Genomic DNA, 112,617 nt, shown 5'->3' on the forward strand with positions numbered 1-112,617 from the left:
ACTGGCTAGAGTCGGAATCGAGCTTTTAGTCCCGCCCACCCCTTCAAGTCTAAACATACAAGCGGGCTTGCCCGCGATGGCGTCCGCATATTCAATATTTATGTGACTGAAACACCGCTATCGTCGGATCGCCGCCCGGGGCAAGCCCGCTCCCACAAGGACATGAGGTGTCTCCAGGCTCAACTTTTGGTTTCGCGTGCCGTTAAAGCCTTTAACCACGCCAATAAAACCAAAAGAGTGAGCCCCCATGCGCCTGAGTCTCAAGGCTAAAGTCCTGTCCCTTGCCGTCCTTCCGGTGCTGCTCTTTGCGCTGGTGATCAGCCTGACCACGCTGTTCATCCTTCAGGAACAGGCGCGCAATGAAGTCCAGCAGACCCGCGAACGCCTGCTCGGCGATGCCAAAGCCACGCTGGCCAGCTACGTCGCCGTGGCCATGACCACCATCAAACCGTTGTACGACGCTGCCGCTCCCGGCGACGCCGATGCGCGGGCGCAAGCGATCAAACTGCTGTCGAGCATCAAGTACGGCAAGGATGGCTACTTCTTCGGCTACGACTCCGAGACCGTGCGCCTGTTCAAGGCCAACGACCCCGAAGGCGTGGGCAAAAGCTTCAAGGACAACCGCGACCCGAACGGCGTCTACGTCAACCGCGACCTGGTGAAAGTCGCGAAGGACGGCACCCATTACCTGCAATACAGCTCGCCGCTGCCGGGCAACGCGCAAGTGCTGGTGCCGAAACTCGGTTACACCGAATACCTGGCGAAGTGGGACATGGCGGTGGGGACGTCGGTCAACCTCGATGGCATCGAAGCACAAGTGGCGGTGGTCGAGGCCAAGGTGCAGGAGCGCATGCAGGGCGTGGTGCTGAGCATCGTCGGCGTGGCGGTGGTGGTGCTGCTGGTGATCGCGGCGGCGGGGATGCTGCTGGCCAACACCATTTTGCGACCGCTGACCCTGATGAAAGCCAACCTCGATGACATCGCGGCGGGCGAGGGCGACCTGACCCGGCGCCTGACCATCACCAGCCAGGACGAACTCGGCGAACTGGCCGGCTCGTTCAACCGTTTCGTCGACAAGATCCACGGCCTGGTGCGGCAGATCACCGAGATGACCTCGCAACTGACCGGGCTGGTGACGCAAGTGTCGGATCAGGCCCAGCGCTCCGATCAGGCCATGGAGCGTCAGCGCCATGAAACCGATCAGGTCGCCACGGCGATCAACGAAATGTCCGCCGCTGCCCAGGAAGTCGCCAAGAGCGCGCAGAACGCCGCCGTCGCCGCGCAGCAGACCGACGAAGAAGGCCAGACCGCCAAGCGCGTGGTGGCTGGCAGCATCAAGCAGATTCATGCGCTGGTGGACGACATCCGCAGCAGCGGCGTGTCCCTCGACAGCCTGCAGCAGGACGTGTCGTCGATTGTCGGCGTGCTCGGGGTGATCCGTTCGATTGCTGAGCAGACCAACCTGCTGGCGCTCAACGCTGCGATTGAAGCGGCGCGGGCCGGCGAGGCCGGGCGCGGGTTTGCGGTGGTGGCGGACGAGGTGCGGGCGCTGGCGTCGCGCACGCAGATCAGCACTCAGGAAATTCAGGGCATGATCGACCGCTTGCAGGCGGGGACGCAGTCGGCGGTCGAGGCCATGCGCCGCTCAAGCGAGGCGGGTGACGGCACGTCGGCCCAGGCCAATCAGGCGGGGGCGTCGCTGGATGCGATGGCGGATCTGATTGCGACGATCAATTCGATGAACGCGCAGATCGCCAGTGCTGCCGAGGAGCAGACGGCGGTGGCCGAAGAGATCAACCGCAGCGTGCATCAGATTGCGGTGGCGGTGGATAACGTGGCGGACGAGACACAGTTGGGGGCGCAGACTTCGCGGAGTCTGGCGGAGTTGGGGCAGCGTTTGGGCAAGTTGGTTGGGCAGTTCCGTATCTGATATTTGTGTGAATCCTCAAGCGGGCCCTCACCCTAGCCCTCTCCCGGAGGGAGAGGGGACCGATTGGGGGATATTGGAGAGGTACGCCGACGTGAACGATCGACGTTGAATCCATAATCGATTCGGTCGTTCAGGTCGGCGTATAGCGTAAGACAACTCGGTCAGTCCCCTCTCCCTCCGGGCGGTCCGACGTTTCGGGAGGGCTAGGGTGAGGGCCGGCTTTTGACTTTGGCGAGCTCAGGGCCTGTCCCAGTAGGGGACTTCGCCAAAACACTCAACAAAGAAATCAATCACCGTCCGCACCTTCACCGACAACCGCCGGCTCCCCGGCCACAGCACCGAAATCTGCTGCGGCTCGACACTGTTCGACACCTGATAATCCTCCAGCACCGGCACCAGCGTGCCCGCACGCACCGCCTCGCCGATCAGCCATGACGGAAACATCACCAGCCCCAGCCCTTGCACAGCGGCCTGGGTCAACGTGTCCGCGTGGTTGCCGGTGATCGGGCCCTTGACTGAATACGGCGTCCACTCGCCCTGATCCTGCCGGAAGAACCAGCGCTGCAGGCCCGTCGCGCCCTTGTAGGCCAGGCACTGGTGGCGGGCGAGGTCTTCGGGATGCTGTGGCGTGCCGAAGCGCTTGAGATACGCGGGACTGGCCGCGACCTGAAAGCGGTGCGGTGCCAGGATCCGCGCCTGCATGCTTGAGTCGTGCAACGGGCCGATGCGAAACAGCAGGTCGGCGCCTTCCTGCAACGGATCGATGTAGTGGTCGGTCTGCTGGATATCCAGTTGCAGCTTCGGATAACGCTCGCACAAACGACCCAGCCATGGCGCCAGATGGCGCTGACCAAACACCACCGGGGCGTTGATCCGCACCAGGCCGGTCGGTTCGCTTTGCTGTTCCTGCAAGGCCTGTTCGGCTTCTTCCAGTTGCACCAGCACCAGCCGCGCGTGGTGGCCGAGCATGCGCCCGGCTTCGGTTGGCGTCACCGCACGGGTGTGGCGGTAGAGCAATTGCTGGTTCAGTGCCTGCTCCATCAACTGGATCTGTCGGGAAATCGAGGAGGGCGCCACGCCCTCGCGGCGGGCGACTTCGGAAAAACTGCCGTGGTCGAGCACCGCTACAAACAGCCTTAGCGCCTTGAATCCCAGTTCGTTGAGCCCGTGCATTGTGTGTCCTGCTGTGCGAATTGCGCAAAAGTGTTGTCCGGATGCTCCCATTTATCGCACAGCTGCGCCAGCCGATAATCCGCGCCATCGTTTCCTTCAGAGGTTTTTCAGATGCAGTCGTTAGATGAAGTGAGTGCCGCGCCGGCCCCGGTCGCCCGGCCCGGTTTGCGGTTGTTGCTGTTGCCGCTGGTGATCCTGGCCGGCATGGGGTTGTCGGTGGAGGCGGGGTTGCTCGGGCCGTTGGGTGAGCAGGTCGGGCATTTGTGGGCGACCTTGAGCATTTTCGGGGTTGGGTCGGCGATTCTGTTTTTGCTGTTGTTGTTTGCGGGGCCGCAGAAGGGGCCGGCGCTGACGGATCTGCCGCGCTGGCAGTTGATCGGCGGGTTTCTGGGGCCGATGTATGTGGTGGTGCTGACGCTGGCCACGCCGCATATCGGGATTGCGATGACGATGATTGCGATTCTGTCGGGGCAGGTTGGCAAGAGTGTGTTGATTGACCATTTCGGGTGGTTTGGGGCTACGCGCAAGAAGGTCAATGCCGAACGTTGGCTGGCCTTGGTGTTGATTGTGGCGGCACTGATTTTGATTGCGCGGGGTTGATGCGATGAGTCTGGTTATTTTGTTGGCGGTCGTAGTGTTGGCCGGTGCGGTGTTGAGTGTGCAGGCGGCGATCAATGGGCGTCTTGGTGAAACCGTTGGTGTGTTGCGCAGCAGTTTGTTGACGTTTGTCGTCGGCGCTGTTTCTACGGGGTTGTTGATTTTGTTTTTTGAGCCTGCTCAGGCGGTGAGTTTGCTGGAGGTGCCGAAGTGGCAGCTTAGCGGTGCGCTGTTTGGGGTGGTTTATATGATGGTCATGGTTGGTGCAGTGCCGCGCGTTGGTGCGGCTGTGGCGACGGTGGCGGTGATTGTCGGGCAGCTTGGGATGGGGATGTTGATCGACAATTTTGGCTGGTTGGGGAATCCCGCTATTGAGTTGTCTTCGAGTCGGGTTTTGGCGATGGTTTGTTTGGGGCTGGCGCTGGTGTTCATGTATCGCAGTAGCGTGCGTCAGGCTGTTTGAGCGTGGCGGCCTTTGGGCCGACCAGGCTCTTGTTCGTTTTGCGTGTATATCCGTTTCTTCGGGTGCGGCCGCTGGCGGTTTCGCTCTTACAGCGAGTCACTTTGGCAAACGCCCCAAAGTAACCAAAGGTCTGGGCCCCGGCGTACGGCCCGCTCGCTGGGGCTCGGGGTTCCTTCGTTCCGGGATTCATCCGGGGGCATCGCCTACGGTTTGCTTCGCTGCACCTCCTCTCGATGCATGCGGCTTCGCCGCACGGTCGCTGCGCTCCCACCCCCGGATAAATCCCTCCACTCAGCCTGCCGATGGGGCCGGCACGTCAAAAGCGGTACTCGAGCTAACGCTCATCGTTGTGACTGGTGACTGGTGACTGGTGAGTGGTGAGTGGTGAGTGGTGTGGGTTGGGACGTTAGGTGGTTTTCACGTTCTACACTGGTAGCACGGCTGTTCTTTCGGCCTCAGACAACCACCACCAGAGGAGTCTGTTTCATGGCAGATAGAAAATGCGATTGTCCGGGATGTCGTTGCACGATCAAGGAGGGTGAGCATTCTTATGTGGCGCACGGGAAGCATTATTGCTGTGAGGCCTGTGCGCATCATCACAAGAGTGGTGAGGAGTGTTCGGGTAAGGGGTGTCAGTGTGCGCATCCCAAGTAATCTCGGGTATTGAAAAGGTGGAGCCTAATCAGGCTCCACTTCCAGTTTCAGGCTGTCGTCGTCCAGGCGTTCGGTGTGGCGGACGTTGCCATGCAGGCGGCGGCCTCCGACGTTGACGACGATGGTCTTGGCCTTTTCAAGGTCTTCCGGCAAGGGGGCCGGGACGCGCAGGGCGAAGCGGTAGGGGTCGTTTTCGACGGGTTCCAGGCCAACCGGGCAGTCGACGCTTTTGGTGATGCGACCGAACAGGGTGTCCAGGCCGTAGTCCAGGTGTGCCGGGCTGTTGATGGTTGTCATGTGTGTTCCCCCGAAAGTGTCCCCGCCTGCGCGCAAGCTTAGCTGGCCGGTCGCCATGTAACGTTTTCCACGCCGAATTTTTCTGCCATCGGCTTGCTGGTCTTTTGCACTTTCTCCCGGCCGAAACGCGGGATGCGGCCGACCCCTGCGTCGCAGCTTGCCCAGTGCCACGCCTCGGTGTTGTCCATTTTGTCCGAGCGGATAATGAACGACTTTGGCGTGCCGTGAAGGGTGTAATCGATGACGTACAGTTTTGCGTTGTTCATAAAGCCCATCTTCCTCCCTGTGGTAATAGAAGGATCGCTGCGCTCCGGGAAAATTCACTCGGATTGTCCGACGGTATCTATCAATGGCGAGGTCCCGGTCGGACTGGTTACCATGGCGCTTTCGCCAACCCCGATGAATGTTCGCCATGGCCCTCGCTGCGCCCCCTGATTTGAGTGATACCGATGTGCCGGTGCAACCGCTGGCGCGTACGTATCCGCGTGGGTTGTTCATCGAGCCGCACGAGCATGTCTGGGGGCAGTTGCTGTACGCGATGAGCGGCGTGATGTGGGTCGAGACGCCGCACGAGGCGCTGGTGGTGCCGCCGCAGCGGGCGGTGTGGTTGCCGCCGGGGGTGCCGCATGGGATTCGGGTGGTGTCGGATCTGCAGATGCGCAATATCTACCTGCGCCCGGCGCTGGCGGCGACGCTGGATGAGACGGTGCAGGTGATCGAGGTCGGCGGTTTGCTGCGTGAGTTGATCGTCGGGCTGGTGGCGCAGGGCGACAGCGGCGATGCCGGGTATTACGAGGCACTGGTCGGGCTGGCGCTGCTGGAGCTGAAACGCGCAAGGCGTTCACAGCTGAAGATCCCGCTGCCTGACGATGCCGACCGGCGGTTGATGAGCCTGTGTCAGGCGGTGATGGCCGCGCCGTCGCTGGATATTCCTTTCGAGCAGCATGCCGAAAACGCCGGGGCCAGCGTGCGTACGCTTGCACGGTTGTTCAAGGAAGGGTTGGGCATGGGCTTCGCCGAGTGGCGGCGGCAGGTGCAGTTGGCGACGGCGGTGGCGGAGTTGATCCAGGGCGTGCCGGTCAGCGCGATTGCCCGTGAGCTGGGTTATTCGCCGAGCAGTTTCAGCGACATGTTCCGCCGGGAACTGGGTGTCGCCCCTTCGCAATTCGATGGCGGGCCGCTCGCCGACTGATTTGGCAGAAATTCAGAAGTCCTTGGCCGATGCCGGTCGCCGCCTTTCCCTAGACTTTGCCCATTCCTTTTGTGGCGGAGTGATCCCATGAATTACCTGATTTCACTGGCCGTCGGTCTGGGTGTCGGCCTGCTGTATGGCGCGCTGGATGTCCGTTCTCCGGCGCCGCCGACCATCGCGCTGGTAGGCCTGCTGGGCATGCTGGCGGGCGAGCAGTTGTGGCCGATGGGCCGGCAACTGGTCAGTGGCTGGCTGTCCTGAATTCTGTCTTTTCCCTTCGGTGGAGATTTCCATGAAAGCACTGCAATTCGATAAAACCGGCGACCTGTCGTCCCTGCGCTTCGTCGAGGTGCCGACGCCGGTGCCGGGCACTGACGAGGTGCTGGTGCAGATCAAGGCTGCTGGTCTCAATCCCAGCGACGTGAAGAACGTGCTCGGGCGTTTCCCGTACACCACGCTGCCGCGTATTCCCGGTCGGGACTTTGCCGGTGTCGTGGTCGAAGGTCCGCAGGCGTTGATCGGTCAGGAGGTCTGGGGCACCGGGCGTGAGCTGGGCTTTTTCGCCGATGGCTCCCATGCACAGTTCGTCAAACTGCCGGCCAATGGCGTGGCGCACAAACCTTCGCATTTGAGTTTCACCCAGGCCGCCAGCCTTGGGGTGCCTTACACCACGGCGTGGGATGCGTTGGAGCGCAGCCTGGTCAGTGCCGAAACCCGTTTGCTGGTGATTGGCGGCGGGGCGGTGGCGACGGCGGCACTGGCGCTGGCCAAGGTGCGCGGCGCGCAGTTGCTGGCGGCGGCGCGGCGGCCGGAGCAGGTCAAGGATTTGCAGGCGCAGGGTTTTCAGACGATCCAGCTGGATAAACCCGAGGATCTGGGTGCGCAGGTCAACGCGGTGTATCGCGGCGGCGCCGACGTGATCTTCGACACCACCGGTTTCTGGCTGCCGGCATCGGTGGCGGCATTGGCTACCTTCGGCCGGATCGCGATCATCGCCGCGCCAGTCGATGGGCATGTGCAGCTGCCGGCGCTGGCGCTGTATCGCAAGGGCGGTTCGGTGGTCGGCATCAACTCGTTGCTGTATGGCGTTGAAGCCTGCGCGGCGATGCTGGAACAGTTCGGCCGGTTCTTCGACGAAGACCTGCTGCCACTGCCGCAAGGGCTTGTCGAAGCGCCGCTGGCCGAAGGGCTGGCGCGGTATGCCGATGTGGATCAGGGCAGTGGCGACAAGGTCATCCTGATTCCTTGAGTCTGCAGAAATAGTGACAAACCCTGTGGGAGCTAGCCTGCTAGCGAAAGCGCTGGTGCAGTCGACGAAAATATTGACTGTGCTGACGCCATCGCTAGCAGGCTAGCTCCCACATTTTTTTTGGCGGGTTTGCAATCGCATCAGAACTGATACCCGACCCCCGCGTAATACCCCCAGCCATTGGAACGCGCACGGAAATTACCGTCGCCAAAATTCAGCTCGCTGCCGTCCTCCCAGTTGCCGCCGTTGTGGAAATAACGGCCGACCAGGGTGAAGCGCAGGTGGGTGAACGAGTACAGCAAGACGTTGGTCGCCACCGTGGCATTGGCGGTGCGCGCCGGATTGTCCTTGTGCAGGTCCGAGCCAAAATCGAAGTTGGTGAAGCCGATGTAGGTCAGCGAGGCACCGTTGCTGAATGTGTCGATCGGCACGATGTACTTGAGCTGCGCGCGGTAGCCGTCCCACGAATATTCGTTGCTGGCGCCGTAGTTTTCCCACTGGTAGCGCCCGTACAGGTTGGCCGACAGATTGACCCTTGAATGGGTGTCGATGTCGGTGCCCAAGCCGCTGTACAGCGTGTTGGCGCGGTTCTCTTTGCGGCTGCCGTGATCGTAGATCCAGTCGAACGCCACGTACCATTCCTTGAACGGCCCGATGGCCAGGCTGCGGCCAGCGAGGTAGTCGATGGAGATGCGCGGTTCGTGCTCCATGAACACCGGCGAGCCATGGTCCCACACGCCTTTGTCGTGGCTGTTGCCGATATTGAAGATCTTCGGAATGTCGATGTAGCCATACAGCTCGAACGGGCCCTTGCGCCCGAAGTATTCATATTCCAGGTAGATGTCGTCGGCCGGTTGCGGGCCAAAGCTGATGTCCTTGCTGCCGATCAGCATCAGATCCTGGTTGTACCAGTCCGACAGGTACGCGCCTTTTTTTGGCGGACTGGCTTCAGGGCTGAGGGCTTCACCCTGGGCGGATTCATCGGGCAAGACCGGTTGCGCCAGTGCGGTGTGGCTGAGAACTCCGGTAACGCCGGCCAGTAGCAGGGAAACAGCAAAAGTGCGCGCACCGCGAAGGCGGTTGCAGGAAGAAGCGTGCATTCAAAGTCCTTTTTGCGGATCAAGACCCGGAATCATGGGCCTGTACGGTTTTGTAACGAAAAGGCGGTCAACAGCGACTCGCAAACGTTTGCATAAGCCGTACCAGTTTCTCAAGTGGCTGAAAATTCGATTGATTGGTGGGATTACCTGGCGACTCGGTCAACTCCCCTCAAAAGCGCCTCAAATCATCCTCAAGCCCTTGCTCAGAACGGCCGGAAGTATCGATGCAGGGCCTTATCGCACAAAAGTATTAACACTATTTAACCGGTGCCCCTTCGCGGGGCATCAACTAGCGTGTGTCTGGAATAGGACGGTTTATCTGATGACCGTCATACGCTTGATACGCGTGTTGGATCTTGCAGCTGTTACACGCCTTCAAGGACGAAATCGGCCACGAAAGGAGTAGCCCGTGGAAGCAAGGTTTGGTGTCGCCCTCGTTTCGCGTTTTTCCCCACTGTCCCTTGCTGTGCATCTGAGCGTCGTCGGACTGCTGTTCGGTGGCGTCAGCGAGCAGGCGTTAGCCACCTGTTCGGCGGCAGGCTCCACGATTACCTGTACGGGCGTTCCGAGCCTGCCGCTGTTTCTCAATGACTACAGCAGTGCCACCAGCGGCCTGACGGTCAACGTCAACTCGGGCGCGCAGATGAATGCGACGCTGGGCGGCAAGGTCATCAACCTGACCGGGGCCAATATCAATCTGAACAACTCCGGCACCGTCGACCCGGCCTTGCTGGGCCTGGTGTCGATCCTCAGTGGCGGTGCATTCATCGGCACCGGCGCGACCAGCACGGTCAGCGTGGTCAACAATGCCAGCGGGATCATGCGTGGCACGGGGATGTTGCTCGGCCTCAACCTGACCAGCATTGACGGCCTGGCTATCGGCGTGAACAACGCGGCGGCGGGTACCACGACCATTACCAACAACGGCACCATTACGTCCACAGGGCTGTCGGTCGGCGGCATCACCCTGGCCGATACCCCGGTGGTCGGGGTGTATGGCGGTTCGCAAGTCAACATGACCAACAGTGCCAGCGGCACGATCAACGGCCGGATTGCGTTCGAGACGTCGGCAGCAGGCAACACCTTCACCAACGCCGGTAACATCACTGGCGGCTTGTCGATGGGTGCGGGCAGCACCAACACCTTCTACGCGATCACCGGTTCCAGCGTTAACGTCGGTGACGGTGTGCAAGTGTCCGTCGGCCTCGGTGGCCTGGTCGGCATCAACCTGACCTTCGCCCCGACCGGCACCATCGATGGCGGCGCGGGGGGCACCAACACGCTGATCCTGCAAAACCCGAGCGGCGTCGGTGGTGGCGTCACCGGGACCGGCACCGCGTCCAGCGCGACCTACGTCAACTTCAACAACCTGACCCTCAACAGCGGCACCTGGACCTTGCAGGGGCCGTTGGTCAGCGGGGCGACCACACTCAATGGCGGTGTCGCGCAGTTCAACGACAACGCCGCGTTCGGCAGCGGTGTGCTGACGTCCAACGGCGGGATCCTCCAGGCCAGCAACGCGGGACTGTCGCTGGCCAACCAGATCAATCTGGGCGCGAGCGGCCTGACCCTGCAGGGCATCAACGGCACGACCCTCAACGGCGTGATTTCCGGTACTGGCGGCCTGACCAAGATCGGCAGCGGTCAGCTCAACCTCAACGGCATCAATACCTACACCGGCAACACCGTGCTCAACGGCGGGACGGTGCTGGTGGGCAACAACCAGGCATTCAGCACCGGCGGCATCTCCGTTGGCGGCGCTTCGAGCATCTCGGCAACGACGCCGATTTCGCTGGCCAACGCGATCACGCTCAACAGCACCCTGACCGCAACCGGCACCGGAGCGCTGACCCTGGGCGGGGTGATCAGCGGTACCAGCAACCTGACCAAGACCGGCAGCGGCAGCCTGACCCTCAACGGCATCAACACCTACACCGGGACCACCAGCCTCAGCGCCGGCACCTTGCGCGTCGGCAACAACAACGCGCTGGGCACCGGTGTACTCAACACCAGCAACGGCACCAGCCTCGACAGCACCGGCAACGTGACCCTGGCCAATAACGTCGGCATCACCGGTGCGTTAAACGTGCTTGGCAGCAATGCCCTGACCCTGGCCGGCATCGTCTCCGGCACCGGCGCGATCACCAAAAGCGGCAGCGCCAGCCTGACCCTGACCGGCAACAACACCAACAGCGGCACCACCGCGCTCAATGGCGGCAGCTTGCTCGTCGGCAGCAACACCGCCCTCGGCACGGGTGCGTTGAACGCGGCGGCCGGCACTACGCTGGATGCGACCACCGCCGTGACCCTGGCTAACGCGGTGGCGCTGGCGGCGGATCTGACCATCGGCGGTACTCAGGCGCTGGGCTTGAGCGGGGTCATCAGCGGCGCTGGCAACCTGATCAAGAACGGCACCGCTAACCTGACCCTCAGCGGCAACAACACCTTCTCCGGCGGCACGGCACTGAATGCCGGGACGCTGATCGTCGGCTCCAACACCGCGCTGGGCACCGGCGCGCTGACCACGGCGGCGGGCACCACCCTCGATGCCAGCACCGCTGTGGCACTGAGCAACGCCGTCGCCCTCGGCGGTAATCTGAACATTGGTGGCAGCGCCAACCTGACCCTCGGCGGCGTGGTCAGCGGCAGCGGCGGGCTGACCAAGAACGGCGCGGCGAACCTGATTCTCAACGGCACCAATACGTTCCTCGGTGCTGTTGCGTTGAACGCCGGCACCATCACAGCGGGTGCCAACGCTGCGCTGGGCAGTGGCAATATCACTGTCGGCGGCGCGGCGACCCTCGACAGCAATACCGCGGTGACGCTGAACAACAACGTCATTCTCAACAACAATCTGGGGATCGGCGGCAGCAATGCACTGACCCTTGGCGGGGTGGTCAGCGGCGCCAGTCAATTGATCAAGAACGGCACGGCCAACCTGACCCTCAACGGCGCCAATACCTTCACCGGCGGCACCGCACTCAACGCCGGCAGCCTGACCGTCGGCAATGGCGCGGCGCTCGGCACCGGCACGCTGACCGTGGGCGGGGCGGGCGGCACGCTCAACAGCAGCGCCAACGTGACGCTGAACAACGCCATCGCGCTGAACGCCAACCTCACCACCGGCGGCGCCAACCCGCTGAATCTGGGCGGTGTGATCAGCGGCGGCAGCAACCTGATCAAGACCGGTGCTTCGACCCTGACCCTGACCGGCAACAACACCTACACCGGCGCTACTTCGCTGAACGCCGGGACGTTGGTCGTCGGCTCCAACACCGCCCTCGGCACTGGCGTACTCAACGCCGCCAACGGCACCACACTGGATGCCAGCACGGCGGCGAGCCTGGCCAACAACGTCAACCTTGGCGGCAACGTGACCATTGGCGGCAGCAATGCGCTGACCCTCGCGGGTGTGGTCTCAGGTGTCGGCGGCCTGATCAAGAGCGGCCCGGCCGATCTGATCCTCAACGGCGCCAACACCTACTTCGGCAACACCGCGCTGAACGTCGGCAAACTGATCGTCGGCAGCAACACCGCGCTGGGCAGCGGTGCACTGAACGCAGCGGCCGGCACCACGCTGGATACCAATACTGCCGTCACTCTGGGCAACCAGGTCAACCTCGCCGGGGCGCTCAATGTGGGCGGCAGTGCGGATCTGAGTCTCACCGGAACCGTCGCCGGCGCCGGTAGTCTGGTGAAAAACGGTGCCGCCAACTTGAGCCTCAATGGCTCCAATACCTACGTCGGCGGCACCACTCTTAACGCCGGCACTCTGACCGTCGGCAACAGCTCGGCGCTCGGCACCGGCGCCTTGACCGTTGGCGGGGCAGCAACCCTCGACAGCAGTTCGCCGCTGGTCAGCCTGGCCAACGCGGTCGTGCTGAATGCGGCGCTGAGCGTCGGCGGCACGCAGAACCTGACCCTCGGCGGCGTGCTCAGCGGCACCGGCCAACTGGTGAAAGACGGGGCGGCCAACCTGACCGTCAACGGCACCAACACCTTCAGCGGCGGCACCACGCTCAACGCCGGCACCCTGACCGTCGGCGCGCCCGGCGCACTGGGCAGCGGCACGCTCACTGTCGGTGGCGCCGCGACGCTGGACAACAGCAGCGCCTTCACCCTCGGCAACAACATCACCCTCGATGCCGGGTTGACGGTGGCCGGCAACAACGGCCTGACCCTCAGCGGCGTGATCGACGGCGCCGGCAGCCTGACCAAAACCGGTCTGGACGACCTGGCCCTCAGCGGCACCAACACCTTCACCGGCGCGCTGAACATTGCCGCCGGCAGCGTCACCACCCTGAGCAGCGGGGCGCTGGGCAACACCTCCGGCGCCAACATCAGCGCCGGCGCCAGCCTCAACCTCGGTAGCAGCGCCAGCCTCGACGGCCTGAGCGGCAGCGGCAGCGTGCAGATCGGTGGCGGCAATACCCTCACCGTGGGCGGGGTGAGCAGCACCAGCACCTTCGACGGTGACCTCAGCGGCAACGGCGGTCTGACCAAGGTTGGCACCGGCACCCTGAACCTGACCGGGATCAACGGCATCGTCGGCAACACCGCCGTCAACGGCGGCACCCTGAACCTCAGCGGTTCGCTGGCCAGTGCCCAGGTCAACGTCAATACCGGCGGCACCCTCACCGGTAACGGTTCGGCACTCGGCGCGATGACCATCAACAGCGGCGGTCACCTGGCCCTGTCGTCGGGTAATACACTTTCGGCCGGATCGTTGACGCTCGCGGCCGGCAGCAATGTCGATGCGGCGCTGGGGGCACCTTCGACCACGTCGCTGATGAACGTCGGCGGCAACCTCACCCTCGACGGTAATCTCAACGTCACCGATGCCGGTGGTTTCGGCGTCGGTGTGTATCGTCTGTTCAACTACACCGGTGCCCTGACCAATCTGGGCCTGGACGTTGCCAGCGTGCCGGTCGGTTATGGGCTGGGCGATCTGGTGGTGCAGATCGGGGTCGCCAATCAGATCAACATTCAGGTCTCGGCGCCGAATTCGGACATTCGTTACTGGGACGGCAGCCAGACCATCGCCAACGGCACTGTCGATGGCGGCAGCGGTACCTGGAACGGCGCCGGCACCAACTGGACCGACGCCAATGGTCTGGTCAATCAGACCTGGGCCGGCGACTTCGCGGTCTTCCAGGGCACGGCTGGCACGGTGTCGGTCAACGGCACGCAACTGTTCACCGGCATGCAGTTCCTCACCGATGGCTACAACGTGGTCAACGGCACCTCGGGACTGCTGACCGCCGTCAACGGTGCCGGCGGCACCACGGCGATGCGCGTTGATCCGGGCGTGACCGCCACGGTCGGCGTGAACATCAACGGCAGCGGCATTCTCAATAAACTCGACAGCGGCACCCTGGTGCTCAATGGCGCCAACAGCTACACCGGCGGCACGCAACTCGATGGCGGCAAAATCGTGGTCGGCAGCAACACCGCGCTGGGCAGCGGTGCGTTGATCGCCAATGCCGGCACGCAACTGGACAGCAACACCGCCGTGACCCTGACCAACGCGGCCACGCTCAACGGTAACCTCACGATCGTTGGCAGCAACGCGCTGACCCTTAACGGTGTGATCAACGGCACCGGCGGGCTGATCAAGAACGGCTCGGCCAACCTGACCCTTGGTGGCAACAACGCCTTCCTCGGCCCGGTGGCATTGAACGCGGGCGGACTGGTTCTGGCGTCGAACAGCGCGCTGGGTTCGGCCACCCTGAACGCGGCGAACGGCACTACTCTGGATGCCAGCAGTGCTGTCACGGCGGGTAACGCGATCAACCTGGCGGGTAACCTCGGCATCGTCGGCAGCAACGATCTGACACTCAGCGGTGCGATCAACGGCGCCGGCAGCCTGACCAAGAATGGCGCGGCCAACCTGATCCTGAGCGGGGCCAACAACTTCCTCGGCGGCGTCACCCTCAACGCCGGCACCCTGACCGCCGGCAGCAACGGCGCCCTCGGTCTGGGCAACCTGACGGTGGCCGGTGCTTCGGCGCTGGACAGCAACACCTCGGTGTCGCTGGGCAACAACGTGGTGCTCAACGCCAATCTGACCAACACCGGCAACAGCGACGTGGCCCTCAGCGGCGTGGTCAGCGGCACTGGCGGTTTGATCAAGAACGGCGCCTCTAACCTGACCCTCAACGGCATCAACACCTACAGCGGCGGCACCACGCTGAACGCCGGCACCGTGACCCTCGGCACCGCGGCGAGCCTGGGTTCCGGCGCGGTGACCGTTGCAGGCGCGTCGACCCTCGACACCACGGCGCCGCTGGTGCTGGCCAACAACCTCAACGTCAATGCCAACCTGAGCGTGGCCGGCAACAACAACCTGACGCTCGGCGGCGTGATCGCCGGGGCGGGCACCCTGACCAAGAACGGTCTGGCCGACCTGACGCTGTCCGGCAACAACACCTTCAGCGGCACCTTCGACGTGCAGTCCGGCAGCCTGACCACCCTGGGCAACTCGGCACTGGGCAGCAACGCCGGAGTCAATCTCGGCAATGCCGCGACGCTGAACCTCGGCGGTTCGGGCAGCCTCGCCAGCCTGACCGGCAGCGGCACCGCACTGATCGGCGGCGGTAACACGCTGAGCATCGGCGGCAACAACGCCAGCAGCATTTTCGGCGGTGTGCTCACCGGCACCGGCGAACTGAGCAAACTCGGCACCGGCACGCTGACCCTGACCGGCCTTAACAGCCTGACCGGCAACACCACGGTCAACGCCGGCACCTTGAACGTCAGCGGCTCGCTGGACAGCGCCAGTGTGCTGGTCAACAGCGGCGGCACCCTGACCGGCGGCGGCTCGCTCGGTGGAGCCGTGACCGTGGCGGATGGCGGTCATCTGGCCGGCGCCACCGGCAGCACGCTTTCGGTGAGTTCGCTGGTGTTCAACGCCAATTCCAACTTCGATGTCGGCCTCGGCACACCGGTCTCCGGTGGCGGCAACGCGCTGGTCAACGTCGGCGGCAACCTGACCCTGGACGGCACTCTCAACGTCAGCGACATCGGCGGTTTCGGCAGCGGCGTGTACCGCTTGATCAACTACACCGGTGGCCTGACCGACAACGGCATGCTGATCGGCACCGTGCCGGGCAGCGTCACCCCGGGCGACCTGACCCTGCAAACCGCACTGGCCAACCAGATCAACCTGCTGGTTACCGCACCGGGCGTTACCGTGCAGTTCTGGGACGGCAACCAGCTTGTCGCCAATGGTTCGGTGGATGGCGGCAGCGGCACCTGGGGCACCGGCAGCACCAACTGGACCGACGTCAACGGCACCACCAATCAGGCCTGGACCAACAGCTTCGCGGTGTTCCAGGGCACGGCGGGCACCGTCACCGTCAACGGCGCGCAAACCCTCACTGGCATGCAGTTCGTCACTGATGGCTACAGCCTGCAGAACGGCACGGCCGGGTCGCTGAATCTGGTCAACGGTTCGCTGGGCAATGCGACTGTGCGGGTCGATCCCAACGTCACCGCGACCGTGGGCGTGGCGCTCAACGGCGCCGGCACGCTGGGCAAATACGACACCGGCACGCTGGTGCTCAACGCGGCCAACGGCTACACCGGCGGCACCGCGCTCAATGGCGGCAAGATCGTGGTCGGCAACAACGCCGCCCTCGGCACCGGCGTGTTGACCGCCGCCAATGGCACGGCGCTGGACAGCAATACGGCGGTCAGCCTGGCCAACGCCGTGGTGCTCAATGGCGGACTCACCGTCGCCGGCTCCAACGCGTTGACTCTCGGCGGAGTGGTCAGCGGCAGCGGCAGTCTGATCAAGACCGGCGCGTCGAGTCTGACCCTCAACGGCAGCAACACTTACAGCGGTGGCACTCAACTGTCCGGCGGTTCGCTGATCCTGGGCAACAACAGCGCGATCAGCAGCGGCGCCCTCAGCGTGCTGGGCAACGGCACCCTCGACAGCACCAGCGCGCTGCAACTGGCCAACGCCATCAACCTGGGGGCGCAACTGACCCTGGCCGGCAACCAGAACACCACGCTGATCGGGGCGATCACCGGCAGCGGCAGCCTGGTGAAAAACGGCAGTGGCGACCTCGTCCTCAGCGGCGCCAACACCTACAGCGGCGGCACGACGCTGAACGGCGGCAGCACCCGTGGTGACACCAGCAGCCTGCAAGGCGCCATCGCCAACAACGCGACGCTGACCTTCGAGCAGAACAGCGACGGCAGCTACACCGGCAACCTGACCGGCGCCGGCACACTCAACAAAACCGGCACCGGCGCCTTGCTGCTGACCGGCAACAACACCTTTACCGGCAACACCGCGGTGCAGGGCGGTTCGCTGAACGTCAACGGTGTGCTCAACAGTGCCAACGTCAACGTGGCCAGCGGGGCGAAAATCGGCGGCAGTGGCCAGTTCGGCGGCGCCGTGCAACTGGCCAACGGTGCGACGCTGACCGGCGGCGGCACTGCAACGCCGTTGTCGGTGGGTTCGCTGGCATTGTCTTCAGGCACCAACCTGGACTTCAGCCTCGGCTCGGCCGCCAGTTCTACAACGGTGGTCAACGTCGCCGGCAACCTGACCCTCGACGGCACGCTGAACATCAGCAACGCCGGCGGCTTCGGCACCGGGGTCTATCAACTGTTCAGCTACGGCGGCAGCCTGACCAACAACGGTCTGGTCTACGGCAGCCTGCCGGTGTCGGCGGCCAATCTGACCCTGCAGACCGCGCTGGCCAATCAGGTCAACCTGCTGGTGCAAAACACCCCGGGCGAAGTGCAGTTCTGGAACGGTGGCACCACCAATCCGGACGGCAGCATCGGTGGCGGCAGCGGCGTGTGGGGGCCGGGCACCAACTGGACCGATCCGAGCGGTACTCAGGCGCTGGCGTCGAACGGTCAGTTCGCGGTGTTCGGCGGGCAGAGCGGCACAGTCACGGTGCAAGGCAATCAGAACTTCACCGGGTTGCAGTTCCTCTCCAGCGGTTACAGCCTGGTTCCAGGCGCTGGCGGTACGCTGACCCCGGTCAACGGCCCGGGCGGCAGCCTCGCGCCGGTACGGGTGAATGCCGGTGGCAGTGCGGAAATCTCCGTACCGCTGGTGGGCAGTGGCGGCATCGAGAAGCTGGACTCCGGCACTCTGGTCCTCAGCGGCGCCAACACCTACAGCGGCGGGACTACGGTCAGCGGCGGTACGCTGATCGGTAATACCACCAGCCTGCAGGGCAACATCCTCAACAACGCATTGCTGGTGTTCCAGCAGAACGCCAATGGTCAGTTCAACGGTGTGCTCAGTGGTACCGGCGCATTGGCCAAGCGGGGGGCCGGAACCCTGCTGTTGACCGGTAATCAGCCGTTCAGTGGCACGGTGGCGGTTGATCAAGGCGTGTTGCAGGTCGGCAGCCGTTCGGCTCGGGCTTCGCTCGGCGGGCAGGTCACCGTGGCCAACGGCGCCGGGTTGAGCGGTAACGGCAGCGTCGGTTCGTTGGTCAACCATGGCGTGGTGCAATCCGGTGCCGAGGCTGGCACCTTGAGTGTCGCCGGCAACCTGACCAACGCCGCCGACGGTGTGCTGGCCCTGACCGTCAGTTCGCCGACCGCCACCCCACTGGCGGTCGGTGGTACCGCCACCCTGGGCGGCGGTCTGCAGGTCAACAGCCTGGCACCGTTCACCGGCAACACCGTGTACTCGCTGATCACCGCCGGTGGCGGAGTGACCGGCACCTTCAGCGCCGCCGACCTGCCGCAATATGCATTCCTTGACACGGCGCTGGTGTATGACCCGAACGCAGTGAACCTGGTGGTCAGCCGCAACGGCAACTCGTTCGTCGACGTCGCCGCCACCCGCAACCAGCGCAACACCGCCTCGGCGTTGATGCGTAACGGTGCGGCGGGCAGTGCGTTGCAGGACGAAATCGTCAACCTCAGCGTAGCCGGGGCACGTAACGCCTTCGACAGTCTGTCGGGGGAAATCCATGCCAGCACCGCCAGCGCAATCCTCGAGGATTCGCGCTACGTGCGGGACGCGGTCAACGACCGTATGCGCCAGCCGTCGTGCAGCGCGCCGGACGACCCACGCCGCGCGCTGGCCCCGAGCGACAATCAGCTGAGCAGCAACGGCTGCCACGGCGAGATGGTCGGTTGGGCCCGCGCACTCGGCGCCTGGGGCGAGTCGGACGGCAACAGCAACAGTGCGAAGCTGGATCGCAACCTGAGCGGCTTCATGCTCGGCACCGACAAGCAGCTCGACGACCAATGGCGCGTCGGCATGGCCGCCGGCTACACCCGCAGCGATCTGGATGCCCATGATCGTCGCTCGGATGCCACGGTCGAGAGCTACCACCTGGCGGCGTACCTCAACTCGCAATTCGATGCCCTGGCGGTGCGCCTTGGTGCGGCGTACAGCTGGCACGACATCGAGACCAAACGCGACGTCAGCGTCGGCGCCTACAACGATCGGTTGAAGGCCAATTACGACGCCCGCAGCGCCCAGGTGTTCGGTGAAGTCGGCTATGCCATCGAAGCGGCCGGGATTGCCCTGGAACCGTTCGCGGGTCTGGCGTACGTCAACTACGACAGCGACAAGGCCAAGGAAAAAGGCGGGGTGGGGCGTCTGCGCGCCGAGTCCGATCAGGACATCACCTTCTCGACCCTGGGCGTGCGCGCCGGCAAGGTCATCACCCTGGCCAACGGCGGGCAGTTCACCCCGCGCGCGGCCCTCGGCTGGCGGCATGCCTTCGGTGATACCAAGCCTGACGCCGACCTGACCTTCATCGACGGCGGCGCCTCGTTCAACACGCAGGGCGTGCCGATTGCCAAGGACAGCGCGGTTGTCGAAGCGGGCGTGGACTTCCAGATCAGCCCGACCGGCAAACTCGGTATCGGTTACTCGGGGCAGCTGTCGAACGAGAGCAACGACCATGCGATGACCATCAGCTTCAGCCTCGGGTTCTGATTCAGGAGCGAAGCACTTCAGCCGCCCGCAAGGGCGGTTTTTTTTTGCCCGATCACAGGCTGCGGACGTGCTTTCACCGCAACTCGGATCTTGCTGTAGGAGTTTGCTAAAGCGGCAGGCTTGTTTCTGGCATCACGGACATGTCCTACATGATTAAACGATTGTCCTGACTGCGTCGAACCGTAGACCCACGCAAAGTCCCGAGCCTGAAAAAGGCACAGGAAAAAGTGGATGTTTGGCGCCAGCAAACCCGTTGTATTCAGACTCGAGATAGAGGGTTTTCCCCACGACCTTCAGGTGTTCGAATTCCGGGCCCGGGAAGCGCTCAACCAAATCTACGAGGTTGTACTCGAGCTGGTCAGTGAACGCCGCGACCTTGATCTCGAAGCCCTGCTGCACCGGCCTGCCTTTTTGTCATTTTGCCCGGAAGGCTCTGGCATTCACGGCCAGATCCATCGAGTCGCCCAAGGTGATTCGGGCACACGCTTGACCCGCTACCAGATTGTTCTGGTGCCCCATCTGGCCTACCTCGCCCATCGTCATAACCAACGAATTTTCCAGCATCAGAGCGTGCCGCAAATCATCGCCCGCGTGTTGAGCGACCACGGCATGCAGCCGGATGCCTGGCGTTTCCAGCTCAGCGCCGATTACCAGCCTCGTCTGTATTGCGTGCAATTTGAAGAGACGGACTTGTTCTTCATCCAGCGCTTGTGTGAGGAGGAGGGACTGCACTTTCATTTTCAGCACAGTCGCGACGGGCACCTGTTGGTATTCGGTGATGATCAGAGCGCTTTCCCCACGCCGGCTGCACCGACGGCTTATGCACAAGGCAGCGGCATGGTTGCCGAAACTGCGGTCATAGACCGCTTCAACGTCCGCCTGGAAACCCGCACCACGCACGTCAGTCGCCGTGATTACCACTTCGAAAAGCCAACCGTGCAACTGGACGCCGAAGCCAAAGAAACACGGCTTCCAGTGCTTGAGGATTACCGCTTTCCCGGTCAGTTCACTCATCGCGATCAGGGTAGACATCTCAGTCAACGCGCCCTTGAGCGGCATCGCGCCGATTACCGTCAAGCACAGGGGCGCAGCGATCAGAGCCTGATGCGCAGTGGCAGCTTCGTCGACATCAGGGAACATCCGCGCGCCGATCACAACGGTTTATGGCTGCTGACCCGTGTCGATCACGTTGGCCGACAGCCGCAAGTGCTGGAAGAGTCGGCGACCGATCTTGCTACCGCAGACGGCTTCACTCAGGGCTATCGCAACCACTTCGTCGCGACGCCCTGGGACGTCATTTTTCGCCCCGCCCTCGAACACCGTAAACCCCGAATCAACGGCAACCAACATGCCGTGGTGACCGGGCCGCCCGGCGAAGAGATTTACTGCGATGCCTACGGCCGGGTGAAAGTCCAACTGCTGTGGGACCGCGAAGGCCAGCTCAATGAACAATCCAGTTGCTGGTTGCGCGTAGCCACAGGCTGGGCTCATGACCAATACGGCAGCGTGCAGATTCCGCGCGTCGGCATGGAAGTGCTGGTCGGGTTCACCGAGGGGGATCCGGACAAGCCGTTCGTGCTGGGTTGCCTGCCCAACGCCGTGACGCCAGTGCCGCTGGATCTGCCAGCAGAGCAGACCCGCAGTATCTGGCGCAGCCAGAGCAGCCCCGGTGGTGGCGGTTACAACGAGTTGCGCATCGAGGACAAAAAAGGCGCCGAAGAGATCGCCATCCGCGCGCAACGTGACCTTGTCCAGCTTGTGCTCAATGACCAGCGCGTCCAGGTCGACAATCAACGCACTGTGGTCGTTGGCGGCATTGCCAGTCATGAGCTGCACAGCGACGAACACCATCTGACCCACGGCAATCGCCTGACCGAACTCAAACAGGAAGATCACCTGTGGGTGCATGGCGACCGCCACATTCGGGTCGCCAGCCAACGGCTCAGCGCCGGTCAGCAAATCCACCTCGGGGCCGGTCAGCAAGTGGTCATCGACGGCGGCACCCATGTGACGATCCAGGCCGGCGGGCATTGGTTGACGCTGGGGCCCGAAGGCATTTGCAGCAGCGTGCCGATTCTTCAGGGCGGCGCGCCTGCGCCGGGAATGGCGGCGCAACCGTTGGTGCCGGGGGCGTTGCCGTTGTTGAAAGTGGCATTTGATCCGGTTCAGCAACGCCACGCCCTGGTGTCTACGCGCACTTCGCGTTGTCTGATCTGCGAGGCTGCCCGCGCGTGAGCCTTTCGACCGGTCTGCCCGACGATTTGCCATGGACCCGACACCAGGCCTTTTTGCTGCTGGATGGGGCGACGATCAGTGATCTGCCAACGCGGTTGAAGCAGATTAGCCCTTCGGTCAGCACATTTGCTCTGTATGACCAGCCACCCTTCGCGGCACTGCGCGATCTATCGCCTCTGCTCGTGGCCATCGAGCGGGCTGACGAGCCATTGGTACGGTTCTTCCTGCAACACGCAGCGCAAGAGTGGGGCGTGCTGTTGTTCAGCTGCGCGCCGATGCACAGCGTTGGTGAACACCTGCGCAAACTGCTGAGCGTCGAATTGCCGGCCGGGCAATCGGCGTTGTTGCGGTTGGCCGATGCCGGGGTGGTGCATGCGCTGTATGCCAGTGGCGATCAGCGTTTGTTCGGGCCTTTGACCTGTGTGGTGACGGCGGACTGCGTCAACGATGCCTGGCACGTCCATCGGCCTCGGCAGGCCGAGTGTCCGGAGCTGCCTGTCCCTTATTGTCTGAACCCGGAACAGAACGCGGCGCTGGATCAGGTGGATCGGCGCCGAGCGTTGCTGGATCTGGATGCGCATCTGTTGAAGCACTTTTCCCGATTTCATGTCGGAGAAACCCTGACCCAGCGCTGGCCAACGCTGCAGCAAATGGAAGCCCAGGCCAGCGCGCTTGGCCTGAGCAGCCGATCCGAGTTGTTCAACTTCGCCAACCTGCTGGCGTTGCTCGACAGCCGCGATATCGCCCAACACCCGCAAATCCACCACTTGTTCCACACGCCTTCTCTGCAATCACCGGGCGAGCGCCTCACGCTGGCCGTTGATGTGGCGCAGCGTTGGGCCAGTCAAAGGGAACGCCCATGACCCATCCCGCCATCCTCGACGCTGCCGCCGCCTCGAAAGCCCCCATCGTTGCGCCCGCGGCTTGCCCGCTGCAACAAACCCATGTGCAACTGCTGCCGTTGAGCTACGGCCTGGTGGAAAGAGCGTTCGATCCGGGCACCGAATTGAAATTGCCGTACACCTTGACCGCCCGCCCGCTGGGCATTCGCCGGCTGCGCGATGGCTGGCTGTACATCATCGACAGCCTCAGCGGCGAGTTGTACGAATACCGAATGCTCGACGGTATCGTCACGGCCCTGCTGCACCAGGGCAAACAGGTCAGCGAGGATCAGCGCGCAGCGATTGAAGCGCATCCGGCGCTGATCTTTCCCCGGCAAAGTACGTTGTACGTGACCTTTGCCGAGGTGCAGTGGACGGCGGGCAAGTGCCATCAGGTGCTGGACAGCCGCGAGGAGCGCGAGCACTTCATGCAGGCGGTCGATCTTGCAGCGGTGAATTGTCTGACCGGTGGCGAGCATTTACTCACCGTGGAGCAGACCAGACAGTGGTTGGCGGAGGTGGCCGCCGGCGCGGAACCTGTCGCGGAGGTTGACGCGACGCGGATGCCAACCGTGCAGGTCAGCGACGCTCCCGAGCACGAACGCGAACCTTATCTGTGGGAGCAACCACGGCGTTTTCGCCCAGCGCACATCGGCGAATTCCTCGGCCGGGTGCGCGGGCCCTATCAGGACGACACGCTGTTTCTGCTGGTCAACGACGATCTGGGTGTGATGCGCGATCTGGCCGAGTATCAGGACACCGTGGTCGGCTGGGTCGATGAGTGGAGCAACACCGGCAACAACGCGCGCGATTATCTGCTCGCCAGCTACATCGAGTCGCTGAGCCAACTGAGCGAGACCGATGTCGACGGATTGGCCAAGACCAGCGAACAGCCGCAGGCCAAAGCCCTGTTTGCCGATCTGGAACAGTTGCCCGAGCCGGATCGCGAGAATACGCGCAAGGCGTTGCTCGATTATTTGAACAAGGGCGGGGATGTCCAGGCCGATGCGCCGGCGCCGCCCGAACTGCAAAAACTGCGCGCTCAGGGTTTTGATGACGGCATGGGACAGAATCGTCTGGCCCCTACGGCTGAGGTGGATCGGCGTTTTTACACGCGCCAGTACTTCGAAGCCGTCGCTCCCCAGGACTTTGTCGAACAGCATCTGGAGACGCTGATCCGCCTCGGCAAGGATCAGGATCGGCGCATCAGAGACGTGCTCGACGGCCCGCTACTCAGCGGTAAACGCGGGATCAACGACCTGATCGACCGCCCGGCGATGGACGAGCGACTGAACCTCCTGCGTGACGACCTCGGTCGCTGGAACCGCCTGCTCGAACGCATCACCGCCGACCGCACGCAACTGCTGGTCGGCGGACGCTTCCATCGTTCAGCCTGGTACTACGACGCGCAAGTGGCGGCGCAACTCCATCAAGCCCTCAGCGCCGAATACGCCTGCCTCAAGGACCTGTGCCGCAGCGACGAAGCCAGCGAAAAAATGCTCGGTTATCTGGAGGAACACCCGGAACTGACCCGAACGGTCTTCTACACCTTGCCGCTGCGCCTGCAATCGGAGCAGAGCGGGCAATACTCAACGCTGTTCAACGCCCTCATGGCCACGTTCAACAACCTGCCGGACTGGCTGGCCAAGCTGAAAAGGATCGAACAACCGCAACTGCCGGCCCTCGATGAAATGCCCGAACACACCCGCGTCGTCGCGGCGGCGGTGCAGGACACTTACAGCCCGGCACTGAACCTGGGCCTGAACCGCGTGCTGGAAGGCTTCGACCTCTCGGCCGAAAAAATCCCCGACCTCGATGAACTGTTCCAGCGCCTGCCCAAAGCACTGCGCCTGCGCCTGTTCGACGCGGCAAAAACCAGCGGCGTGACCTTCACCGTCGCCAGCCCGGCTGAGCAGTCCGCGCTGCAAACGGTGATCAAGGAAGTTCTGCGCGAACGCGAATATCTCAAGACCCTCAACCGTGAGCGCAACCAGATCACCCACAACAAGAATCGTCAGGGGCACAAGACGGCGAGAGCGGTGGAGCTGCAGGAAGAGATCGTGCGGGTGCGGGCGCAATTGACGCAGATCGAAGGGCGATTGGCGGCAGCGTTAAGCCCGATTGAAGAACTGCCGGATCGCTCGGCCCGGTTGTACGGCGCGACGCCTGCGAGGGCAGGGGTGACGGTGGTATTTCCGCCGGCGCAGCAGCAGGAACTGCGCGGGTTGTTGGGGAATATTCGGGCGGGATTGGGCGCGGTGTCGGCGGGGAGTTTGGTGAAGACGGAAGGGATGGGGTTGGTGGTGGTTTTGGTGCAGGTGGTGAATTTGGTGGGGGCTTATCGGGAATTGATGGGGCAGACAAAAAACAGGAAGAACCGGGCGGATTTTATTACTGCACTACTCACAACAGGAGCTGCTGGATTTACAGCTGCGCAAAGTCTAGCGGATACGGCGATGAGGGCACGGAGTGCTGAATTGGTTGCGGGGTTACAGCGGCATGCCTTGCTGAATGTGCATGCACAGATGGGGAAGTTGCATATTGGGCTGGGCTTGTTCAGCTATGGTCTGGGGCTGGCGCCCTCCGCAATAAGTCTTAAGAAACAGATAGAGAATTGGCAGCAGGCGGTTCGCAGCGGCAACCATTTGGCGCAGGGAGCCGCTGAGTTAGCCACTATTGGTGCTGGAGGAATGACTGCTGCCAATGCTTATGGTTTATCCAACACCTTGCATGCGGGTTACACCGTATTCTCGTCACCAAATCAGGCCGCACGAACAGCCGCTTGGGCCGCTGCGGGCACGCGTCTCTCTACTGTGTTTTTCCGCTTCAATCTGGCCGGGGCCCTGTTCACCATCCTGGAGCTGAGCGGCACCTGGCTGTTCAATCGCTACAACCTCAACGCTCATGACAAGTGGCTGAAAATCACTCCCTGGAGCCGGGATGCCGAAATGCGCGGGGACCACCCGCTGGAGGACTATCAGAGTTATCTGGCTTTTCTGATTCACGCGCCTTACGCCCAGCTGGGACCCAATCCGTATGACTCCTGGCTGAAGAACCTGCTGTTCAAAACCAGACCCAGCGATATCCATCTCGTGCTGCCCAGGCTGACATTGAGTGATCTATTGCCACCTCTTGGCGGCAAGTCAACTCACCTGCTGGGCATAGGCGCCCATCGTATCTCGATGCCGCTTCACAGTCGCGGAGCCCCGCGAGAGCGCAAGGATGTGGTCAGCGAAGAAGTCCTCCGCAGCCTGCGTATCGTCAAGTCTTCAGCGGAAGGCTTAGTACTCTGCCTGCAGTATCCGGTAGATCCCGATTCCGAATTCACCCCGGCGAAAGAAACGCTGGAGCTGGCCGTCTGTATTCAAAACCTGAATGACAAAGGTGAATGGACATCGCGCACCCGTGTCATTCATATCGACCCAAGGGGGGAAGGGCACTTTGCAGTGGTTGCTCCACAACTGATCAAAGAGAAACCACCGCTTCTGCTGGTTGAAACACAGTTTCTGGAGCAGGCCGACCATGCTGAATAATCACATTGAACCTGTAGTTATCTCGCAAATTGAGACACCTCGAAAAGCAGGAGATGTCGAGCCATTTCCGAGCGGTAAGGTCACTTATCTCGCACCGTTGCCATTGCCGACCTCTATACCGGCTTATGGACCTCATGTCGGGGAGATGAATGATGGTTTCCTGGATTTTGGTTTGGGATCACCGCAAGTATTTATGTGGCAAATGACTTTAGGTGGACCATTCAGCGTGACCTGTACGGTTTTATTTCTCTTCCCGCTGATTACAGGATTTCTTGGAGTCATTTTTGGATATGGCCAGGAAGCCATATGGGATTCGATGGCAGCAATCTTTGAAGAGGCATTGGAAAACATAATGTTCACAGGCCCTCTCATGCTCCCAATAACCTTGGGAGTCTGGCACCACAACCACAAAAAACGCGCCTCAATCATCCCAACCCGCTTCAACCGCCAACGCCGCGAAGTCTGCTTCATGCCCGAAGGCGCCACCGAACCGGTCTTCGTCCCCTGGGAATCCCTTTCGGCGTGGATCATCGAAGCCCAGGGCGCCACCCAATACGGCATCCACCGGCAATACGGCATGGGCATCGGTTTCTACCACGGCGAAACCCTCACCAGCCTCGAATTCCAATGCGCCGGCCTGCCCCTCGCCATCAGCCACTGGGAGGCCATTCGCGGCTACATGGAATACGAAATCCACGACCTCAAATCGATCCAGGATCTGCAAGACCTGCAAGGCCCCGACGACCCACCCCACGAAGGCCTGCACACCTTCCGCAATGCCCGAGCGCGCATGCACCAGCAGATCCGTGAAGGTTCGCGCACTCGGTTATCCGGGTTTTTCTGGTATCTGTACCACGTCATGACGCTGTGGACGATTCCCAACCACCTCGTCGAATGGGAAGTGCGCCGTCTCGAAAGAATCGGCAAACAGGCACTGCCCGAAGCCATGCGCCAATGGTCAGAGCCACTGCCGGAAGATCAATGGGCCAAACCGAGTGAAGAGTTGCTGCGACTCAGTGAGCAAGTACGCCAACTGCAAAAACGCCAACCGCATCGGCCGATCACCGAGATTTTTGCCGAGGTGCAGCGCACGGCATCTACGGGTAAGCGCCGTGCATGAATTGTTTTCCCAAACAGCGCACGGGGGCCGAATTCACGCCAGCGAAGGAAACTCAGGAGTTGGCCGTTTTGTTCAGAACTTGAACGACAAAGGTGAATGGACATGTCGCACCCGTGTCATTCATATCGATCCTAAGGGGAGAGGGGCACTTTGCAGTGCTTACTCCACAACTGGTAAAAGACAAGCCGCCGGTTCTACTAGTTGAAACGCAGTTTTTGGAACGGGCCGATCATGCCGAATAATCTCGTCGAGCCATTAGCTGTGCAGCAGCTTGAACAACCCAGAAAGGCAGGAGATACGGAGCCGTTTCCTAGTGGAAAAATTACTCATGTCTCTCCGCTGCCATTACCAACACTAATGCCACCTTACGGCCCACATATCGGTGAGTTGAATGATGTGTACATGGATTTCGGATTAGGTTCACCGCAAATATTTTCGTGGCAGGTGATTTTAGGGGGGGCACTAACCATGACCTTCATGTGGTCTGTCTTACTACCTATATTCAGTTTTTGTTTTGGTCTCGTGTTGGGGTACGACTGGCTGTATTCCTGGGAGTTTGCGGAGGAATTATTTTTTCCGTCATCAAAACTGGGATTGCTGACCGCATTTGCAATGCTGTCCATAGGACTGGCCGTCTGGCACCACAACCACAAAAAACGCGCCTCAATCATCCCAACCCGCTTCAACCGCCAACGCCGCGAAGTCTGCTTCATGCCCGAAGGCGCCACCGAACCGGTCTTCGTCCCCTGGGAATCCCTTTCGGCGTGGATCATCGAAGCCCAGGGCGCCACCCAATACGGCATCCACCGCCAATACGGCATGGGCATCGGCTTCTACCACGGCGAAACCCTCACCAGCCTCGAATTCCAATGCGCCGGCCTGCCGCTTGCCATCAGCCACTGGGAGGCCATTCGCGGTTACATGGAATACGAAATCCACGACCTCAAATCGATTCAGGATCTGCAAGACCTGCAAGGCCCCGACGACCCACCCCACGAAGGACTGCACACCTTCCGCAATGCCCGCGCACGCATGCATCAGCAGATCCGTGAAGGTTCGCGCACTCGGCTATCCGGGTTTTTCTGGTACCTGTACCACGTCATGACGCTGTGGACGATTCCCAACCACCTCGTCGAATGGGAAGTGCGCCGCCTCGAAAGAGTCGGCAAACAGGCACTGCCCGAAGCCATGCGCCAATGGTCGGAACCGCTGCCGAAAGAGCAGTGGGCCAAGCCGAGTGAAGAGTTGCTGCGACTCAGTGAGCAAGTACGCCAAATGCAAAAACGTCAGCCGCATCGACCGATCACCGAGATCTTTGCCGAGGTGCAGCGCTAGTTCCGGGGGCAGTAGAGACGTAGGGTGGTGATTGCATTGAGCGGCAGAAACGTGCTTCCCATCCCCTCTGCTAGTATTTGCCCCACTGCCTCCCGGAGACTGCCCCCATGACCGAGCCCATCCGTCTGACCCAATACAGCCACGGCGCGGGTTGTGGCTGCAAGATTTCGCCCAAGGTGCTGGAGGTGATTCTGGCCGGCAGCGGGGCGCAGAACCTCGATCCGAAACTGTGGGTCGGCAACGCGTCGCGCGATGATGCGGCGGTGTATGAAATCGATGCCGAGCGCGGGGTGGTGTCGACCACGGATTTCTTCATGCCGATCGTCGACGACCCGTTCGACTTCGGCCGGATCGCCGCCACCAATGCCATCAGCGACATCTACGCCATGGGCGGCGATCCGTTGATGGCGATTGCGATCCTCGGCTGGCCGGTCAACGTGCTGGCGCCGGAAGTGGCGCGAGACGTGATTCGCGGCGGACGTGCGGTGTGCGATGCGGCGGGGATTCCGCTGGCCGGCGGGCATTCGATCGATGCGCCGGAGCCGATCTTCGGTCTGGCCGTCACCGGTCTGGTTGAAAAACGCTTTATGAAACGCAACGACACCGCCACCGCCGGTTGCCTGCTGTACCTGACCAAACCGTTGGGCATCGGCATCCTCACCACCGCCGAGAAGAAGGGCAAGCTGCGCCCCGACGACATCGGCGTGGCCCGGGACTGGATGTGTACGCTGAACAAGCCCGGCAGCCGTTTTGGCAAACTGGCCGGGGTCACCGCGATGACCGATGTCACCGGGTTCGGGCTGCTCGGGCATCTGGTGGAAATGGCCGACGGCAGTCACCTGACGGCACGGGTTTTTTATGACCGGGTACCGCGGCTTTCGAGCATCGAGTACTACCTCGAAAAGGGCTGCGTGCCCGGCGGCACCTTGCGCAACTTCGACAGTTATTCAAACCGCGTCGGGCGAGTGCAGGAATTGCACAAGCGCGTGCTCTGCGACCCGCAGACCAGCGGCGGGCTGCTGGTGGCCGTGACCCCCGAAGGCAATGCCGAATTTCTCGCCGTCGCTGCCGAACTCGGCCTTGCGCTTGAGCCGATCGGTGAATTGATCGCGCGACAGAGCCACGCGGTCGAGGTGAATTGATGGCCGCCGACTTCACCGACTACCGCGACATCTTCCTCAACGACCGGCCGCTGATGGACGCCCGTGCGCCGGTCGAGTTCCACAAGGGCGCGTTTCCCGGGGCGGTCAATCTGCCACTGATGAACGACATTGAGCGGCAGCGGGTCGGCACTTGCTACAAACATCACGGTCAGCAGGCCGCCATCGAACTGGGCCATCAACTGGTCTCCGGCGCGGTGAAGGCCGAGCGTCTCCAGGCCTGGGCGGAGTTTGCCCGGACGCATCCCGAGGGTTATCTGTATTGCTTTCGTGGCGGCCTGCGTTCGCAAATCGTCCAGCAGTGGCTGAAGTCGGAAGCCGGCATCGACTACCCGCGTATCGGCGGTGGCTACAAGGCGCTGCGAGGTTTTCTGATCGACACCCTCGAATCGGCTATGGACGAGTGTGATTTCGTGCTGCTGGGCGGCATGACCGGCACCGGCAAGACCGAAGTGCTGGTGCAACTGCGCAACAGTGTGGATCTGGAAGGCCATGCCAATCACCGGGGCTCGAGTTTCGGCAAGCGCGCCACCGGTCAGCCGTCGAACATCGATTTCGAGAACCGGCTGGCCATCGACTTCCTGAAAAAGCGTGCGGCCGGCATCGATCAATTTGTGCTGGAGGATGAGAGCCGCGTGGTCGGCAGCTGCGCGCTGCCCTTGCCGTTGTATCAGGGCATGCAGCAGTACCCGATGGTCTGGCTCGAAGATCGTTTCGAGCAGCGCGTCGAGCGGATCCTGCGCGATTACGTGGTGGATTTGTCTGCCGAGTTTCAGGCCGTGCATGGGGAGGAAGGTTTCGGTCGGTTTTGCGAGCGCTTGCTGGAAAGCCTCGACAACGTGCACAAGCGCTTGGGCGGCGAGCGGCATCGACGGATGCGGGTGTTGATGGAGGAGGCGCTGGCGGAGCAGGGGCGCAGCGGGGCGGTGGAGTTGCATCGCGCGTGGATCGAGGGTTTGCTGCGCGAGTATTACGACCCGATGTATGTGTTCCAGCGCGAGAAGAAGGGCGGGCGGATCGAGTTTGCCGGGGAGCGGCAGGCCGTTATCGAGTACCTGCGTGAGCGGGTCAAACCCAAGGCCTGACGGGACCCGAGCGGGCCCCGGACAAACTCAGGTCGGACAGCTTTCCTGGCCGTTATCCAGTCCCTGTTTGTAGCTGTGGCTCTGCAGGCTGGCCTTGCCGTTGTGCCAGGTCAGGGTCAGCACATACAGCGAGTCGTAATCGCTGGATTCCCAATCCTCTGTGATCTTCTGCTTCCCGCCGACCGCCTTGTCTGCCACCTTGTTGATCAGCTCCGGCAGGTAGCCATGGGACCACGCGGTGTAGATGGTCGAGTTGTGGTACTTGTCGTCGATCAGCTCCCGGGCCAGGTCACTGGTGTCGTTGGCCGAGAACTCGATGTTCACCGGCAGGCCGAGTTTGATCGCGGCGGGGCTGATGGTCATCAGCGGGCGGATGTAGCTGTAAGAGTTGTCCAGTTCGCCTTCCTCGACGTTGCGCGTCGGATTGGCGGCGAACACGTAGTCGGCCTTGCCGAATTTTTCCGGCAGCAGGGTCGACAGGTCGATGGCCCGGTTCAGGCCCTGGCAGTTGAGCTGGCCGAGACCACCGGCCGGTTTCTCCGCATGGCGCAGGAACACCAGGGTCTGGGTGCCGTCCACCGGTTGCGCACGGCTTTCGCTGGATTCCAGCGACAGGAACAGCGCGCTGACTGCCAGCAGGGTGGGCAGGGCCACATAGGCGCGATGTTTGAAGCGGTTGGCGACTTTCATCAAGTTCGTCATGGGATAAGGAGTCTTCAGTCTGTTCGGTTAAGGCTGACAAACCTCTGCACCGGTGCCTGTGCGCCGGCTGTTTTCCCTGTCATCACTGGCTTGCTTGGAGCCCCCTGAGGCCCGTTTGGTTCGATCCGCTTGAGTGCGCCGCACTTTACCGTTGAGGCTGTGCGGTTGGAGGGAAGGTTAACCACAGGATGTTGCGGATTTAAGTAAGCCTGCGGGTCAGGCGTGTAAAGAACCCGAGCCAGAGCGCTGATCGTGGATTATGCTCAGGCCTTTCATTTTGTGACTGGATGCTACACATGACTGATCTGTCCGCGTTCCCGATCACCCAGAAATGGCCGGCGCAGTACCCTGACTGGATTCAGCTCTATTCCCTGCCGACCCCCAACGGCGTCAAGGTCTCGATCATGCTTGAAGAGATCGGCCTGCCCTACGAGCCGCATCGAGTGGGCTTCGACACCAATGACCAGATGTCTGCGGAGTTCCTGTCGCTGAACCCGAACAACAAGATTCCGGCGATCATCGACCCCCACGGTCCAGAGGATAAACCGCTGCCGTTGTTCGAGTCCGGCGCGATCCTGATCTACCTCGCCGACAAAAGCGGCCAGTTGCTGGCCCAGGAAGGCGCGCTGCGCTACGAAACCCTCCAGTGGCTGATGTTCCAGATGGGCGGGATCGGCCCGATGTTCGGCCAGCTCGGTTTCTTCAACAAATTCGCCGGCAAGGACTACGAAGACAAGCGTCCCCGTGACCGCTACGTCGAAGAAAGCCGCCGCCTGCTCAGCGTCCTGAACACCCGCCTGGAAGGGCGCGACTGGATCATGGGCGAGCGCTACACCATCGCCGACATCGCCACGTTCCCGTGGGTGCGCAACCTGATCGGCTTCTACGAGGCGGGCGATCTGGTCGGCATCGATAACTTCCCGAACGTCACCCGGGTGCTGGAGCGCTTCCTCGCGCGGCCGGCGGTTGTACGCGGCTTGACCATTCCTTCCTGACCCGGCGGGAACCGGGTGCGCAGATTGTTGCGTACCCGGTAACGCACTGTTGATTGATCCAGGTTTGTACCCCGATCCCCGCAAGGCATAAGCTTCGCCCCCTACGACTTTCGTCTCATCCGCTGTTTTCAGGAAAGGCCCCATGTCCAGTCAGTTCCCCGAAGCACGTCCACGCCGTCTGCGCCGCAATGCGAGCCTGCGCAGCCTGTTCCAGGAAACCGAGTTTTCCCTCAACGATCTGGTGCTGCCGATCTTCGTCGAAGAAGAGATCGACGATTTTGTGCCGATCAAGAGCATGCCCGGCGTGATGCGCATTCCCGAGCGCAAACTGGCCGGCGAAATCGAGCGTTACGCCCGGGCCGGAATCAAGTCGGTGATGACCTTCGGCGTGTCCCATCACCTGGACGCCAACGGCAGCGACACCTGGCGCGAAAACGGTCTGGTGTCGCGCATGTCGCGGATCGCCAAGGACGCCGTGCCGGAAATGATCGTGATGTCCGACACCTGCTTCTGCGAGTACACCGACCACGGCCACTGCGGCGTGATGCACAACCATGAAGTCGACAACGACCAGACCCTGATCAACCTCGGCAAACAGGCAGTTGCAGCAGCCCGTGCCGGCGCCGACGTGATCGCGCCATCGGCGGCAATGGACGGTCAGGTGCGGGCGATTCGCCGTGCGCTGGACGATGCCGGCTTCACGCAGATTCCGATCATGGCCTACTCGACCAAATTCGCCTCGGCGCTCTACGGCCCGTTCCGCGAGGCTGGTGGCAGCGCGCTGAAGGGCGATCGCAAAAGCTATCAGATGAACCCGATGAACCGCCGCGAAGCCCTGCGCGAATCGTTGCTCGATGAACAGGAAGGCGCCGACGCGCTGATGGTCAAACCGGCCGGCGCGTACCTGGACATCATCCGCGACATCCGCGAAGCCTCGAACCTGCCGCTGGCGGCGTATCAGGTCAGCGGCGAGTACGCGATGATCAAGTTCGGCGCCCAGGCCGGGGCCATCGACGAAGATCGCGTGGTGCGCGAAAGCCTCGGCGCAATCAAGCGCGCGGGTGCGGATCTGATCTTCACCTACTTCGCGATGGACCTGGCCTTGGCCGGGATATAAAAATAAAAGTCTTCAACTGAAATTTCAGCTGATATAGATGCTCATATACCAAGTTGAGTATCTATTTCGGTTGAAGGGGTTGTTGTTTAAAGGGACGCGATAGGGTAGGTGCCTCCAAAAGCAGATTCGCGATAAAGATGGAGTAAGTTCTGGTTCGGAAGAACTGTCCGTGGGATTGTCTTAAGAAGTGCAAATTCTTCTACCAGTGGTTTGAACTTTTCGTTTCCAAAGTCAGAAATGCAGTTGTAAAAAATCAACATTAACTCTGCGCTTGATAATTGGGCTCGTACAATATTTGTGTAAAACTTTTTATCAATGTCAGGAGTGGTCTTGATTAGTTTTATTATGTTGTACAAGAGTCTAAAGTAGTGTCCGAGTTCGGATTCGTGTTCTATGAAATAAACTGAGTATATTGCTTTGAACTCTTGTTCGTTGCAGTTTTTGATTTTTGAGATTTCGCCTTCGAGCCGTTTTAGAAAGACTCTGAAGCAATCTCTACCTTTTGTTGTTTTTTTGCGGAATCGAGATCGATAGAGTTTACTATCGTGTTGTGTAGGTTGAGTAACTGAAAGAATGACCCCTCAAATTTTTGTTGACGGAGTGTTTCATTTTGCTTGGTTAACGCCGATGCCGAGTTTTTAGCTCCTTTGTTGATATCTTTAGTTCTTTAATTTGTAAACTAAAAGTTGCAAGCAAAGCGATTAATGCTAAAAAACTAAAAGTTGGGTTCAGTACGCCTCCAAGAAAATCACCAAATTGCCCCCAGTGTTCTGGGTTTGGCGATAAGGGTCCGTAGAAATTGATCGCGTAAGCGCAGATAAACACTAAGGAAAGTGTGATTCCTATGTAGATTAGTCTGTTGAGTTGAGTGAAATGTTTTTCGGCCAATAGTAATTCGTTTTCTGTGTTGGTTTCTTGATTTTTCAATGGAGAGATCCTCTTGCCCTAAACAAGCTTTGTTCGTTGTTAAAGGCCTACGACCCTATTCCAGTCGGAAATGTACATATACATTCTTTGGAATTCACTTGGTAGTAACATTCTGTTGTGAGCGATGAAATTTCTGCTTTTTTCTAGTTCGTCCATGCGTTGTTTTAACCAATGTTGAGATGGGATTATCGATTCAAAATGAACCCACTTGTTGATTATTATTTGTGCAAGGTGTCCGAAGTCCAGAAAACCTAGGATGTCCGTTTTTTCTCCCTCAAGCCATGAATCTAAATTTGCAGTCGTCTGTCTGTTATGGGCATGGGTCTTTATTTTTTCCGGTATCTTTTCCACCCATCCGACTCCTTCAGTTTCTTGGAGCGTTTGTCTTATAAAGTCGCGGACGTGATTCTCGAATGCGAACAGCACTGCATACAGTCTTGCCATCTCAAGCGAATTGTTTCTCAAACTGACAGGAAAAGGGGCAAGTGCCTCCGCTAGAAGCCTTTCTTCTGTTTCAGTTTGATCGGCACCTATTTTTATCCCCGCTCTCTGAAATACAGAAGCCTCTGCTTCAAATAGCAGTCCCCTAAACATAAAATCTCGCAGTTCTTTGTATTTCAAAATAAATGCTCTTTTAGTGATTTGAAAATTGCGTTGTATACTTCTATGTCTTTTGTGGCGGGTAAGTGAATTTGAATGTTGTAGTGTAAGCCAGGAGTTTTTATAAGCTGTGGCGGGGGTTGTGTTTGTTCCACCGTAACAGAAGATTTCTCCTGCGTGTCTTCGGTGGTCCGAGTTTTTGCGCTGGTATGTTTGGTGTCTGCGAGCTCTAAAAGCGACATAAATGTGCGTCGCATGTTGGTAGCAACATTGTCGCTCGCGTTGTGATAGCTTTTGAATTTTCCTTCAATTGCGGCGCTGTCGGCGGAAGTTGGGTGCTCTTTGATGAGGAATATATCGGCGTAGGCTTCTTTTAGTGCTTCACCCATGATTGCTTTTGATTGAGAGTGGTCCCGGTAGTCCTTATATCGAGCGGTTGGTTTTCCGTCTGGAGTTAAAAAGCCCAAAGCCTTTAGTAGAGGAATGTAAGCGCGCTGTTTGTTTGATTTGAAGCCAAGATCTATCAGAAATTGGTGAGTGAATAGCGGAGGCGCTTGTCCATCTCGTATTCTGTTAAAAAACTCGCCTAGTTTTCCATAGGCTTCGGTATAGGCATTTGTTAAGGCCATTACTTTCCTCGACTATAGTCGCTCGCTGTTGACTCTCAGGATAGTAGTTGGGTTTTTTATGTTTTCCACTCTGCTGTAGGAAACGAAGAAAATACGAAAAAAAGATTATTAGATCAGGCCAAAAAACGCCCGGATCCCATGATCACGAAAGTACCGCTCGATCACCTTCGGATCCGCGCTGTTGTCGGCAATCGCCACGTAGGTATCGGGGCGCAGCAGGTAAAAGCCGTTGCGCCCCAGGCCCGCCGTTTCAAACGCCGGACGCCAGTCGAACACGTGCAGCGGCAAGTGATGTTCATTGCACCAGGCGATCATCTCGTCGCTGGTGTCGCCGTACACATGCACCTGCCAGCACGGCTGGCGCAACGGCTCGTAATTGTCCCCCTCGCCATCATGGGCCCACGGCAAGCGGTCACCGCCGTGGACGTGCCCGGCCACGCCTTCACTCAACGCCATGCCCCGATAGTTGAGGGTGATCTGCGACACCGTGCGAAACAGGAATTCGCGGCTGCTCTCGAATGAGGCCATTTTCGGAATCAGGAACGGCGCCAGCCGTGTGCGCAACAGGTCGGCCAGGCGGCCTTCGGCGGTGACGAAGCTGAAGACCTTGTCGGTGGTCGACACCAGTCGCCGGGCGAAGGCGATGCGTTCGGTTTCGTAGCTGTCGAGCAGCCCGGGCGTGGCCGCGCCGCCGAGCACTGCCGCGAGTTTCCACGCCAGGTTGATCGCATCGCCGATGCCGGTGTTCATGCCCTGACCGCCGGCCGGGCTGTGCACGTGCGCCGCATCGCCGAGCAGAAACGCCCGGCCCTTGCGAAAGTGATCAGCCACCCGGTGATGCACGCGGTAGGTGGAGAACCAGTTGACGTCCTCGACGTGCACGTTCAAATGTTCGATGGCGCGATTGCTGACGTCGGAAAACTCGAGGGTTTCGGCGCGATCCGCACGCTCGTCGCGCACCGTGCCAATCAACCGCGCGCGGCCTTCGCCGGCCAGCGGGAACACCGCGAGAAAGTCCGCCTCATCCAAGTCCAGATGCAACTCGCCATTGAGCGCCGGACCGCTGGCCCGCACATCGGCGACATAGAAAATCTGCTGATAGGTGCCGCCGGGAAAACCGGTGTCGAGGGTCTTGCGCACGATTGAACGAGCGCCGTCGCACCCGGCCAGATAGCAGGCCTGGCAGATTTCCTGCTCGCCATCCGGCAGGCGCAAATGTGCGGTGAGGCCGTCACCGTTTTCCGTGAAGCTCTCCAGCGTCGTGTTGCGCTCGACGGTCACGTCGTAGTCTTCCAGGCGGTCGATCAACAGCCGCTCGTGTTCGTCCTGCGGGTACATTTCCAGAAAGGCATAGGGCGTCAGGCCTTCGCCGATCCGGTTCAGCGGCAGCTGCGCCACCGGTTTGCCCTTGACCCAGAAATTCGCCGCGGCCACCCGATGACCGTTGCGCACCACCGTATCGGCCAGATCCAGTTGCCGGTACAGCTCAAGGGTGCGCGCCTGCACCGCCAGCGCCCGCGAGGTGGTGCCGGGGGCGGAGGTCTTGTCGATGATGCGTACGCGCACGCCCAGTTTGCTCAGCCACAGGGCCAGCACCAGCCCGGTGGGGCCCGCGCCGATGATCAGAACATCATTGCGGTTCATGGTCTGTGCTCCTCGCGTGTCCTGATCCGAGACTTGCCACTGCAGCAGCAAGTATGGATCAGACGGCGAGGGCGGCCAGTCGGCCTGCCAAACGGAACGATGGAACAGCGCCGCCGGCCCGCAGTCCTATCCTGCACCCTGCGATTGAGCGTAGGGTTAACCCGGCTCAACGGACTGGATGAAGCGTTATGCACACCCCTCGATTAATCGTCAGCCTCGCCGCGCTGCTGGTACTGGCCGGTTGCGCCGGTCAACGCAGCGAAGAACCGGCGCCGCGCCCGCCCGCCGAGGTCAAGGCGCAGATCGTGCGCCTGCTGCCGGCAAAAACCGTCGACCGCCAGGGCTGGGCCACCGACATCTACGCTGCTTTCGCCGCTCAGGGCATCAGCCCGACCACGCAGAATCTGTGTTCGGTGCTGGCCGTCACCGAGCAGGAATCCACTTTCCAGGTCGATCCGCCGGTGCCTGGCCTGGGCAAGATCGCCCGTGACGAAATCGACCGCCGCGCCGCCAAGGTGCATATCCCGAGCCTGTTGGTCAGCGGCGCCTTGCAGGTGCGCTCGCCGAACGGCAAGACCTACAGCGAACGCCTGAGCGCCGCCCGCAGCGAAAAGGAATTGAGCGCGATCTTCGACGACTTCATCGGCTCGGTGCCGATGGGTCGTACGCTGTTCAGCGGTTTCAACCCGGTGCACACCGGCGGGCCGATGCAGGTCAGCATCGAATTCGCCGAGCAGCATGCCAAGGACTATCCGTACCCGGTGGACGGGACCATTCGTCGCGAGGTGTTCAGCCGTCGGGGCGGCATGTACTTCGGCATCGCCCATTTGCTCGGTTATCCGGTGAGTTATCGCGAACCGCTGTACCGCTTCGCCGACTTCAACGCCGGCTGGTACGCCAGTCGCAACGCGGCGTTTCAGAACGCGGTCAGCCGGGCGTCGGGGATTCCGCTGGCGCTGGATGGCGACCTGATCCGCCCGGGTGCGATCATGCCGGGCAGCACTGAACTGGCGGTGCGCGCCCTCGGCAAATCACTGGGCATGCGCAATCCGGTGATCCGCGATCAACTGGAGAAGGGCGATAGCCTGGCTTTCGAGGAGACCAAACTGTATCAACGGGTCTTTGAGCTGGCGGAGCGTGCGGAAGGCAAGACATTGCCCCGTGCGGTGTTGCCGGGCATCGTGCTGCAGAGCCCGAAGATCACCCGCAAACTGACCACGGCGTGGTTTGCCAAACGGGTCGACGAGCGCTATCGGCGCTGCATGGCCAAGGGCTGAGGACGATCAAAAAGGTATAAAAAAACCCGGCTGACGGGAGCCGGGTTTTTTCTGGGTTGTTGCGGTCAAGCCATTCATTCAGGCAACGCGACGTTCAATCAGGCGATCCGAACCACCTTCGGCAACTCGACGTTCGATCAGGCGATCCGAACCACCTTCAGCAACGCGACGTTCAATCAGACGATCCGAACCACCTTCAGCAACGCGACGTTCAATCAGACGATCCGAGCCACCTTCGGCAACGCGACGTTCAATCAGACGATCCGAACCACCTTCAGCAACGCGACGTTCAATCAGACGATCCGAACCACCTTCAGCGACGCGCCGTTCAATCAGACGATCCGAGCCACCTTCGGCAACGCGCTGTTCGATCAGACGATCCGAGCCGCCTTCGGCGATCATGGTGTGGGCCGGTTTGGCGGCAAATGCGTTGAAGGCCAGAACCGAGAGGGCAATGCTGAGGATGACTTGGCGTTTCATGATTTTGTGCTCCGGGGGTGTTGTTTGTTTGGTATGGAGCGGATGTTACGCCCGGGATTTTTTAAGAGAACTTCATTGACGTGATGGTGAACATCGACGCCGATGATGGTTTGTCATAGCACCTTCACTGCGCGGCCAATTGCCTGGATCGGCCCGGTGGGTTTGCCGATCGTCGAACCGTTGGCGCCCTCCAGCGTCAGCTCGAACAACTGATTCGGTTGCAGCGGCGGCAGCTTGTCCAGCGGGATCGACAGCGCTTGCCCCGGTTTGACCAACCCCAGCGACACCGGCCCTTGCCAGCCGTCGGCCTTGGTCCAGAACTCCAACGCCTTGTCGGCCGGCACCTCGACCACGCCCAGCGGAATCAACTGAATCTCCCGTGGGTTGCTGGCCTGGATCACCCAGCCCGGCGCCTTGTCCTGCGGGGCGACCAGTACCACCAGAAAGCTCGGTTTCGGGGTGGTTTGAGTTAGCAGGATCGAACCCAGCAACAAGGTCGCGGCCAGCCCGGCAGCGCTCAAGCCGCGCCACAGCGACAGGCGGTTCCACCAGGAAATCTCGGGCGCCACCTTATGGGTGAGTTGCCCGACACTGCGTTCGATGCGTTGCCACAGTTGCGAAGAGGGCTGATGCGCCGGGGCGAGGTCGGTCAGCTCCAGCAGACGCCGTTCCCAGGCATCCACGGCCGCTTGCAGCTCGGGCTCGTTGGGCAACCGCCGTTGCACTTCGGTGCGTTCTTCGGCCGAGAGCGTGCCGAGCACGTATTCGCTGGCCAGTTCATCGCGTTCCTGCGCCGATTCGGTGGTCATCCCATGCACTCCCGCAACGCATTGAGGCTGCGCTTGATCCAGGCTTTGACGGTGCCCAGCGGCGTGTCGAGGCGTTGGGCGATCTGTGCGTGGCTGTAACCGTCGACGTAGGCGTGAAGGATGCAGCGGCGGCGTTGCGGTTCCAGTTGATGCAGGCAGCGATGGATGCGGGTCGATTGCGCCAGCGCCTCGAAGCCGTCATCAATCGCCAGAGATTCGTTGCTGTCGTTCAACGGCGTTTCCCGGTCGTGATTGCGCAGCACATTCAGCGCCAGATGGCGGGTCACGCTGAACATCCAGCCCCGGGCCGAACCGCGCGCCGGATCGAAACCCGCCGCGCCGGCCCAGATCTTGATGAATGCGTCGTGAACGATGTCTTCGGCCAGCGCCGTGTCGCGCACCAGACGTCGGGCCACACCGAGCAGCCGCGGGCTTTCCTGCACATACAATTCGCGCAGGGCCCCGCGCTCGCCGCGGGCACAGGCGGCGAGGCGGGCTTCGTAATCGAACGCGGTTTCGGGTAATGGCATGTCCTGCAATCTAGCAAGCATCGGCCAAACGTCCAGTCAGGCTCAGTTCGCCGCCCAGAAAATGTAGTCGGCCTGGTACTTCACCACTTCCTGTTTGCCCTTGTTCGCCGCAGTGCATTCGCTGCCCGGCGCCACGCCGCCCTTGAGCGCGACGCGTTGGATGTAGCTCACGCCGCTCATAGCGCCTTTGCCCTCGGCGGGGTTGGCCTTGACCAGTTGATAGGGCAGGTTGCCCGGGCTCGAGGGGGCTACGGCCAGTTGCGTGCCGGTGACTTTCGAGCCGTCCTTGGCCTGCCAGGTGGCGGGCGGGCCGAAGTAGGTGCCAACCTGTTTGCCGCTGCGATCGTTGAGCACCGCTTTCGGGCCGACGAACACCCACTCGGTCTGGCCGGCGGCATTGGCCTTGTCCCGGCATTCGTAGGTGATCTCGCCGACCCCGGTGGTTTCCATCGCGATCTTGTGGCCGTCCGGCACCTTGATCGCATCGGGATAACTGCTTTGGGCAAAGCTCGAAGAGGCGACGGCGAGCAAACCGGTGAGGCCAATCAGTTGAGTGATGTTCATCAGTGTTTCTCCGAAAAAGGGTAAACCGCTGACAGCCGAAAGAGGGCTGTTACAGGGACTACCCGTGACGGAGGCGTTTGGATGCAGTGGCCGGAAAATAAATCTGAAAGCTCTGAAGGTCAGATTGCTGTAACCCGCTCGCGCCCGGTTTTTACCAAGGCCAGGCCGGAGGCTTTCAGCAGTTCCTGGGTATAGGCATGCTGCGGCGCCGCAAAAATCTGGCGCGAGGCTCCCTGTTCCACCACCTTGCCATCCTTGATCACCATCAAGTCGTGCGCGAGCGCATGCACCACCGCCAGGTCATGGCTGATGAACAGGTACGTCAAGCCATGGCGGATCTGCAACTGCCGCAACAACTCCACCACCTGTTTCTGCACCGTGCGATCCAGTGCCGAGGTCGGTTCGTCGAGCAGAATCAACGCCGGTTCCAGCACCAATGCGCGGGCGATGGAAATGCGCTGGCGCTGGCCGCCGGAAAATTCGTGGGGATAGCGATGGCGGCTCTGCGGGTCGAGGCCGACTTCCTCCAGCACGCGGATCACCGCTGCCTCACGTTCTTCGGGCGTGCCGATGCCGTGGGTCAGCAGGCCTTCGGCGATGATCTGCTGTACCGACATTCGCGGGCTGAGGCTGCCGAACGGGTCCTGGAACACCACCTGAATCTGCCGGCGCAACGGGCGCATCAAGCGCTGATTGAGCAGGCTCAAATGCTTGTTGCCGAAGCGAATATCGCCCTCGGATTCCACCAGCCGCAGAATCGCCTGGCCCAGCGTCGACTTGCCCGAGCCGGACTCGCCGACAATCCCCAGAGTCTTGCCCCGTTGCAGACGGAAACTCACGCCGTCCACGGCCTTGATGTATTGCTGGGTGCGGCTGAACAACGCCTTGGGTAGCGGGAACCAGACTTTCAGATCGTCCACCTCCAGCAGGTTGTGATCGTAGCGACTCGGCACCGGCGCGCCCGACGGTTCTGCCTCGATCAGCAGGCGGCTGTAAGGATGCTGCGGGGCGCGGAAAAGCGTTTCGCAATCGGCCTGTTCGACGATTTCCCCGTGGCGCATCACGCACACCCGTTGGGCGATGCGCCGCACCAGATTGAGGTCGTGACTGATCAGCAGCAGCGACATCCCGAGGCGTTGCTGCAACTCGATCAGCAGCTCGAGAATCTTCTGCTGCACGGTCACGTCCAGCGCGGTGGTCGGTTCGTCAGCGATCAGCAATTGCGGCTCGTTGGCCAGCGCCATGGCGATCATCACCCGTTGCCGCTGGCCGCCCGATAGCTGGTGCGGATAGGCCTTCAAACGCTGCAACGGCTGGCGAATGCCGACCAGTTCCAGCAGTTCCAGCGTGCGCTGGCGCGCGGCGCGGCCCTTGAGGCCCTTGTGGATCTCCAGCACTTCACTGATCTGTTTTTCCACCGTGTGCAACGGGTTCAGCGAGGTCATCGGCTCCTGGAAAATCATCGCGATGCGGTTGCCGCGCAAGCTGCGCATTTGCTGTTCGCTGGCGTGCAGCAAGTCCACGTCGTTGTAGCGGATGCTGCCTGTGCTGCTGACGGTTTTGGCCGGCAGCAAACGCAGGATCGAGTGCGCCGTCACCGACTTGCCCGAGCCGGATTCGCCGACCAGTGCCAGGCACTCGCCACGGCGGATGTCGAGGTTCACGCCGTGCACCACTTCGTGCCCGGCGAAGGCGACGCGCAGGTCGCGGATTTCAATCAGGTTGTCGGTCATTTCAGCTCCGGGGATCAGGATCGCGGATCGAACGCGTCACGGCAGGCTTCGCCGATGAACACCAGCAAGGACAGAATCAGCGCCAGGGCAAAAAACGCCGTCAGCCCCAGCCACGGCGCTTGCAGATTGCGCTTGGCCTGGCCGATCAGTTCCCCCAGCGACGCGGTGCCGGCGGGCATGCCGAAGCCGAGAAAATCCAGCGCGGTGAGGGTGGCGATGGCGCCGGTCAGAATGAACGGCAGGTAGGTGAGGGTGGAGGTCATGGCGTTGGGCAGAATGTGCCGGCGCATCAGCTCGCTGTCCGTCAGGCCCAGGGCCCGCGCGGCCTTGACGTATTCCAGGCTGCGTCCGCGCAGGAACTCGGCGCGCACCACGTCCACCAGTGCCAGCCAGGAAAACAGCGCCATGATCCCTAGCAGCCACCAGAAGCTCGGCGAGACGAACCCCGACAAGATGATCAGCAGGTACAGCACCGGCAGCCCCGACCAGATCTCCAGCACCCGTTGCCCGAGCAAGTCGACCCAGCCGCCGTAATACCCCTGCAACGCTCCGGCGACGATACCGACCAGCGCACTGACGGCGGTGAGAATCAGCGCGAACAGGATCGAAATCCGCGTGCCGAAAATCACCCGCGCCAACACGTCCCGCGCCTGATCGTCGGTGCCCAGCCAGTTGCTGGAGGACGGCGGACTCGGCGCCGGTTCCGTGAGGTCGTAATTGACCGTGTCGTAGCTGAACGGGATCGGCGGGAACAGCATCCAGCCGCCCTGATCCTCGATCAGTTTGTGCACGTAATTGCTGGCGTAATCCGGCTGGAACGGCAGCTCGCCGCCGAAATCGGTTTCCAGATAATCGCTGAGGATCGGGAAGTAGAAGGCGTGGTGGTAGCGGATCACCAGCGGCTTGTCGTTGGCGATCAGTTCGCCGCCGAGGCAGATCAGGCACAGCCCGATGAACAGCCACAGCGACCAGCGCCCGCGCCGGTTGGCCTTGAATTGGGCGATGCGCCGCCGGCCCAGAGGGGAGAGTGTGAACATCAGGCAGTCCTCGCCGAGAAGTCGATGCGCGGGTCGAGCAGGGTGTAGCAGAGGTCGCCGATCAGCTTGATCAACAGGCCGAACAGGGTGAACAGAAACAGCGTGCCGAACACCACCGGGTAGTCCCGAGACACCGCCGCTTCGTAGCTCATGCGCCCGAGGCCGTCGAGGTTGAAGATGGTTTCGATCAGCAGGGAGCCGGCGAAAAACACCTCGATCAATGCTGACGGCACACCGGCGACCACCAGCAGCATCGCGTTGCGAAACACATGGCCGTAGAGCACGCGCCTTTCGGTCAGGCCCTTGGCGCGCGCGGTGATCACGTACTGGCGGCTGATCTCGTTGAGGAAGCTGTTCTTGGTCAGGATCGTCAGCGTCGCAAAACCGCCGATCACCAGCGCCGTCACCGGCAACACCAAGTGCCAGAGGTAGTCGCCGACCTTGCCCCACAGGCTCAGGCTGTCGAAATTGTCCGAGACCAGACCCTGCACCGGAAACCAGTTGACGTAGCTGCCCCCGGCGAACACCACGATCAACAGAATCGCGAACAGAAACGCCGGCATCGCGTAACCGACGATGATCGCCGTGCTGCTCCAGACATCGAACGCGCTGCCGTTTTTGATTGCCTTGCGAATGCCCAGCGGGATCGAAATCAGGTAGGTGATCAAGGTCGCCCACAGGCCGAGGGACAGCGACACCGGCAGCTTCTGCACGATCAGATCCGTCACTTTCGCACCGCGAAAGAAACTGCTGCCCAGGTCCAGTTGCGCGTAGTTCTTGAGCATCAGCCACAGGCGTTCGTGCATCGGCTTGTCGAAGCCGTAGTGGTGCTTGATCTCTTCGATCAGCGCCGGGTCCAGGCCACGGCTGCTGCGCCCGGCACCGCCGATCGCGGTGACCTCGCTGGCGCCGCCCATGCTGTGCCCGCCGAAGCCTTGCAGGCGGGCGATGGCCTGTTCCACCGGGCCTCCGGGCGCGGCCTGCACGATGACGAAGTTGACCACCAGAATGCACAGCAGCGTCGGGATGATCAGCAACAGACGTCGACTCAGATAACGCCACATGTCACTGGCCCCCCGCGAGCTGGCGCAGGGCACTCATCTGCTGGTTGGTCAGCGGCTTGGCCGAGACCTCCCACCAGGTATCGAGGCCTTCGCTGTAGATCGGCTGTACCGCCGGCCTGCCGAAGCGGTTCTGAAACACCGTCGGCGTGCCTTTGGAGTAGTAGTTGGGAATCATGTAGTCACCCCATTGCAGCACCCGGTCGAGGGCGCGGGCGTAACGCACCATGGCGTCGCGGGTATTGGCCTGGACCAGGCCGTCGATCAGCCGGTCCACCGCAGGATCCGCCAGCACCATCGAGTTGGAGCTGCCGACCTGGGTCGCGCTCTGCGAGGCATACAGGCTGTACAACTCGCGGCCCGGCGAGACAATTGGATCACCGCTGCGGGGGAAACTGGTGACGATCATGTCGTAGTCCCGGGCGTTGAGCCGGTTGATGTATTGCGCCGAATCGATGCGTCGCAGATTCAGGGTGATGCCGATCTGCGCCAGGGTGCGTTTGTACGGCAGCAGCATGCGGTCGAAACCGCCCTGACCGTCGAGGAAGGTGAATTCGAAGGGCTCGCCGGCGGCGTTCACCAGCCGATTGTTTTTCGGTGTCCATCCGGCCTCGGCCAGCAGCTTCAGGGCCTGCAACTGCTTGTCGCGGATGTAGCCGCTGCCATCGGTTTTCGGCGCCTGATAGACCCGGCTGAAAACCTCGTCCGGAATCTGTCCGCGCAGCGGTTCGAGGATCGCCAGTTCTTCGGCGTCGGGCAGTGCGGTGGCGGCCATTTCACTCTTCGGCCAGTAGCTGTTCTGGCGCACGTAGAAGCCGCGCATCATCTGCTTGTTGGTCCACTCGAAATCCCACAGCAGGCTCAGCGCCTGACGCACGCGGCGATCCTTGAACAGCGGGTTCTGCAGATTGAACACGAAACCCTGGGCGCTGGTCGGTTTGTCCGGGGCGAGAATCGCCTGTTGCAGGCGACCGTCACGCAGGGCCGGGCTGTCGTAGCCGACCACATAACCGGACGAGGAAAACTCGCGGTTGTAGTCGAACGCGCCGGCCTGCAGCAGTTGCCGGGCGACGTCGGTGTCGCCGTAGAAATTCACGGTCAGGCTGTCGAAGTTGTACATCCCGCGACTGACCGGCAAGTCTTTGCCCCACCAGTGCGGATCTCTCTGAAAACTGATGCTGCGTCCCGCATCGACCTTGCTCACCCGATACGGGCCGCTGCCCAATGGTGGTTCGAAACCGCCGCCGTTGGCGAAGTCGCGGGTTTTCCACCAGTGCTCGGGCACCGGTCGCAGCGACGCCAGATCCAGCGCCAGGGTGCGGTTGAGGTTGTTCTTGAAGGTGAAGCGAATCTGCCGCGGGCCTTCGATCAGCACGTCCTGCACGTCGGCGTATTGCTGGCGATAACTCAGGCTGCCCTTGGTCATCAACAGCTCGAAGGTGTAGCGCACATCCTCGGCGGTGATTGGCGTGCCGTCGGCGAAACGCGCCTCGGGATTCAGGTTGAAGCGCACCCACAGACCGTCGGGATCGCGCTCCATGGTTTGCGCCACCAGACCGTAGACGGTGTAGGGCTCGTCCAGCGAGCGGAACGCCAGCGGCGAATACACCCAGTCGTTGACCTGCACCACGGAAATGCCCTGATCGGCGTACGGGGTGATGTAGTTGTACTGACCGATCTCCATCGAAGCGCGGCTGAGCGAGCCGCCCTTGGGGGCGTCGGGATTGACGAAATCAAAGTGCTGGAAACCGGCGGGGTATTTCGGCGCCTCGCCGTACACCGTCATCGCGTAGCTGCCGCCGGCCAGCGCAGATGCCGCGTTGCACAGCAGCGCGCTGCCGAGCAGCAGGCCGGCCATGTTGCGCAGAAAACTCATGAGATCACTCCTCAAACCTCTGAATGAACAAGGACCCCATGTGGGAGCTGGCTTGCCAGCGATGGCGTCGTGTCAGCCGACATCTACTTCGCTGACATACCGCTATCGCTGGCAAGCCAGCTCCCACAGGGTTATGCAGTGCTCGTTCCTTAGAAGTGGTACGTCATGCGCGCAAACAGCGTGCGGCCCAGCGGATCGGTGTAGCGCGGGTCATAACCGCTCTGGAAGTTGTAGGCCTGGTTGGAGAACGGCGGATCGCGGTCGAACAGGTTCTTCACCCCGGCATCGACGTCCAGCACCTTGTCGAAGGTGTAGCCGGCCGACAGGTCCCACACCGAATACGACGCGACCCGCGCGTTGGTCTCGCGGTCGTAGTCGTTGTAGCCGGTAGTGAAGCGGTTGGTCAGTGCCGCACGGGCCGCGCCGAAGGTCCAGGAACCGGTCAGGTTGTGTTTCCAGCGGGCGATCACACCATCACCCCGGAAGTCGCCGACCTTGTCGGTGAACGGGCCCTTGATGGTGCTCTGGAAGTCGTACTCGTCGACATAGGTGCCTTGCAGGCCCAGACCGAACTGACCGTACGGCGTGTTCGGGAAGCGATAGTCCAGCGATACATCGACGCCGTTGGTTTCAACGATGCCCAGGTTGGCGTTGCCGGTGACGATGTAGTTGAGCGTGCCGTCGGCGTTGCGCACGAAGCGGTCAGGGTAGCTGCCGGCCTGATCGAACACGGTGGATTCCGGGAACGGCTGGATCTGGTTGGAGATGTGAATCCACCAGAAATCCAGGCCCACGGACAGATTGCTGACCGGCTGATAGACAAAGCCCAGCGTCACGTTGCGCGCTTTCTCCGGGGCCAGGTCTTCGTTGCCGCCGATCTGGTTGAGGAACTGCTGACCGCAATCGCGCCCGCCGTTGCCGCCCGGTTGTACCACGCCGCCGGTACACAGTACCGGGTCGTTGTAGTAGCCCTGGGTGTAGGTGATGCTGCGCGGCGAATACAGCTCATACAGCGACGGCGCGCGGAAGCCTTCACTGTAGGCGCCGCGCACCACCAGCTCCTTGAGCGGCTGATAACGGAACGAGTATTTCGGGTTGGTGGTGCTGCCGAAGTCGCTGTATTTGTCGTGACGCACGGCGGCGGACAATTCCAGGCTGTCGAGCACCGGCACGTTGATTTCCGCGTAGGCGGCTTTCACGCTGCGGTCGCCCTCGACGCTGCCGGCCGGGTCGATGCCCAGGCTCTGGATGTCGCCGGCAAAGGCTTCGAAGTCCTGGTGGAATTTCTCTTTGCGGTACTCGCCGCCCAGGGCCAGGCCGGACGGACCGGCACCAAACCAGTCACCGATTTCGCGGCTGATCCGCCCGTCGAAACCGGCGACCCGACCGACCGCCGTGGAATAGGCGCCGTGGTACGCGGCCTGATCGATGTACTGCTGACCGGCGCTGCTCTGCGGGCCGAACGGGTTGAGCAGACCGCTGGCCAGACCGTCGATCATCGCCTGATCGCTGACGTAGCCGCTGGTGACGCTGGAGACGATCTTGTTCTGGTTGTACGAGGCGCCGACGTTGTAGTCCCAACCGCCGACCAGACCATCGAAGCTCAGCAAAAAGCGCTGGCTGGTGTTCTGGTCTTTCGATTCACGCGGGCCGGCGGCGGTTTCGCGCCAGTTCACGTCCACCGGTTGCGTCGGGTCGAGGGCGAAACCGGTGGGCGCCGGGGTGATGCCGTTGCCGGGGTAGTAGGGCGAGGACGAATCCAGGCTCAGGCCGGTCAATGGCGCCGGGCCGATAGCAGTGGCGTTGTTGTTGCGCGACCAGAAGTATTCGAGGTTGACGTTGTGGTCGTCGGCCAGTTTGCCGGTGGTCTTGCCGAAGAACGAAGTCTTCTCGGTCTGCGGCACCAGGTCGATGTACTCGCGGGTGCTGAAGCGGCAGAGGCCGTCGCGGGCCACCAGGTTGGGGCCGTTGCAATTGCTGTTGGCCAGCGGGTTGGTGGCGTTGCCGTTCTGGCTGTAGTTGCCCGGGAACGCGGTGCCGGAGGTCTGGTCCAGGCCCCGGCCGGGCACGTAGTCGCGGGCGAAGGAGCGGTCGTTGGCGTCGAGGTTCTGCTGCTTGTTGTAGTTGAACACGCCGAGCACGTTGAAGCGGTCCTGTTCCAGGTCGCCGTAGCCCCAACTGGCGCTCATGTCCTTGGTCGCACCGCCGCCGCTGTGGGTCGGGGTTTCGCCGCCGAGGGTGAGCTGGCCGTCGGTCATGGATTTCTTGGTGATGAAGTTGATCACGCCGCCGATGGCGTCGGTACCGTACAGGGCCGAGGCGCCGTCGCGCAGCACTTCCACGCGCTCGATCGCGGCAAACGGGATCATGTTCAGATCCACCGCGCCGCCGGCCGAGTTGGTGCCCGACAGGGCGTTGTTGGCCAGCCGGCGACCGTTGAGCAGCACCAGCGTCTTGTTCGCGCCGATGCCGCGCATGTCGGCGAACGAGGCGCCGCCGGTGGCCGCGCCGACCGAGCCTGCGCTGTTGTTGATCGACTGGCTGCCGGTGATGCGTTGCACCAGTTCGGCGGTGGTGGTCACGCCCTGTTTGCGCAGTTCATCGGCCTTGAGCACGGTGATCGGCACCGCGGTTTCCGCATCGACCCGACGGATCGCCGAACCGGTCACTTCAACCCGTTGCAGTTGCGTGGTCGGCGCGACCACCGCCGCAGCGGCCGGGACGCTGTTGTCGTCCTCGGCGGCTTGTACCCCGGCACCCATCCCCATGGCCACCAGGTACAACGGAACGAAACGGTGGCGGGAAATCGTCGCCACCAAGGGTTTGAGCGTGAAGCGTGGAGTGTTCATCAGCATGGTTGTTTCCGACTTTGTTAGACGTTTATCGAAATGGCCTTGTGAGCCCTCTTTGCACGGAGCACGGTGGTGCCGCGCCGCGAAAACCACTTTCTTCAAGCAAGCCGATCCCCTCCGAAGACGCGCTGCGTTTTTTCGGTCGGCCGATTGCGACGGGATTCAACGAGCGGTGCCGGGCGCGTCCCTCACTGCGCGCCCGGCACCGCCGTCAGCGGGTGGTCATCACCGATATCTTGGTGATGCCCGAGCGCTCGATGGACGCCATGGCTTTGGCGACCTGGCCGTAATTCACGGCGGAGTCGGCCTGCAGCTGCACGCGCACGTCAGCATCCTTGGCCTTGACCTCCTTGAGGCTGGCCTCCAGTGATTCCGGCGCCAGCTCGGTCTTGGCCAGGAAGAACTTGCCGTCCTGATCGACGCTGACCACCACCGGATCCTTCTTTTCGGCGGGAGCGACGGCGTCGGTTTTTGGCAGGTTGACCTTGATCGCGTTGGTCATCAGCGGTGCGGTGACGATGAACACCACCAGCAGCACGAGCATCACGTCCACCAGCGGCGTGACGTTCATTTCGCTGAGCACTTCATCGCTGTCTTGAGTGGAAAAGGACATCAGCTGGCCTCCCGCACGGCGGCCGTGGTTTTGGCGATGGCCTGGCGGCTGATGGAGAAAGCGCTGCGCGAGGCGAGGGCGTCGAAGTCGTGGGCGAAGTCATCCATATCCGCCGATGCCAGCTTCAGACGCCGCAGAAAGAAGTTGTAAATCAGCACCGCCGGTACCGCGACGGCAATCCCCACGCCGGTGGCGATCAGCGCGTGGCCGATCGGCCCGGCCACGGTTTCCAGGCTGGCCGAACCGCTGGCGCCGATGCTTTGCAGGGCTTCCATGATTCCCCACACGGTGCCGAACAGACCAATGAACGGCGCGGTGCTGCCGATGCTGGCGAGGATCGCCTGGCCGTTTTCCAGCGAGCGACGTTCCTTCTGGATCTGCTGGCGCAGGTTGCGCTCCAGGCGGTCGGCACGGTTGATGGTGTGCGCCAGTTGTTGGGTGGTACGAGGGGATTCTTCCACCAGCAAGGCTTCGAAACCGCTGCTGGCGATCCGCGCCAGGGAGCCCGGATACTGGCTGGCGTGTTCGGCAGCGGTGAGCAGGTCCGGCGCGCCCCAGAAGGCTTTGCTGAACTGCTTGTTCTGGGTTTTCTGGCGCAGGTATTGCGCCGACTTGACCAGCAGGATCGCCCAACTGACCACGGAAAACAGCACCAGCCCCCAGAGCACGCCGGGGACAATCATCGAAGACAGAGAATCGTTCATGGCTACACCTCGCTTGCGTTAATCGGTTGTGAGTTCGGTTGTTGTGCCGTCATTGCGGCAATTTGAAATCGATGGTCTGGGTGGCGAAGCCGTCGATCGGTGTGTCGCCGCGCTTGGCCGGGATGAACTTCCAGGCCTTCACCGCCGCGACCGCCGCGTCATCCAGTTGCGGCTTGCCGCTGGACTTGGTCACCGTCACCGAACCGGCGCGACCGTTGGCCAGCACCTGAATCCGCAGCACCACGCTGCCTTCCCAGTTGCGCCGCAGGGCCAGCGACGGGTATTCCGGCGGCGGGTTGCCGAGGCTGGCGAGGCCGGAAATCGCCGCCGACTCTTTCACCGGGCCCGGTGCCGCAGCAGGTGCCGGAGGCGCGCTCGGGGTGGCCGGGGCGGCAGGCGCAGCCGGTTGCGCAGGGGCGGGAGGCGCTTTCGGCGGTTCGGCCTTTTTCACCGGTTTGGGTTTCTCGACCGGTTTCGGTTTTTCGATCGGCTTGGGTTTCTCCACCGGTTTGGGCGGCGGCTTGACCGCGTCCTCGTCTTCCACCGGCTGTTCCGGTTCGGGAGGGGGCGGCGGGGGTGGAGGCGGCTCCGGTGTCGGCGGGGCCGGAGGTGTCGGGCTGGTCAGCTCGACGGTCATTTCCGGAATTTCCGGTGGCGTGGGCAGCGGCTCGGCCCGCGCCTGCTGGAAAAACCACCAGGCGCCGCCGTGTATCAACGCCGACACCGCCACCAGCAACAGCATCTGCTGTTTGTTCAGGCCGCCGGGCTGCGAAGTGTTGGCCTTAAACACGGGCCGGCCCGCAACCGACGGGAGCGGCGCTTCCCGCAAGGGCCCCGGCGGACTTCTGTGCTTTACCGCATCGTTCATTAAAGCTCCCTCGGCTGGATGAAGGGCAATAAGGTGCCGTTCGAACAACAGGGCGTTGTTCGAGTGAGTGGTCGCAACTTTCATACAGGTGTGCAGAAGCCGATAGTTGAACTATCTATTGAACAGGGCTTGTGCAGCTTATTGCTTCAGTAATGTCGACTTCGATGGTTCATTGATCCGGTCCGTGGCTGTTCTTTTATAAGTGAGTGTGCAATTGAGTGGCGAACATCATTCTTGCCCTCATGGTTGATGCAATAGCAACCGCTGTGCCAAAGAGTGACCAAATGTGTATCGGTTATTTCATGGGTGATACGTATGTCGCATTTATATAAGTTTCATTAAACAGGCCGGTTTTCCTGGGCGCATGACGTCCCGATGGCCCTGTTTGCAGAGCTTTTTTCAGGGCGAGACAGCTCTGGCGCGGTATCGCGCTGTTCAGCGAGATAGAGCGGCTGTTCTCGTGTCGGCCAGGGCGCGTGATGGTGCGTGCCGGACTGATTTGGTGCGGGTCAGGGTTTTAGCGGGTCACAGGCGATGTTCCTTGTTCTTGTTTAAGTAAAGTCGGTCGTTCCGCATGAACGATGTAATGACTGGAAGTGCAGTTTTGGTGCGCTTCGAGCATCAACTCCAAACAGCAAAAGTTGTACGGGTGTGCTGTCGGAAAGTTATTGTCGAACAATCTGTTCTGGCATTCATTAATGCAGCGCGCACGCAATGACTGCTTGCGTGCTATTTAAAAAATAAATAGTGAAGGTGTTCAGGTAATAAAAGGAATGCACGGACTGTTCGGCGGGCGAACGCGGCGCAGGTAAACGGGCACGGAGAGAAGAGGGTGGCGCAGCAGGTCAAGATTCACGCGGTGAACTCCTTGTTGCCAGCTCGGATACGCGAACTTTTGGTTCGGTATCGCACCTTACAAGAACGCGGATAGCGTTCGCTGATTGCTCTTGGTGCGGGATGGGCACCGCCAGCGCTGTTTTGCGAGATCAGGGATTCGCAAGCTGCCGATGAATGCGCAATCCGTGCCAAATTCGATACAACGGCTATAAATAGGGCCAGGCGGGATGCCTTTCGCAGTGGAGGAGGGGATATGTATCAGCTCTACGGACACCGCAACTCAGGAGCAGCGGCCATCGAGGCGGCGCTCGAGCTGTGCCAGGTGGCTTACCGCTTCATCGATATCGAGGCCAGTGCGGAAGCGGCGCAGGAGCTGGCGCGGCTCAATCCGCTCAAACAGATCCCGACCCTGCAACTGCCGGACGGCAGTGTCATCACCGAAAGTGCGGCGATCCTGATTCATCTGGGCCAAAGCTTTGCGCAATCCGGCCTGCTGCCGGCCAACGGCGCTGACCGCGATCAGGCGATTCGGGGCCTGGTGTACATCGTCAGCAATTGCTATGCGGCCATCGGGATCATTGATTACCCGGAACGCTGGCTGGTGATGCCGGACGAGGCCTCGCGACAGAATCTGATGGCGGGTGCGCGGGAACGACTGCACTGGAGCTGGGAGGTGTTTGCCGATCAGTTCTCGGCCGAGCTGTACCTGGACGATGAAACACCGGGCGCACTGGATGTGCTGGCGGCGGTGGTCACGCGCTGGGCCGGTGCCCGCGAACACCTGCGCCAGGCCCGACCCGGTTTCCATGCGTGGCTGCAGCGCATCGACCGGCACCCGGTGCTGGCGCCGGTCTTTGCGCGGCATTGGCCCGGCTGATCACTCCCCGCGAATGTACTGCTCCAGCTGCTTGATCAGTTCGGCCTGTTCGGCAATCGCTTCCTTGACCAGGTCGCCGATCGACAGCAGGCCGATCAGCTTGCCGTTCTCCACCACCGGCAAGTGACGCAGGCGTTTGTCGGACATGATGCCAAGGCAAGTGTCGACGGTCTGATGGGTGTCCACCGTGATCACGTTCGCCACCATGATGTCGCGCACCGGCGTGCCCACCGAGGAGCGTCCGTGCAGCACCAGTTTGCGTGCGTAATCGCGCTCGCTGATGATGCCCACCACGTTGTCGTCTTCCACCACGAGCAAGGCGCCGACGTTCTTCTCGGCCATTTTCATCAGCGCTTCGAGCACCATGTGATCGGGTTTGATCTGGTGCACTTCCTGATTTTTCGGATCTTTGAGCTTGAGCAGCTGGGCGACGGTTTTCATGGCGGTTACTCAGGTGTTGTCGTTGTTCTCCAAGCATCGTAGACGCAGGCGCGCAGGGCAAGGCCGCAAAACGGCAGATAACACGCAAAAAACGTCATTTGACCGGGTTTTTCATGGCGAGGCCTTTGTCACGGGTGGCGGCAATGCCGCGTAGAATGCCCGTCTGAATCAATTCCTGAGGTTGCAGTGGTGGATTTACAGCAGGGCTTCGTCCTGACCCGGCATTGGCGCGACACCCCGGCCGGCACCGAAGTCGAGTTCTGGCTGGCGACCGACGCCGGGCCGCGCCGTGTGCGCCTGCCGCATCAGCCGTCGGTGGCGTTCATCCCGGCTGCGCAGCGTGAGCAGGCCGAGTGGGTATTGGCGGACGAAAAGAGCGTCGAGCTGCGCCCCTTGGCCCTGCAGGATTTCGAGCATCGCCCGGTGCTCGGGCTGTATTGCCAGCAGCATGGTCAGTTGATGCGCCTCGAAACCGCGCTCAACCGGCACAGTGTCGATGTCTTCGAAGCCGACGTGCGACCGCCCGAGCGCTACCTGATGGAGCGTTTCATCACCGCGCCCGTCTGGTTCAGCGGCACGCCCGATGCCGACGGCGTGTTGCTCGACGCCCACCTCAAACCTTCACCTGACTATCGCCCGCAACTGCGGCTGGTCTCGCTGGACATCGAAACCACCGAGCAGGGCGAGTTGTACTCCATCGCCCTGGAAGGCTGCGGCGAGCGCCAGGTATACATGCTCGGCGCACCGAACGGCGATGACAGCCTTGTCGACTTCGATCTCGAGTACTGCGAGTCGCGGACCCTGATCCTCAAGAAGCTCAACGACTGGTTCGCCCGCCACGACCCCGACGCGATCATCGGCTGGAACCTCGTGCAGTTCGACCTGCGCATCCTCCACGAACACGCCCGGCGCCTCGGCGTGCCGCTCAAGCTCGGGCGTGGCGGCGAGGAAATGCAGTGGCGCGAACACGGCAGCCGCAATCACTACTTCGCTGCAGCGGCGGGACGGTTGATCATCGACGGCATCGAATCCCTGCGTTCGGCGACCTGGAGCTTTCCCTCGTTCAGCCTGGAAAACGTCGCCCAGACCCTGCTTGGCGAAGGCAAGTCCATCGACAACCCGTACCAGCGCATGGACGAGATCAACCGCATGTTCGCCGAGGACAAACCGGCGCTGGCCAAGTACAACCTCAAGGACTGCGAACTGGTCACGCGGATCTTCGCCAAGACCGAGCTGCTGAAATTCTTGCTGGAGCGCGCCAGCGTCACCGGCCTGCCGGCGGATCGCAGCGGCGGCTCGGTGGCGGCATTCACCCATTTGTACATGCCGCTGATGCACCGCCAGGGTTTTGTGGCGCCGAACCTTGGCACCAATCCGCCGCAGGCCAGCCCCGGCGGGTTTGTCATGGACTCGCAACCGGGGCTGTACGAATCGGTGCTGGTGCTCGACTACAAGAGCCTTTATCCGTCGATCATCCGCACTTTTCTGATTGACCCGGTGGGATTGATCGAAGGCTTGCAGCATCCTGACGACAGCGACTCGGTGCCGGGCTTTCGCGGTGCGCGCTTTTCCCGTACCCGGCATTGCCTGCCGTCCATCGTCGCTCGGGTCGCCGAGGGGCGCGAGACCGCCAAGCGTGAGCAAAACGCGCCGTTGTCCCAGGCGCTGAAGATCATCATGAACGCCTTTTACGGTGTGCTCGGTTCCAGCGGTTGCCGGTTTTTCGATACGCGGCTGGCGTCATCGATCACCCTGCGCGGCCACGAGATCATGCTGCGCACCCGGCAGTTGATCGAAGCCCAGGGCCACGCGGTGATTTATGGCGATACCGACTCGACGTTCGTCTGGCTGCGTCACCCCCATGGTCAGGAAGAGGCGGCAACCATCGGCCGGGCGCTGGTGCAACACGTCAATGACTGGTGGCGCGAGCATGTGCGTGAGCAGTACGGGCTGGAAAGCGCCCTCGAATTGCAGTTCGAGACCCACTACAAGCGCTTCCTGATGCCGACCATCCGTGGCGCCGAGGAGGGCAGCAAAAAGCGCTACGCCGGCCTGGTGACCCGCGCCGACGGCAGCGAAGAAATGGTCTACAAAGGCCTGGAAACCGTCCGCACCGACTGGTCGCTGCTGGCCCGGCAATTTCAGCAGGAGCTGTACGAGCGGATCTTCCAGCGCAAGCCGTATCAGGATTACGTGCGCGAGTACGTGCGCAAGACCCTGGCCGGCGAGTTCGACGAGCGACTGGTCTACCGCAAGCGCCTGCGCCGCACCCTCGATGACTACGAACGCAACGTGCCGCCCCACGTCCGCGCCGCGCGGCTGGCGGACGATTACAACGCGCAGCACGGGCGCCCCCGCCAGTATCAGAATGGCGGCTGGATCAGCTACGTCATCACCCTCGCCGGCCCCGAACCGCTGGAAGTGCGCCGCGCGGCCATCGACTACGACCACTACATCACTCGCCAGCTGCAACCGGTGGCGGATGCGATCCTGCCGTTTGTCGACGACGATTTCTCAACCCTGATCGGTGGGCAACTGGGCCTGTTTTGAGTCCAGCAGTTGCAGGGTCCACTCGTCCTGAATGCCGTGGAAGAAACGCTCCAGCGCCTGATGCCAAGGGCTGTCGTCGTCAGCGAACTGAGCGAACAGGGTCATTGATGAGTGGAATTTCAGGTCGTCCGGATGGCCGAAAATCTCGGCAATCGAACGCTGCTGCACGTTCAGCACCAACTGCGTGCAGGTCCGCAGCCGGGCGCCGAGCAGATCATGGGCCAGATAGGCCTTGGCCTCACCGGCCGAGCCAATTGCGAACCGCCGCGACATCTCGCTGCCGCCGAGCCCGGCGAACTGCGGGAACACGAACCACATCCAGTGGCTGCGCTTGCGGCCCTCGCCGAGCTCGCGCTGGACCCGTTCGAACACCGGGTCCTGGGCGAGCACGAAGCGTTGCAGGTTGAATGGATCGTCCTGATCAGTGCTTCTCATGGCGAAGCCCTCTGTCAGTCGGCGGTGGCTCAGACCATGGCCAGCCGCTGCTTGCGTTTTGGCGCGTGAAACGCCTGGTCCAGCGCCGCCAGATCCCCGGCCTCGAGTTGCAGCTGCGCCGCCTGTGCATTGAGCTGCACGTGTTCCGGGCGCACGGCCTTGGGAATCGCGATCAGCCCATCCTGACGCAGAATCCACGCCAGCGAAACCTGTGCCGGGGTCACGCCGTGACGAGCGGCAATCTGTTTCAACACCGGCTCGGCAAGCATCGCGCCACCCTGGCCGATCGGGCAGTACGCCATCAGCGGCATGCGCTGCTGTTGGCACCACGGCAGCAGGTCGAATTCGATGCCGCGCTCTTCCAGGTTGTACAGCACCTGATTGGTCGCGCAGGCCGAACTCGACAGTTCCTCGAGATCATCGACGTCGAAATTCGACACGCCCCAGCGACCGATCTTGCCGTCCTCGCGCAGACGCTCGAACGCCTCGACGGTTTCTTCCAGCGGATACTGGCCGCGCCAATGCAGCAGATAGAGGTCGATGTAATCGGTGTCGAGCCGGCGCAGACTGCGCTCGCAGGCCTGGGGAATGCCTTTGCGGCTGGCGTTGTGCGGGTAGACCTTGCTCACCAGAAACACTTGATCGCGCAGGCCGGCGATGGCTTCGCCGACCACGCTTTCGGCACCGCCCTCGGCGTACATTTCGGCGGTGTCGATCAGGGTCATGCCCAGCTCGATGCCGCTGCGTAGGGCCGCGACTTCACGCTTGTGCGCCGAGCGGTCTTCGCCCATGCGCCAGGTGCCCTGACCAATCACCGGCACCTGCACGCCAGCCAATTCGAGGGTACGCATTCAAACCTCCTTTCTGAAACGGTCGATACCTTGGGTGGGCAGCAGAATAGCCCACGGGTTCCGTCCGGTTCCAGAAAGGAGGTCAGGTGCTTACTTGGCGGAGAACTTCAACACCACGCTCTGGGTGTAGGTCTGGCCGGGATCGAGCCGGGTGCTCGGGAAGTTCGGCTGATTCGGCGAATCCGGGTAGTGCTGAGTCTCCAGGGTGAACGCGCCCCAGTGCGGATAGACCTTGCCACCCTTGCCCTTGACCGTGCCGTCGAGGAAGTTGCTGGTATAGAACTGCACGCCCGGTTCGTTGGTGAACAGCTGCAAGTGGCGACCGGATTGCGGGTCGCTGACTTCGGCGGCGAGTTTGCTGACGTCACCCTTGGTGTCCAGCGCCCAGTTGAAATCGAAGCCGCCTTGTTTCTCTTCAGCGAATTTCAACTGCGGATGATCGGCCTTGATGTGCTGGCCGATGGCGGTCGGTTTGGTGAAGTCCATCGGTGTGCCGGCCACGGGCGCCAGTTCGCCGGTCGGAATCAGCTTGGCGGTGACCGGGGTGTAATGGCTGGCGTGCAGGGTGGCGACTTGCTTGAGGATGTCGCCATTGCCGGCGCCGGCAAGGTTGAAGTAGCTGTGGTTGGTCAGGTTGAGCACAGTGGGTTTGTCGGTGCTGGCCTTGTAGTCGATGCGCAGCTCGTTAGAGTCGGTAAGGCGGTAGGTCACCTCGGTGGTGAGGTTGCCGGGGAAACCCATTTCACCATCCGCCGACAGATAGGTGAGGGTCACGCCGACCGAATCCTTGTCTTTGGTTTCCTTCGCCTTCCAGACCTTTTTGTCGAAGCCCTGAGTGCCGCCGTGCAAGGCGTTGGTCTTGTCGTTCTGCGGCACTTGATAGCGCTTGCCGTCGAGTTCGAATGCGCCGTCGGCCAGGCGATTGCCGAAGCGGCCGATGGTTGCGCCGAAGTACGCGGTGCCTTTCTGATAACCCTGCACATCATCGAAACCGAGGACGATGTCGTCGAGCTTGCCGTGCTTGTCCGGCACTTGCAGCGCCTGCAAGGTCGCGCCGTAGGTGATGACCGTGGCTTGCATGCCGTGGCTGTTGCGCAGGATGTATTGCTCGACCGGCGTGCCGTCATTGGTTTGGCCGAAGGCTTTGTGTTCGCTGGACAGGCCGGCGGCCTGGGCGGAGAGGGTGGCGATCATCAGGGACAGTCCGAGGCCGCAGAGTGAGTGTCGGGATTGAAGCATGGGTTGACCTTCCTTTTTGTTGTTGTTTTGAAAATCGTTAAATAGTCATGCTAATTAATGGATGAATGGGAATTTATAGCGGATTAAACGATTAATGCAAAAATAAAGTCGGACTAAATTGATTGAGCCAAGGGCGCCGAAGGTCGGGAATCCACGCCGGCACTGCACTTTTGCGAAATCCCCGGCTCTATCCATGGCCAGGGTGCGGTGACTTCCGCCGCACAGGAACGTGTCCGTCAAAGAATTCATGCCGAGAGTTTTGCACCCCATCGCTGCATTCATTCATCGCCCGTGCTTGCTGCTGGCCTGCCTGTCGACGCTGTTGCTCGGCGGTTGCAGCCATCAGGACGGCAACAATTTCATCACCCAGATGCGCGAAGGCAGGCCTCAGGAATTTCTCCAGACCAGCGTCGATCGCATGGCAACTCTGGCGATGCGTGACAACCTCGACAGCCTCTACCGCTTGATGGGCAAGTTGTATTTGCGTAACCCGGAGGAACTGCGCAAATCCGGTTTTCTCGACATTCGCACGGCGGTCAAGCAGGTGCGACTGGCCATCGAGCAACAGCAACCCTTGCCAACCCTCGGCGGCAAAAAGGATCTGGCAGCGCTGAGCTATGCCATGAGCCCGGAATTCCTCGGCGACCGGGTCGGCGCGTTCATCTATGCGATCGGCAGCATGCTGGTCACCGCCCACGGCAATCGCACCGAGTTCTACATGACCGATGCGATCAACCCGACCTTCGTCAACAACGCCGCGCGCAACATCGAGAAAGCCACTTGGATCCTCGCCCAGCGGCAGAACAAGGATGGCCAGCCGCTGCTGTTTTCCAACGAGATTTCCGAGGAGGGCAGCAACCTGAGTTTCGCCACGGAGTTCGGCAAAGTCGTGGCGCGTCTGGATCTGCTGACCCAGATGCTCGACGAGCGCTACCGGCGCATCGGACTGAATTACGCCCAGAGCCTGCTGTTTTTGAATTTTTTGCCAGTGCAGTGAAATGGCATAACGATAGATCCGATCGATATAGGGCGTTATAAGAAAACTGGTTATGCTGCGGGCCGGATTTTTCCTGTGGTTTGTCTGGACGTCTTAATGGAATTGGCAAATTTCGGCCTGGTGATAGCCGGGCTGGTGGTGGGGTTCATCGTCGGCATGACCGGTGTCGGCGGCGGTTCGTTGATGACGCCGATCCTGCTGTGGTTCGGCATCAATCCGGCCACGGCGGTGGGCACGGATCTGCTGTACGCGGCCATCACCAAATCCAGTGGCGTGCTGGTGCACAGGAAGAACAAGAACATCGACTGGGCCATCACCGGCTGGCTGACCCTGGGCAGTGTTCCGGCGGTGGCGATGACCTTGTGGTTCCTCAGCACCTTGCACACCGCCCCGGACGCGATGAACGCCATCATCAAGCAAGCGCTGGGCTTCGTGCTGTTCGCCACGGCGCTGGCGATTCTGTTCAAGAAACGCCTGCTGGAATTCGCCCACAAACGTGCTGGCGGCAACTACAACCCCAGCGGTGCGCGCCTGAATGGCATGACCGTGATCACCGGTCTGATCCTCGGCACCATGGTCGCCCTGACCTCCATCGGCGCCGGCGCCCTTGGCACCGTCGCACTGTTCATCCTCTATCCGCTGCTGCCGACCCGCCGCCTGGTCGGCACCGAAATCGCCCACGCCGTCCCGCTGACCCTGGTCGCCGGCCTCGGCCATGCGAGCATGGGCAACATGGACTGGGGCGTGCTGGGTTTTCTGCTGGTCGGCTCGCTGCCGGGCATCTGGCTCGGCAGCCACCTGACCGGCCGCGTCTCCGATGAACTGCTGCGCCCGTGCCTGGCGACGATGCTGGTGTTGATCGGTTACAAGCTGGCGTTCTGATCGGCAGGCAGCCATGAGCGAAACCACATTCCATTGTAATGGCCGTCTCGCCATCACGGTCGAGCCCCGGGAAATGCACATGAGCCACTGGCTCTACGCGCCTCTAGTGGTTGATCAGCAGCGCCAACAGACGCTGCTGGACTTGAGTGGCAGCCAGTGGGACCTGATTTCCACTACCAATGAAACCGCTGGCGGTATTGATCTACTGCTGCGCGAATATCCGGGTGACAAACCAGCTGTGACATTGAGCGTCAGCCTTGATGACGGAATGCTTTGGCTTGGCGGCCGATGCGTCGAACTCTCCGGGCTGGAAGCGGCGCTGGAATTGGCGCTGAGCCAAGCGATCACTGGCTGATAGAGCGCTTCATCACCGTCACCGGCAATCCGTCATATTCCATTTCCTCCAGCACCTCCCAACCCAGGCGCGCATATAGCGACTGCGCGGCATCGGTGTACAGGTACAACTGTGGCACCCCCAGTGCGGCGGCTTCCTCGACGATGCGGTTTACCAGTTGCGAAGCGATCCCGCGGCCGCGCTGTTCGGCCTTCACGTAGACCCCGGCCAGCCACGGCGTCAATTGCGGACGGGCATCCATGTCGCTGTCGATCAGCAGCGCACCGCCGAGCAGTTTTCCGTCTTCGATCGCCACTACCACGCTGGGAATCGCACCTTTGCCGCAGGCGGCGCGCATACGTTCGGTGCGGCTGGCGAGGGTGTCTTCGGGTTTGTACTGGCCCCATTCCTTGAAGTTGAGTTCGGCCAGTTCTTCAATCAGTTCGGGGTGATCGCACAGGTAGTCGATGTGCATGCGCGTTGAACTCCATTTCACAGGTTGAACAGCCACCCTAATGCGGTCATAAAAGGTAATCAAATGCGCGACATGATCGCGCCCAACCGGTTGCGCAAAATCGGTGCTGACCTAAGCTTTGGGCAAGGCGAAACACTTTTTGCCGGGCAGCCTCCGGAACAATCGCCGCGATGCGCAATCATTAGAGCGTGGATATCAAAAGGAGATGCGCATGCTCATCAGGTCACTGACCCTGACACTCTTGCTGGCGATTGCCGGCCCCCTGTTCGCCGCCGACGGCGATTCCCCTCTGGACGTCGACAAGGGCATTAACCGCCCATTGATCGTGATCGCTTCCAGCACAGTCGATTCTTATTGGGTCAGCCTGAAAAAAGCGCTGGATGACCCGGCCAACAAACAAGGCATCGCCGACCGCAAGATCAAGGTTTACACCATCCTGAGCATGAGCGGTCAGGTCGATGGCAAAAGCCTCGAGCAGCAGCAAACCATGGCGCTGCTGCGCTCGCTGAAGCTGGGCGCCGGGGCGTATCCGAAAGTCTTCCTGGTGGGCAAGGATGGCGAGACCAAACTGACGGCTTCGGGGGATGAAGCGGCGGCGGTCGATCTGAAGAAGATCTTCGACACCATTGATGCGTTGCCTGCCGCTGAAAAAGAAGCCACTTCCACCGTGGTGACGGCGCCGGCTGCTGCAGAACCGGCGCCGGCCAAGGGGGCGAAAGGGACAAAACCGGCCAAGCCGACCAAACCGGCCAAGCCGCCGGAAATGCCGGATGATTGATTGAGGCAGGCTCTGAATAAAAATGGCGAACGTTTAAACGTTCGCCATTTTTTTGTCCGCCGGAATGATCGCGATACTTTGAATATCAGGGCAGGAGCTGACGGATGACATTGACCAGAACCGGAGAAAAAGCCGCAAGTCGGCCATTTTTGGGAGTCAGCATGTCATCAAGGAGAATGCCGAGAAGCTCTTCATCTTCAAGGTCATCGGGTTGCATGCCTCCTGTAAAGATCAGTTGATCAACCAGCTGTTTACGCGCCCCTATGAGTCCGCGATTGCTTTCTTCGGTATGACCGAGATTCAAAATTTCCAAGGCTGAATTTGCGCGTTCGGTTTTGCCGGTCACTCTACCGGACAGGTAAAACTTCAATTCCGACTCGCACTCTTCCATCAAGGGCGTCAGATCCAGTGGGCGCGTGCCTCGATGATGTCCACATTGATTCTGGCGCTGGCAACTGGCGACGATGTTGGTGAACTCCAGTGTGCGATTGGGGGCTTTATCCTGGGCTTCGACGTGCTCGTTATGAGAGTTGTCGCCTGCAATGGTCTGGCAGCAATAGGCGCAAAGGCTGAATTGTTCCGCTATACAGGCCGTGCGCACGCTCACGCGTTCTTCACTGGGCAGGTCCCGGTAACGTAATGTTGTGTTGGCGCGTTTCCATCTGATGAGTTGTTCCGGCTCGGCTCCCTTGATGATCTTACGCACGACGCAGCTCCAGCTTGCGCAGCAACAGCGCTGCTTTCGCCAGTTCGATGTGACCGTCTGGAAGTTCTTCTGCCAGTTCGGAGAATAGCTTCTGTGCGGTTTCCAGATCACCGTCCTGCAAGCGTTCGAGCAGCGCGTTCAAGCGTTTTTGAACGTCGCTGTTGCGGATATCGGTGTCCATGACTTCCAGCAGCACCTGATTGGCATCGAGACCGTACAGGCCGTTGTGTTCGTGGAGTTCACCGTCATTGAGCACGTAAACCAGCACGTCCTTGGCATCACTGATCACCAGTGGTGAGTGGGTGGTCAGTACGAACTGGCAATTGGGGAAGGTTTCGCTCAGTTGGCGGATCAGGCTGCGCTGCCATTTCGGGTGCAGGTGCAGATCCACTTCGTCGATCAGCACGATGCCGTCGCCGTGGAGCGGGTTGTCCAGCGACTGGTTCATCATCGCCAGGCGGCGGGCGATATCGCCGACCAGCGCCATCATCGACTTCTCGCCTTGAGAGAGTTGGGCGACGTTGAGGGTGACACCGTCCTTGTCGATGGCCATGTGCAGGCGAGGTTTACGTTGCACACGCAAGTTGGTGAAGCCGGGCATAAACGCGGCGATGGCGGAGCGGACGGCTGTAAGCTGGCGGTCGCGGGACGAGGCTTTCAGTTTGGACAGCGTTTTCCAGACGTCGCTGTCCGGGCCGAATTTCTCGGAGATTTCCGCTAGGGCAGTATCGGAAATACCGGTTTCGTTTTCGCTGTCCTCGCGCTCGCGGAACCACTCGAAGAAACGGCGGAAGTCGACGCCTCGGTTGAGCGAGTTGTCGTAGCCGTCGAGTTGGTCGAAGGTGTGTTTGGTTTTGATTTTGAGCGGGATTTCAAGAACCGACCGCTCAACTGGGTAATAGGCGATCAGAGGGAGAGAGGCCTTATCATCGGTGGTCAGTTTGTTGCGATAGTGATCTGCAAGTCGACTGACGTTTACCAGTTCGCTATGAACTGCCGATTTCCGTCCTTGTTTGCCCCGTGCGATACCCCACGTGAAAAGTACATCTTTTCCCATCGGAGGATCTGATTGAGCCTGTGACAAGTCGGCCGCAGCTACTAATACTAGCGAGGTTGAAGCACCATTTCGAATGTCGACATCGTTAAGATAGTTTCCGCTACCTTTTTCAGTCCGGATTCTGGCAACTAGCCAACTCAGTGATGTGGCCAGTGACTTTAGGAGAGTGGTTTTGCCGGCGCCGTTGTTACCTACTAGTACTGTTACATTTGATGAGTGAACAGCAGTCGGCGCCAGAAACACCGTCAAGTCGTGGAACCGGCCGACATCCTTAAGGCTAAAACTGAAAATTTCCATACATCACCCTTTCGGCGCAGTCGATTTAGAGGCTTTGGCGCGCATTATGTCATCACCGGCCACGGATTGATTCGGTGGAGTGTAGATACTCGAATTCACCCGGTCACCCATCAAAATAGTTGCCGCATATTCCCACCAAAATGGCTAGGCAACACCCTTCAGATTCGTCGGATATTTCCTGCAACGCGCGGCGGTATTGGTGAACTGGTGCTCCGGCAGCGGTGCCGATAATCTTTCCGGGCCGCTGCAAAATCAGCGGTCGGATGTGGAAGTCCGGTTTCAGACTCATTCACCACGCTTCATAAAGCGCATGGCGACATCTTTTATGTCAACATCGCGGCCTTATGGTGGCTGTACGCGGGAGCGCTTTCGAGTGCGCCGGGTTCGGGTGATTGGCTCGGTCTTCCACACCTGCGTACAGCTGCCACCCTCATGTGGAAGTGAGATGGGTAGCGTTTTCCACAATCCCATCGGAGTTACACACATGAAGAAAACGGATTTCGAATCACCTGAGCTTTCCACCGACTCAACCAAACCCCGCTACATCCCCATCACCGGCATCGACTGCCAGATTCCCTGCCTCCTGATCGACCGCGAAGCTCCGGTAGATGTACTCCACGGCACCGCCGCCTACCGCTTGCGCTGCGTGACTCAACTGCTGGAAACAATTTCATTGAGCGACGGCACCGGCCACGACACCTTGCTGCTGCAGGACTTCGCCCGGGTGCTGGCAATCCCTCTGCGCGATAGCTGCGACCTGATGGATGTACTGGGCTGGAAGCTATAGGCCTAGTTTCAAACCCTCAAACAAAAACGGGCGACCTTCTCAGGTCGCCCGTTTTTTATGGCGTGATTACCGGGTCAGCTCACCCAGAATTCTGTGCGCAATCTTCACCCGCTCTCCATTCGGGTAATTGCGGTTCGCCAAAATCACGATCCCGACTTTCTTCGACGGTACAAACGCGACGTAGGCGCCGTAGCCTGCGGTGGAGCCAGTCTTGTTCAACAGCACGTTCGCCAGTTCTGGCTGCGGCGGATTCAGCCATTTGACCTTGTGCGATTCCATGGCCATTGGCGTCGAGTTGCCGTCCAGCAGGCGGTCGAGGCTGATGGGGTAGGTGTAGCGTTCCCAGCCCAGGCCCTGGGTCATGTCGCCGACGGTGTAGTAGCCGGTGTGGGTGAGGGCGATGGCTTTTTGCAGGGGGGTTTCGAGTTTGGCGGTGTTGAGGTTGGCTTCGACGTATTGAAGGAGGTCGGCGGCGCTGGTTTTCACGCCGTAGGCTTCGGAATCGAGGGCGCCGGGGCTGACTCGGATCGGTTTGTTGTTCTTGTCATAGCCTTGGGCGTAGAGCTTTTGTTCAGACGCCGGCACCGACAGGAAGGTGTGCTTGAGCCCGAGTTTCGGCAGCAGGGTTTCGGTCATGACCTGATTGAACGGTTGACCGAGGCTTTTTGCGGCCAGGTAGCCGAACAGGCCGATGCTCGGGTTGGAATACAGGCGCTGGCTGCCGGCCGGAAAGGTCGGTTTCCACTGTTGGTAATAGCCGAGCATCTTGTCGGAAGAGTCCGCAGCATCCGGAAATTGCAGCGGCAGGCCGCCCGCGCTGTAAGTGCCCAGTTGCAGCAGGCTGATGTGGTCGAAGGCGCTGCCTTTGAGTTCGGGCCAGTGCTGGCTGGCCTTGTCGGAGAATTGCAGTTTGCCGCTGGCCTGGGCGTACGCGGCGAGGGTCGCGGTGAAGGTTTTGCTCACCGAACCGATTTCGAACAGGGTGTTTTCACTTACCGCTTGCCCGGTGCTTTTGTCGGCGACACCGTAATTAAAGTAATGCGCCTTGCCATCGACTGTCACGGCCACGGCGAGGCCTGCGATGTCCTGTTGCTGCATGACCGGGGTCACGGTGGCCTTGACCAGCGCCTGCAACTGATCGTCGGTTGGCGGGGCGGCCAAGCAAGTGGCGGTGCTGAAGAAAAGTCCGAAAGCGCTGTAGGACTTGAATTTGTTCAGGTTGATCGAAGGCATGCTTGAACCACTCTCCATGAGTGTTGATGGTGTTATCCCGCTACACTGCGAGCGTTTTCCGTCGGGCCGGCTGATCGGCGCCGCCAAATCTAGGCAGTCCGGCGTCTTTCGACAAACGATGAAAACTCGGACGAGCCATTAGAAAAATTTGGGACTTGGCATGATTCGACCTCAATTGCCTTTGAATGCACTGCGCGCCTTCGAAGCCTCTGCGCGTCACTTGAGCTTTACGCGCGCCGCCGTGGAGTTGTGCGTGACCCAGGCGGCCGTCAGCCATCAAGTGAAAAGCCTGGAGGCGCAACTCGGCGTGATTCTGTTCAAACGCCTGCCCCGTGGGCTGATGTTGACCGGCGAGGGCGAAACCCTGCTGCCGGTGCTGACCACGTCGTTCGATCATATCGCGCAGATGCTCGAGCGTCTGGCGGGCGGGCAATATCGGGAAATGCTCACGGTCGGCGCGGTGGGCACCTTCGCGGTGGGATGGCTGTTGCCGAGGCTGGCAGACTTTCAGGCGAAACATCCGCTCATAGATTTGCGACTGTCGACCAACAACAACCGGGTGGACGTCGCCGCCGAAGGGCTGGATTACGCGATCCGCTTCGGTGCCGGGGCGTGGCACGGTATCGAGGCGACCCGTTTGCTGGAGGCGCCATTGTCGGTGCTCTGCGTGCCGGAAATTGCCCGGCAACTGCACACGCCGGGGGATCTTCTGCAGCAGCGTTTGCTGCGCTCCTATCGCACCGATGAGTGGCCGGAATGGTTTCACACGGCGGGTCTGGCGACCCATGCTGCGCCGCCCCAGAGCATCGTGTTCGACTCGTCGCTGGCGATGATGGAAGCGGCGTTGCAGGGCGGCGGGGTGGCATTGGCGCCGCCGTTGATGTTTGCCCGGCAACTGGCGGCGGACCTGATCCGCCAACCCTTTGCCATCGAAATCAGCACCGGCAGCTATTGGCTGACGCGGTTGCAGTCTCGGCCGGAGACGTCAGCGATGGCGGCATTCAAACACTGGTTGCTGGAGGCTGCGCAGGCTTAACGCACCAGACACGGCTTCTTGTTATCGAACGTCCAGCCCGGAATCAGAAACTGCATCGCCACGCTGTCATCCCGTGCGCCCAGCCCCATGCCTTTATAGAGTTCGTGGGCCTTGGCCACCTGATCCATGTCCAGTTCCACGCCCAGCCCCGGTTTCTTCGGCACCTGCACGCAGCCGTCGACGATTTGCAGCGGTGCCTTGGTCAGGCGCTGGCCGTCCTGCCAGATCCAGTGGGTGTCGATGGCGGTGATGTCGCCCGGTGCGGCGGCCGCGACGTGGGTGAACATCGCCAGGGAAATGTCGAAATGGTTGTTGGAGTGCGAGCCCCAGGTCAGGCCCCATTCGTGGCACATCTGCGCCACCCGCACCGAACCCTGCATGGTCCAGAAATGCGGGTCGGCCAGCGGAATGTCCACCGATTGCAGCTGGATCGCATGGCCCATCTCGCGCCAGTCGGTGGCGATCATGTTGGTGGCGGTTTTCAGCCCGGTGGCGCGACGGAATTCAGCCATCACTTCGCGGCCCGAATAACCATTCTCTGCACCGCACGGGTCTTCGGCGTAGGCCAGCACATGATGCTGGTCGCGGCACAAACGGATCGCTTCTTTCAATGACCACGCGCCGTTCGGATCAAGGGTGATGCGGGCGTCGGGGAAGCGTTCGGCCAGTGCGGTCACTGCTTCGATTTCCGCATCGCCGCTGAGCACGCCGCCCTTGAGTTTGAAGTCCTTGAAGCCATAGCGCGCATGGGCAGCCTCGGCCAGACGCACCACGGCGTCGGCGGTCATGGCTTTCTCGTGACGCACGCGGAACCAGTCGTTGTCGGCATCCGGTTCGCTGCGGTAGGCGAGGTCGGTTTCCCGGCGATCGCCCACGTAGAACAGGTAGCCAAGCATCTTCACTTCATCACGTTGCTGACCTTCGCCGAGCAATGCCGCCACCGGCACGTCGAGGTGCTGGCCGAGCAGGTCGAGCAGGGCGGCTTCGAGCCCGGTGACGGCGTGAATGGTGATGCGCAGGTCGAAGGTTTGCAGGCCACGGCCGCCGGCATCACGGTCGGCGAACGTCTGGCGGACCTGGTTGAGGATCTTCTGATACGTGCCGATCGGGCTGCCGACCACCAGGTTGCGGGCGTCTTCGAGGGTCTGGCGGATGCGTTCGCCGCCGGGCACTTCGCCGACGCCGGTATGGCCGGCGTTGTCCTTGAGGATGACGATGTTGCGGGTGAAAAACGGCCCGTGGGCGCCGCTCAGGTTGAGCAGCATGCCGTCGTGGCCGGCCACCGGGATGACTTGCATCTCGGTGATGATTGGAGCTTTGGCGATGTCGTGTGCGGTCATTTTTGATTGTCCTTTCAAGCGTGCTTCGGCGCGGCATCGGCCACGGCGACGTCAGGTGCGGATTTGGGTGTCATGCGGGCGGCGAACACGATGATTGCGGCAATGATCGAGGTCGCGGCCAGGCCATAGAGGCCGCCCTGGATCGAACCGGTGTGTTGCTCGAGCAAACCGAAAGTGGTGGGAGCGACGAAGCCGCCGAGGTTGCCTACCGAGTTGATCAACGCGATCACGGCAGCGGCGATCCGCGCATCGAGATAGGCCTGCGGGATCGGCCAGAACAGCGACGACGCGGATTTGAAACCCAGCGCAGCAAAGCAGGTCGCGACGAAGGCAAAAATCGGCCCGCCGGTGGTGGACATGAACATCCCCGCCGCGGCGATCAGCAATGCAGTGGCTACCCATGCCTGCTGGTGTTTCCATTTGGCCGAGAACGAGGCGAACGCATACATGCCGATGATCGACAGCAGCCACGGAATCGAGTTGAACAGGCCGACCTGAAAATCGCTCATCTCGCCCATTTTCTTGATGATGCTCGGCAGCCAGAACGTTGCGGCGTAGATCGTCAATTGAATGAAGAAGTAGATCAGGCAGAACAGGATGATCTGGCGATCCTTGAGCAGTTTGCCCAGCGACGGGCGGATCGGGGTCGCGGCTTCGCGGGCCTTCTGTTCATCGTCGATGGCCTTGACCAGCGCGTCCTGCTCGGCACGGGTCAGCCACTTGGCGTCGTGGGGCTTGGCGTCGAGCCAGAACCAGACGAATACGCACAGGCAGACCGAAAACATCCCCTCAATGAAGTACATCCACTGCCAGCCGTGCATGCCCAGACCTTCGATCTGCAGCAACAGGCCGGACAACGGGCCGGAAATCAGCGAGGCCACGGCCGAACCACTCAAGAAAATCGCAATCGCCTTGCCGCGCTCGGCTCCCGGCAACCAGCGAGTGAAGTAGTAGATCACCCCGGGAAAGAACCCGGCTTCGGCCACGCCGAGCAGAAATCGCAGGATGTAGAAGTGGGTTTCGTTCTGGATGAACGCCATGCCGGCGGCCACCAGACCCCAGGTGAGCATGATGCGGGTCAGCCAGATTCGCGCGCCGACCTTTTGCAGCAACATGTTGGAAGGGACTTCGAACAGCGCGTAACCGATGAAGAACAGACCGGCACCGAAACCGTAGGCCGCGGCACCGATGCCGAGGTCGTGTTCCATGTGGGTACGGACGAAGCCGATGTTCACCCGGTCAATGTAATTGACGATGAACATGATGACGAACAGCGGCAGGACGTGGCGTTTGACTTTGGCAATGGCGGAGGACAGCACCGAATCGGCGCCCTCGTTCATCCCGGCAATGGACGATTTCACTTGGTTTTCTCCCACTCGTTATTTTTATGCGGGGTGTATCTGGGTGTTGTGTTGTTGATAGACATCATACAACTAGATTTTTTTGTCCTACAAGCGGGAGTGCTCAATCAAATTTGTCTACGGGAAAGGGTTTTTATGCTTTTTCAGATTTTATGCGCCGTGTTTGTTGGCTTTTGTAGGGGGTTTGGCACGCTTAGTAGAGCGTTTTGTTCCAGTGCAAGTGGGGCGACTGCTCGGCGCAGTGGAAGATTTTCTAGCTAAAATTGAGTGTTGTCATACAAGTTAGATCCCGGAATTCATAGGAGCTCATACAAGTCATTGCCACCAGTGCTACGATCGGTTTGCCCCGATCACCGGAACCGACCATGCAAGACGACTTCGACGCCCCCGCCCGTAAACGCGCGCACAACCTGGCCCACGACCTGGTGGAAAAACTGACCCAGAGCATCCTGCTCGGTCAGATGCTGCCCGGTGACAAGTTGCCGTCGGAAAACTCGATCGTTCAGGAACACGGCGTCAGCCGCACCGTCGTGCGTGAGGCGATTTCCAAGTTGCAGGCGTCAGGGCTGGTGGAGACGCGACACGGTATCGGCACCTTCGTGATCGAACGCGCAGCGGAGCAGGGGCTACGGCTGAATGTCGACACCGCGCTGGGGGTGCGCAGCATTCTCGAGCTGCGCATGGGCCTGGAGACGCAAGCCGCGGCACTGGCCGCGCAGCGCCGCACCGAGCAACAACTGATGCAGATGCGTCAGGCGCTGGACGACTATCAGCGTCTATTGGCCAATAACGACAGCTGCGTCGAAGCCGACCGGCGCTTCCACTTGCTGATTGCCGAAGCCACCGGCAATGTCTGCTTCACCGAAATCATGCAACACCTTGGCAGCGCGATGATCCCGCGCACCCGGGTCAATGCGGCCGAGCGCGGGGCGGTGGATTTGAGCAAGCTCGGGCAACTGGCGAATCTTGAGCATGAGGCGATCTTCAACGCCATCAAACGTCAGGACGCGGACGCGGCGCGCGCGGCAATGTGGTTGCATCTGACCAACAGTCGAGACCGGTTTTCAGCCACGAGCTGAATGCCGCTGGTCTGTTCGATAGCACGCCCGGTGCGGCGGCACTTCCAACGAGTACGACCCGGATCTTCCGGGCCTCATGCTCTGAGGTGCAATGATGGCTGACGATACGCTGTTTCAGGGAGGCACGGCCCCAACCGACCCTACCCGCAAAGTCCCCGGTACGGATGAGCCGACGCTGGCCGATCACGAGATGCCGCCGGGCGTCATGCCCGGGCGCGACCCGTTGAGCGATGCCGATCGGCCGGAAGACTGGAAGGATCCGTCGTCCGATGAAGACATACCGCCGGCTGATGAGCCGACACCGCTGTCCGATGACAGGCGCTGAACAAAACCCGGCTGATTGCCGGGTTTTTTTGATGCTTTTAAACAGCGCCGAGATCGCGCATCAACAACCCAAACCGCAAATCCACCGCATCCGGAATCGGCAGATACACCGTATGCCCGTCCCCCGGCGCCACGTCGATGGCTTCACCTTTCAGGTTCTGCAATTCATGCAGATCAAAATGGAAGTTGCCCTTGGGCGTCATCAGTTCCAGGTGATCGCCCAGTGCAAAACGGTTCTTAACCTTGACCTCGGCCAGACGATCCCGACGTTCGCCGGTCAACTCGCCCACAAACTGCTGACGCTCCGACACCGAGCTGCCGTTCTGATAGTTCTGGTATTCGTCATGCACATGCCGGCGCAGGAAGCCTTCGGTGTAGCCGCGCTGGGCGAGGGATTCCAGATCGGTCATCAGGCTGCGGTCGAATTCGCGACCGGCCACAGCATCGTCGATGGCCCGGCGATAGACCTGGGTGGTGCGCGCGCAGTAGAAGTGCGATTTGGTCCGGCCTTCGATCTTCAGTGAGTGCACGCCCATGCGGGTCAGGCGCTCGACGTGCTGCACCGCGCGCAGGTCCTTGGCGTTCATGATGTAGGTGCCGTGCTCGTCTTCGAAGGCCGGCATCAGCTCGCCGGGTCGGTTGGCTTCCTGCAGCAGGAACACCTGATCGGTGGGGGCGCCGAGGCCGAGGGTCGGTTGCGGTTCGAAGGTCTGCACGATTTCGCCGAGCTGGTTTTCGCTGGCCTCCTGCGCCGAGTATTTCCAGCGGCAGGCGTTGGTGCAGGTGCCCTGATTGGCGTCGCGTTTGTTCATGTAACCCGAGAGCAGGCAGCGGCCGGAATAGGCCATGCACAGCGCACCGTGGACGAACACTTCCAGTTCCATGCCGGGCACTTGCTCGCGGATTTCGCCGATCTCTTCCTGCGACAATTCACGGGACAGGATGATCCGACTCAAGCCCTGCTGTTGCCAGAATTCGACACTCGCCCAGTTCACCGTGTTGGCCTGCACCGAGAGGTGAATTGGCATCTGCGGGAAGTGCCGGCGCACCAGCATGATCAGGCCGGGGTCGGACATGATCAGCGCGTCCGGCGCCATCTCGATCACCGGCGCCAGGTCCTTGAGGAAGGTCTTCAGTTTGGCGTTGTGCGGCGCGATGTTGACCACCACGTAGAAGCGCTTGCCCTGGGCCTGGGCTTCACGAATGCCAAGCGCCAGGTTGGCATGATCGAACTCGTTGTTGCGCACTCGCAGGCTGTAGCGTGGCTGGCCGGCGTACACCGCATCGGCCCCATAGGCGAAGGCGTAACGCATGTTTTTCAGGGTGCCGGCGGGGGCGAGCAGTTCGGGGGTGAAGGAGGTCGTCATGGCGGCGTCGGTCGCAAAAGCGCGGCAGGGTAGAGCAGTTGCGCCGAGGGTTTATTGATCTGGATCTATGCTTAATGAAGAAACAGGGCACTCGCGCTGACGCTGGCTGACTAAACGGGACGGGCGCGGGTGGCGCCTGACTGACCTGGACCGGACATGAACCAAAAGAGTCTGCAATTCAAATCCCTCACCGTGCTGCTGTTTCTGGTGACGGTCGCCTTCATCTGGATCCTGCTGCCGTTCTACGGTGCGGTGTTCTGGGCGGTGATCCTCGGCATCCTGTTCGCACCGATGCAGCGCCAGTTGCAACTGAAATTCGGCTGGCAACGCAACCTCACATCACTGTGTACCTTGAGCATCTGCCTGGTGATCGCGATCTTGCCGGTGATCGTCCTCAGTGTGCTGCTGGTGCAGGAAGGGGCGACGCTTTACGACAATATCGAAAGCGGCAAGCTCGATATCGGCGCTTATCTGGCGCAGTTCAAGCACAGCCTGCCGCCTTACTTTCAGCATCTGCTCGACCGCTTCGGCATGGGCGAGCTCAATGCCTTGCGCGAAAAAATCGTCAAGACCGCCATGCAGGGCAGTCAGGCGCTGGCGAGTCAGGCGTTCAGTTTCGGCCAGGGCACGTTCGAATTCGTGGTGAGTTTTTTCATCATGCTGTACTTGCTGTTTTTCTTCCTGCGCGACGGCGCCGAACTGGCGCGCAAAGTGCGCACAGCGATACCGCTGGAGGAGCATCACAAGCGTCGCTTGCAGTTGAAATTCAATCGCGTGGTACGCGCCACGGTGAAGGGTAATCTGCTGGTGGCGATCACGCAGGGTGCGCTGGGCGGGGCGATTTTCTGGTTTCTCGACATTCCCAGTGCGTTGCTCTGGGCGGTATTGATGGCGTTTCTGTCGTTGCTGCCGGCGGTGGGCGCGGGGATTGTCTGGGTGCCGGTCGCGGTTTACTTCCTGCTCAGCGGGATGATCTGGCAGGGCGTGGTGCTGGGGCTGTTCGGGGTGTTCGTGATCGGTCTGGTGGACAACCTGCTGCGCCCGATCCTGGTGGGCAAGGACACACGGATGCCGGACTACATGATCCTGATCTCGACCCTGGGCGGGCTGGCGGTGTTCGGCCTCAACGGTTTCGTGATCGGGCCGCTGATCGCGGCGCTGTTCATGTCGAGTTGGGCGCTGTTTATCGAAAGCAAGCCGAAAGTGCAGCTGCCTTAAGCCTTGAACGGGCCGCTGAGCAGTTGTTGCGACAGCGCTTGAGCCGCCGGCAAGGACGTGAGCGGGCCGCTGACCGGCTCGCCGTCGCGCACCAGATACCAGCAGGCGAGCAGCCCCAGCTCTCTGAGCGATGCGGGAACGGCGCTGCCGACAACGGACATGATTTGAACCTGAGCCATGAAAAGTACCTCCATCAATCTGTGGAGCTACCTTAGGGAATTGGTCGTTTCAGGGACAATCAACGCTTTCGATAGTGGTCATTGACGCCGCTGAGGGCTGGCTCAATCCACCACTTGATCGAGCATGTGCACGATCTCGTGTTCGTTGAGAAAACCCTTGCGCACCAGGTTTTCCGCCAGCAGCGAGAGAAACTTCGCGGTGCGGTGGCCTTCCAGGTGCTTGAGTTCGGTCAGGGCGTTGTAGACCTTGCTCGAGGTGCATAAACCGACGATGCGGTGCGGATTCTGTGTAGGCATTCAAGTCGTCCTTGTTGTTATCAACCTGTTGTTTGCGGACGGATTCAGAGTGCGGTTCCGTCATGACAAATAGATGACCGTTTGTGTGTTGCCCCCGACGGTCGAGTCCATCATGCCGACTTTAGCGGTTCAAACTGTCCTCACAGCGACCTTGGCGAGATTTTTTCAGACCCTGGCCGACGAACGGTTGGCTTTCCCGAAGGCAATAAAAAGCCCCGCGATCAGGCGGGGCTCTGGGGACCGGTTACCAGCGCGGGCCACCGTAGTAGTGTGGCCGGCCGTAATAACCGCGCGGTGGGCCGTAATACACCGGGGCCGGTTGGACGTAGACCGGTTGCTGCACATAGACCGGGGCCGGCTGGTAATAAACCGGTGGCGGCGGTTGCTGCACGTAGACCGGGGCCGGTTGAGCGTAAACAGGCTGCTGGACGTACACCGGCCGATCCTGATTGATGAGCGCCGAGCCGATGATGGCCGAGCCGACGATCGCACCAAATACCGCCGGGCCCTGCCAGCCACCGCCGTGGGCTTCTGCCTGACCCGTGATCGCGAATGCACCAATCAACAAGGCCACGATGGGGAGTTTACGAATCATGATAATTCCTCGGTTCTTCGACCCGGCGTCCGAACCTGCAACAGGCCCGGAATGGCGCGGGGATACTTCTAAGACAGCAACATTTTGAAAAACAGCACGGCCGCAGGGTAAATTTTGTGTAAGGTCTGTACCGGTTTGTTTACCGAGCTTGCGGCATCGACTGTGATGCCCGGAACAGACCGCCTTATGATCGTTCAGAACCCGATGGCCTGGCTAATCCCGTCCATCCGAAAGTGCATACGAAGGAGCCTCCCATGCAGATGAACCCCAACAAAGACACCCAATTGTGCATGTCCCTGTCTGGGCGTCCCGGGAATTTCGGTCTGCGGTTTCATAACCATTTGTATGAACAACTGGGGCTGAATTTCTACTATAAGGCGTTCAGCAGCCAGGACCTTCCCGGTGCGGTCGGCGGGATCCGCGCGCTGGGGATTCGCGGTTGCGGCGTGTCGATGCCGTTCAAGGAAGCGAGCATTGCGCTGGTTGATGAACTGGACGCCTCGGCGGCGGCGATCCAGTCGATCAACACCATCGTCAACACCAATGGCCATCTCAAGGCCTACAACACCGATTACATCGCCATCGCCCAGTTGCTGGACACCCACGCGGTGCCGAAGGACTCGACTTTCGCCCTGCGCGGCAGCGGCGGCATGGCCAAGGCTGTGGCCAGTGCCTTGCGCGATGGCGGTTACAAAAATGGTTTGATCGTCGCTCGCAACGAGCGCGCCGGCCGTGCGCTGTCGGATTCACTCGGGTATAGCTGGCAGGCGGAACTGGGCGACAAGCGTCCGCAGATGCTGATCAACGTCACCCCAGTGGGCATGGACGGCGGCCCGGAAGCAGGTCAGCTTTCTTTTGAGGTGGATGTGATCAAGTCTGCCGACACCGTGTTCGATGTGGTGGCGATTCCCTCGGAAACCCCGCTGATCGTGCGTGGTCGTGCCGAAGGCAAAAAGGTGATCACCGGGCTGGAAGTGATCGCGATCCAGGCACTGGAGCAATTCGTGCTGTACACCGGCGTGCGGCCGACGGTCGAGCAGTTCGATGCGGCGGTGGCGTTTGCCCGCAGTTGATGGCGCCTGAGCAACGGCATATCCGCCCGAATTTGCCGTTGCCTATACTGCCGGATCAGCAAGCACAGACTTGCCCATCACAAAAGCCGAGGTTTGCATGCATCCGCCCATTCTCAACCTGAATGACGTCGAACTCGAACCGCTTCCCGAATCATTGGCCCCCGAGGGCGAAACCGCCGGGCGTTATCAGCAACGGTTCGCCCGGGTCGGCCAGCAACTGGGCGCGCAGAAACTCGGTTACCGCTTGTATGCGTTGCCACCAGGCATGCGCGGCAGTCCGTTTCACAGCCATCGGGTGAATGAGGAAATGTTTTACGTGGTGGCCGGGGAAGGGGAAGTGCGCCTCGGCGCCGAGCGTTTCCCGATTCGCGCCGGCGACGTGATCGCCTGCCCACCGGGCGGCCCGGAAGCTGCGCATCAGATCATCAACACCAGTGCTGCGGAACTGCGCTATCTGGCGGTCAGCACCCAGCAGCAACCGGAAATCTGCGAGTACCCGGATTCGAACAAATACGCGGTCATGGACAACTTCAACGTCGATGCCGACGGCAATGCCTCGGGATTCGTGGCGGTGGCGCGGCAGGCAGACGGCGTGGATTACTGGGACGGCGAATAACGCCGCCCCGGTGCGCTTATTCTTCGAGGCGGGCCAGACGCTCTTCCAGCGCCGCAATCCGCGCTTCCAGCTCTTCGATGCGCTCCACTGATACGCCGCTGGCAGCCCCGCGTTCAGGATTCTGCCGCGCCGCGATAATCGCCTCGATGTCCGCCGGATCGCCCAGCGCGTGGGTATAACGATCTTCGCGCTGGCCGGCCTGACGTGGAATCAACACCGCCAGCTCCCGGGCGATCAGGCGTTCCAGCTGATGCACCACTTGTTCGGCGTCTTCAAACTCATGCATGCGACCGCTGCGGGTCAGCAGTTCGTTGACGGTCTGCGGGCCGCGCAGGAACATCAACCCGGTCAGGATCAATTGCGCCGGCACCAGCTCCAGTGCCTTGTCGACCTTGTGCTCCCAGCGGTCGGCGCGGCTGCCCATCACCAGTTTGGTGAAGCCGCGGCTTTCGAGGGCGCGCAGGCTCTGACCGACCTGGCCCTGAGTCAGGTTCATCACTGGCTCCCGGCTGGTTTTCTGGTTGCAGGCCAGCACCAGTGCGTTGAGGGTCAACGGGTAGGTTTCCGGGCTGGTGGCCTGTTTCTCGATCAACGAGCCCAGAATGCGGATTTCCGTGGCGTTGAGCCGTGGTTCGTCGGGGCGGGTTTCAAATTCTGTGGTCATCGCGCGTTCCCTCTGCAGTCGAAGGCGCCTAGCCTAATCCTTGCTGGATAAAAGACAAGCCGCGCCGCCCGCGAGCATGGCTATAATCGCCCCCACGATTCACCCAGCCACCACGTGAGACTGCCATGACCATTTCCCTGTACGCCGCATCCGTCCCGGTTTTTCAACAAATGCTCAACGCCGTGAGCGATGTGCTGAAAAAGGCTGAAGCCCACGCCACCGAGAAAAACATCGACCCGAACGCCTTCCTGCAAGCGCGTCTGTACCCGGACATGTTCCCGCTGGTGCGTCAGGTGCAGATCGCCGTGGACTTCGCCAAAGGCGTTTCCTCGCGTCTGGCCGAAATCGAAATCCCGAAATACGACGACACCGAAACCACCTTCGCCGAGCTGCAAGCGCTGATCGCCAAGGTTCTGGCCTTCATCGGCGAGATCAAGCCAGAGCAAATCAATGGCAAGGAAGGCATCGAGATCGTGACTCGCCCGGGCACCCCGAAAGAGAAGCGCTTCAGCGGCCAGGCTTATCTGCTGAGCTACGGTCTGCCGCAGTTCTTCTTCCACGTCACCACCACCTACGCACTGCTGCGTCACAACGGTGTGGAAGTGGGCAAGCGCGATTACATGGGCGCGTTCTAAAACGTTCTGCAACAAAAAGCCCGCCAAGGTTTACGCCTTGGCGGGCTTTTTTGTTGCGCCGGTTTTTTACGCCGGACGCTGGGTTTTCTGCTCTTCGCCCAGGCACGCGGCGGCCGTGAACAGCACGTCGGTGGAGGAGTTCAGCGCCGTTTCGGCCGAATCCTGCAGCACGCCGATGATGAAACCGACGGCCACCACCTGCATGGCGATTTCGCTCGGGATGCCGAACAGGCTGCACGCCAGCGGGATCAACAGCAGCGAACCACCGGCCACGCCCGAGGCACCGCAGGCGCAGATCGCAGCGACGACGCTGAGCAGGATCGCGGTCGGGATGTCCACGGCGATACCCAAGGTGTGCACGGCGGCGAGGGTCAGCACGGTGATGGTGATCGCCGCGCCGGCCATGTTGATGGTGGCGCCGAGCGGGATCGATACCGAGTAGGTGTCTTCATGCAGGCCCAGGCGCTTGCTCAGTTCCAGATTGACCGGAATGTTCGCCGCCGAGCTGCGGGTGAAAAACGCAGTGATGCCGCTTTCACGCAGGCACTGGAGCGTTAGCGGGTACGGGTTGCGGCGCAGCTTCCAGAACACGATCAGCGGGTTCATCACCAGCGCCACGAACAGCATGCAGCCGAGCAGTACCGCCAGCAGGTGCGCATAACCGATCAATGCGCCAAACCCGGAGGTGGCCAGGGTCGACGCTACCAGACCGAAAATGCCCAGTGGCGCAAAACGGATCACGACCCGGACAATCACTGTCACGCCGTTGGACAGATCGCCCAGCACTTCGCGTGTAGTGTCACCGGCGTGCCGGATCGCCACGCCCATGCCGATGGCCCAGGCCAGAATGCCGATGAAGTTGGCGTTCATCAGTGCGCTGACTGGGTTGTCGACCACGCTCAGCAACAGGCTTTGCAGCACTTCACTGATGCCGCCCGGCGCGCTTACGGCGATGTTGTCGGTGGACAGCACCAGATGCGACGGGAACATCATGCTGGCAATCACCGCGACCACGGCAGCGGCGAAGGTGCCCAGCAGATACAGAAACAGAATCGGCCGGATGTGGGTTTCCTGGCCGTGCTTGTGGTTGGCGATCGAGGCCATGACCAGCACGAACACCAGGATCGGCGCCACGGCTTTCAGGGCCGAGACGAACACTTTGCCGATGAAGGCCGTGCCTTTGGCCGCTTCCGGCGCGAACAGCGCGAGGGCGATGCCGGCAATCAGGCCGATCAGGATCTGGGTGACCAGGCTGAGGCTTTTAAGACGTTGCAATAGAGAAGGGGATGAAGCGGTCATGAACGGCATCTCTGTTTTTATAGGGTGCAAGGTTGCGTGATCCGGGCGATTGATCGGGGGCAGGCCACGGACACAAACCGAAAGGACTGACGCGCCAGCCACACCGTTAAACGGGTGGTTGAACAGGGTGTACGTTTTGCAGGGCGCGGACTTTATCACAGGGTCGTCCGATTCCTTCAGGCCTGTGACGATCTGCCACCGGATCCATCTACAACTTAGACAGGTTTGTGCAAGTCACTCGGGAAACACTCTGTTAAGATTGCGCATCCTTATTTTCAAGTTCTGCCAGCGGGCCCTCGGGTCAACGCTGGTGTCGTCGTTTTGCTGGAGTTCCTCATGCTGTTGCCCATCCTTCTGTTGTCTGCCGCCGGGTTTACGGTGCTGACCACGGAGTTCGTCATCGTCGGCCTGCTGCCGGCGATTGCCCGCGATCTTGCTGTCACCATCCCGCAAGCCGGGTTGCTGGTGACGCTGTTCGCTTTTACCGTGGCCATGTTCGGTCCTTTCTTGACCGCGTATTTCGCCCGCTTCGAGCGACGCAAGCTGTTCATCACCATCCTGATCATGTTCGGCCTGGCCAATACCGTGGCGGCATTGGCGCCGAACATCTGGGTGATGGCCATTGCCCGGTTGATCCCGGCGTTGGGGTTGCCGGTGTTCTGGGCGCTGGCCAGCGAAACGGCGGTGGATATCGTCGGCCCGGACTTCGCCGGTCGCGCGATCGCCAAGATCGGCTTCGGCATTGTCTGCGCCACCGTGTTCGGCATTCCGGTCGGCACGCTGATTTCCGATGCGTTCGGCTGGCGCAGTGCGTTTGCCATTCTGGCGGTGATCGCGTTCGCCAAGGCGTTGCTGCTGTTTGTCTACCTGCCGAAAACCAGCCTGCACCAGCATCAGGTCAGTTTCGCTTCGCAGTTCAAGATCCTGCGCAGCCCGCTGATGCTGGGTCATGTGATGCTGTCGATCCTGGTGTTCAGCGGCATGTTCACCGCTTACACCTATCTGGCGGACATCCTTGAGCGTCTGGCCGGCTTCAATGGCACCGTGGTCGGCTGGTGCCTGATGGGCTTTGGCGCGGTCGGCCTGATCGGCAACTCGCTGGGCGGTCGTGCGGTGGATCGTCATCCGCTGATGGCTTCGGTGATGTTCTGCGCGTTCATGATTCCGGGGATGGTGGCGCTGGTGCCGAACATCAATTCGTCGCTGGGTCTGGCGGCGGCGATGGGCATCTGGGGCGTGACCCAGGCGGCGCTGTTTCTTGTCAGCCACGTGCGCTTGATGAAAGCGGCTCCTGAAGCGCCGGCCTTCGCCGCGTCGCTGAACATCGCCGGGGCCAACCTCGGGATTGGTCTGGGCGCGATCATTGGCGGTCGGGTGATTGACAGCGCCGGCCTGGGCTTTGTGGGTTTCGCCGCCGCCGGGTTCATCCTGCTGTCGATTTTCCTCGCCATGGTGCTGATGGTGCTCAAGCCGCGCGACGTCTGCGCGCCGGCTTAAAAGGCTGTAAACAGCTCGCGTCGGGCACCTTCGGTAATCGCTTTGATGCCGGGGTGCTTGACCTTGCGCTCCACCGAGATCGCGTAGAACGACTCGCTCACCGCATCGGTCTGGCCGATCAACTCGACGCCGTACTGGCGCTTCACCTCATCGGCAATCACGCTCGGGCCGATGAAAATCCCGCTGCCGGACTGGCCGAACGCCTGCATCAAGGCGCTGTCATCGAACTCCCCGACAATCCTCGGCTGAATCTGCTGCTCGGCGAACCAGCGCTGTAGACGGCTGCGCACCACGGTTTCCGCGCCGGGGATCAACAGCGGCGCACCGTGCAGGCTGCGGGGAAAATCCTGACCGTATTGCGCGGCCAGTTCAGCGGTGGCAAAGAAACTGATCCCGCATTCCCCGAGCTTCTGGCTGTAGCCCTTGATGTCCAGGTGCGAGGGCATCGGGCTGTCGGAAATCACCAGGTCCAGGCGCTGGATTGCCAGGTCTGCCAGCAGGCGCTCGAGTTTGTCTTCGCGGCAGGTGATGCGCAGTGGCTCGCTCAATTCCATGGTCGGCGCGATCAGGCGATAAACGATGGATTTGGGCACTACGTCCGCCACGCCGACCCGAAACAGGATCTGCTGTTCATTGGGCTGGGCGCGCAGCATCAGCTCCAGTTCACCGCCGAGCTGGAACATCTGCTCGGCGTAGGGCAGGGCCTGACGCCCGGCCTCGGTGAGTTCCAATTGCCGGCCGACCCGTTGAAACAACTCGATACCGTAGGTTTGTTCGAGCAGGGAAATCTGCCCGCTGATGGTCTGCGGCGTCAGGTTCAGTTGCTCGCAGGCGCGCACGATGCTGCCAGTCTTGGCCACCACCCAGAAGTAATGCAGTTGTCGGTAATTGAGCATGGGGTTCGGTCCGTCCAATACAGTTCGTATAAATCGAAGTATAGCCGCTAAAAATACGAATTTTCCTGAAGTGTTTGTCTCCCTAGAATGCCCAGCCATCGACGGCCGGCCTGTACGGCGCTGTCTGTTCTATCGAGGGAAGCATCATGAAACTGAAGAGTACGGCGTTATTGATCGCGTCTTTACTGGTACTGGCCGGTTGCGACCAGGCCGAAAAGAGCGCCCAGCAACTGATGGGGCAGGCGGCTGAAGCGGCCAAGCAAGCCATCGATGACACGCACAAAGCCGCCGAGCAGGCGCTCAGCGATGCCACCGGCAATCTGATCAGCAAGAAAGAACCGAAAGACGACGAAGAAAAACCCGAATCGTCCTCCCAGGAAATCTAAACCGTCTTATACAGAGTCAGGACTGACCCATGGAATACCTGTTAGAACTCGCTTCCAGCCCGACCGCATGGATTGCTTTGGCCACACTCGTGGTGATGGAAATCGTGCTCGGCATCGATAACCTGATCTTCATATCGATCCTGACCAACAAGCTGCCCGAGCAGTACCGGCAGAAGGCTCGTCGTCTGGGGATCGGCATGGCGCTGATCATGCGTCTGGCCCTGTTGAGCACCATCGCGTTCATCGTTCAGCTGACCGCGCCGGTCATCGAGATCCTCGGCCACGCGTTCTCCTGGAAGGACATGATCCTGATCGCCGGCGGCCTGTTCCTGTTGTGGAAGGCGACGACAGAGATCCATCACAGCATGGACCCGGCACCGGAGGATCCGAAGACCGCGACGTCGAAGGTGACCTTGGGCTTCGCCGCCGCCATCGGGCAGATCCTGATGCTGGACATGGTGTTCTCGATCGACAGCATCATTACCGCTGTCGGCATGACCGAACACTTGCCGATCATGGTGATTGCGGTTGTGGTCTCGGTGCTGGTGATGCTGTTTGCGGCTGATCCGCTGGCCAAGTTCATCAACGACAACCCGACGGTGGTCATGCTGGCTCTGGGCTTCCTGATCATGATCGGCATGACACTGATCGCCGAAGGCTTTGGCGCCCACGTACCGAAAGGTTATGTGTATGCCGCCATGGCGTTCTCGGCTGCGATTGAAGTGCTGAACATGATGTCGCGCCGCGCCAAGCAGAAGAAACTGACTGCCGAAGCGTAATCGCTGGAAAACCAAAGGCCGCCTGAACTTGCGAGAGTCCGGGCGGCCTTTTTGTTTGTGTCGGTTACAGAAAGTCAATGCGCGGTGGCGTGACGGGCGTCGTGTTTCTCGATCTTCCTGGTCGGTGCAGGTTGAACCGGGTGGTGATGGCGGCGGGAAATCCGCAACACGCCCCACAGCATGGCGGCGGCAACGGCCAGCCAGCCGGCAATCAGCATTACGATGGTCATGGTCAGGCTCATCTGTGCCTCCTCTTTGCCCTGCGTCGGGCGCGCTTTCTTTGGCTCTTGTCTGAATGACAGTCTAGTCGCTGGTGTGTTTCAAGCTATTGACCGAAGGTCGGTGGTGACCAATCAGTTCGCTCTATGCAGCCGACGCATCTGCCGCTTTGGGCTATACCGCAGCGTGGCGCCGTCCTATGATCCTCGACCAAGCCGGAACACGATGACCGGTAACTGATCAAGAGAGTGACGATGGTGCAGCTATTTTCCCGGATTCGCGCGGCGCTGCTGGTGGCCGGTTGCGTGACAGCATTGGTGGGGTGTGCGGGCAGTGTGGCGCCGGAGGTCAAGCGCCTGCCGGAACGGGTCGAGCTTAGTGGTACGTTCTATCGCGGTGAGGCCTATCAAAGCGGGCCGCAAGTGCTGGCCAGCCTGCTGTCGCAGCAGGGCATCGTGATCACCCCGGGTTTGCTGGAAAAACCGCTGCATTTGCCGGGCGCCGAGGACAAGTTGCAACAGAATCTGCAGAACCTTGCCCGTGAATACGGCATGGTCGTGTATCCGCTGGACAGCAACCTCCCGGCGCTGCTGACTCAGGTGGCGGCCGGGTATCCGGTGATGGTGCGTTTCAGCGAAGGTTCGGCGTTTTGGGCGGAGCCGCGTTACGCGATCCTGTCCGGCTACGATCGCTTGAAGCAGAAGGTGCTGCTGCGCGCCGGGATGAATCGCCGTGAATTGATGAGCTTCAGCTCGTTCGAGTCGGCCCTGGAAAAATCCGGCGGCTGGGCAGTGTTGATCCAGAAGCCGACGCAGATTCCGGCGGCGGTCGATCAACAGCGCTGGCTCAAGGCTGCCGACGCACTGGCGCAAGCCGGGCAGGAGCGGGAAGCGGCGCAGGCGAGGAAGGCGCTGGCGGCGCATTGAGGTTCCGTTCGTCGCCTGTCGGGCACCCTGATGGAGGATGCGCTTCTGAACTGTAGCGTCCCGTGTTTTACGGGCCAGTTTCAGGAGGCGAATATGGCAATTCCAACTTCACCCAGCGGGCCGCATTCTTCCGAGCATGGCAGCGGCGACGACCTGGGCTTCGATCCGGACTCGCCTGATCTGGACGATCCGCAAGTCGATCCCATTGGCCCGGCGAAGGCGCCCAAGGATGTGCAGCCGGGCGACGATCCCAAGCGTCCGGCCAAGCCTTACGATCCCTTGGCTGATCTCAAGCCTTGAAGCGAGGTGCGTATGAGTACCGATTCGAGTTTCGACGACCACAAGCCTGACAGTGTGCCCACCACGCCTGAGCCGGAAGTTGATCCGGTGCTGGATCCTGAGAGCCCTCTGCGCGATCCGCTGGCGCGTCCGGCGGTGGTGACGCCGGAGCATTCCCGCGACCCGAGCGCTGGTGACGGCATTCCCGAAGACGACAAGATGCCGTTGCCCAACGACTGAGTGCATAAATGAAAAAGCCCCGACGATTCGGGGCTTTTTCATGGGGGGACGGATTACTTGGACGCTTCGATCACGCCGCTCTGGCGACTCTTGAGGTTTTTGTCGGCCTTGTATTGCTGAGCCACGGCGGGAACGTTAGCGCTCTTGCCGGTTTCCACCCAACTGCGGATGCGGCTGGCATCGGCGAAGTGGGTGTATTTGCCGAACGCGTCGAGAATCACCAGGGCGACCGGGCGGTTGGCCATGCGGGTCACCAACACCAGACAGTGACCGGCAGGGTTGGTGAAACCGGTTTTGGTGATGCGGATATCCCAGTCGGCCTTGTTGACCAGGTGATCGGTGTTACGGAAACCCAGGGTGTAATTGGGTTTACGGAACGAAACGGTCTTTTCCTTGGTGGTGGTCAGCTCGATGAGCAGCGGCTGTTTGTGCGCGGCCACCAGTAACTTGCTCAGGTCGCGGGCGGTGGAGACGTTGCGCTCGGACAGGCCGGTGGGCTCCACAAAATGTGTGCTGGTCATGCCCAGCGCCTTGGCCTTGGCGTTCATCGCGGCGATGAATGCCGCGTAACCGCCCGGGTAGTGGTGAGCCAGGCTGGCGGCGGCGCGGTTTTCCGAGGACATCAGGGCAATCAGCAGCATCTCTCGGCGGGGCAGTTCGCTGCGCAGTTTGACGCGGGAAAACACGCCTTTCATTTCCGGCGTGTGGCTGATGTCGACGTCAATCCATTCGTCCATGTTCTGGTGCGCTTCGACCACTACCAAACCGGTCATCAATTTGCTCACGGAAGCGATGGGCACCACCACGTCCGGGTTGCTGGAATAAATGACTTTGTTGGTCTGCAGATCCATCAGCAGGGCGCTGCCGGAGGCAATCTTCAATTGCGAAGCGTCTCGAGGGGCGGCGGTGGTTTCGGCGGCGTTGACCGTTGGCGTGAGGAGCGTGCCTGAAAATGCAAAAACCAGGCTCAGGATGGACAGACGAATATTCACGCGGGCGAACTCATGAAGGTTGGAAATGCCGTTCTTTGTAACGGCCTGTGTCGTAAAAACGACGCATTGTAGGAGTATGGTTGAAGAACTGTCGATGGTTGTCCGCAAGGCATGAAAAAGTCGTGAAAAGCCCTGTAAAAATAGGGGTTTCCGGCGAACGGTAAAGGTTTTTTCGAGGGCATGAAAAACCCCGCACAAGGCGGGGTTCTCGGAGCGCGGAAAACGCGACTCAGGCGTGCAGGGTTTCTGCCGCGTAGAGGGTGTTTTCCAGCAGGCAGGCGCGGGTCATCGGGCCGACGCCGCCGGGTACCGGAGTGATCCAGCCGGCGCGGGGCAGGGCGGTCTCGTAGACCACATCACCCACCAGTTTGCCGTCTTCCTGGCGGTTGATGCCGACGTCGATCACGATCGCGCCTTCCTTGATCCACTCGCCCTTGACCAGGCCCGGCTTGCCGGCGGCCACGACCACCAGGTCTGCGCGGCCGACGTGTCCGGCCAGATCCTTGGTGAAGCGGTGGGTAACGGTCACGGTGCAACCGGCCAGCAGCAGCTCCATCGCCATCGGACGACCGACGATGTTGGATGCGCCGACAACCACCGCGTCCATCCCGTACAGATCGGCACCGGTGCTTTCCAGCAGGGTCATGATGCCCTTCGGGGTGCACGGACGCAGCAGCGGAATACGCTGGGCCAGACGACCGACGTTATAAGGGTGGAAACCGTCGACGTCCTTGTCCGGGCGGATGCGCTCCAGCAGTTTGGAAGCGTCCAGGTGCTCTGGCAGAGGAAGTTGAAGCAGAACGCCGTCGATTGCCGGGTCGTCGTTCAGTCGATCGATCAGATCGGTCAGCGCTTCTTGAGTGGTTTCGGAAGGCAGGTCGTACGCTTGAGAGAGGAAACCGACCTCTTCACAGTCTTTACGCTTGTGCGAGACATAAACCTGAGAGGCAGGATCGCTGCCGACCAGGATCACCGCGAGGCCTGGCGTGCGCAGACCTTGCTGGCGACGTTCGGCAACCCGTTGGGCGATCTGCTGGCGCAGGCTGGCGGCGATCGATTTGCCGTCGATTAGTTGTGCAGTCATTGCGCGTGATTAACCATCGAGAGGGGAAAAAAAGAGAACGCATTCTCGCATGTCAAACGGTGAGGGCAAAGGCGCTTGGTCAGCAAATTCCCCTAAGCCCTTTAATTAAATGAATTTTTTTTAAAAAGGATTTGACGACCTTCGGGTCGCTCTATACTATTCGTCGCACTTGTCGGGCACAGCCTAGCACTGGTTAAGAAGGTCGAGCGAAATCAACGTTTTGCGAGGCTGGAAAGCACTTAGTTTGTAGTCCTCCAAGGGTACAGCTAACAAGGCGCCCGTAGCTCAGCTGGATAGAGCATCCGCCTTCTAAGCGGATGGTCGCAGGTTCGAGTCCTGCCGGGTGCGCCATTAGGCAGCATTGGCACAAGTAACGCGATATGGTGGGCGTAGCTCAGTTGGTAGAGCACGGGATTGTGACTCCCGTTGTCGTGGGTTCGATCCCCATCGTCCACCCCATATTTCGAAAGGCGCCAGATGTAACAGTCTGGCGCCTTTGCTTTAAAAGCTTCATCTGCGGATGTGGTGGAATTGGTAGACACACTGGATTTAGGTTCCAGCGCCGCGAGGCGTAAGAGTTCGAGTCTCTTCATCCGCACCAATCAAAGCTTCATTCATGCCATTGGCCGGGTGAAGTTCTACAAAGAAGTTGTTTGGCTTCTTTGGCACGCAATATGGTGGGCGTAGCTCAGTTGGTAGAGCACGGGATTGTGACTCCCGTTGTCGTGGGTTCGATCCCCATCGTCCACCCCATATTCCGAAAGGCGCCAGATTTAACAGTCTGGCGCCTTTTTTGTTTTACGGTTTCGGATTTTGGCGGCTGCAGGTTTCGGGTCGCAGGGCAGGGTGCTTCGTCGTATTAATGTTGTTCGATGATGCTGCGCTGTCCGCCGGCCTTGCTTGCGAGGTCGCCTGTCAGGGAGATGATTCAACCGCCTCTATATATAGAAGAGGTTGGCGCAGAGCCCTGGCTTGAATTGGCTGTATTTGCTAACAAGGCGAGGCGCAACCGCTTGTCCCCGCCTTCAAATGGCCTGCTGTTTTTTTACCCGTTTTCAGTAGGGTGACTTCTTGAGTTTGACCTACTAGAATGCTTGCCCTTGATTCTTGGGTCGGAAACGGCCGGCTAACGTCTGTGCAACGAGGAATATCCATGCAAGTTTCTGTTGAAAATACTACTGCTCTTGAGCGCCGCATGAGCATCACCGTGCCGGCTGAGCGCATCGAGACTCAGGTCAACAAGCGTCTGCAGCAGACTGCCCAAAAGGCCAAGATTGCTGGCTTCCGTCCAGGCAAAGTGCCAATGAGCGAAATCAAGCGCCGTTTCGGTGCTGATGCGCGCCAGGAAGCGATCGGCGACGTGATCCAGTCCTCCTTCTACGAAGCTGTGGTTGAGCAGAAGCTGAACCCGGCCGGTTCGCCATCGATCGAGCCAAAATCGCTCGAAGCTGGCAAGGACCTGGAATACGTAGCCGTATTCGAAGTGTTCCCTGAGTTCACCGTTGCCGGCTTCGAAGGCATCACCGTTGAGCGCCTGAGCGCTGACGTGGCTGACGCCGATCTGGACAAGATGCTGGACATCCTGCGCAAGCAGAACACCCGTTTCGAAGTGGCCGATCGTGCTGCCCAGAACGAAGACCAGCTGAACATCGATTTCGTTGGCAAGGTTGACGGCGAAGTATTCGCTGGCGGTTCCGCCAAGGGCACTCAGCTGGTACTGGGTTCCGGCCGCATGATCCCGGGCTTCGAAGAAGGCCTGGTCGGCGCTAAAGCCGGCGAAGAGCGCGTTCTGAACCTGACCTTCCCAGAGGACTATCAGAACCTGGACCTGGCTGGCAAAACCGCCGAGTTCACTGTGACTGTAAACACCGTTTCCGAGCCAAAGCTGCCAGAGCTGAACGAAGAGTTCTTCGCTCAATTCGGCATCAAGGAAAGCGGCATCGACGGTTTCCGCACCGAAGTTCGCAAGAACATGGAGCGTGAACTGCGTCAGGCGATCAAATCCAAGGTCAAGAATCAGGTAATGGACGGTCTGCTGGCCACCAACCCGATCGAAGTGCCTAAGGCTCTGCTGTCCAACGAAGTTGACCGTCTGCGCGTGCAGGCTGTCCAGCAGTTCGGCGGCAACATCAAGCCAGACCAACTGCCGGCCGAGCTGTTCGAAGAACAAGCCAAGCGTCGCGTTGTCCTGGGTCTGATCGTGGCCGAAGTGGTCAAGCAGTTCGATCTGAAGCCAGACGAAGCCCGCGTTCGTGAAATGATTCAGGAAATGGCTTCGGCTTACCAGGAGCCTGAGCAGGTCGTGTCCTGGTACTACAAGAACGACCAGCAACTGAACGAAGTTCGTTCGGTTGTGCTGGAAGAACAAGTTGTGGATACTGTTCTGCAGAAAGCTAGCGTGACCGACAAATCGGTCTCTTACGAAGAAGCGGTCAAGCCGGTAGAAGCTCCAAAAGCCGACTGATTGTTTTTGCGTTAGAAGCACACACCATAAGCCAGCCTTCGAGCTGGCTTATGCGTATTCAAGACATGACTATTTGGGAGTGACTGCAGAGCATGTTCCGTAATTCCTATATTCAGCAGAACTCTGATATCCAGGCCGCCGGCGGCCTGGTCCCGATGGTTGTCGAGCAATCTGCTCGTGGCGAGCGCGCTTATGACATCTACTCGCGTCTTCTCAAGGAACGAGTAATCTTTCTGGTGGGGCCGGTAGAGGACTACATGGCCAACCTGATTTGCGCGCAATTGCTGTTCCTTGAAGCGGAAAACCCGGACAAGGACATCCATCTTTATATCAACTCCCCGGGCGGTTCGGTGACAGCGGGCATGTCGATCTACGACACCATGCAGTTCATCAAGCCAAACGTATCGACTACCTGTATCGGTCAGGCGTGCAGCATGGGCGCATTCCTGCTGACGGCCGGTGCACCTGGCAAGCGTTTCTGCCTGCCGAACTCGCGCGTGATGATTCACCAGCCACTGGGCGGTTTCCAGGGCCAGGCATCGGACATCGAAATCCATGCCAAGGAAATCCTCTTCATCCGCGAGCGTCTGAACACGCTGATGGCCAAGCACAGCGGCCGTACGCTTGAAGAAATCGAGCGCGACACCAACCGCGACAACTTCATGAGTGCAGAAGCTGCGAAGGAATATGGTCTGATCGACGAAGTGATCAACCAGCGTCCAGCTTAAAAATAAGCAGCTCAAAATAGGCTTGGTCGGCGCGTCTGATCAGCGGCGGGCTTGAAAAAGCCCGCAATAGCCTTCATCTTGTGTTGCAAGCCTATCGGATTTGGATCGAACGAATGACTGACACCCGCAACGGCGAGGACAACGGCAAGCTGCTCTATTGCTCCTTCTGTGGCAAAAGCCAGCATGAAGTACGCAAATTGATTGCCGGCCCCTCGGTCTTTATCTGCGACGAGTGCGTCGACCTGTGCAATGACATCATCCGCGAGGAGGTGCAGGAAGCACAGGCCGAAAGCAGCGCGCATAAATTGCCTTCGCCTAAAGAAATCAGCGGCATCCTTGATCAATATGTCATTGGTCAGGAGCGTGCCAAGAAGGTTCTGGCAGTAGCGGTGTACAACCACTACAAGCGTCTGAACCAGCGTGACAAAAAGGCTGACGACGTCGAACTCGGCAAGAGCAACATCCTGCTGATCGGCCCGACAGGCTCCGGTAAAACCCTGCTGGCCGAAACCCTGGCCCGCTTGCTGAACGTTCCGTTCACCATCGCCGACGCAACCACCCTCACCGAGGCTGGTTACGTGGGTGAAGACGTCGAGAACATCATTCAGAAGCTGCTGCAGAAGTGTGATTATGACGTAGAGAAAGCCCAGATGGGCATTGTCTACATCGACGAAATCGACAAGATTTCGCGCAAGTCCGACAACCCGTCGATCACCCGGGACGTTTCCGGTGAAGGCGTGCAGCAGGCCTTGCTCAAGCTGATCGAAGGCACGGTCGCTTCCGTACCACCGCAAGGTGGCCGCAAGCATCCGCAGCAGGAATTCCTTCAGGTTGATACCCGTAACATCCTGTTCATCTGCGGTGGCGCATTCTCCGGTCTGGAGAAGGTCATTCAGAACCGTTCCACCAAGGGTGGCATCGGTTTCAACGCAGAAGTGCGCAGCAAGGAAGAAGGCAAGAAAGTTGGTGAATCCCTGCGTGAAGTCGAGCCTGACGATCTGGTCAAGTTCGGTCTGATCCCGGAATTCGTCGGTCGTCTGCCGGTCCTGGCGACGCTGGACGAGCTGGATGAGGCTGCTTTGATGCAGATTCTCACCGAGCCGAAAAATGCCCTGACCAAACAGTATGCCAAGCTGTTCGAGATGGAAGGCGTGGATCTGGAATTCCGTTCCGACGCGCTGAAATCGGTCGCCAAGCGTGCCCTGGAGCGTAAAACCGGTGCCCGTGGCCTGCGTTCGATTCTCGAAGGTGTGCTGCTCGACACGATGTATGAAATCCCCTCGCAGTCCGAGGTGAGCAAAGTCGTGATCGATGAAAGCGTGATCGAAGGCACGTCCAAGCCACTGTATGTCTACGAAAACAGTGAGCCGGCTGCCAAGGCTGCACCGGACGCATAAGCGCCCGGCCTGCCGGAACAAGGAAGGGGCCTTCGGGCCTCTTTTTTTTTATGTCGTTTTTTACATCCGCTTTGCGCTTGTTTTTTTTCAAGGCAACCCCCATCTTGGTTTCAAGCTTAATTCCATCTGATTACGGCCATATGGCCGCCGTAGAGGCGAAATCATGAAGACCACCATCGAATTGCCTCTCCTGCCATTGCGTGATGTCGTTGTGTATCCGCACATGGTTATCCCGCTGTTCGTGGGGCGCGAGAAATCCATCGAAGCCCTCGAGGCCGCGATGACGGGCGACAAGCAGATCCTGCTGCTGGCCCAGAGAAACCCGGCTGACGATGATCCCGGTGAAGAAGCTCTCTATCGCGTAGGTACTATCGCCACCGTTCTGCAGCTGCTGAAACTGCCGGACGGCACCGTCAAGGTTCTGGTCGAAGGCGAGCAGCGTGGCGCTGTCGAGCGCTTCAGCGAAGTCGATGGCCACTGCCGTGCCGAAGTCTCGCTGATCGACGAGGTCGACGCCGCCGAGCGCGAATCCGAAGTGTTTGTGCGCAGCCTGTTGTCGCAGTTCGAACAATATGTGCAGTTGGGCAAGAAAGTCCCGGCTGAAGTCCTGTCGTCGCTCAACAGCATCGACGAGCCTGGCCGTCTGGTAGATACCATGGCCGCGCACATGGCGCTGAAGATCGAGCAGAAGCAGGAAATCCTCGAAATCATCGATTTGTCGGCCCGGGTCGAGCACGTTCTGGCCTTGCTGGACGCCGAGATCGACCTGCTGCAAGTCGAAAAACGCATTCGTGGCCGCGTTAAAAAGCAAATGGAGCGCAGTCAGCGCGAGTACTACCTGAATGAGCAGATGAAGGCCATTCAGAAAGAACTCGGCGACAGCGACGAAGGCCACAACGAAATTGAAGACCTGAAGAAGCGCATCGACGCTGCCGGTCTGCCGAAAGACGCGCTGGCCAAGGCCACTGCCGAGCTGAACAAGCTCAAGCAAATGTCGCCGATGTCCGCTGAAGCCACTGTGGTGCGCTCGTACATCGACTGGCTGGTTCAAGTGCCGTGGAAGGCCCAGAGCAAGGTACGTCTGGACCTGGCCCGTGCCGAAGACATTCTCGACGCCGATCACTACGGCCTCGAAGAGGTCAAGGAACGCATCCTTGAATACCTCGCCGTGCAGAAGCGCGTGAAGAAAATCCGTGGCCCGGTGTTGTGCCTGGTCGGTCCTCCGGGCGTGGGTAAAACCTCGCTGGCCGAGTCGATCGCCCATGCCACCAACCGCAAATTCGTGCGCATGGCCCTCGGTGGCGTGCGTGACGAAGCGGAAATCCGTGGTCATCGTCGGACCTACATCGGTTCGATGCCAGGAAGATTGATTCAAAAGATGACAAAAGTGGGTGTCCGCAACCCGCTGTTCCTGCTCGATGAAATCGACAAAATGGGCAGCGACATGCGTGGCGACCCGGCGTCGGCGTTGCTGGAAGTGCTCGATCCTGAGCAGAACCACAACTTCAACGACCACTATCTGGAAGTCGATTACGACCTCTCGGATGTGATGTTCCTGTGCACCTCGAACTCGATGAACATTCCACCGGCGCTGCTGGACCGGATGGAAGTCATCCGTCTGCCGGGCTACACCGAGGACGAGAAGATCAACATCGCGGTCAAGTACCTGTCGCCCAAGCAGGTTGCAGCCAACGGCCTGAAGAAGGGCGAGCTGGAATTCGACGAAGAAGCGATCCGCGACATCATCCGTTACTACACCCGCGAAGCCGGTGTGCGTGGCCTCGAGCGGCAGATTGCCAAAGTCTGCCGCAAGGCGGTCAAAGAGCACGCGCTGGAAAAACGCTTCTCGGTAAAAGTGACAGCTGATCTGCTGGAGCATTTCCTCGGCGTTCGCAAGTTCCGCTACGGTCTGGCCGAGCAGCAGGATCAGATCGGACAAGTCACCGGCTTGGCCTGGACTCAGGTGGGCGGCGAACTGCTGACCATCGAAGCCGCTGTGGTGCCGGGCAAAGGTCAACTGATCAAGACCGGTTCGCTGGGTGACGTAATGGTCGAATCGATCACTGCGGCCCTGACTGTGGTGCGCAGCCGTGCCAAGAGCCTGGGTATCCCCCTGGACTTCCACGAGAAGCGCGACACGCACATCCACATGCCGGAAGGTGCTACGCCGAAAGACGGCCCGAGCGCTGGTGTAGGCATGTGTACCGCACTGGTGTCGGCTTTGACGGGTATTCCTGTGCGCGCCGATGTCGCCATGACCGGCGAGATCACCCTGCGTGGTCAAGTTCTCGCCATTGGCGGTCTGAAGGAAAAACTGCTGGCCGCTCACCGTGGCGGAATCAAGACAGTGATTATTCCGGAAGAGAACGTGCGCGATCTGAAGGAGATTCCTGACAATATCAAGCAGGATCTGCAGATCAAACCGGTTAAATGGATTGACGAGGTCCTGCAAATTGCGCTGCAATACGCGCCGGAGCCCTTGCCGGATGTGGCTCCGGAGATAGTTGCCAAGGACGAAAAACGTGAGTCTGACTCTAAGGAAAGAATTAGCACGCATTAATACGCTTTTGCCTGGGGGGCTTCCTTGACAGCTTTTTAGAGCCCTTGTTATAAAGCGGCTCTTAAGTGTCTGTAGGCCATTCAGCACTCGTTTTTGCTTTCACCAAAAAACTTAGAATCATACTCAAATAGATATAAGGGGACTTAGAGTGAACAAGTCGGAACTGATTGATGCTATCGCTGCATCCGCTGATATCCCGAAAGCTGCTGCTGGCCGTGCGCTGGACGCTGTAATCGAATCCGTCACTGGCGCTCTCAAGGCTGGCGACTCCGTTGTTCTGGTTGGTTTCGGTACTTTCTCCGTGACTGATCGTCCAGCTCGCATCGGTCGTAACCCACAGACCGGCAAGACTCTGGAAATCGCGGCAGCCAAAAAACCAGGTTTCAAAGCCGGTAAAGCCCTGAAAGAAGCCGTCAACTAAGTTTGATTCAGGTTTTTACCCATCCGGGTCGGGGTCATGCCTGACTTGGCAGCGGAGCGGTAGAGCAGGCGGTTGGAATAGCTGCCTGTCACACCGGGATCGAGGGTTCGAGCCCTGTCCGCTCCGCCAGTTACGAGAAGGCGCATCCTCGGATGCGCCTTTCTTCTATCCGGATTCTACCCACGCTCCACGGTTGCCTAATTTTGAAGTTCAACCGTTTCTGGGGGACGCATGCTGCAGAATATCAGGGACAATTCACAAGGCTGGATTGCCAAGACCATTATCGGGGTCATCGTTGCACTGATGGCTCTGACCGGTTTCGACGCCATTTTCCAGGCCACGACTCACAAGAATGAGGCGGCCAAGGTCAACGGCGAAGAAATCAGCCAGAACGAGCTGAGCCAGGCGGTGGATATGCAACGCCGTCAGCTGATGCAACAACTGGGCAAGGACTTCGACGCTTCCTTGCTGGATGAAAAAATGCTGCGCGAATCGGCCCTCAAGGGTCTGATCGATCGCAAGCTGCTGCTGCAAGGCGCAGAACAATCGAAATTCGCTTTCTCCGAAGCGGCCCTGGACCAAGTGATCCTGCAGACGCCTGAATTCCAGGTCGACGGCAAGTTCAGCTCTGACCGTTTCGATCAGGTGATCCGTCAACTGGGCTACAGCCGCATGCAGTTCCGCCAGATGCTGGCTCAGGAAATGCTGATCGGCCAACTGCGCGCCGGTGTGGCAGGCAGCGGTTTCGTGACCGATGCTCAGGTGCTGGCCTTCGCCCGTCTGGAAAAACAGACCCGCGACTTCGCCACGCTGAACATCAAGGCTGACCCTTCGACCGTGAAGCTGACCGATGACGAGGTCAAGGCTTACTACGACGAGCACGCCAAGGAGTTCATGACCCCGGATCAAGTGGTCATCGATTACCTGGAGTTGAAGAAGGCTTCGTTCTTCGATCAGGTCGCCGTCAAGGACGAAGACCTGCAGGCGGCGTATCAGAAAGAGATCGCCAACCTGTCGGAACAGCGTCGTGCGGCGCACATTCTGATCGAAGTCAACGACAAGACTACCGAAGCGCAGGCCAAGGCGAAGATCGAAGAAGTCCAGGCGCGTCTGGCCAAGGGCGAGAAGTTCGAAGCGCTGGCCAAGGAGTTCTCGCAGGATCCGGGTTCGGCCAACAATGGCGGTGACCTGGGTTATGCCGGTCCTGGCGTTTACGACCCAGCCTTCGAGAAAGCCCTGTATTCGCTGAACAAGGATCAGGTTTCCGAGCCGGTTCGCACCGACTTCGGGTTCCACCTGATCAAGCTGCTGGGTGTCGAGGCGCCTGAAGTGCCGACTCTGGCCAGCCTGAAAGACAAGCTGACCCGCGAGCTGAAAACCCAGCAGGTCGAGCAGCGTTTCGTGGAGGCGACCAAGCAACTGGAAGACTCTTCGTTCGAAGCATCCGACCTGGCCCAGCCGGCGCAGGATCTGAAACTGACCGTGCACACTTCCAAGCCGTTCGGCCGTGAAGGTGGCGAAGGCGTTGCAGCCAACCGTGCCGTTGTGACGGCCGCGTTCAGCACCGAAGTGCTGGAAGAGGGGGCCAACAGCACCGCCATCGAGCTGGATCCGGAAACCGTGATCGTGCTGCGCGCCAAGGAGCACCTCAAGCCGACTCAATTGCCGCTGGAAAGCGTGGCCACCGCCATTCGCACCCAGTTGACCAAAGAGCATGCCAGCGCGGCTGCCAAGACCAAGGCGGAGCAACTGATCGCCGGTCTGCGTGATGGCAAGACCCCGCTGGACAAGGCGGTGGACGGTCAGAGCTGGAAAGTCACTGAAGCGGCGAACCGCGCTCAGGAAGGCGTTGATCCAGCGGTGCTGCAAGCGTTGTTCCGCATGCCGAAACCGGCCGCCAAGGACAAGCCGACCTTCACCAGCGTGACGCTGGCGGACGGTAGCCTGACCATCGTGCGCCTTAACGGCGTGAACGAAGCAGCGGCTCCGACCGATGAAGAGAAAGCGCAGTACCGTCGCTTCCTCGCCTCGCGTGTGGGCCAGCAAGACTTCGCGGCGTACCGCAAGCAGCTGGAAGCCGAAGCCGACATCAAGCGTTTCTGATGCCTGGCTGAGCCGCAAGACCCGAGCCCCGGATGAAAATCCGGGGCTTTTTTATGCGCGCTATCCGGCGTTCGGGAAGCCATGGCTCCGGGCATTGACGGTCGCATACAGGGTCAACAGCAATAGGCCCGCGACAATCCACGGGTAACTCCCGACGCCCAGGTTGTTCAGCAGCAGACCGCCCGCAAGCCCGCCGCCGGCAATTCCGACATTCCACAGGGTCACCAGCATCGATTGCGCGGTGTCGGCAGCCTCCATGGCGGTTTTCGCCAGGGCCGTCTGCAACAGCGAGGGCATCGCGCCGAATGCCAGGCCCCAGACGGCGATGGCGGTGTAGACCACGCCCGGCCATTCGCGCCAAAGACCCAGTGCAATCGCCGACAGCAGGAACAGCGCGGCACTGACCAGAACCAATTGACGCAGCCAGCGATCAATCAGGCTGCCGACGATCCACAGGCTCAGCACCGACGCCAGACCGAATACCAGCAACACCCGGTCGATTTCTCCGCCAAGTCCCGACGGTTCAAGAAATGGCGCGATGTAGGTGTACAGAAGGTTGTGCGCGACGACGTAGGACAAAGTCACAAACAACACCGATCGCACGCCCGGCAAGATAAACACCTGACGCAGTGGCAGACGTTTTCCGGCGCGTTCACCGGCGAAATCCGGCACTTGCCAGCGCACCCAGATCACCAGCAGCAACGTCAGCCCGGTCATGATCGCAAAGCTCAGACGCCAGCCGACCGCCGTGCCCAGCAGCGTCCCGGCCGGAATGCCCAGCGACAGCGCAAGGGGTGCTCCGAGCATGGCCACCGTAATCGCCCGGCCCTGCAAATGAGGTGCGACCATCCGGCTCGCGTACCCGGCCAGCAGAGCCCAGAGCAGCCCGGCGAACACGCCTGCGATCAAGCGTGCAATCAGGGTCAGCCAGTACAGTTCCGACAGTGCAGTGATGCTGTTGGCTATGGCAAACCCACCAATGGCCGCCAGCAACAGCGGACGTCGACGCCAGCCTCGGGTGGCGATGGTGAGGGGAATCGCCGCCAGCATCGAACCGATGGCGTACAGCGTGACCAGTTGCCCGATCAGTGCCTGAGAAACATCGAGCCCTGCGCTCATTTGCGGCAGCAGGCCGGCGGGCATCGCCTCGGTCAGCACGGTGATGAAGCCGGCGGTGGCCAGCGCTAGCAGTGCGCCCAGCGGTAGTCGTTCATCGTGCTGGACGCTATTGGTCAGCGGTGTAGAGGTGAGTTGCGCATCGTTCATGAACCAGCATCCCTTTTGCCGAGAAAGACGAAGGCCATAGGGTAGGGCGCTGCACATTCGGGAAAAACAGGTTAGGGTTCCGAACATCTCGGACAAGAATGTCGTGAATCAGGGAGGGATGAATGGACAGCCTGGGCAGTATTTCAGTGTTTGTGCAGGTGGCGGAAACCCGCAGCTTTACCGAGGCCGGCCGCTTGCAGGGCGTGTCTTCGTCGGCGGTCGGCAAAAGCATTGCCCGACTGGAGGCACGACTCAATGTGCGGTTGTTTCACCGCACCACTCGCAGCATCACGCTGACCAGTGAAGGCGCGCTGTTTCTTGAACGTTGCCGCAAGATCCTCGCCGAAGTGGAGGCGGCGGAATTTGAACTGTGCGATGCCGCAGCGGCGCCTCACGGCAAGTTGCGGGTCAGCCTGCCGCAGGTGCATGACCTGGTGATGCCGGTCATGAACGAATTCATGGCGCTGTACCCGCAGATCGAACTGGATCTGGACCTGACTGATCGCATGGTCGACGTCGTTGAGGAGGGCTTCGATGCGGTGATCCGAACGGGTAAACCGCGAGACTCGCGACTCATGGCACGACCGTTGGGCGAGTTTCACATGGTGTTGGTGGCCAGCCCCGCGTATCTGCGCGAGTGCGGCGAGCCGCTGACCCCGGCCGATCTGGCGGAGCACGCCTGCCTGCGCCATACGTTTCACGCCACCGGCAAACTGGAGTCCTGGCCGTTCAAACGCGAGGAGGGCGCTCCCGAGCCGACCTTGCCGATACGCCTGGTCAGTACGTCGATCGAAGCCGTGCGGCTTGCAGCGCTGGCGGGCATGGGCATCGCTTGTCTGCCGGACTTCATGATCTTCGAGGCGCAGCAGCAGGGTCGCCTGCAGCGAGTGCTGGATGAGCATGTGGAGCACGTCGGACAGTTCTGGGTGCTGTGGCCGTCGAGCCGGCATGCAACCGCCAAGTTGCGGGTGTTCATCGATCATTTATCGGCGCGACTTTTTCCTGCCACTGAAGGTCGATAGAGTTGTAACTGTTTTAAGACACTAATCCATACGCCGCGGGGCAGCGATCTGTTGCACAATACGCCCCGGACCGTTTTCCCTCAGGATGTTTAATGTTGAATTCTATTCCCGTGCGTTTCATCGGGTTGGCGTTGTTGCTGACCGCCGCTGCCGGCTGCTCCAAGGACAAGCCCATCTACGAGCATGAGAATTTCGACGACTCCGGCACCTTTTCGCGCAATTACCCGGTGACCGACACCGCCAGTTGCGAAGCGGCCCGCCGAGCGTTGCTCAGCCAGGGCTACATCATTACCAGCAATGACCCGAAACTGGTCAGCGGACACAAGAGCTTCCAGCAGACCGGCGAAACCCACCTGGAGATCAGCTTCAACGTGGTATGCGCCGATGATGGCAGCGCAGGCCATCACGCCACCGTGTTCGCCAATGCCCTGCAGGACCGCTACGCGCTGAAGAAGACCAACAACTCGGCCAGCCTCGGTGTCGGCGTGTTGGGCTCGGTTTCGATGCCGATCGGCTCGTCTGACGATTCGATGGTCAAGGTCGCCAGTGAAACCGTGTCGTCGCAGAAGTTCTACGAGCGCTTCTTCACGCTGGTCGAGCTGTTCCTGCCGGCCGAAGCGAAGAAGGCCGCGCACATCACCGAAAAACCGAAGACCGACCTGGGTGTGCCGGAAGCCAAAGCGGCACCGGCTCCGCTGGTTCCAGCCCCCGCGGCTGAACCGACCCCGGCCCCAGCACCGGCCGCCGAGCCCGCTGCAGCACCTGCGCCAGCACCTGCAGAAGCGACCCCGGCCAGTTCCGAGCCGGTAGCGCCGCCAGCGGAAGCGGCGCCGATTACCCCGGCACCGGTTACCGAGCCTGCGCCCGCCACGGAAACCATCACGCCACCGGCCAATCCGACGGACATACCGCCGCCCTCCGAGCCGATTCCGGCCATGCCTGCCTCCGGGCAGTAAACCTGTGGGAGCGAGCCTGCTCGCGATAGCGTCGGCACAATCAATATCAATGTGTCGGAAAGTTCGCTATCGCGAGCAGGCTCGCTCCCACAGTGCTATGTGGATGAATCCTTCTCAAAATATCCCGCGATAAATTCCTGACCGCCTGCTACGTTTATTTCATGAAGGACGCGTTTCATTTTTCCTTCACACGGGCACTTTATGCTCGAGGCACTGGTCATTTGTTCCAGGCCATTTCAAGCAAGCGTCAGGGGGGATTACGCAATGGATGACTACCAAGAAGAACTGCTCGAATTCCAGGCCTTTGAGCTGGATTCACCAGAGCCTGCGGAAGACGCCACCGAGCTGTAAGGCGTCAGCCTGTCTTGCGGTGACTGCGGCGAAATTCGCCCGGTGTCTGGCCGTTCCAGCGCTTGAAGGCGCGCTGGAAAGCTTCGGCCGAGGCGAAGCCCAGCAGGTAGGCGATCTCACCGAATGCCAGTTCGGTGTCGCGGATGTAGGTCATTGCCAAGTCACGGCGGGTGTCATTGAGGATCGCGCGAAACTGCGTGCCTTCCTCGGCCAGTTTGCGCCGTAACGTCCAGGTCGGCAGCTTCAGGCGTGTCGCCACTTCTTCCAGGTCGGGTTCCCGGCCACCATTGAGCAACGGCCCGAGCAATTGCGTGATGCGTTCGCGCAGGCTGCGGGTGCGGGTCAGTTGTTCCAGTTCCCGTTCACACAAACCGAGCAAATGTTTCCAGGTGCTGGGGCAATGCTCCGGGTTGCGTTGGGCCAGGCTGGTGAGGCTCAGGCGCAGTTGGTTGTGTTCGGCGCCGAACTGAATCGGGCAGTCGCCGAGCACGGCGTAGGCGTCGCGATAATCCGGGCTGTCGAACTCGATCTCGATCCGTTCAGCACGCAAAGGTTCTGGGCTGACGCTGGACAATTGATGCAGCCAGCCGGCAATGATCGAATCCACCACAAAGCGGTTGTAGGCGTTGTACGGGCTGATCGAGTAGAACCGCAGCCAAGCACCGCTGGCGTCCTCGTGGAAACTCGACTGGCCGCGATAGTTGGAGCCGTACAACGGTTCGAAACGAGTCAGGCAGCGAGCGGCTTCGCGCACGGTCGGCGCCTGCGCGGCGGTCACACCGGCCAGCCCGGCCTGACTCAGGCGACTGAGCCGGCCCATGCGCAAACCCAGTGCCGGGTCGCCGGTCAGCTGAATCGCGCCATGCCCCAGGCGCATGTAGCGCGGGATCGACAGGCGCGCCCCGGCTTCGGCCAGTCGTGCGGTGTCCAAACCGTACTGTTCGAGCAATGGCAGCGGGTCGATCTCATGGCTGCGCACGGCATCGGCCAGGCTGTGGACGAAGCCCACCGACAGATCCCCGAGACGCATCGGCAGCGGCTTCACGGTTTACAACCAGAGGTTCAGCAGGCGCGCGCCGCGGGCTTCGCTGTCGGCGAATTGCTGGCCGTTGCTACTGAGGAAACTTTGCCCGGCGCTCGGCTTGTCCCAGAACTGCCCGCGCAGAAACACACTCATACCGGCCAGCGCCTTGCTGGCCGGCGGTTGCGCGGTCAGGGTCAGTTGGTGCCAGGCCTGGCCTACACTGACTGCTCCCGGTTTCAGGCTGACCGAGTCCGGCACGCTCGAGCCTTTGTAACCCTTCCAGGGTTGATCCCACACGCCATGACCGACGACAAACGCGGGCACCGCGATCAGCTGCGCGCCTTGCTCGTCGAGTTTGCGGTAGTTGTCCGGGTACCAGCTGTCGTTGCCGATCAACACGCCGAGGCGTCCGGCCGGGGTGTCGATCACATTGATCCGCGAAGCTTCGCGGGTGCCGGAGTCATCGTGATCGAAGACCGGACGCATCTGCCGCTGTGGCTGGCCGAGGGGGGCGCCGTCACGCCCGAAGACCACCGTGCTGTTGTACAGCGCGCCGCTGCCGGCCTTGAGCCGGCCGTCGGTGATGTTCGGTTCAGGCAACACGATCGAGCCGGCCACCAGGGTGATGTGGAACTCCTTGGCCAATCCACCGAACAGAGCCTGATAGTCCTTGGCCATGTCCCGGGACTTCATGCGCAGGTGCGCGTCATCCAGACGGCTGCTGCCCTTGGCGGTGAGCCAGGCGCGAGCAAACTGCACCGGGTTGCTCGCCGCCAGCCAGTTCATCGCTTCGGCGAGGGTGGCGGCCTGGTATAGCTCATCTTTCTCGCCGCTGATCATCAGCCAGGTGCCGACATGCTCCGGCAGGATGACCACGGTTTTTTCATTCAACAGCCCCTGATCCTGCGCCTGCTGCAAATAGGCGGCGAGCTTGCGGTGCAGGCGTTCGGGGCTTTGGTAGTCGGTGGGAAACAGCTCGGGCTGGATGCCCAGCAGGTTGCCACGGTCGGCGGGGGTGCCCTGATCGACCGCGAGTTTGATCCGCAGGTCCGACAGGTAATGACCGGCCGGCCGGTCAGCCGCCCACATGGCGTAGAAGGTGAGCGCGGCGATGAGCGCCATGGAAAAAGTCAGGTACAGAAGTTTGCGCATGAAATCCAACAACAACCGGGTACAGGGTGTGCGGACAGGGTAGGGCGCCAGCCCCGGCTTGCCAAGAGGCGCTGCGCATTTGGATCAATAACTTGTCAGTTACGGTCATTGAGTGACAGCGAGGCGACTCCTAATCTGTCGAGCATGACTGACGGGGGACGCAGAGCTCCCGCATTTTCCGTGATCGCTGCTGTGGAGTTAACGATGACCGCCACTCAATACCCGCACCTGTTGGCCCCGTTGGACCTGGGATTCACCACGCTGCGCAACCGCACCCTGATGGGCTCGATGCACACCGGCCTTGAAGAGAAGCCGGGTGGTTTCGAACGCATGGCGGCGTATTTCGCCGAGCGTGCCCGCGGCGGCGTCGGCCTGATGGTCACCGGCGGTATCGGCCCGAACGACGAGGGCGGTGTGTATTCCGGCGCGGCCAAGCTGACCACCGAGGAAGAAGCGCTCAAGCACCGCATCGTCACCCGCGCCGTGCATGATGCGGGCGGCAAGATCTGCATGCAGATCCTCCACGCCGGCCGTTATGCCTACAGCCCGAAACAGGTCGCACCGAGCGCCATTCAGGCGCCGATCAACCCGTTCAAGCCCAAAGAGCTGGACGAGGAAGGCATCGAGAAACAGATCCGCGATTTCGTCACTTGCTCGGTACTGGCCCAGACTGCCGAGTACGACGGCGTGGAGATCATGGGCTCGGAGGGTTATTTCATTAACCAGTTCCTCGCGGCCCACACCAACCACCGCACTGACCGTTGGGGCGGCAGCTATGAAAACCGCATGCGCCTGCCGGTGGAAATCGTTCGCCGCGTACGTGAAGCGGTCGGCCCGAACTTCATCATCATCTTCCGTCTGTCGATGCTCGATCTGGTGGAAGGCGGCAGCACCTGGGAAGAAATCGTCACCCTGGCCAAAGCCATCGAGCAGGCCGGCGCAACCCTCATCAATACCGGCATCGGCTGGCACGAAGCGCGGATCCCGACCATCGCCACCAAAGTGCCGCGTGCGGCGTTCAGCAAGGTCACGGCCAAGCTGCGTGGCTCGGTGAATATTCCGCTGATCACCACCAACCGCATCAACACCCCGGAAGTTGCCGAGCAGATTCTGGCCGAAGGCGATGCCGACATGGTCTCGATGGCGCGGCCGTTCCTCGCCGACCCGGACTTCGTCAACAAGGCTGCCGAAGGCCGCGCCGACGAAATCAACACCTGCATCGGCTGCAACCAGGCCTGCCTCGATCACACCTTCGGCGGCAAGCTCACCAGTTGCCTGGTCAACCCGCGTGCCTGCCACGAGACCGAGCTCAACTACCTGCCGGTCAAGCAGATCAAGAAGATCGCCGTGGTCGGTGCCGGTCCTGCCGGTCTGTCCGCTGCCACCGTGGCCGCCGAGCGCGGGCATCAGGTAACGCTGTTCGATTCGGCCAGCGAGATTGGCGGCCAGTTCAACGTCGCCAAACGTGTGCCGGGCAAGGAAGAGTTCTACGAAACCCTGCGTTACTTCAAACGCAAACTGCAGACCACCAACGTCGAGGTGTGCCTGAACACCCGCGTCGACGTGGCGAAACTGGTCGAGGGCGGTTACGACGAAGTCATTCTGGCGACCGGTATTGCGCCGCGTCTGCCTGCGATTCCGGGTGTCGAGAACGCCAAAGTGCTGAGCTACCTGGATGTGCTGCTCGAGCGCAAACCGGTCGGCAAGCGTGTGGCGGTGATCGGCGCTGGCGGTATCGGTTTCGACGTCTCGGAATTCCTCGTCCATGAAGGTGTGGCCACCAGTCAGGATCGCGCTGCGTTCTGGAAAGAGTGGGGCATCGACACGAATCTGGAAGCCCGTGGTGGCGTGGCCGGGATCAAGGCTGCACCGCACGCACCGGCTCGTGACGTGTTCCTGCTGCAACGCAAGAAGTCCAAAGTCGGCGACGGTCTGGGCAAGACCACCGGCTGGATTCACCGCACCGGTCTGAAGAACAAGCAGGTGCAGATGCTCAACAGCGTCGAATACCTGAAGATCGACGACGAAGGCCTGCACATCCGCATCGGCGAAACCGGCGAGCCGCAAGTGCTGCCGGTGGACAACATCGTCATCTGCGCCGGCCAGGATCCGCTGCGCGAGCTGCATGACGGTCTGGTTGAAGCCGGGCAGAACGTGCACCTGATCGGCGGCGCCGATGTGGCGGCCGAACTGGATGCCAAGCGTGCGATCAATCAGGGCTCGCGTCTGGCCGCCGAGCTCTGATCCACCCTAGAATGCCGGCTCTTTGCACAGAGCCGGCCTTCATGTTTCTGCCTCCCACCGACTGGCTACCTCAAGCCCCCCTCGATCCCTTTCATCTGGACTGGCTCACTGCCGCCGGCATTGAAGTCGCGATCCTGCGTCTAGACCGCATCGATCCGCTGATCAGCGGCAACAAGTGGTTCAAACTCGTCGAACACCTGAAAGCCGCCGACCGCGCGGGTGCCGAAGGCATCATCAGCCTGGGCGGTGCGCACTCCAATCATCTGCATGCACTGGCGGCTGCGGGCAAGCGCCTGGGATTCGCCACGGTCGGGCTGTTGCGCGGGCATCCGCAGGACACCCCGACGGTCAGGGATCTGCAGGATTTCGGCATGCAGTTGCACTGGCTCGGTTACGGCGGTTATCGGGCGCGGCACGAGCCGGGGTTCTGGCAGCCGTGGCGAGAGCAATATCAGACGCTGCATCCGGTGCCTGAAGGTGGCGGCGGGTTGCTGGGCGCGCAGGGTTGCGCGGCGCTGAAGGACCAGGTCAGTGAACAACTCGGCAAGCTTGGTTGGGACGACTACCACGGTTGGTGGCTGGCCTGCGGCACGGGCACCACGCTAGCGGGATTGGTGTTGGCCGAGGCAGGCCAACGTGCGGTGTATGGCGCAATGGCTGTGCCCGACGATCACGGCGTCGCGGCCAATGTCGAGGCGATTGTCGGTGACACCGGAGGCTTTGAGCTGATCGACGCCAGCCGTGGCGGTTTCGCCAAGGTCGATCCGACGTTGCTTGAATTCATCGCGCAAACCGAACAGGCCAGCGGCATTCCCCTCGAACCGCTGTACACCGGCAAGGCCTTGCTGGCGCTCAAACAACAGATCGAGGCGGGCCGCTTTGCCCGGGGTTTGCGCTTGATCTTCGTCCACACCGGCGGCTTGCAGGGCCGGCGCGGATTCGACGGTTAACCCTGGCTGCGCTTGGGCATCATCCGCAGCAACGTGTTATCGCGCACCACGTAATGGTGATAGATGCCCGCCAGCGCATGCAGGCCGATCAGCCAATAGCCAATCGTGCTGATCAGTACGTGCCAGTATTCAACCTGTTTGGCGTAGGCCTTGTCCTCACTCACCAGCAGCGGCAGGTCGAAACCGTAGAACATCACCTGATGCCCCTCCGCGCTGGTGATCAGCCAGCCGAGGATCGGCATGCTGATCATGAACAGGTACAAGGCCCAGTGCATCAAGCGTGCGAGGGTGGTTTGCCATTGTGGCGAAGCCGGAAAGATTTTCGGCGCAGGCCCCAGGCTGCGAGCGAACAGGCGAAACCACACCAGCACGAACACAGTCAGCCCGAGCATGTAATGCACTTCGCGGATCAGCGTGCGACCACCACTGCCCTTGGGAAACAGCCCGCGCAATTCCATGCTGGCGTACACCAGCACCAACAGCACCAGCATCAGCCAGTGCAACAGGATCGACACGGTGCTGTAACGGGATTCGGAATTTGTCCACGGCATACGGCGTTCCTCACGGTTCAGGGCTCAAGCGTGCCGTTCTGCGACGGCATGCCTTAACTGTAATCCCCTTTGGCGCGTTTGCCCCAGGCTAAAAAAGCTTTCACTGAGCTGAGTCAGCGATTTAGCTGAAAACACTCATGAAAAAACGCCAGTGTCGGGCAGACACTGGCGTTTTTGTTTGCCGCGATGGATGCAATCAGCTGCTTTGCGGCATCTCGCCGTTGGCCAGGCGCTTGTTGATGTCGGCGATCACTTCCGGCAGATCGCTGATGGTGTCGATCATGTAGTGCGGGCGCGAGCCTTCGAACAGCGCGTGAATGCGCTTGCGTTCGCTGGCCAGCGCATCGCTGCCCAGTGCGCGATAGCCTTGGTAATCCAGGCCCAGCGCATTGCCGGAGCAGATCAGCGCCACGGTCCACATCCCGGCGCGACGACCTTCGAGAATCCCCGGCACGGTGTCGTCGATCTTCACGCAGGCGGCGACATCGTCGATGCCCAGCGCAATCACGTTGGCCAGCGCTTGCGCAGGCCATGGGCGGCCGTTCGGCACTTCGTCGGTGGCGACGACGTGGTCGGCGACGTAGCCGTTGGTGGCGGCCAGTGCCACGACCTTGTCCATCACTTGCTTCGGATAACCCGAGCAGGAACCGATCTTGATGCCTTGCTGACGCAGGTTGGCGATGGTCTCCAGCGCGCCGGGAATCAGCGCCGAGTGCTCGGCGATTTTCTCGATCTGCAGCGGCATGAAGCGGTTGTAGATCGCGGTGACATCATCGTCGGTCGGGGTGCGGCCGAACACCTTACGATAGCGCTCGGCAACCTGCGGCTGATCGCACAGGGTGCGGATGTGATCCCATTTGCCCATGCCCATCGGGCCCCGGGCTTCTTCGATGGAAACCTGGACGTCGAACTCGGCGAAGGCTTCGACAAAAATCTGGGTCGGTGCGAAGGAACCGAAGTCGACCACGGTGCCGGCCCAGTCGAGGATGGCGGCTTGCAGCTGGGTTGGGTTGTTGTAGTTCATGTTGGTCAGAATCCTGTATTGGCAATGCAATTCAAATGAGGGAGCGGGCCGGGTGAGTCAGATGTCGAGCACTTCCATCTCGCGCAGCACTTCACCCACCGCCGCGACGGCTTCGCGCATCTGCGCCGGGGTGACGTGGCCGATGCAGCCGACGCGGAAGGTTTCGACCTGAGTCAGCTTGCCGGGGTAGAGGATGTAACCCTTGGCCTTGACCCGTTCGTAGAAGTCCTTGAACTGGTAGTGCGGATCTTTCGGTGCGTGGAAGGTCGCGATGATCGGCGCCTGGATGGCGGCGGGCAGGAAACTGCGCAAGCCGAGTTTGCCCATCTCTTCCATCAATGCCTGGCAGTTGGCGGCGTAACGCGCATGCCGTGCCGGCAGGCCGCCTTCTTCGTTGTATTGCAGCAGCGCCTCGTGCAGCGCCGCGACTACGTGGGTCGGCGGGGTGAAGCGCCACTGGCCGGTTTTCTTCATGTAGCTGTGCTGGTCGAACAGGTCCATCGCCAGCGAATGCGAATTGCCGGCGGCTGCGGCCAGGTATTCCTTGCGGGCAAACACGAAGCCCATGCCCGGCACGCCTTCCAGGCATTTGCCGGAGGCGGCGATCAGCGCATCGAAAGGGACTTTTTGCGCATCCACCGGCAAGGCGCCGAAGGAACTCATGGCATCGATGATCAGGCGTTTGCCGTGCTGCTCGACGACCTGGGCGATTTCCGGCAGCGGATTGAGAATGCCGGTGCTGGTTTCGCAGTGAATCAGGGCGACGTGGGTAAAGTCGCCATCGGCGCGCAGCAGGCGGTCGACGTCGGCGGCGGTGGTCGGTTCGTCTTCAGCGGTTTCAAAAGTGCTGAACGAGCGGCCGAGCACTTCGCAGATTTTCGCCAGACGCTTGCCGTAGGCGCCGTTGATCAGCACCAGTACCTTGCCGTCGCGGGGGACGAGGGTGCCGATCGCGGCTTCGACGGCGAAGGTGCCGCTGCCCTGCAACGGTACGCAGTGGTGGGTGGCGGCGCCGTTGAGGATCGCCAGCAGTTGTTCGCACAGGCTGGCAGTCAGTTGATTGAAGCGGTCATCCCATGAACCCCAGTCGACCATCATCGCCTGGCGGGTGCGGGCCGAGGTGGTCAACGGGCCGGGAGTGAGCAGGATGGGTGCGGCAGTACTCATTCGTGTGTCCTCGCGATTGCGCTGTGGGATGAAGCTACGGCGCCTACGTTGCAATTGGGCGGATCATCAATCAAATTGTTTGTTGTTATGCCAGCCATCAGTGAGGGTTATTCATGAACCTGTTCCAGCTCCGCGCCTTCGACGCCGTGGCCCGTGAAGGCAGCTTTACCCGTGCCGCTGCCCGGTTGTTCATCAGCCAGCCGGCGGTCACCGGGCACATCAAGGCGCTGGAGGAGCATTACCAGATCACCCTGTTACGACGCACGGCGCGCCGGGTCGAGTTGACCGAGGAGGGCACCAAACTGGCGGCGATCACCCGGGCGATGTTCGGCATGGCCGAAGAGGCCCAAGCGTTGCTGGAAGCCAATCGGCAGTTGCTGACCGGACGCCTTGAGGTGGCGGCGGACGGCCCGCACATGGTCATGCCGATGCTTGCCAGCCTGCGGGCGCGCTATCCGGGGATCACGGTGAATCTGCGGTTGGGCAACGCTCAGGAAACGCTGGCGGCGTTGTTGTCCGAGCATGCCGATGTGGCGGTGCTGACCGAGGTCGAGCCGCGCAAAGGGCTGCATCTGCAAGCATTGAGTGAATCGCGGATCTGCGCGCTGGTGCCGGCGGGGCATCCATGGTCTTCACGCAGTGGCGAGGTCAAGCTCAAGGAGCTGGATCAGGTGATCATGGTCTTGCGCGAGCCGAGTTCGATTACCCGGCGCACGTTTGATCAGGCCTGTGCCCAGGCGTCGGTCAGTCCACGGGTGTTGCTGGAACTGGACAGTCGCGAGGCGGTGACGGAAGCGGTGGCGGCTGAGTTGGGGGTTGGGGTGGTGTCGTCGGTTGAGGTCAGCCATGACCCCCGTGTCGTCGCGATTCCCATTGCCGGAGAAGGGCTGGTGAACCGGCACATGATCGGCTGCGTGGAGCGCCGGCGGGAATTGCGGTTGATTCAGGCGTTTTTCGGATTGGCCCCCACCTGATACCCACCAGATCGTTCCCACGCGGACGGTTCGACGCCTCGACGGGGGAACGATCTACACCAGGCTTTCGCGCACCATATCCAGAAACGTCGCCACCACCCGCCGCGAACTCTGCTCGCGCAAGCACACCAGTGTCTCGGTCAAGCGCCGGGTGCAATCGGTGATCGGCAACGCGCAAACCCGCGAGTCAGCACCAAACTCCGCCGCCGACACCACCCCCACGCCAATCCCCACCACCACCGCCTCCCGCGCCGCTTCCCGGCCTTCGACCTGAATCGCCGGGCGGATGCGGAAGCCGGCGCGGGCCATTTCCTCTTCCAGGGTCTGGCGGGTCACCGAGCCGTGTTCGCGCAGCACCAGCGGCGTGTCGTCCAGATCTTCCAGGCAGATCGATTCACGCTCGGCCCACGGATGATGGCGGGAGACAAACGCCACCATCGGGTCGTTGCGCAGCGGCACACACAGCAGGCGTTCATCGCTGACATCGCGACCCAGCAACGCCAGATCGGCCTGATAGTTGAACAGTCGAAACAGCGATTCATCGGTGTTACCGGTCTCGATCTTCACGCTGATCCCCGGGTAGCGTTCGCAGAACCGGGCGATCTGCGGCAACACATGCACCGGCGCATCCACCGCCAGAATCAGGCTGCCGGTCTGCAAGGCCTGGGATTCCTGCAATAGCTCCTGAGCTTCGGCCTCGACCACAAACAGACGCTGGGTGATTGCCAGCAAGCGTTCGCCGAGATCTGTCAGGCGCACCGAGCGTTTGTTGCGGTGGAACAGCAACACACCGAAGCGTTCTTCGAGTTTGCGCACCTGGTCGGAAATCGCCGGTTGCGTCAGGTAAAGCCGCTCGGCGGCCTTGGTGAAGCTTCCGTGCACGGCCACGGCGTGAAAGGCTTTGAGCTGGGCGTGGGAAACCGACATGTTCTGACTCCAGTAACAAGCTGAGCTTATGTGTGAAATACGATAAATCGATTTTATTTATTAAACAGTAATTGCTTTGATCGGCTCACGCCAACGCTGACTGCCCGGTCGGGCAGCGATGCTGGCCATGAGCCTGTGCGTGCAAAACCAGGACTCATCTGACCGGTGTCGCCAAAGGGACGGGGTGATATCGCAGTGCTCAACAATAAAAACACAGGCGTTTACTCATCGATTCTGCCGGCACACTCACACCCTGAGGTCAGAACCACAATGAACAAGCACATCGGCACCATTGCGCGTTGGCGCATGCAGATCTTCGCTGTCACCTGGCTCGCTTACGCCGCGTTCTATTTCACCCGCAAAGCCTTTTCGGTGGCCAAACTGGGCATCGCCGAAGACCCCAGCTTCACCCTCGACAAAATGGCCATGGCCAACCTCGACGCGATTTACCTGGCGGCCTACGCCATCGGCCAGTTCACCTGGGGCATGCTCGCCGACCGCTTCGGCCCACGGGTCGTGGTACTCGGCGGTTTGCTGATTTCCGCTGCGGCGGCGCTGGTGATGGGCAGTTTCGCGACCTTGCCGATCTTCGCCACCTGCATGCTGATTCAGGGGCTGGCGCAGTCCACCGGCTGGTCGGGGTTGTGCAAGAACCTCGGCAGTTTCTTCCCTTCCGAACAACGCGGGCGCGTGCTCGGGTTGTGGAGTTCCTGCTATGCATTCGGCGGTCTGGTGGCCTCGCCGTTTGCCGGTTGGTGGGCGTACACGTTGATTGGTTCGTGGCACGCGGCGTTCATTTCCAGCGCGGCGGTGGTCGCGGTGGTGGCGGTGTTGTTCTTCATCTTTCAGCGCGACAAACCGGAAGACGTCGGCCTGCCCGCCGTGGAGCCGGAGCCGGTGATCAGCGCCGAAGAGGCCGAAGCCAACAGTAAACTCAGCGTCTGGGAGCCGCTCAAGGAAATCCTGCGCAACCGTACGGTGCTGGTGCTGGGTCTGGCGTATTTCCTGCTGAAACCGGCGCGTTACGCGATTCTGCTGTGGGGCCCGGTGATCGTGTTCGAACAGATGCCCTCGGTCGGCAAGGTCGGCGCGGCGATCATTCCCACCGCGTTTGAACTGGCCGGGCTGCTGGGGCCGATCATGATCGGCCTGGCCTCGGACAAACTGTTCGGCGCCCGACGCATGCCGGCCTGCGTGTTGAGTCTGCTGGCGCTGACCGTGACCCTCGCGCTGTTCATGGGCACCTTGCACACCGGCAGCGTGATGCTGGTGGTCGCATTGTTGTTCGTGATGGGCCTGACCCTGTACGGCCCGGACTCGATGATCAGCGGCGCGGCCGCCATCGATTTCGGCAAGGCCAAGGCCGGCGCCACGGCGGCGGGATTCGTCAACGGCTGCGGCTCGGTTGGTGCTGTGCTCGGTGGTTTGCTGCCGGGTTACTTCGACTCGGTGACGGTGTTCATCGTGTTCGCCGGTTGCGCGCTGTTTTCGGCGCTGGTGCTGATTCCGCACTGGAACAGCCGCCCGGTCGGCGTCATGGAACCACGTGCCTACGTGCCCAACCGCGCCCTGACCATCAAACCCCTGCGTAACTGAAAACCCTCACCTCGCGGCCTGCTGCGGCATTCGCGGCAGGCTGTGCCGTGGCCGACTGACTGGAGAATTTTCATGAGACCGTTTTGGCTGGACCAGGCTTTGCAGCTCGACACGTCCGAACCTTGCCCGCCGCTGCAAGGCGATGTGCGCACCGACGTGTGCATCGTCGGCGGCGGTTACACCGGGTTGTGGACGGCGATCATGCTCAAGCAGCAGAGCCCCGAACTCGATGTGTTGCTGATCGAAGCCGACATTTGCGGCGCCGGCGCCAGTGGGCGCAACGGCGGCTGTGCGCTGTCGTGGTCGGCGAAGTACTTCACTCTGGAACGACTGTTCGGTGTCGAAGAGGCGGTGCGGCTGGTCAAGGAATCCGAGCGCAGCATCCACGCCATCGGCGAGTTCTGCGAGCAGTACGGCATCGACGCCGATTACCGCCTCGACGGCACGCTTTACACCGCGACCAACCGCGCGCAATGCGGCTCGACCGATGCGGTGATTGCGGCGCTGGAGCGCAACGGCATCAACTCGTTTACCCAGCGGCCGGTCGCTGATGTACAGCGCATGGCCGGATCGGCAAAACACCTGGAAGGCTGGTTCTCGCCGGCCGCCGCCAGCGTGCAGCCGGGCA

At 60.8% G+C, this 112,617-nt stretch carries 102 protein-coding genes and 4 tRNA genes (1 of these 106 only partly in view); 56 read left to right on the forward strand and 50 right to left on the reverse strand.

All coding sequences use genetic code 11. The features are described 5' to 3' along the window. Nucleotides 1-247 precede the first annotated feature (247 nt). Nucleotides 248-1,930 (forward strand): methyl-accepting chemotaxis protein CtpM, encoded by a 1,683-nt coding sequence (gene ctpM, locus ACKUG4_RS28270; RefSeq protein WP_085648190.1) that lies wholly within the window; start codon nucleotides 248-250, stop codon nucleotides 1,928-1,930. Nucleotides 1,931-2,167: 237 nt separating this feature from the next. Here the strand turns inward: ctpM and ACKUG4_RS14575 are convergent, their stop codons facing one another. Continuing rightward, the gene (locus ACKUG4_RS14575; protein WP_445434261.1) at nucleotides 2,168-3,103 is read right to left on the reverse strand and encodes a LysR family transcriptional regulator; all 936 of its coding nucleotides are present in this window, start codon (nucleotides 3,101-3,103) and stop codon (nucleotides 2,168-2,170) included. Between the two features lie 111 nt (nucleotides 3,104-3,214). On the opposite strand from ACKUG4_RS14575, the gene ACKUG4_RS14580 reads away from it, so the two are divergent. From ACKUG4_RS14580 to ACKUG4_RS14590, 3 genes are all read left to right on the forward strand, one after another. Further along, on the forward strand, nucleotides 3,215-3,703 hold the full coding sequence (locus ACKUG4_RS14580; RefSeq protein WP_064597969.1) for a DMT family transporter: 489 nt from the start codon (nucleotides 3,215-3,217) through the stop codon (nucleotides 3,701-3,703). Between the two features lie 4 nt (nucleotides 3,704-3,707). Then, nucleotides 3,708-4,163, forward strand: a complete 456-nt coding sequence (locus ACKUG4_RS14585) for a DMT family transporter (protein ID WP_039770319.1) — start codon at nucleotides 3,708-3,710, stop codon at nucleotides 4,161-4,163. Between the two features lie 486 nt (nucleotides 4,164-4,649). Then, a complete protein-coding gene (locus ACKUG4_RS14590; protein ID WP_074689145.1) occupies nucleotides 4,650-4,817 on the forward strand; it encodes a metallothionein in 168 nt (55 codons plus the stop codon). A 24-nt stretch (nucleotides 4,818-4,841) separates the two neighbouring features. On the opposite strand, the gene ACKUG4_RS14595 is transcribed toward ACKUG4_RS14590, so the two are convergent. Together ACKUG4_RS14595 and ACKUG4_RS14600 are read right to left on the reverse strand one after the other, a co-directional pair. Next, on the reverse strand, nucleotides 4,842-5,114 hold the full coding sequence (locus ACKUG4_RS14595; protein WP_085667477.1) for a hypothetical protein: 273 nt from the start codon (nucleotides 5,112-5,114) through the stop codon (nucleotides 4,842-4,844). 38 nt (nucleotides 5,115-5,152) lie between these two features. Further along, entirely contained in the window at nucleotides 5,153-5,380 is a 228-nt protein-coding gene (locus ACKUG4_RS14600; RefSeq protein WP_064597962.1) for a DUF6555 family protein, read from the reverse strand. 137 nt (nucleotides 5,381-5,517) lie between these two features. Here ACKUG4_RS14600 and ACKUG4_RS14605 point away from each other — a divergent pair, with 137 nt between their 5' ends. The 3 genes from ACKUG4_RS14605 to ACKUG4_RS14615 all read left to right on the forward strand — a co-directional run bounded on the left by ACKUG4_RS14605 (nucleotide 5,518) and on the right by ACKUG4_RS14615 (nucleotide 7,555). Further along, nucleotides 5,518-6,306 carry an AraC family transcriptional regulator gene (locus tag ACKUG4_RS14605; RefSeq protein ID WP_445434262.1) on the forward strand — a complete coding sequence of 263 codons (789 nt, stop codon included), beginning with the start codon at nucleotides 5,518-5,520 and terminating at the stop codon, nucleotides 6,304-6,306. An 87-nt stretch (nucleotides 6,307-6,393) separates the two neighbouring features. After that, nucleotides 6,394-6,567: a DUF1427 family protein gene (locus ACKUG4_RS14610; protein ID WP_080770641.1), complete on the forward strand. Its 174-nt coding sequence runs from the start codon at nucleotides 6,394-6,396 to the stop codon at nucleotides 6,565-6,567. A 31-nt stretch (nucleotides 6,568-6,598) separates the two neighbouring features. Further along, a complete protein-coding gene (locus ACKUG4_RS14615) occupies nucleotides 6,599-7,555 on the forward strand; it encodes a quinone oxidoreductase family protein (protein WP_445434263.1) in 957 nt (318 codons plus the stop codon). Nucleotides 7,556-7,695: 140 nt separating this feature from the next. Here ACKUG4_RS14615 and ACKUG4_RS14620 read toward each other — a convergent pair whose 3' ends face one another. Continuing rightward, nucleotides 7,696-8,655 (reverse strand): nucleoside-specific channel-forming protein Tsx, encoded by a 960-nt coding sequence (locus tag ACKUG4_RS14620; protein ID WP_445434264.1) that lies wholly within the window; start codon nucleotides 8,653-8,655, stop codon nucleotides 7,696-7,698. 409 nt (nucleotides 8,656-9,064) lie between these two features. Between ACKUG4_RS14620 and ACKUG4_RS14625 the strand changes: the two genes are divergently transcribed. The 8 genes from ACKUG4_RS14625 (at nucleotide 9,065) to mnmH (ending at nucleotide 30,937) form a co-directional block, all read left to right on the forward strand. Further along, the gene (locus ACKUG4_RS14625; RefSeq protein ID WP_445434265.1) at nucleotides 9,065-19,588 is read left to right on the forward strand and encodes an autotransporter-associated beta strand repeat-containing protein; all 10,524 of its coding nucleotides are present in this window, start codon (nucleotides 9,065-9,067) and stop codon (nucleotides 19,586-19,588) included. Between the two features lie 231 nt (nucleotides 19,589-19,819). Further along, nucleotides 19,820-21,823, forward strand: a complete 2,004-nt coding sequence (locus ACKUG4_RS14630) for a type VI secretion system Vgr family protein (RefSeq protein WP_445434266.1) — start codon at nucleotides 19,820-19,822, stop codon at nucleotides 21,821-21,823. After that, nucleotides 21,820-22,686, forward strand: coding sequence for a DUF4123 domain-containing protein (locus ACKUG4_RS14635; protein ID WP_445434267.1), 867 nt, complete (start codon nucleotides 21,820-21,822; stop codon nucleotides 22,684-22,686). The genes ACKUG4_RS14630 and ACKUG4_RS14635 overlap by 4 nt, the downstream gene beginning before the upstream one ends. Beyond that, on the forward strand, nucleotides 22,683-26,237 hold the full coding sequence (locus tag ACKUG4_RS14640; RefSeq protein WP_445434268.1) for a toxin VasX: 3,555 nt from the start codon (nucleotides 22,683-22,685) through the stop codon (nucleotides 26,235-26,237). The genes ACKUG4_RS14635 and ACKUG4_RS14640 overlap by 4 nt, the downstream gene beginning before the upstream one ends. Before the next feature lie 370 nt (nucleotides 26,238-26,607). After that, nucleotides 26,608-27,357, forward strand: a complete 750-nt coding sequence (locus tag ACKUG4_RS14645; RefSeq protein WP_445434269.1) for a hypothetical protein — start codon at nucleotides 26,608-26,610, stop codon at nucleotides 27,355-27,357. A 231-nt stretch (nucleotides 27,358-27,588) separates the two neighbouring features. Next, nucleotides 27,589-28,692, forward strand: coding sequence for a hypothetical protein (locus ACKUG4_RS14650; RefSeq protein WP_445434270.1), 1,104 nt, complete (start codon nucleotides 27,589-27,591; stop codon nucleotides 28,690-28,692). 107 nt (nucleotides 28,693-28,799) lie between these two features. Then, nucleotides 28,800-29,834, forward strand: coding sequence for a selenide, water dikinase SelD (selD, locus tag ACKUG4_RS14655; RefSeq protein WP_445434271.1), 1,035 nt, complete (start codon nucleotides 28,800-28,802; stop codon nucleotides 29,832-29,834). Then, on the forward strand, nucleotides 29,834-30,937 hold the full coding sequence (gene mnmH / locus ACKUG4_RS14660; protein WP_445434272.1) for a tRNA 2-selenouridine(34) synthase MnmH: 1,104 nt from the start codon (nucleotides 29,834-29,836) through the stop codon (nucleotides 30,935-30,937). Before selD ends, mnmH begins: the two co-directional genes overlap by 1 nt. 27 nt (nucleotides 30,938-30,964) lie before the next feature. Here the strand turns inward: mnmH and ACKUG4_RS14665 are convergent, their stop codons facing one another. Beyond that, nucleotides 30,965-31,639 carry a hypothetical protein gene (locus ACKUG4_RS14665; RefSeq protein WP_039770232.1) on the reverse strand — a complete coding sequence of 225 codons (675 nt, stop codon included), beginning with the start codon at nucleotides 31,637-31,639 and terminating at the stop codon, nucleotides 30,965-30,967. A gap of 296 nt (nucleotides 31,640-31,935) precedes the next feature. Here ACKUG4_RS14665 and ACKUG4_RS14670 point away from each other — a divergent pair, with 296 nt between their 5' ends. Both ACKUG4_RS14670 and hemB read left to right on the forward strand, forming a co-directional pair. Beyond that, a complete protein-coding gene (locus tag ACKUG4_RS14670) occupies nucleotides 31,936-32,634 on the forward strand; it encodes a glutathione S-transferase family protein (protein ID WP_064597941.1) in 699 nt (232 codons plus the stop codon). Between the two features lie 142 nt (nucleotides 32,635-32,776). Next, a complete protein-coding gene (gene hemB / locus ACKUG4_RS14675; RefSeq protein WP_085648205.1) occupies nucleotides 32,777-33,751 on the forward strand; it encodes a porphobilinogen synthase in 975 nt (324 codons plus the stop codon). Between the two features lie 86 nt (nucleotides 33,752-33,837). Here the strand turns inward: hemB and ACKUG4_RS14680 are convergent, their stop codons facing one another. The 5 genes from ACKUG4_RS14680 to ACKUG4_RS14700 form a co-directional block, all read right to left on the reverse strand. After that, nucleotides 33,838-34,326, reverse strand: a complete 489-nt coding sequence (locus tag ACKUG4_RS14680) for a putative phage abortive infection protein (RefSeq protein ID WP_445434396.1) — start codon at nucleotides 34,324-34,326, stop codon at nucleotides 33,838-33,840. Between the two features lie 43 nt (nucleotides 34,327-34,369). After that, on the reverse strand, nucleotides 34,370-34,678 hold the full coding sequence (locus ACKUG4_RS14685; protein ID WP_445434273.1) for a hypothetical protein: 309 nt from the start codon (nucleotides 34,676-34,678) through the stop codon (nucleotides 34,370-34,372). Nucleotides 34,679-34,717: 39 nt separating this feature from the next. Further along, complete coding sequence (locus ACKUG4_RS14690) at nucleotides 34,718-35,299, reverse strand: Swt1 family HEPN domain-containing protein (protein WP_445434274.1); 582 nt, start codon at nucleotides 35,297-35,299, stop codon at nucleotides 34,718-34,720. After that, a complete protein-coding gene (locus ACKUG4_RS14695) occupies nucleotides 35,296-35,907 on the reverse strand; it encodes a DUF5343 domain-containing protein (RefSeq protein ID WP_134333863.1) in 612 nt (203 codons plus the stop codon). The genes ACKUG4_RS14690 and ACKUG4_RS14695 overlap by 4 nt, the downstream gene beginning before the upstream one ends. A gap of 108 nt (nucleotides 35,908-36,015) precedes the next feature. Beyond that, nucleotides 36,016-37,551 (reverse strand): FAD-dependent oxidoreductase, encoded by a 1,536-nt coding sequence (locus ACKUG4_RS14700; protein ID WP_445434275.1) that lies wholly within the window; start codon nucleotides 37,549-37,551, stop codon nucleotides 36,016-36,018. Nucleotides 37,552-37,739: 188 nt separating this feature from the next. On the opposite strand from ACKUG4_RS14700, the gene ACKUG4_RS14705 reads away from it, so the two are divergent. Further along, nucleotides 37,740-38,828 (forward strand): DUF1615 domain-containing protein, encoded by a 1,089-nt coding sequence (locus ACKUG4_RS14705; RefSeq protein WP_236191622.1) that lies wholly within the window; start codon nucleotides 37,740-37,742, stop codon nucleotides 38,826-38,828. 78 nt (nucleotides 38,829-38,906) lie between these two features. Here ACKUG4_RS14705 and ACKUG4_RS14710 read toward each other — a convergent pair whose 3' ends face one another. The 12 genes from ACKUG4_RS14710 to ACKUG4_RS14765 all read right to left on the reverse strand — a co-directional run bounded on the left by ACKUG4_RS14710 (nucleotide 38,907) and on the right by ACKUG4_RS14765 (nucleotide 51,955). Further along, nucleotides 38,907-39,308, reverse strand: coding sequence for a phage infection protein (locus tag ACKUG4_RS14710; protein WP_445434276.1), 402 nt, complete (start codon nucleotides 39,306-39,308; stop codon nucleotides 38,907-38,909). 113 nt (nucleotides 39,309-39,421) lie between these two features. Beyond that, nucleotides 39,422-40,117 carry an anti-sigma factor gene (locus ACKUG4_RS14715; RefSeq protein WP_445434277.1) on the reverse strand — a complete coding sequence of 232 codons (696 nt, stop codon included), beginning with the start codon at nucleotides 40,115-40,117 and terminating at the stop codon, nucleotides 39,422-39,424. Next, nucleotides 40,114-40,647, reverse strand: a complete 534-nt coding sequence (locus tag ACKUG4_RS14720; protein WP_445434278.1) for a sigma-70 family RNA polymerase sigma factor — start codon at nucleotides 40,645-40,647, stop codon at nucleotides 40,114-40,116. Before ACKUG4_RS14720 ends, ACKUG4_RS14715 begins: the two co-directional genes overlap by 4 nt. Before the next feature lie 42 nt (nucleotides 40,648-40,689). Continuing rightward, complete coding sequence (locus tag ACKUG4_RS14725) at nucleotides 40,690-41,211, reverse strand: DUF3455 domain-containing protein (RefSeq protein WP_445434279.1); 522 nt, start codon at nucleotides 41,209-41,211, stop codon at nucleotides 40,690-40,692. Between the two features lie 119 nt (nucleotides 41,212-41,330). Beyond that, entirely contained in the window at nucleotides 41,331-42,944 is a 1,614-nt protein-coding gene (locus ACKUG4_RS14730) for an ABC transporter ATP-binding protein (RefSeq protein WP_445434280.1), read from the reverse strand. 14 nt (nucleotides 42,945-42,958) lie between these two features. Continuing rightward, nucleotides 42,959-43,981, reverse strand: coding sequence for an ABC transporter permease (locus ACKUG4_RS14735; RefSeq protein ID WP_074689103.1), 1,023 nt, complete (start codon nucleotides 43,979-43,981; stop codon nucleotides 42,959-42,961). Further along, nucleotides 43,981-45,045, reverse strand: a complete 1,065-nt coding sequence (locus tag ACKUG4_RS14740; RefSeq protein WP_011335075.1) for a microcin C ABC transporter permease YejB — start codon at nucleotides 45,043-45,045, stop codon at nucleotides 43,981-43,983. Before ACKUG4_RS14740 ends, ACKUG4_RS14735 begins: the two co-directional genes overlap by 1 nt. Nucleotide 45,046: 1 nt before the next feature. Next, the gene (locus ACKUG4_RS14745) at nucleotides 45,047-46,918 is read right to left on the reverse strand and encodes an extracellular solute-binding protein (protein WP_445434281.1); all 1,872 of its coding nucleotides are present in this window, start codon (nucleotides 46,916-46,918) and stop codon (nucleotides 45,047-45,049) included. A gap of 149 nt (nucleotides 46,919-47,067) precedes the next feature. Continuing rightward, nucleotides 47,068-49,773, reverse strand: a complete 2,706-nt coding sequence (locus ACKUG4_RS14750) for a TonB-dependent receptor (protein ID WP_445434282.1) — start codon at nucleotides 49,771-49,773, stop codon at nucleotides 47,068-47,070. A 208-nt stretch (nucleotides 49,774-49,981) separates the two neighbouring features. Next, a complete protein-coding gene (locus ACKUG4_RS14755; protein ID WP_011335072.1) occupies nucleotides 49,982-50,383 on the reverse strand; it encodes an ExbD/TolR family protein in 402 nt (133 codons plus the stop codon). Continuing rightward, nucleotides 50,383-51,087 carry a MotA/TolQ/ExbB proton channel family protein gene (locus tag ACKUG4_RS14760; protein ID WP_039770206.1) on the reverse strand — a complete coding sequence of 235 codons (705 nt, stop codon included), beginning with the start codon at nucleotides 51,085-51,087 and terminating at the stop codon, nucleotides 50,383-50,385. The genes ACKUG4_RS14755 and ACKUG4_RS14760 overlap by 1 nt, the downstream gene beginning before the upstream one ends. A gap of 49 nt (nucleotides 51,088-51,136) precedes the next feature. Continuing rightward, a complete protein-coding gene (locus tag ACKUG4_RS14765; protein WP_064597914.1) occupies nucleotides 51,137-51,955 on the reverse strand; it encodes a TonB family protein in 819 nt (272 codons plus the stop codon). A gap of 1,090 nt (nucleotides 51,956-53,045) precedes the next feature. Here ACKUG4_RS14765 and ACKUG4_RS14770 point away from each other — a divergent pair. Further along, nucleotides 53,046-53,669 (forward strand): glutathione S-transferase N-terminal domain-containing protein, encoded by a 624-nt coding sequence (locus ACKUG4_RS14770; RefSeq protein WP_011335069.1) that lies wholly within the window; start codon nucleotides 53,046-53,048, stop codon nucleotides 53,667-53,669. Here ACKUG4_RS14770 and ACKUG4_RS14775 read toward each other — a convergent pair whose 3' ends face one another. Continuing rightward, nucleotides 53,670-54,110 (reverse strand): CBS domain-containing protein, encoded by a 441-nt coding sequence (locus ACKUG4_RS14775; RefSeq protein ID WP_011335068.1) that lies wholly within the window; start codon nucleotides 54,108-54,110, stop codon nucleotides 53,670-53,672. It abuts the gene before it with no gap. A gap of 189 nt (nucleotides 54,111-54,299) precedes the next feature. On the opposite strand from ACKUG4_RS14775, the gene ACKUG4_RS14780 reads away from it, so the two are divergent. Further along, complete coding sequence (locus ACKUG4_RS14780; protein ID WP_445434283.1) at nucleotides 54,300-56,660, forward strand: DNA polymerase II; 2,361 nt, start codon at nucleotides 54,300-54,302, stop codon at nucleotides 56,658-56,660. Here the strand turns inward: ACKUG4_RS14780 and ACKUG4_RS14785 are convergent. From ACKUG4_RS14785 to ACKUG4_RS14795, 3 genes are all read right to left on the reverse strand, one after another. Beyond that, nucleotides 56,625-57,095, reverse strand: coding sequence for a DUF1810 domain-containing protein (locus ACKUG4_RS14785; RefSeq protein ID WP_445434284.1), 471 nt, complete (start codon nucleotides 57,093-57,095; stop codon nucleotides 56,625-56,627). The genes ACKUG4_RS14780 and ACKUG4_RS14785 overlap by 36 nt on opposite strands. Nucleotides 57,096-57,124: 29 nt before the next feature. Then, a complete protein-coding gene (locus ACKUG4_RS14790; protein WP_445434285.1) occupies nucleotides 57,125-57,946 on the reverse strand; it encodes an aldo/keto reductase in 822 nt (273 codons plus the stop codon). A gap of 90 nt (nucleotides 57,947-58,036) precedes the next feature. Beyond that, a complete protein-coding gene (locus ACKUG4_RS14795) occupies nucleotides 58,037-59,185 on the reverse strand; it encodes an aldose epimerase family protein (RefSeq protein WP_445434286.1) in 1,149 nt (382 codons plus the stop codon). Nucleotides 59,186-59,432: 247 nt separating this feature from the next. On the opposite strand from ACKUG4_RS14795, the gene ACKUG4_RS14800 reads away from it, so the two are divergent. From ACKUG4_RS14800 to ACKUG4_RS14810, 3 genes are all read left to right on the forward strand, one after another. Then, nucleotides 59,433-60,182 (forward strand): hypothetical protein, encoded by a 750-nt coding sequence (locus tag ACKUG4_RS14800; protein ID WP_039767696.1) that lies wholly within the window; start codon nucleotides 59,433-59,435, stop codon nucleotides 60,180-60,182. 96 nt (nucleotides 60,183-60,278) lie between these two features. Then, nucleotides 60,279-61,064 (forward strand): sulfite exporter TauE/SafE family protein, encoded by a 786-nt coding sequence (locus tag ACKUG4_RS14805; RefSeq protein WP_039767649.1) that lies wholly within the window; start codon nucleotides 60,279-60,281, stop codon nucleotides 61,062-61,064. Nucleotides 61,065-61,143: 79 nt separating this feature from the next. Beyond that, nucleotides 61,144-61,419, forward strand: a complete 276-nt coding sequence (locus tag ACKUG4_RS14810; RefSeq protein WP_445434287.1) for a hypothetical protein — start codon at nucleotides 61,144-61,146, stop codon at nucleotides 61,417-61,419. Here the strand turns inward: ACKUG4_RS14810 and ACKUG4_RS14815 are convergent. After that, complete coding sequence (locus tag ACKUG4_RS14815) at nucleotides 61,409-61,873, reverse strand: GNAT family N-acetyltransferase (protein ID WP_064380849.1); 465 nt, start codon at nucleotides 61,871-61,873, stop codon at nucleotides 61,409-61,411. The genes ACKUG4_RS14810 and ACKUG4_RS14815 overlap by 11 nt on opposite strands. Nucleotides 61,874-62,084: 211 nt before the next feature. On the opposite strand from ACKUG4_RS14815, the gene ACKUG4_RS14820 reads away from it, so the two are divergent. Then, nucleotides 62,085-62,651 (forward strand): DUF4174 domain-containing protein, encoded by a 567-nt coding sequence (locus ACKUG4_RS14820; protein ID WP_236189248.1) that lies wholly within the window; start codon nucleotides 62,085-62,087, stop codon nucleotides 62,649-62,651. Nucleotides 62,652-62,736: 85 nt separating this feature from the next. Here the strand turns inward: ACKUG4_RS14820 and ACKUG4_RS14825 are convergent, their stop codons facing one another. From ACKUG4_RS14825 to ACKUG4_RS14835, 3 genes are all read right to left on the reverse strand, one after another. Further along, a complete protein-coding gene (locus ACKUG4_RS14825; RefSeq protein ID WP_445434288.1) occupies nucleotides 62,737-63,357 on the reverse strand; it encodes a retron system putative HNH endonuclease in 621 nt (206 codons plus the stop codon). Next, a complete protein-coding gene (locus ACKUG4_RS14830) occupies nucleotides 63,350-64,711 on the reverse strand; it encodes an AAA family ATPase (protein WP_445434289.1) in 1,362 nt (453 codons plus the stop codon). Before ACKUG4_RS14830 ends, ACKUG4_RS14825 begins: the two co-directional genes overlap by 8 nt. 103 nt (nucleotides 64,712-64,814) lie before the next feature. Then, complete coding sequence (locus ACKUG4_RS14835) at nucleotides 64,815-65,000, reverse strand: hypothetical protein (protein ID WP_445434290.1); 186 nt, start codon at nucleotides 64,998-65,000, stop codon at nucleotides 64,815-64,817. A gap of 195 nt (nucleotides 65,001-65,195) precedes the next feature. On the opposite strand from ACKUG4_RS14835, the gene ACKUG4_RS14840 reads away from it, so the two are divergent. Continuing rightward, nucleotides 65,196-65,498 (forward strand): hypothetical protein, encoded by a 303-nt coding sequence (locus ACKUG4_RS14840; RefSeq protein WP_445434291.1) that lies wholly within the window; start codon nucleotides 65,196-65,198, stop codon nucleotides 65,496-65,498. 66 nt (nucleotides 65,499-65,564) lie between these two features. Here ACKUG4_RS14840 and ampC read toward each other — a convergent pair whose 3' ends face one another. Beyond that, the gene (gene ampC, locus ACKUG4_RS14845) at nucleotides 65,565-66,731 is read right to left on the reverse strand and encodes a class C beta-lactamase (protein ID WP_445434292.1); all 1,167 of its coding nucleotides are present in this window, start codon (nucleotides 66,729-66,731) and stop codon (nucleotides 65,565-65,567) included. Nucleotides 66,732-66,891: 160 nt separating this feature from the next. Between ampC and ACKUG4_RS14850 the strand changes: the two genes are divergently transcribed. After that, the gene (locus tag ACKUG4_RS14850; protein WP_445434293.1) at nucleotides 66,892-67,767 is read left to right on the forward strand and encodes a LysR family transcriptional regulator; all 876 of its coding nucleotides are present in this window, start codon (nucleotides 66,892-66,894) and stop codon (nucleotides 67,765-67,767) included. Here the strand turns inward: ACKUG4_RS14850 and gudD are convergent. Beyond that, nucleotides 67,764-69,107: a glucarate dehydratase gene (gene gudD / locus ACKUG4_RS14855; protein WP_074689072.1), complete on the reverse strand. Its 1,344-nt coding sequence runs from the start codon at nucleotides 69,105-69,107 to the stop codon at nucleotides 67,764-67,766. The two genes, ACKUG4_RS14850 and gudD, sit on opposite strands and share 4 nt — an antisense overlap. 14 nt (nucleotides 69,108-69,121) lie before the next feature. After that, on the reverse strand, nucleotides 69,122-70,468 hold the full coding sequence (locus ACKUG4_RS14860) for an MFS transporter (RefSeq protein WP_445434294.1): 1,347 nt from the start codon (nucleotides 70,466-70,468) through the stop codon (nucleotides 69,122-69,124). Nucleotides 70,469-70,833: 365 nt separating this feature from the next. On the opposite strand from ACKUG4_RS14860, the gene ACKUG4_RS14865 reads away from it, so the two are divergent. Then, entirely contained in the window at nucleotides 70,834-71,547 is a 714-nt protein-coding gene (locus ACKUG4_RS14865; RefSeq protein WP_445434295.1) for a FadR/GntR family transcriptional regulator, read from the forward strand. A 94-nt stretch (nucleotides 71,548-71,641) separates the two neighbouring features. Next, the gene (locus tag ACKUG4_RS14870) at nucleotides 71,642-71,872 is read left to right on the forward strand and encodes a hypothetical protein (RefSeq protein WP_064597887.1); all 231 of its coding nucleotides are present in this window, start codon (nucleotides 71,642-71,644) and stop codon (nucleotides 71,870-71,872) included. A 37-nt stretch (nucleotides 71,873-71,909) separates the two neighbouring features. On the opposite strand, the gene trhP is transcribed toward ACKUG4_RS14870, so the two are convergent. Then, on the reverse strand, nucleotides 71,910-73,238 hold the full coding sequence (gene trhP, locus ACKUG4_RS14875; protein WP_445434296.1) for a prephenate-dependent tRNA uridine(34) hydroxylase TrhP: 1,329 nt from the start codon (nucleotides 73,236-73,238) through the stop codon (nucleotides 71,910-71,912). 156 nt (nucleotides 73,239-73,394) lie between these two features. Here trhP and ACKUG4_RS14880 point away from each other — a divergent pair, with 156 nt between their 5' ends. Next, nucleotides 73,395-74,456 carry an AI-2E family transporter gene (locus tag ACKUG4_RS14880; RefSeq protein ID WP_039767635.1) on the forward strand — a complete coding sequence of 354 codons (1,062 nt, stop codon included), beginning with the start codon at nucleotides 73,395-73,397 and terminating at the stop codon, nucleotides 74,454-74,456. Here ACKUG4_RS14880 and ACKUG4_RS14885 read toward each other — a convergent pair. From ACKUG4_RS14885 to ACKUG4_RS14895, 3 genes are all read right to left on the reverse strand, one after another. Then, the gene (locus ACKUG4_RS14885; protein WP_064597883.1) at nucleotides 74,453-74,635 is read right to left on the reverse strand and encodes a hypothetical protein; all 183 of its coding nucleotides are present in this window, start codon (nucleotides 74,633-74,635) and stop codon (nucleotides 74,453-74,455) included. The genes ACKUG4_RS14880 and ACKUG4_RS14885 overlap by 4 nt on opposite strands. Nucleotides 74,636-74,737: 102 nt before the next feature. Beyond that, nucleotides 74,738-74,932: a hypothetical protein gene (locus ACKUG4_RS14890; protein ID WP_007951579.1), complete on the reverse strand. Its 195-nt coding sequence runs from the start codon at nucleotides 74,930-74,932 to the stop codon at nucleotides 74,738-74,740. Between the two features lie 244 nt (nucleotides 74,933-75,176). Further along, the gene (locus tag ACKUG4_RS14895) at nucleotides 75,177-75,527 is read right to left on the reverse strand and encodes a hypothetical protein (protein ID WP_007951578.1); all 351 of its coding nucleotides are present in this window, start codon (nucleotides 75,525-75,527) and stop codon (nucleotides 75,177-75,179) included. Nucleotides 75,528-75,781: 254 nt separating this feature from the next. On the opposite strand from ACKUG4_RS14895, the gene ACKUG4_RS14900 reads away from it, so the two are divergent. Then, the gene (locus tag ACKUG4_RS14900; protein ID WP_445434297.1) at nucleotides 75,782-76,600 is read left to right on the forward strand and encodes a shikimate 5-dehydrogenase; all 819 of its coding nucleotides are present in this window, start codon (nucleotides 75,782-75,784) and stop codon (nucleotides 76,598-76,600) included. 97 nt (nucleotides 76,601-76,697) lie between these two features. Then, entirely contained in the window at nucleotides 76,698-77,216 is a 519-nt protein-coding gene (locus ACKUG4_RS14905) for a cupin domain-containing protein (protein ID WP_085608317.1), read from the forward strand. Between the two features lie 16 nt (nucleotides 77,217-77,232). Here ACKUG4_RS14905 and ACKUG4_RS14910 read toward each other — a convergent pair whose 3' ends face one another. Then, complete coding sequence (locus tag ACKUG4_RS14910) at nucleotides 77,233-77,880, reverse strand: YceH family protein (protein ID WP_445434298.1); 648 nt, start codon at nucleotides 77,878-77,880, stop codon at nucleotides 77,233-77,235. Nucleotides 77,881-78,005: 125 nt separating this feature from the next. Between ACKUG4_RS14910 and ACKUG4_RS14915 the strand changes: the two genes are divergently transcribed. Next, nucleotides 78,006-78,515, forward strand: coding sequence for a DUF1993 domain-containing protein (locus tag ACKUG4_RS14915; protein ID WP_007951572.1), 510 nt, complete (start codon nucleotides 78,006-78,008; stop codon nucleotides 78,513-78,515). A 66-nt stretch (nucleotides 78,516-78,581) separates the two neighbouring features. Here ACKUG4_RS14915 and sstT read toward each other — a convergent pair whose 3' ends face one another. Beyond that, nucleotides 78,582-79,814: a serine/threonine transporter SstT gene (gene sstT / locus ACKUG4_RS14920; protein WP_085745908.1), complete on the reverse strand. Its 1,233-nt coding sequence runs from the start codon at nucleotides 79,812-79,814 to the stop codon at nucleotides 78,582-78,584. A 336-nt stretch (nucleotides 79,815-80,150) separates the two neighbouring features. On the opposite strand from sstT, the gene ACKUG4_RS14925 reads away from it, so the two are divergent. Further along, nucleotides 80,151-81,311 (forward strand): MFS transporter, encoded by a 1,161-nt coding sequence (locus tag ACKUG4_RS14925; RefSeq protein WP_445434299.1) that lies wholly within the window; start codon nucleotides 80,151-80,153, stop codon nucleotides 81,309-81,311. Here ACKUG4_RS14925 and nhaR read toward each other — a convergent pair. Next, complete coding sequence (nhaR, locus tag ACKUG4_RS14930; RefSeq protein WP_007951569.1) at nucleotides 81,308-82,207, reverse strand: transcriptional activator NhaR; 900 nt, start codon at nucleotides 82,205-82,207, stop codon at nucleotides 81,308-81,310. The two genes, ACKUG4_RS14925 and nhaR, sit on opposite strands and share 4 nt — an antisense overlap. 146 nt (nucleotides 82,208-82,353) lie before the next feature. Between nhaR and ACKUG4_RS14935 the strand changes: the two genes are divergently transcribed. Then, complete coding sequence (locus ACKUG4_RS14935) at nucleotides 82,354-82,593, forward strand: hypothetical protein (RefSeq protein ID WP_445434300.1); 240 nt, start codon at nucleotides 82,354-82,356, stop codon at nucleotides 82,591-82,593. A 29-nt stretch (nucleotides 82,594-82,622) separates the two neighbouring features. Next, nucleotides 82,623-83,372: a TerC family protein gene (locus ACKUG4_RS14940; RefSeq protein ID WP_039767626.1), complete on the forward strand. Its 750-nt coding sequence runs from the start codon at nucleotides 82,623-82,625 to the stop codon at nucleotides 83,370-83,372. 74 nt (nucleotides 83,373-83,446) lie between these two features. On the opposite strand, the gene ACKUG4_RS14945 is transcribed toward ACKUG4_RS14940, so the two are convergent. Beyond that, nucleotides 83,447-83,614, reverse strand: a complete 168-nt coding sequence (locus tag ACKUG4_RS14945) for a hypothetical protein (protein ID WP_007951566.1) — start codon at nucleotides 83,612-83,614, stop codon at nucleotides 83,447-83,449. A 231-nt stretch (nucleotides 83,615-83,845) separates the two neighbouring features. Between ACKUG4_RS14945 and ACKUG4_RS14950 the strand changes: the two genes are divergently transcribed. From ACKUG4_RS14950 to ACKUG4_RS14960, 3 genes are all read left to right on the forward strand, one after another. After that, the gene (locus tag ACKUG4_RS14950) at nucleotides 83,846-84,517 is read left to right on the forward strand and encodes a peptidase C39 family protein (RefSeq protein ID WP_085648231.1); all 672 of its coding nucleotides are present in this window, start codon (nucleotides 83,846-83,848) and stop codon (nucleotides 84,515-84,517) included. A gap of 93 nt (nucleotides 84,518-84,610) precedes the next feature. Continuing rightward, nucleotides 84,611-84,817, forward strand: a complete 207-nt coding sequence (locus tag ACKUG4_RS14955) for a DUF6021 family protein (RefSeq protein ID WP_041475356.1) — start codon at nucleotides 84,611-84,613, stop codon at nucleotides 84,815-84,817. Nucleotides 84,818-84,829: 12 nt separating this feature from the next. Further along, the gene (locus ACKUG4_RS14960; protein WP_445434301.1) at nucleotides 84,830-85,036 is read left to right on the forward strand and encodes a hypothetical protein; all 207 of its coding nucleotides are present in this window, start codon (nucleotides 84,830-84,832) and stop codon (nucleotides 85,034-85,036) included. A 53-nt stretch (nucleotides 85,037-85,089) separates the two neighbouring features. Here the strand turns inward: ACKUG4_RS14960 and pbpG are convergent, their stop codons facing one another. Further along, nucleotides 85,090-86,028 carry a D-alanyl-D-alanine endopeptidase gene (gene pbpG / locus ACKUG4_RS14965; RefSeq protein ID WP_011335039.1) on the reverse strand — a complete coding sequence of 313 codons (939 nt, stop codon included), beginning with the start codon at nucleotides 86,026-86,028 and terminating at the stop codon, nucleotides 85,090-85,092. A 229-nt stretch (nucleotides 86,029-86,257) separates the two neighbouring features. Then, entirely contained in the window at nucleotides 86,258-87,112 is an 855-nt protein-coding gene (gene folD / locus ACKUG4_RS14970) for a bifunctional methylenetetrahydrofolate dehydrogenase/methenyltetrahydrofolate cyclohydrolase FolD (protein ID WP_011335038.1), read from the reverse strand. Nucleotides 87,113-87,386: 274 nt separating this feature from the next. Here folD and ACKUG4_RS14975 point away from each other — a divergent pair. The 10 genes from ACKUG4_RS14975 to ACKUG4_RS15020 all read left to right on the forward strand — a co-directional run bounded on the left by ACKUG4_RS14975 (nucleotide 87,387) and on the right by ACKUG4_RS15020 (nucleotide 96,785). Further along, nucleotides 87,387-87,463: transfer RNA gene (locus tag ACKUG4_RS14975), tRNA-Arg, on the forward strand. Between the two features lie 32 nt (nucleotides 87,464-87,495). Continuing rightward, nucleotides 87,496-87,571, forward strand: a tRNA-His gene (locus tag ACKUG4_RS14980). Nucleotides 87,572-87,628: 57 nt separating this feature from the next. Further along, a tRNA-Leu gene (locus ACKUG4_RS14985) sits at nucleotides 87,629-87,713 on the forward strand. A gap of 76 nt (nucleotides 87,714-87,789) precedes the next feature. Next, nucleotides 87,790-87,865: transfer RNA gene (locus tag ACKUG4_RS14990), tRNA-His, on the forward strand. Between the two features lie 400 nt (nucleotides 87,866-88,265). Next, nucleotides 88,266-89,576, forward strand: a complete 1,311-nt coding sequence (gene tig, locus ACKUG4_RS14995) for a trigger factor (RefSeq protein WP_064597869.1) — start codon at nucleotides 88,266-88,268, stop codon at nucleotides 89,574-89,576. A gap of 92 nt (nucleotides 89,577-89,668) precedes the next feature. Further along, the gene (gene clpP, locus ACKUG4_RS15000; RefSeq protein ID WP_007951559.1) at nucleotides 89,669-90,304 is read left to right on the forward strand and encodes an ATP-dependent Clp endopeptidase proteolytic subunit ClpP; all 636 of its coding nucleotides are present in this window, start codon (nucleotides 89,669-89,671) and stop codon (nucleotides 90,302-90,304) included. Between the two features lie 113 nt (nucleotides 90,305-90,417). Next, the gene (clpX, locus tag ACKUG4_RS15005; protein ID WP_064597867.1) at nucleotides 90,418-91,701 is read left to right on the forward strand and encodes an ATP-dependent Clp protease ATP-binding subunit ClpX; all 1,284 of its coding nucleotides are present in this window, start codon (nucleotides 90,418-90,420) and stop codon (nucleotides 91,699-91,701) included. A 163-nt stretch (nucleotides 91,702-91,864) separates the two neighbouring features. Then, a complete protein-coding gene (gene lon / locus ACKUG4_RS15010) occupies nucleotides 91,865-94,261 on the forward strand; it encodes an endopeptidase La (protein ID WP_039767614.1) in 2,397 nt (798 codons plus the stop codon). A gap of 148 nt (nucleotides 94,262-94,409) precedes the next feature. Next, nucleotides 94,410-94,682, forward strand: coding sequence for an HU family DNA-binding protein (locus tag ACKUG4_RS15015; RefSeq protein ID WP_002552737.1), 273 nt, complete (start codon nucleotides 94,410-94,412; stop codon nucleotides 94,680-94,682). Between the two features lie 231 nt (nucleotides 94,683-94,913). After that, the gene (locus ACKUG4_RS15020) at nucleotides 94,914-96,785 is read left to right on the forward strand and encodes a SurA N-terminal domain-containing protein (RefSeq protein WP_445434302.1); all 1,872 of its coding nucleotides are present in this window, start codon (nucleotides 94,914-94,916) and stop codon (nucleotides 96,783-96,785) included. Between the two features lie 60 nt (nucleotides 96,786-96,845). Here ACKUG4_RS15020 and ACKUG4_RS15025 read toward each other — a convergent pair whose 3' ends face one another. After that, nucleotides 96,846-98,051, reverse strand: coding sequence for an MFS transporter (locus tag ACKUG4_RS15025; protein ID WP_445434303.1), 1,206 nt, complete (start codon nucleotides 98,049-98,051; stop codon nucleotides 96,846-96,848). A 122-nt stretch (nucleotides 98,052-98,173) separates the two neighbouring features. Between ACKUG4_RS15025 and ACKUG4_RS15030 the strand changes: the two genes are divergently transcribed. From ACKUG4_RS15030 to ACKUG4_RS15040, 3 genes are all read left to right on the forward strand, one after another. Further along, the gene (locus ACKUG4_RS15030) at nucleotides 98,174-99,073 is read left to right on the forward strand and encodes a LysR family transcriptional regulator (protein WP_445434304.1); all 900 of its coding nucleotides are present in this window, start codon (nucleotides 98,174-98,176) and stop codon (nucleotides 99,071-99,073) included. 92 nt (nucleotides 99,074-99,165) lie between these two features. Beyond that, a complete protein-coding gene (locus tag ACKUG4_RS15035; protein ID WP_085648238.1) occupies nucleotides 99,166-100,029 on the forward strand; it encodes a DUF2242 domain-containing protein in 864 nt (287 codons plus the stop codon). A gap of 201 nt (nucleotides 100,030-100,230) precedes the next feature. Then, nucleotides 100,231-100,380, forward strand: coding sequence for a hypothetical protein (locus ACKUG4_RS15040; RefSeq protein ID WP_178076487.1), 150 nt, complete (start codon nucleotides 100,231-100,233; stop codon nucleotides 100,378-100,380). A 4-nt stretch (nucleotides 100,381-100,384) separates the two neighbouring features. On the opposite strand, the gene ACKUG4_RS15045 is transcribed toward ACKUG4_RS15040, so the two are convergent. Both ACKUG4_RS15045 and ACKUG4_RS15050 read right to left on the reverse strand, forming a co-directional pair. Next, nucleotides 100,385-101,425: an AraC family transcriptional regulator gene (locus ACKUG4_RS15045; RefSeq protein WP_064597857.1), complete on the reverse strand. Its 1,041-nt coding sequence runs from the start codon at nucleotides 101,423-101,425 to the stop codon at nucleotides 100,385-100,387. Between the two features lie 3 nt (nucleotides 101,426-101,428). Beyond that, the gene (locus ACKUG4_RS15050; RefSeq protein WP_236189233.1) at nucleotides 101,429-102,556 is read right to left on the reverse strand and encodes a nitrilase-related carbon-nitrogen hydrolase; all 1,128 of its coding nucleotides are present in this window, start codon (nucleotides 102,554-102,556) and stop codon (nucleotides 101,429-101,431) included. A 204-nt stretch (nucleotides 102,557-102,760) separates the two neighbouring features. Between ACKUG4_RS15050 and ACKUG4_RS15055 the strand changes: the two genes are divergently transcribed. Further along, nucleotides 102,761-104,800 carry a 2,4-dienoyl-CoA reductase FMN-binding domain-containing protein gene (locus tag ACKUG4_RS15055; RefSeq protein WP_445434305.1) on the forward strand — a complete coding sequence of 680 codons (2,040 nt, stop codon included), beginning with the start codon at nucleotides 102,761-102,763 and terminating at the stop codon, nucleotides 104,798-104,800. Nucleotides 104,801-104,841: 41 nt separating this feature from the next. Further along, nucleotides 104,842-105,750, forward strand: a complete 909-nt coding sequence (locus tag ACKUG4_RS15060; protein WP_445434306.1) for a 1-aminocyclopropane-1-carboxylate deaminase/D-cysteine desulfhydrase — start codon at nucleotides 104,842-104,844, stop codon at nucleotides 105,748-105,750. On the opposite strand, the gene ACKUG4_RS15065 is transcribed toward ACKUG4_RS15060, so the two are convergent. The 3 genes from ACKUG4_RS15065 to ACKUG4_RS15075 form a co-directional block, all read right to left on the reverse strand. Beyond that, a complete protein-coding gene (locus tag ACKUG4_RS15065) occupies nucleotides 105,747-106,301 on the reverse strand; it encodes a cytochrome b (protein ID WP_236189229.1) in 555 nt (184 codons plus the stop codon). The two genes, ACKUG4_RS15060 and ACKUG4_RS15065, sit on opposite strands and share 4 nt — an antisense overlap. Nucleotides 106,302-106,497: 196 nt before the next feature. Then, complete coding sequence (gene phnX / locus ACKUG4_RS15070) at nucleotides 106,498-107,325, reverse strand: phosphonoacetaldehyde hydrolase (protein ID WP_236189228.1); 828 nt, start codon at nucleotides 107,323-107,325, stop codon at nucleotides 106,498-106,500. 57 nt (nucleotides 107,326-107,382) lie between these two features. Continuing rightward, entirely contained in the window at nucleotides 107,383-108,492 is a 1,110-nt protein-coding gene (locus ACKUG4_RS15075; protein WP_445434307.1) for a 2-aminoethylphosphonate--pyruvate transaminase, read from the reverse strand. A gap of 113 nt (nucleotides 108,493-108,605) precedes the next feature. Here ACKUG4_RS15075 and ACKUG4_RS15080 point away from each other — a divergent pair, with 113 nt between their 5' ends. After that, on the forward strand, nucleotides 108,606-109,466 hold the full coding sequence (locus ACKUG4_RS15080; RefSeq protein WP_445434308.1) for a LysR substrate-binding domain-containing protein: 861 nt from the start codon (nucleotides 108,606-108,608) through the stop codon (nucleotides 109,464-109,466). A 54-nt stretch (nucleotides 109,467-109,520) separates the two neighbouring features. Here ACKUG4_RS15080 and ACKUG4_RS15085 read toward each other — a convergent pair whose 3' ends face one another. Continuing rightward, entirely contained in the window at nucleotides 109,521-110,393 is an 873-nt protein-coding gene (locus ACKUG4_RS15085; RefSeq protein WP_064597834.1) for a LysR family transcriptional regulator, read from the reverse strand. A 270-nt stretch (nucleotides 110,394-110,663) separates the two neighbouring features. Here ACKUG4_RS15085 and ACKUG4_RS15090 point away from each other — a divergent pair, with 270 nt between their 5' ends. Beyond that, nucleotides 110,664-111,989, forward strand: coding sequence for an MFS transporter (locus tag ACKUG4_RS15090; RefSeq protein ID WP_445434309.1), 1,326 nt, complete (start codon nucleotides 110,664-110,666; stop codon nucleotides 111,987-111,989). Nucleotides 111,990-112,055: 66 nt separating this feature from the next. Beyond that, a protein-coding gene (locus tag ACKUG4_RS15095) for an FAD-dependent oxidoreductase (RefSeq protein ID WP_445434397.1) crosses the window boundary here: on the forward strand, nucleotides 112,056-112,617 show its 5' portion. The gene runs 836 nt beyond the window's last position; 562 of the gene's 1,398 nt are visible here — the first part of the coding sequence; it begins with the start codon at nucleotides 112,056-112,058; its stop codon lies off the right edge, out of view.

Source organism: Candidatus Pseudomonas auctus, from assembly GCF_048654275.1.
GTDB lineage: Bacteria > Pseudomonadota > Gammaproteobacteria > Pseudomonadales > Pseudomonadaceae > Aquipseudomonas > Aquipseudomonas pharyngis.

Bases quoted from the DNA above. Each gene is read 5' to 3' on its own strand.
- hemB (WP_085648205.1), top strand. From the start codon at position 32,777: ATGTCCAGTCAGTTCCCCGAAGCACGTCCACGCCGTCTGCGCCGCAAT.
- clpP (WP_007951559.1), top strand. From the start codon at position 89,669: ATGTTCCGTAATTCCTATATTCAGCAGAACTCTGATATCCAGGCCGCC.
- phnX (WP_236189228.1), bottom strand. From the start codon at position 107,325: ATGAACTACAACAACCCAACCCAGCTGCAAGCCGCCATCCTCGACTGG.
- ACKUG4_RS14815 (WP_064380849.1), bottom strand. From the start codon at position 61,873: ATGCACATCGACTACCTGTGCGATCACCCCGAACTGATTGAAGAACTG.
- ACKUG4_RS14895 (WP_007951578.1), bottom strand. From the start codon at position 75,527: ATGATTCGTAAACTCCCCATCGTGGCCTTGTTGATTGGTGCATTCGCG.
- ACKUG4_RS14795 (WP_445434286.1), bottom strand. From the start codon at position 59,185: ATGCTTCAATCCCGACACTCACTCTGCGGCCTCGGACTGTCCCTGATG.
- ACKUG4_RS14830 (WP_445434289.1), bottom strand. From the start codon at position 64,711: ATGGAAATTTTCAGTTTTAGCCTTAAGGATGTCGGCCGGTTCCACGAC.
- ACKUG4_RS14590 (WP_074689145.1), top strand. From the start codon at position 4,650: ATGGCAGATAGAAAATGCGATTGTCCGGGATGTCGTTGCACGATCAAG.
- ACKUG4_RS14720 (WP_445434278.1), bottom strand. From the start codon at position 40,647: ATGCCATTACCCGAAACCGCGTTCGATTACGAAGCCCGCCTCGCCGCC.
- ACKUG4_RS15075 (WP_445434307.1), bottom strand. From the start codon at position 108,492: ATGAGTACTGCCGCACCCATCCTGCTCACTCCCGGCCCGTTGACCACC.
- ACKUG4_RS15035 (WP_085648238.1), top strand. From the start codon at position 99,166: ATGTTGAATTCTATTCCCGTGCGTTTCATCGGGTTGGCGTTGTTGCTG.
- ACKUG4_RS14580 (WP_064597969.1), top strand. From the start codon at position 3,215: ATGCAGTCGTTAGATGAAGTGAGTGCCGCGCCGGCCCCGGTCGCCCGG.
- ACKUG4_RS14925 (WP_445434299.1), top strand. From the start codon at position 80,151: ATGCTGTTGCCCATCCTTCTGTTGTCTGCCGCCGGGTTTACGGTGCTG.
- ACKUG4_RS14775 (WP_011335068.1), bottom strand. From the start codon at position 54,110: ATGAAAACCGTCGCCCAGCTGCTCAAGCTCAAAGATCCGAAAAATCAG.
- ACKUG4_RS14705 (WP_236191622.1), top strand. From the start codon at position 37,740: ATGCACACCCCTCGATTAATCGTCAGCCTCGCCGCGCTGCTGGTACTG.
- ACKUG4_RS14615 (WP_445434263.1), top strand. From the start codon at position 6,599: ATGAAAGCACTGCAATTCGATAAAACCGGCGACCTGTCGTCCCTGCGC.
- ACKUG4_RS15040 (WP_178076487.1), top strand. From the start codon at position 100,231: ATGCTCGAGGCACTGGTCATTTGTTCCAGGCCATTTCAAGCAAGCGTC.
- folD (WP_011335038.1), bottom strand. From the start codon at position 87,112: ATGACTGCACAACTAATCGACGGCAAATCGATCGCCGCCAGCCTGCGC.
- ACKUG4_RS14835 (WP_445434290.1), bottom strand. From the start codon at position 65,000: ATGAGTCTGAAACCGGACTTCCACATCCGACCGCTGATTTTGCAGCGG.
- ctpM (WP_085648190.1), top strand. From the start codon at position 248: ATGCGCCTGAGTCTCAAGGCTAAAGTCCTGTCCCTTGCCGTCCTTCCG.
- ACKUG4_RS14805 (WP_039767649.1), top strand. From the start codon at position 60,279: ATGGAATTGGCAAATTTCGGCCTGGTGATAGCCGGGCTGGTGGTGGGG.
- ACKUG4_RS15025 (WP_445434303.1), bottom strand. From the start codon at position 98,051: ATGAACGATGCGCAACTCACCTCTACACCGCTGACCAATAGCGTCCAG.
- ACKUG4_RS14865 (WP_445434295.1), top strand. From the start codon at position 70,834: ATGCAAGACGACTTCGACGCCCCCGCCCGTAAACGCGCGCACAACCTG.
- ACKUG4_RS15020 (WP_445434302.1), top strand. From the start codon at position 94,914: ATGCTGCAGAATATCAGGGACAATTCACAAGGCTGGATTGCCAAGACC.
- ACKUG4_RS15090 (WP_445434309.1), top strand. From the start codon at position 110,664: ATGAACAAGCACATCGGCACCATTGCGCGTTGGCGCATGCAGATCTTC.
- ACKUG4_RS14870 (WP_064597887.1), top strand. From the start codon at position 71,642: ATGGCTGACGATACGCTGTTTCAGGGAGGCACGGCCCCAACCGACCCT.
- ACKUG4_RS14840 (WP_445434291.1), top strand. From the start codon at position 65,196: ATGAAGAAAACGGATTTCGAATCACCTGAGCTTTCCACCGACTCAACC.
- gudD (WP_074689072.1), bottom strand. From the start codon at position 69,107: ATGACCGCACACGACATCGCCAAAGCTCCAATCATCACCGAGATGCAA.
- ACKUG4_RS14755 (WP_011335072.1), bottom strand. From the start codon at position 50,383: ATGTCCTTTTCCACTCAAGACAGCGATGAAGTGCTCAGCGAAATGAAC.
- ACKUG4_RS14790 (WP_445434285.1), bottom strand. From the start codon at position 57,946: ATGCGTACCCTCGAATTGGCTGGCGTGCAGGTGCCGGTGATTGGTCAG.
- ACKUG4_RS15030 (WP_445434304.1), top strand. From the start codon at position 98,174: ATGGACAGCCTGGGCAGTATTTCAGTGTTTGTGCAGGTGGCGGAAACC.
- ACKUG4_RS14620 (WP_445434264.1), bottom strand. From the start codon at position 8,655: ATGCACGCTTCTTCCTGCAACCGCCTTCGCGGTGCGCGCACTTTTGCT.
- ACKUG4_RS15065 (WP_236189229.1), bottom strand. From the start codon at position 106,301: ATGCCGTGGACAAATTCCGAATCCCGTTACAGCACCGTGTCGATCCTG.
- ACKUG4_RS14950 (WP_085648231.1), top strand. From the start codon at position 83,846: ATGGTGCAGCTATTTTCCCGGATTCGCGCGGCGCTGCTGGTGGCCGGT.
- ACKUG4_RS14595 (WP_085667477.1), bottom strand. From the start codon at position 5,114: ATGACAACCATCAACAGCCCGGCACACCTGGACTACGGCCTGGACACC.
- ACKUG4_RS14935 (WP_445434300.1), top strand. From the start codon at position 82,354: ATGAAACTGAAGAGTACGGCGTTATTGATCGCGTCTTTACTGGTACTG.
- ACKUG4_RS14575 (WP_445434261.1), bottom strand. From the start codon at position 3,103: ATGCACGGGCTCAACGAACTGGGATTCAAGGCGCTAAGGCTGTTTGTA.
- tig (WP_064597869.1), top strand. From the start codon at position 88,266: ATGCAAGTTTCTGTTGAAAATACTACTGCTCTTGAGCGCCGCATGAGC.
- ACKUG4_RS14700 (WP_445434275.1), bottom strand. From the start codon at position 37,551: ATGAACCGCAATGATGTTCTGATCATCGGCGCGGGCCCCACCGGGCTG.
- lon (WP_039767614.1), top strand. From the start codon at position 91,865: ATGAAGACCACCATCGAATTGCCTCTCCTGCCATTGCGTGATGTCGTT.
- ACKUG4_RS14665 (WP_039770232.1), bottom strand. From the start codon at position 31,639: ATGACGAACTTGATGAAAGTCGCCAACCGCTTCAAACATCGCGCCTAT.
- ACKUG4_RS15085 (WP_064597834.1), bottom strand. From the start codon at position 110,393: ATGTCGGTTTCCCACGCCCAGCTCAAAGCCTTTCACGCCGTGGCCGTG.
- mnmH (WP_445434272.1), top strand. From the start codon at position 29,834: ATGGCCGCCGACTTCACCGACTACCGCGACATCTTCCTCAACGACCGG.
- ACKUG4_RS14915 (WP_007951572.1), top strand. From the start codon at position 78,006: ATGACCATTTCCCTGTACGCCGCATCCGTCCCGGTTTTTCAACAAATG.
- ACKUG4_RS14810 (WP_445434287.1), top strand. From the start codon at position 61,144: ATGAGCCACTGGCTCTACGCGCCTCTAGTGGTTGATCAGCAGCGCCAA.
- ACKUG4_RS14600 (WP_064597962.1), bottom strand. From the start codon at position 5,380: ATGAACAACGCAAAACTGTACGTCATCGATTACACCCTTCACGGCACG.
- ACKUG4_RS14645 (WP_445434269.1), top strand. From the start codon at position 26,608: ATGCTCCCAATAACCTTGGGAGTCTGGCACCACAACCACAAAAAACGC.
- ACKUG4_RS14905 (WP_085608317.1), top strand. From the start codon at position 76,698: ATGCATCCGCCCATTCTCAACCTGAATGACGTCGAACTCGAACCGCTT.
- ACKUG4_RS14885 (WP_064597883.1), bottom strand. From the start codon at position 74,635: ATGGCTCAGGTTCAAATCATGTCCGTTGTCGGCAGCGCCGTTCCCGCA.
- ACKUG4_RS15050 (WP_236189233.1), bottom strand. From the start codon at position 102,556: ATGCGCAAACTTCTGTACCTGACTTTTTCCATGGCGCTCATCGCCGCG.
- ACKUG4_RS14880 (WP_039767635.1), top strand. From the start codon at position 73,395: ATGAACCAAAAGAGTCTGCAATTCAAATCCCTCACCGTGCTGCTGTTT.
- ACKUG4_RS14670 (WP_064597941.1), top strand. From the start codon at position 31,936: ATGACTGATCTGTCCGCGTTCCCGATCACCCAGAAATGGCCGGCGCAG.
- ACKUG4_RS14610 (WP_080770641.1), top strand. From the start codon at position 6,394: ATGAATTACCTGATTTCACTGGCCGTCGGTCTGGGTGTCGGCCTGCTG.
- ACKUG4_RS14850 (WP_445434293.1), top strand. From the start codon at position 66,892: ATGATTCGACCTCAATTGCCTTTGAATGCACTGCGCGCCTTCGAAGCC.
- ACKUG4_RS14955 (WP_041475356.1), top strand. From the start codon at position 84,611: ATGGCAATTCCAACTTCACCCAGCGGGCCGCATTCTTCCGAGCATGGC.
- ACKUG4_RS14960 (WP_445434301.1), top strand. From the start codon at position 84,830: ATGAGTACCGATTCGAGTTTCGACGACCACAAGCCTGACAGTGTGCCC.
- ACKUG4_RS14770 (WP_011335069.1), top strand. From the start codon at position 53,046: ATGTATCAGCTCTACGGACACCGCAACTCAGGAGCAGCGGCCATCGAG.
- ACKUG4_RS14745 (WP_445434281.1), bottom strand. From the start codon at position 46,918: ATGAGTTTTCTGCGCAACATGGCCGGCCTGCTGCTCGGCAGCGCGCTG.
- ACKUG4_RS14900 (WP_445434297.1), top strand. From the start codon at position 75,782: ATGCAGATGAACCCCAACAAAGACACCCAATTGTGCATGTCCCTGTCT.
- nhaR (WP_007951569.1), bottom strand. From the start codon at position 82,207: ATGCTCAATTACCGACAACTGCATTACTTCTGGGTGGTGGCCAAGACT.
- ACKUG4_RS14640 (WP_445434268.1), top strand. From the start codon at position 22,683: ATGACCCATCCCGCCATCCTCGACGCTGCCGCCGCCTCGAAAGCCCCC.
- ACKUG4_RS14760 (WP_039770206.1), bottom strand. From the start codon at position 51,087: ATGAACGATTCTCTGTCTTCGATGATTGTCCCCGGCGTGCTCTGGGGG.
- ACKUG4_RS14630 (WP_445434266.1), top strand. From the start codon at position 19,820: ATGTTTGGCGCCAGCAAACCCGTTGTATTCAGACTCGAGATAGAGGGT.
- clpX (WP_064597867.1), top strand. From the start codon at position 90,418: ATGACTGACACCCGCAACGGCGAGGACAACGGCAAGCTGCTCTATTGC.
- ACKUG4_RS14945 (WP_007951566.1), bottom strand. From the start codon at position 83,614: ATGAGCCTGACCATGACCATCGTAATGCTGATTGCCGGCTGGCTGGCC.
- ACKUG4_RS15080 (WP_445434308.1), top strand. From the start codon at position 108,606: ATGAACCTGTTCCAGCTCCGCGCCTTCGACGCCGTGGCCCGTGAAGGC.
- ACKUG4_RS14605 (WP_445434262.1), top strand. From the start codon at position 5,518: ATGTTCGCCATGGCCCTCGCTGCGCCCCCTGATTTGAGTGATACCGAT.
- ACKUG4_RS14890 (WP_007951579.1), bottom strand. From the start codon at position 74,932: ATGCCTACACAGAATCCGCACCGCATCGTCGGTTTATGCACCTCGAGC.
- ACKUG4_RS14650 (WP_445434270.1), top strand. From the start codon at position 27,589: ATGCCGAATAATCTCGTCGAGCCATTAGCTGTGCAGCAGCTTGAACAA.
- ACKUG4_RS14785 (WP_445434284.1), bottom strand. From the start codon at position 57,095: ATGAGAAGCACTGATCAGGACGATCCATTCAACCTGCAACGCTTCGTG.
- ACKUG4_RS14820 (WP_236189248.1), top strand. From the start codon at position 62,085: ATGCTCATCAGGTCACTGACCCTGACACTCTTGCTGGCGATTGCCGGC.
- ACKUG4_RS14725 (WP_445434279.1), bottom strand. From the start codon at position 41,211: ATGAACATCACTCAACTGATTGGCCTCACCGGTTTGCTCGCCGTCGCC.
- ACKUG4_RS14740 (WP_011335075.1), bottom strand. From the start codon at position 45,045: ATGTGGCGTTATCTGAGTCGACGTCTGTTGCTGATCATCCCGACGCTG.
- ACKUG4_RS15055 (WP_445434305.1), top strand. From the start codon at position 102,761: ATGACCGCCACTCAATACCCGCACCTGTTGGCCCCGTTGGACCTGGGA.
- ACKUG4_RS14800 (WP_039767696.1), top strand. From the start codon at position 59,433: ATGCCGAGAGTTTTGCACCCCATCGCTGCATTCATTCATCGCCCGTGC.
- trhP (WP_445434296.1), bottom strand. From the start codon at position 73,238: ATGACGACCTCCTTCACCCCCGAACTGCTCGCCCCCGCCGGCACCCTG.
- ACKUG4_RS14710 (WP_445434276.1), bottom strand. From the start codon at position 39,308: ATGAAACGCCAAGTCATCCTCAGCATTGCCCTCTCGGTTCTGGCCTTC.
- ACKUG4_RS14695 (WP_134333863.1), bottom strand. From the start codon at position 35,907: ATGGCCTTAACAAATGCCTATACCGAAGCCTATGGAAAACTAGGCGAG.
- ACKUG4_RS14750 (WP_445434282.1), bottom strand. From the start codon at position 49,773: ATGCTGATGAACACTCCACGCTTCACGCTCAAACCCTTGGTGGCGACG.
- ACKUG4_RS14715 (WP_445434277.1), bottom strand. From the start codon at position 40,117: ATGACCACCGAATCGGCGCAGGAACGCGATGAACTGGCCAGCGAATAC.
- ACKUG4_RS14735 (WP_074689103.1), bottom strand. From the start codon at position 43,981: ATGTTCACACTCTCCCCTCTGGGCCGGCGGCGCATCGCCCAATTCAAG.
- ACKUG4_RS15060 (WP_445434306.1), top strand. From the start codon at position 104,842: ATGTTTCTGCCTCCCACCGACTGGCTACCTCAAGCCCCCCTCGATCCC.
- ACKUG4_RS14765 (WP_064597914.1), bottom strand. From the start codon at position 51,955: ATGAACGATGCGGTAAAGCACAGAAGTCCGCCGGGGCCCTTGCGGGAA.
- selD (WP_445434271.1), top strand. From the start codon at position 28,800: ATGACCGAGCCCATCCGTCTGACCCAATACAGCCACGGCGCGGGTTGT.
- sstT (WP_085745908.1), bottom strand. From the start codon at position 79,814: ATGACCGCTTCATCCCCTTCTCTATTGCAACGTCTTAAAAGCCTCAGC.
- ampC (WP_445434292.1), bottom strand. From the start codon at position 66,731: ATGCCTTCGATCAACCTGAACAAATTCAAGTCCTACAGCGCTTTCGGA.
- ACKUG4_RS14940 (WP_039767626.1), top strand. From the start codon at position 82,623: ATGGAATACCTGTTAGAACTCGCTTCCAGCCCGACCGCATGGATTGCT.
- ACKUG4_RS14910 (WP_445434298.1), bottom strand. From the start codon at position 77,880: ATGACCACAGAATTTGAAACCCGCCCCGACGAACCACGGCTCAACGCC.
- ACKUG4_RS14730 (WP_445434280.1), bottom strand. From the start codon at position 42,944: ATGACCGACAACCTGATTGAAATCCGCGACCTGCGCGTCGCCTTCGCC.
- ACKUG4_RS14585 (WP_039770319.1), top strand. From the start codon at position 3,708: ATGAGTCTGGTTATTTTGTTGGCGGTCGTAGTGTTGGCCGGTGCGGTG.